This is a genomic window from Butyrivibrio sp. LC3010 (assembly GCF_000424385.1).
GTDB lineage: Bacteria > Bacillota > Clostridia > Lachnospirales > Lachnospiraceae > Butyrivibrio.
In genome coordinates, this window is record NZ_AUJU01000011.1 from 1 (window position 1) to 115343 (window position 115343).

A 115343-nucleotide genomic window follows, 5' to 3' on the forward strand; every position below is an offset into this window, starting at 1 on the left:
TTTTTTGTTCTACGCCTATCGGCTTCGAACGGGTTCGATCTCCGCTTCGCTCCGGTCGGCGCAAAGCCGAAGTCCCCTGGACTTCGTGCGCCTTTCACACGTTAATTAATTCCCCTCCAAGAATCCCTCAAATAAGTTAATCAGAGGCTGCTATATTTCTGAATTCATAAAGAAATTAAAAAGAAAATGTAAATAAATTAAATATCTATTAAATTAGAATTAATTTAACCATTTACCGATAATCCTAATAGTATAATCATTGTTATGAACTGTATTAATTGTTTGCCATAGATCTGGAGGAATTATCATGGATAATAACAAAATTGGATTTTGGGACAGTGTAAAAACAAAACTCATAATTGTAATGATGCTAGTTACAGTTGTTCCTCTTGTAGTTGCGATTATCGTAAGCTACATAACATCTACTAATAAAGCATTGGCTGATGCTCAGGAATCGCTTGAGTGGCAGGCTAAATATGTGAATGAGAATTTTGAAAAAACATTAGATGTCAATTTTAATATGGTCAGAAGCATAGCCAGTAACCCTACTATAGTTCAATATGTTATAGGGGGCGCCGGTATTCCTCTTGATGCAGTTCAGGCTACTCTTTATGAGTATGATATGGTTCTAAATGATGGACAGAATACAGCAATAACCAACGATACAGGTATGCAGATAGCCAGAGGAACAGGTGACTGTATAGATGTATCAGACCGTGAGTACTTTAAAGAAGCCATGGCAGGAAAAGATTTTGTTTCCAATATAACAGTTAGCAAAACTACAGGCAAAAGAATGATCACATTCTCGACTCCTATTAAGAATGGCAGCACAATTATTGGTATTGTTCATAGAAACTATGACCTTGATAACCTCCATGAGCTTCTTGTAAATAACGCAAAAACAGCATTTGTAGTTGATAGAAACGGACAGGTTGCTGCACATGCTGAGTATGAGATTGGTGATGGAAAACATGAAGAGGTTGATGTGTCATCTTCAGAGTTCTATACATCAGGGCTTGATCAGGGCTTTTATAAATCATCCACTAAATATGGTACTAATTACATGGCATATACAAAAGAAGCCCGTTCAGGATTTGTTGTTGTAACATCAGGTGATGCTGCAGTTATCATGAGCTCTGCAAGAAGGTCTGCGATTATTGTTATAATTGTTGGACTGATTCTTTTAGTAGTAGCTGTGATTATATCCTTTGTTATGGCAAAAAGCTTTACATTACCGATTAAAGCTGTTGAAGAATCATTGGATGCTCTTTCAGATGGTCGTTTTGTAAAGGTTCAAAAGTTTGATAAAAGAAAAGATGAGTTTGGTGCTATTTCAAACTCTACCAATTCTGTTATAGAAAAACTTGATGCAATTGTTAACAATATAAAAATGTCTGCATCTGACGTTGGAAAATCATCAACAGAACTTTCTGATATGGCTAATCAGATTTCTCAGACAGCAGAGGATGTATCTAATGCAGTTCAGGAGATCGCATCCGGTGCTACACAGCAGGCTGATGAGATTCAGTCAGCATCCGAGAATGTCGGAAGAATCGGAGATGCAGTAGCAGGTGTCCAGACTTCTACAGATGACCTTTCCGATATTGCTCAGAAGATGAAGGAGGCATCAGAGGTTTCCAGCAAGTCACTTCATTCTTTGCAGGAATCTTCTACTGAAATGACAGCCAAGATTGATGATATTTCCCAGACAATCAGAGCTACCAAAGATGCTGTTAATACTATCAGCGAGAAGGTTGAAGGAATAACCTCCATTGCAACACAGACGAATCTTTTGTCTCTTAATGCTTCCATAGAAGCTGCCAGAGCCGGCGAAGCAGGTAAGGGCTTTGCGGTTGTTGCTGAAGAAATCGGTAAGCTCGCCGAAGATTCAAAGCAGATGGCAGATGAAATCAGAAAAGAGATGGAACTTTTGCTTGATCAGTCTGATGCAGCGGTTACTGCAGCTGAGGATGTAAGACAGGGCAACAATGAACAGCAGATCGCTCTTGGTGAGACACTTGATGCCGTCAATGGAATGCTTGATGATATCGGAAGTACAGTTGGAGGTGTTCGCCTGATTTCTGAAGGCGCTGACACTTGTGATTCCTCCAAGAACGCCGTTGTTGATACCATGAGTGCTCTTTCAGCTATCTCAGAAGAAAATGCTGCTTCATCAGAGGAGACAGGAGCTTCCATGCAGGAGCTGTCTGCCACTGTTACAACACTTGCCGCTTCAGCTAATAACCTTAAGGATATTGCTGATCAGCTTAATGAAGCGATGCAGTTCTTTAAGTCATGATGAGTATCAGAACAATTTATAAAAATGATGATGAAATTAAAACATCATAATGTCATTGTGCTTGCATAAAGTGGGCATTAGAAAAAGTGTGTAAAAAGCGAAAAACCGAAGCCGGGGAACTTCAGTTTTTCGCTTTTTTAACCCTTATTAAAAGATCTACATAAAGGAACTTCCTTTAAATAAAACTCACTTTTCAGAACTACATAATAGGGATTCCTTTAATATATAGCGTTCTTGAGACAAGAACTACAAATTCATATAACATTCACACGGCAAACTCTACAAATAATTATATTTGTCTTTATATTTTCTCAAGACAAAGACTGTTAATATAAGGCTGATAGCTTCTGCCACAGCCCATGCCAGCCACAAGCCTTCTCCTTCCATAAGTGCCGAAAGTCCAAAAAGACAGGCAGTAAGAATCACAAAGGTTCTGAGCCCCGAAAGCATAGCTGAAATCATCCCATTTGAAAATGCAGTAAATATGCCTGATCCCAAAATATTTATACCTACGAACAGGCATCCGGGGAGTGTCAAAATATAGCCTGTATAAGCGATTTCATAAAATCCGGTTCCCGGTGTAAAAAATATACTGACTATCTGTCTTCCAAAAATAAAAAGAAGCCATGTGCACCCTGTTCCCAGTATCACAGACCATATCATCCCGAATTTAAATGCGTTTTTCCTGTTCTCGATATTACCACTTCCGTAATTGAATGAAAAAACAGGTTCTACTGCAGATGTCACCCCCATGAATACCATCATGATAAATACCTGAATATAAGTTACAACCGCAAGTGCACTCACTCCTGTCTCACCGTAATATCTGTATGCCAGATGATTACAAAATAATACTGTGACCGCCTGCGCTAGATTAGCAACCATATCAGATGAACCATTGTAACAAACTTCGATGATTTCCTGAAAATCAGGCTTTGCCAGCTCGAATGTATATGAGCTTTTCTTTGTTATACAATAAAACCAAATAGCATAAATGACCGTACTGGAATAACCTATCACCGTAGCTATCGCTGCCCCGCTTATGCCCATATTCAGATGTTTCATAAAAACATAGTCAAGAACGCAGTTGAGGGTTCCTCCCACAACTATAACCACTGCAGCAACAACGGATTTTCCCTCTCCTATTATCAGAATTCCAAATTCAGACTGCAGCAGCACTGTTACCACAAAACAGCTCATAGTAATGTAGTAAGGCTTTAGATAAATAATATTTCCATCCGTAGCTCCACATAGCCGCATTATGGAATCCGCAAACAAAAGCAACAATACTGTAATAGCCAGTCCAAGCAAAACGGAAAAAACAATAATTCGCGAAAATGTCTCGCCTGCCTGCTTCCTTTTCCCCTCTCCGACCTTTAAAACTATCATGGCATTGCCGCCGGTTCCTATCATAACTCCAACAGCTATTATCATGGTAATTATTGGAAAATAGAGATTAATTGATGCAATCGCAAGATCCCCTATAAATTTTTCTATAAAAAGACCATCTACAATTTGATAAACAGCTATAAATACAAAGACGAAAATACTCGGAGCTATAAATCTAAAAAATGACCAGAATGTAAATTTTTGAGCCAATTCCTTTTCCTGAGTAAGTGTCCTCTCCTGCTCAGATTCCGCATCCCAGGTCAATCCATTTTCCAACCTCGGTTCCATTTCATGCGCAGGTACCCTATCAGGTTTTGCATCCAAGGTCAGTCCATTCTCCAGCCCAAGCTTTTTTTCCCGATATATACTACTCAATTTTAAGCTCCTTTGCTGACTTTAATGCTCTCTTCTATATAAAACTTAATTACTTCAAAGAAGGATTTTTTATCGAAAAGCATTTTCTTAATCTCGCCTATTGTTACGTCAGCCTGGGAGTGATGCGTTGCCAGAACCTGGCCCATTTTCACATAAATATCCTTGAATTTCTCTATACTCTCAGCTTCATAGCGGCTGGCAGCGTAATCAATCATAAGTTGAAGTCCTTCCTCTCCATCGAGGATTTCCATATCAAGAATAGTCTGGGATGCAGCTTTATTCTGGCGAACATCAACAGTCTCAATATCAAAATCGCTGCTGCCTCCCATATCACGGATATTCTGCTGATATAAAAGATAAGCCACTTCATTATCAGCGACCCTGTTATTAATATCTACATAAGGGTAGCAGCTGTATTTTATTCCATCACGGACCTGCTGATGCACCTTTGTAAATATGTCACGAATTGAATCATCATCTTTGAGCCTTAGAGCAACAGGCAAATCTCTGAACAATAGTCCTACAGTGGTCATATTCTGAATATCTTCTCGTCCGTTATATATCCAGCTGATCTTAATGTCAGAAGCACGATTGTATACAGCGATGGAAAGCATGGCTACCGTAATGAAAAACTCATTACGACTGATTTTATATGTCCTCTCCATTGCATTCATCTCTGCTTCCATAAGTCCAAGTGGCACAAGCAATTCGCCCATTTTATTTTCCCGGCTCTCATGATCTATCTTCGGATAACTTACCCATTCTATATGATCATACTTATCTTCAAAGTACTTCTTACATTCCTGATAAAAATCTGTATGTACAACATCCTCCCTACGCTTAAGAAACAGATAGTAATAATCAGGCTCTACCGGCATTCCCATAAATACATTTTTTATGCCATTAAGAAAGACCTTAAGACTCGTTCCGTCAAACAATGAATGATGAACATCAAAGTAAACATATAAAGCCTTTTCTGTTTCAAACACACGGCATCTGTACATTCTTCCGGCCACAATTTTAAACGGGAACACCAATGTATCTCTTATATAATCAAATTCGAATTCCGACACTTTTTCCGGATAGATTTTCTGAAAAATCTCAGGTGTATACTTTTGATACAAATTGCCTTCACTATCAAAATGAAGAGTTGTGAGAAGAGCGGGATGTGCCTTAATCGCATTTTCCATTATTTCGCAAAGCTGTTCTGCAGTAAAAACATCCTTATCAAGCTTCATAAGCGAAAACAGATTATACATAGTTGAATTCGGTGTATAAAGCTGATAATCAATCATGTACAGCTGCTCAGCGGTAAGTGGATGCATACACCCCATAGCCATGCGGTTAAGTTCATCCGAATCACCATCACATTCAGCCAATGACTCAGAGTAAATCTGAGCTATGTTTTTTGGGGTTCTTCCTCTAAATACAATCCCTGCATTCAAGCTTTTCAGGCTCTTTTGACAAACAGTTATAAGCTCTATTGATGAAAGAGAATCTCCACCAAGTTCATAGAAGTCATCATTAACGCCTACTTTTGACAGCTTTAATACCTTTTCCATTCCTTCGCAGATTGTTTTTTCAACATCATTTGAAGGTGCCACATAATCACTTACAAAATTACTTATATCAGGCTGAGGCAACCCTGGTCTGTCAAACTTTCCGTTAGCCTTCATGGGAATTTTATCGATTTTCATAAAATATGAGGGGATCATATAATATGGTAATCTTTTCAGCAGATTTTTGCGGACAACAGCTGAGTCAACTTCCATATCATCGGTAAAATAAGCGCACAAAAAGCTCTTGCCATCCTTATCAAATCCGCGCACTGCGCACCAGTCTATCCCAAGCTCTTCCTTAATTGCCGCCTCAATTTCAGCAGGCTCAATACGGTTACCGTTTATTTTGATCATATCCCCAAGACGGCCAAGAATCAGCAGATTCCGATTTTCATCAATTCTTGCAAGATCTCCTGAATAATATAATCCATTTTTGAAATGTTTTTTTGTTTCTTCCGGAAGATTGATATATCCTCTTACATATGGGTTCTCATAACAGATTTCTCCCATCTCTCCCTGAGGTACATCAGTTCCATTTTCATCCTTCAGATATATTTTAGTATCAACCTGAGGCCATCCAATCGGGCAGGTTTCATAAGCTTTATCTATCTTGAAAAAGCCGACAGCAAATCCGCTTTCACTGGAGGCATATATATTGATGATATCAACGTTATCAAGGTAAATATCATTTGCAGGCTCACTTCCCACAAAGAGCATTCTAAGGAAAGGTCCGGTATTTTTACCAATCTTCCGGACATATGATGGTGTAAGAAATGTGATGGTTATTCTCTTTTTCAGGAAAAACATGGCAAGTGCGCCGGGATTTTTTATTGTTTCATAGGAAACAATATAATTTTTGCCGCAAAATACATTAAGAGCACACAAAATTACAATGACCGTCGCAACAAAGTTCATTGGTGCCAGTGTCGCAAGGCTGTCATTTTCATTAAAAGGAGTTCTGCCATCAACGCTTACTGAATCTATCGCCCTCTGCAAATTACCGAATTCATGAAGCACTCCCTTAGGCTTACCAGTAGTGCCTGAAGTATAAATTGCATAGGCAGCATCGTGTTCATCAGTTTTCTCATGGCCTTCGAGAGGCTCAAGCCTCATTATTTCTTCCCAGTTTGCAACAGAAATTTCATTCTTACATCCGCAGTCGTTGCGAATATATTCTATTCTCTCCGGTGCATAAGTATCCTCTACCAAAGCCCATGCGGCACCTGCCTTCCATATGCCTATCATTGCGATAACAGGTTTTACGCCGCGAGGAAGTCTGATAAGTACAAAATCTTCCTTCCCTATTCCCTGGCTTTTTAGCCAGGCATATATTTTGCCGCTCATTTCGTTGAGTTGACGATAGGTGATTCCCTTTACTGAAACTTCGTCAAATAGAATCTGCTTATCAGCAGCCTTTGCAGTATACTCCTGCAAAGTGTCAAGTATAGTTTTCAATGAACTTCTCCCCCGAAAAAATCATTTTTGCAGTATGATTTTTGCTTCCCGAATACTTATATAAATTCAGTAAACAATTTAACCATAGTTTAACTGCACAACAATATTATCAAATCTCGCCTCAATTAACAAGTTAGTGAAGAAGTCTGCTCTGCTTAAAAACACCCCCTCAGGATGTTTAAAAACCAACCTGAGGGGGGCAATTATCTTTATATTTTATGGTGTAAAGGCCAAACGTAAATTTGCACCTTACTGGCTAAGTATCCCTCCGCCTCCCGCGGCAAGGTTAGCCTCCTCTTCTGCCTTGGTACGCGCAACCATTGCCTCCATCTCAGGTCTTGCTATATCAAAGCATGCAAGCATTTTGGTGGAAAAGATTCCACTTTCACCATTTTTTATCATTTCATAGGCCTTACTTGGTGCAAAGGCCGATTTATACACACGATCACTGACAAGCGCATCATAAACATCCGCAAGAGATGTAAGCTGCGCTGCAATTGAGATTTCCTCTCCTTTAAGTCCGTCGGGATAACCTTTTCCATCATATTTTTCATGATGGTGTCTGCAAATATCATAGCTGACTTCCAGGTATTCCTTATCCTGCAGATCTGCAAGCATTTTTACTATCTCGCAGCCTCTTGTGGTATGGGACTTCATAATGTCGAATTCATCAGGTGTAAGTCTTCCGGGTTTTAGCAAAATAGCATCAGGAACAGTTATCTTTCCTATATCATGCATGGCGCTTGCATTAGTAATAACCTCTATTTTATGAGGTGTCAGCCCGAATTCCGGGTAATTCCTCATAGCCACATTAGCAAGTATCTGAACAAAGCCTTTGATCCTTTTTAAGTGATAACCGGATTCCAGATTACGGAACTCTACTATGGTACAGATTGTATCAATAATTCTACTGTTAGTTTCCCTTAACCTCTCTTCCTGCTTTTTAAGGACGAGGTATTGTTTTTTAAGAACCTTTGTCTGATCATTTACCTTCTGTTCCAGTTCCTGCTTATTCATGTTAAGCATTATTGCGCGCTTAACTCTGTGTTTTACTATAACCGTATCAAAAGGTTTGTGAATTACATCACTGGCGCCGTTGTCATAGCACTTTTTCTCAGTATCAGCTGAATTGTCGGCAGTTATCATAAGAACCGGTATTCTGTCAGGTATCTTATGCTTGAAGAGTTCTTCCAAAAGTCTGAAACCATCCATCTCAGGCATGACAATATCAAGAAGGATTGCGGCTATCTGGCTCTTTTGACGGGCAATTATTTCCAATGCTTTTCTGCCGTTCTCAGCCTCCAGGATTCCGTAATCTTCCTTGAAAATCTCACTAAGAATGCCTCTATTTATTTCAGTATCATCTACAATCAGAATACTCTTATCAGCCACAGTTTTAGCTCCTTGCTATCGGTTTTTCCCCATCAAGCATCACAAGATTGCCATCTTTTCCTACAAACGTAATACCTCTTGAAGTCTCCATTGTGTCATGCACTCTTAAAACTCTGTTCCCCAGCTTTACTGTTGTTCCATTAAATACGAGTCTGGATACAATTACTTTTGCATCCTTTACAGAATCAATTTCACTCTCGATGGACTTCTTTCGAATGTTTAGATTTTCAAGTTCAGCCTCTTTTAAAGCCGACTCTGCATTTACTTTAATCTTTAACTGCAGCGCCTGTTTATTTGTGTTGTCATTAAAAGTTCCAAGCTTTGCTCTTTGCTGCTCATATACCTTGATCTCAGAATATAAGCGGCTGACATTACGTAAAATATTCTGGTATTCGTAATCAAGTTCTTCTGTTACACCGGTCCTTATAACCGTCTCTTTCACGGTTTTGCTGCCAAGCACCGCCGTCTCTACACCTCTTAAGGAAGTAACAACACCGCCGCTTATAAGGCCTTTTTCTCCCAGCATAAGGACCTTGCCTTCTGCAGAAACATTGCAGTTAAGGCAGTCATTGGAAATAAGATCACCTTTACATTTTACATTGGTTGTATCCAGGTGAGCTGCTGCCACCAGACCTCCTGCAGAAATGGAAGCTCTGTCATTCACATTACCTACAATGCTCTTTCTTACTACAACTCTTCCTCCAGCATGTATATCGGCACAAGTTACGCTTCCGTCAACTAAAACATCGCCTTTAGCTGTGATATAAGCGTTATCTACATCACCTTTTACCCATATGGTGCCCTCGTAGCTGATTTTCTCTTTTACATTCACGAGAGAATCATATATCTTGGCTTTATCAATTCTGATATCACCATTTTGAATTCTTCCAAATCCTGTCAGCGAAGCCACATAGGTCTGCTTGTCACCAAGCAGCATAAATCCCTGTCCCTTCAGAATAGGTTTACCTTTTCCGGCTTTTGCTTTTAACACTTTTCCTGTGACATCAAAACCATCCTCACCGGGAGTTGCATGATGGTATATGGCAATTTTATCTCCTATCTTAACTTCATCAAATACCTTGACCATTGAAAAATCAGCGCTTTCGCCATTACTCATATCCGGAAGGATCTCCTCACTTAGTTTAATGAGAAAATCATAATATCCATCAGTACCGCTGACCGGTTGCTTACCCTGGGCAACGAGGGTTTTAACACCGTATTTTTTGTTTTCAATCATCGCTTCAATGGCTTTTCTGCTAACACCGCGTCTTACTTTTGCGGCAAATAAAAGCTTTATTATTTTTTCAAGAGTATAGGATGCTCCCTTCGCCCCAAGGGGTATTGTAAAATAGCACTTCATCCTGTCCTCTGAAATATCTATAAGCCTTCCCTCTTCAGTCTGAAGGAATTGCCAGGCCTTCACATCCTCGTCTGCCGGACGATCCATCTCTTCCTGAAGCTGGCCTGAGAACAGCTTACTTAAGTTGCTTGGAAGCGTTTTACCTTCCGCAAGCCACTCACGCATGATTCTCATTTCCTGTGCCGGATGAACCATACTCTTATAAAGATTTACATCAAGATTTTCTTCTATGCCAAGCCTTATTTCGCGCATCTGATCTGCACGATAAAGAGGCTTTGCATAGGGAGTAACATCTATCTGATGTTCAAGTCCCAGTCGAAGTTCTCTCATCTGTTTCCAGCTATATGCTTCATCAGCGTATACTGAAACGTCAAGGTTTTGCTCAAGTCCCTTACGGACTTCATGCATGCACTCTCCACGCATTCCAAAGAGGAAATAGCGTTCTACGTCCTCTATGCCTTCCTTTTTAGCTTTTCTTATCTGCTCAAGCTGTTCGGCATCAAAATTCCTCTTAACATATTCTGATATATCTATTTTTTCTTTATATGCGATATGTATCTGTTCAAGGGTTGCAGCATCTTTCATTCTTATGGTTCTTTCATCAAGCTCCAATCCGTCCTCAAGGCTTTCCCTGACAACACGCATCTTCATATAAGGCAGCTCAATATTGGCATATTGTGATATGTCTGTACCGTGCTCCAGTCCTATCCTGATCTCTGCCATCTGAAGCCAGTTATATCTTGGGTCCTGATAAAAAATTACCGGGACATCAGCTGCCAGACCAAGCCTTATCTGCTTCATCTGATCAGCAAAATACTCAGGTCTTGCATACTCCGAAACATCCATATTTGTCGCCAGGCCTTCTCTTATCTCAGCCAGCTGCATAATATCAAATCCCGCTTCGCGATAGGCGGACATATCGATACCACTCTGGAGTTCAAGTCTTATTTCCTCCATTTCATTCCATGGAATATCCGGTTTAGCATACAGGCTAACATCCACGCCAGTGGACAGCCCCTTTCTTATTTCAGCGAGCTGGTAGATGTTGTAATGCTTATCCTTATATTCATCAGAATTCCCGCCCTGCTTTTTTATCAAAAGAAGCTCATTTGCTATTAAATCCGGCTGATATAAACTTTTATCCTCATCGACAGTTACGACAGCCATTCCTGATGCCTCACATAGTATGATAGCAGTAACAAAATGCACTTTTTGTCTCCTGCATCATATGATTAAATGAACAAAATTTATTTTTAACTTTATTATTATAAAATACGTATAATCTCTCATAATCATTCTAACACCTAAAAAAAAAGCGCTCAACGAAATTGTGTGAATTTATGGATATTTTATAATATTTTTCTGATTATTTTTATTTTGAAATATTAAAAAAACCGATGTGCACAGATCAGGTAAATTCTGATCCGTGCACATCGGTTGTAAATCTTTATGCACTCCCACACTCAGCGCATCAAGTGCAACAAGCTATAGATTATTGAATTTCCTCAGAAATTCAATAATCGTACTGGACCAGGCCCTCGCAAAGCGAGGGGCGTGTCCTGCGGAACGCAGGATTCTTGAACGCTTTTACCTTTTTGCGTTCAAGAAGTCATGAAAATGTAACCATCGATTCATAGGAATTATTACTAATTATTTATTCTGGAACAATTTGCTTATGCTAACATCATAAGGAGCTCTCAAAATTCCATATTCAGTGACAATGCCTGTGATAAGTTCATTATCAGTCACGTCAAAAGCAGGATTGTAGACCTTTACGCCCTCAGGAGCCATTCTCTCCTTATACCACATCTCTGTAACTTCTTCCGGCTTTCTCTGCTCAATATTGATATCTGCTCCCGTCTTGGTACTTATATCTATAGTTGATGTGGGTGCGCAAACATAGAAAGGAATGTTATATCTTTTAGCCACCGTTGCAACAACGCTTGTTCCAATCTTATTTGCAGCATCTCCATTTGCAGCAACGCGGTCACAGCCAACAAAAATAGCATCAATGGCGCCGCTTTTCATCAGGGATGCGGACATATTGTCACAGAGAAGTGTCGTATCAATTCCGGCTGACTGAAGCTCAAATGCTGTGAGCCTTGCACCCTGAAGCAAAGGTCTTGTCTCATCGCAGTAAACTCTGATGTTGTAGCCCTTCTCATGTGCAAGATACATAGGCGCTGTAGCCGTACCATACTTGCAGGCGCATAACTGTCCCGCATTACAATGTGTAAGAAGCCCAAAGCCATCCTTAATAAGCGTAAGTCCGTTTTCACCGATTCTCCTGCAGACATCGATATCTTCCGCCTTTATACGTTCTGATTCATCACGCATAGCCTCGATAAGAGTATTTATGTCAAAGTCTGCACCGGATGCATTCTCTTTAATACCCATTTCATCTGCAGTTTTAGCAACGTGACTCTCCATGCGTTTTAATGCCCATGAAAGATTAACGGCCGTAGGTCTTGAGGAATTGAGATAGTCGCTCTTTTCTCTAAGTTCCTTCATAAATTCCTCATAGGACGCAGCCTTCGAATGCTTCATAAGAATATACAGACCAAATCCGGCAGCCACTCCGATAGCAGGTGCGCCACGAACCTGCAGCAGATAAATCGCATTCCAAATTTCTTCTCCGGTGCGCAGTCTTATAAGTTCAATGGTTCCCGGAAGCTTTGTCTGATCTATAATTTCAATCGCATCATCCTCATCAATTAATGATACTGTCTCGTAATCCAGTATGCTTTTCATGTAAAAATTTCCTCCTGATTATTGTTCTCTTTTAGCGAATCAGACTTCGTTTAAAATTTCGACTATTGCGTCCCAATCCAGATCCTTCATTTTCCTGTAGAGCCTCTCAAATCTGTCATTATGCTCTTCTCCACAGTCATACTCCCTAATATTAAGAAGCACCATCTCAAAAGAATCATAATCCATGTCCGGAGCAGATTCCTTAAGAGCTTCATAGGCTTCCTTTATGGTCGCTTCATCGCACTTTTCCCTGTTTCTGTCGCTTTCACCTTCAGACAGTTTATTCAGTTTTTCCGTATACTGCCTGTACAGGGTAAGAAGTTCACCGGTGTTTTCCTTTATTTCTTCAACATTACCGGTCTTACCCGCATCCTCCATTTTAGCAGAAAGCTCCGCTAATTTCGATGCCCCAATTATTCTTGCGGAGCTCTTAAGTGCATGTACCTTTATTATGAAAATCAAATTATTAAAAGTCTCTATTTAAATTATAAAAAAGAGCTAATGAAACCGTCATTTAATTCATTTTTTATGGTTATCTGCAATAGATTTGAAAGATTCTTACTAGGCTGGCTTACGTAGTCCGTACTAAGCCCATGAGGTGACTCATTAAGTTCTCTGCGCAAATATGTTCTAAGCTCATAAAAATTGACCATATACCTTAATGGCATATGGTCAATCTTATCGTTTACCTTATTGTCAGGTTATATTATTTTTCAGCAAGTGCTGCTTCAAGCTTCTTTGTAAGAGCAGGAACGATCTTGTTAAGATCGCCTACTACACCGTAATCTGCTACGTCAAAGATAGGAGCGTTCTCATCCTTATTGATAGCAATGATGAGATCTGATTCTTCCATACCTGCAACGTGCTGGATAGCACCGCTGATACCGATTGCAAAATAAACCTTAGGACGAACAGTCTTACCTGTCTGACCTACCTGGAGATCCTTCGGCTTCCAGCCTGAATCTACAACTGCACGAGAGCATGATACTGTTCCGTGAAGAACCTTTGCAAGATCCTCAAGGATTGCGAAGTTCTCAGGGCTTCCAACACCACGTCCGCCAGATACAAGGATCTTAGCTTCCTGGATATCTTCAACTTCTGAAACAGCCTTAACGATCTCAAGAATCTTTGTATAGCAAGCATTCTCTTCGAATCCGGGATTGTACTCAACAACCTCAGCCTTAGCGCCCTTAACAGGAGCAATCTTCTGCATAACGCCGGGACGAACTGTTGCCATCTGAGGACGGAAATCAGGGCAAGCGATAGTAGCGATTGTGTTACCACCGAATGCAGGACGAGTCATAAGAAGCTGCTGGTGCTTCTGCTCCTGTCCTTCTACAACGTTAAGCGGGAAATCACCTATATCAAGCTGTGTACAGTCAGCTGTAAGACCTGTGTGAACACGTGATGATACACGAGGGCCAAGGTCACGGCCGATTGCTGTAGCACCAACCAAAAGGATTTCAGGCTTGTACTCATTTATTACAGATGCAAGTGCATGTGTATAAGGCTCTGTACGATAATCCTTAAGTTCAGGATCATCAACTACGATTACTCTGTCAGCACCATACTCAGCAAGAGTATCAACAAGGTTGCCTACCTTATCACCAAGAAGTACTGCTGTTACTTTTTTCTCATCAAGATCCTTTGCAAGATCTTTTGCTTTGCCCAGAAGCTCCAATGCGATGCTTGAAAGCTCATTGTCTACCTGCTGAGCAAATATAAATACACCCTTATATTCTTCTAAAGACATGTTTTGTTCTCCTTTAACTATTATAATTCATATCTTGGAACGCGCAGAATCGAAAATGCTACGCATTTCCTCGTTGTGGCTGATCGCCACATATAAATTTTTATCTATTCAAAATTCTATATGCAAACATATGAATTGTGTCTATCTAAAAATTTCTGCGCGGCTCACAGGTTATCAAATGATGTGCTTCTCTTCAAGTTTACCGAACAGATAATCAACTGCTTCATCAGCTGAATCTGCAACGATCTTCTCGCCAGCACCCTTCTTAACCTTATCTGAAGCTTTTGCGATCTGGGTAGGTGATCCCTTAAGACCAAGGTTTGAATCCTCAACATCCTTAAGATCTGCTCTGCCCCATACTGTAACTTCCTTTTCGAATGCATCGAAAATTCCGCCGGGAGTCATATATCTGGGCTCGCCAAGCTCTGCAAGAGCTGTGATAAGGCAAGGCATCTTAGCCTCTACCATGTGATAACGATCCTCGAACTGACGCTTAACAACAACTGTGCCAGCCTTCTCATCAACCTTAATCTCTTCAGCGTAAGAGATTACAGGAAGTCCAAGGTGCTCAGAAATCTGAGGACCAACCTGAGCTGTATCACCATCGATAGCCTGACGGCCTGTGATAACGAGATCATATTCAAGGTTTCTAAGTGCACCTGCGATTGTTGAAGATGTTGCCCATGTGTCAGCACCACCAAGTACGCGGTCTGTAACAAGAACTGCCTTGTCAGCACCCATAGCCATAGCCTCACGAAGAACTGCCTCAGCCTTGGGAAGACCCATAGTTACAACTGTAACTTCTGCACCATATTCATCCTTAAGACGAAGAGCTGCCTCAAGACCTGCTTTGTCATCAGGGTTCATGATTGCAAGCATTGCTCCTCTGTCAAGTGTTCCATCGGGTTTAAATTTTACCCCGCCCTTTGTATCGGGCACCTGCTTTATGCAAACTACAACTTTCATTTGTATTCTCCTTCAATTATTTTTCATAAGGAAGTTACACCTCACTGCATTCGGTGTAACCCGTTCGAACCAGACTCAAAAATACTTCGTCAGGTTCTCACAGCCACTAAGTGATTATGATCAGCTAAGTAATGCGCCTGAAATAACCATTCTCTGAACTTCAGATGTACCCTCGTAGATCTCTGTGATCTTAGCGTCACGCATCATTCTCTCTACTTCGTACTCTCTGATATATCCATAACCACCGTGAAGCTGTACAGCCTTTGTGGTAACATCCATAGCAACTTCAGCAGCGAAAAGCTTAGCCTTAGCAGCTTCTACAGAGTAACGATCCTTGTTCTTCTTTGCATCTGCAGCAGCGTAAACAAGCATCTTAGCTGCCTCACACTGAGTAGCCATGTTAGCAAGCTGGAACTGTGTATTCTGGAACTGACCGATTGAACGACCGAACTGCTTTCTCTCCTTAACATACTCAACTGTTCTGTCAAGAGCACCCTCAGCAATACCAAGAGCCTGAGCAGCGATACCGATACGTCCACCATCAAGTGTGTGCATAGCGATCGGGAAGCCCTTTCCTCTAGCGCCAAGAAGGTTCTCAGCAGGAATGTGGCAATCCTGGAAAATGAGCTCGTATGTTGATGAACCACGAATACCCATCTTGTTTTCCTTAGTACCGAATGTAAATCCGGGTGTATCCTTTTCTACGATAAATGCAGAGAACTTCTTCTGTTTTCTGCCTCTCTTATCTTCAACAATATCTGTGTAAGCGATAATGATGTAGATATCAGCTTCCTTACCGTTTGTGATAAAGCACTTTGAACCGTTAAGGATCCACTCTTTACCATCCTCTGTAAGAACTGCCTTTGTCTGAACGCCCTGAGCGTCTGTACCAGCCATGGGCTCTGTAAGACCGAAAGCACCGAGCTTCTCACCCTTTGCAAGGGGAACAAGATACTTCTGCTTCTGCTCTTCTGTACCATAAGTCATGATAGGATCACAGCAAAGTGATGTGTGTGCTGATACGATAACTGCTGTTGTACCGCAAACCTTTGCAAGCTCCTCTACGCACATAGCATATGTAAGAGGATCGCATCCCTGTCCGCCGTATTCCTTCGGAATCGGAATACCCATGAAACCGTATTTCTGCATCTTCTTAACAGTCTCTGTAGGGAAAACCTCTGTCTCATCCACATCAATAGCGTGTGGCTTTACTTCTTTTTCTGCGAACTCTTTGAAAAGAGCTCTAGCCATTTCATGTTGCTGATCTAACTGAAAATCCATGAAAAAATCCTCCTAAAATTGTATGTAATCTCTCTCAATCTCATTGGTACACTGATTTCAGGCTATATTTCCGATATACCTGCTCCATTTTCTCATCGTGCACACTATGTACGCACTGAAAAAATGTCACTATTCTAATGAAAATCTATCTCTGAAATCAATGCACCATGAGATTTCAAGAGCTTACGTTATTTTTTTATATTTAATTATTTACGGTCTGTAGGAACCTTGCCGCCATCTGAATAGTCATAGAAGCCGATACCTGTCTTAACACCGAGCTTCTTACCACGAACCATCTTACGAAGAAGAGGGCAAGCACGATACTTGGAATCACCTGTCTCTTTGTAAAGAACATCCATGATAGCAAGTACGATATCAAGACCAATGTAATCACCAAGTTCAAGGGGTCCCATAGGATGATTGCAGCCAAGCTTCATAGCTGTATCAACACCCTGGATATCTGCTACGCCTTCAGAGTATACGAAGATACCTTCGTTGATCATAGGAACAAGGATACGGTTTACTACGAAACCAGCTGCCTCATTAACCTGAACGGGAGTCTTACCAAGATCCTCAGAGATCTTCTTGATCTTCTCAACGTCTTCTTCAGGTGTGTTTGCACCCTGGATAACCTCAACCAGCTTCATAACAGGAGCGGGATTGAAGAAGTGCATACCGATAACGGGCTTCGGAAGTCCTGCACCGATCTCTGTGATTGAAAGAGATGATGTGTTTGATGCAAAAATGCAATCAGGATTCTTAACGATGTTCTCTTCAAGTTCTTTGAAGAGGTTCTTCTTGATATCCATAACTTCAAGAGCTGCCTCTACAACGAGATCAGCATCTGTGCAGATGTCATTAAGACCTATCTGGATCTTGCCGATGATTGCATCAGCCTTAGCCTGATCGATCTTGCCCTTGGAAACCTGCTTGTCAATGCTCTTCTTAATCTTAGCAAAGCCGCCCTCAGCGAACTCTGTCTTAATGTCACAAAGATATACCTTATCTACTGTGTCTGCCTGTGCAAATGTCTGAGCGATGCCTGCACCCATTGTGCCTGCGCCAATAACTGCTACCTTCATTTAAATTCCTCCTATTCTTAATCCTCATCCTCCGGAAATATGGGCTTATACACCCATTCCGTGAAGATCAGGGACTAATGCAATTTTTTAGTTAGATGCTGTCTAAAGCGTAAATCTTATTTATTCTGGAAGTCTACAACCTTAACCTTCTTCGGGTCATCCTTTTTGCGAAGGAAGTTAGCCATACCTTCACGCTGGTCTTCTGTCTCGAAGCAATCACCAAAAATCTTCTCTTCAAGTTCGATTGCCTTGTCAATATCAAGCTGAAGACCTTCATTTATAGCCTTCTTGCATGCACGTACAGCGATAGGTGCATTTGCAGCGATAGTATTAGCCATCTTCTCAGCTGCAGGAAGAAGTTCTTCCTGTGTGTAAACTGCGTTTACAAGACCAATTCTGTAAGCCTCATCAGCCTTGATATTACGTGCTGTATATATAAGCTGCTTAGCCATGCCTGCACCAATAAGACGAGCAAGTCTCTGTGTGCCGCCGAATCCGGGAGTAATTCCAAGACCAACCTCAGGCTGACCAAACATAGCATTATCTGAACAGATACGGATATCACAGCTCATAGAGATCTCGCAGCCGCCGCCAAGAGCGAATCCGTTTACTGCAGCAATTGTAGGAATAGGGAATGTCTCAAGCTTTCTGAATACATCATTTCCCTTCTTACCAAAAGCCTCGCCTTCTGTTTTTGTAAGTGTGCTCATCTCTCCGATGTCAGCACCTGCAACAAATGACTTTTCTCCTGCACCGGTAAGAACAAGAGCTCTTACTGTGTTCACATCAATGCTGTCAAGAGCAGCGTTAAGGTCATCAAGTACCTGGCTGTTGAGTGCATTGAGTGCTTCAGGACGGTTGATTGTAAGAACAGCAATTTTGTCCTTAACTTCAACATTTACAAATCCCATTTTCTTTGCCTCCTTATTTTATTTCAATAATTAAGGTATATCAGTCCAAACTTAATCAGACCTAAATACCTTCTATTTCATACCGGGTTATTTTTATCAAGTAGAACAGATAAATAAGGAAACGGAATAATCCGTTTCCCTTTTATTTTGTTTTAGTCTCTCTCAACGATTGTAGCGCATCCCATACCGCCGCCAATGCAAAGAGTTGCAAGACCACGCTTCTTGTCAGATCTCTGCATCTCATGAAGAAGAGTAACAAGAATACGGCATCCTGATGCTCCAACAGGGTGACCAAGTGCGATAGCACCACCGTTTACATTAAGTTTTGAAAGATCAAAGTGAAGATCCTTTCCAACTGCTACTGACTGAGCTGCGAATGCTTCGTTAGCCTCGTAGATATCGATATCATCGATAGTAAGACCTGTACGATCAAGAACCTTCTTTGTAGCTGCAACAGGGCCAACACCCATGATTGAAGGATCAACACCGCCAAGAGCACCTGCTACCCATGTAGCCATAGGCTTAATGCCAAGTTCCTTAGCCTTTTCTTCGCTCATAACAACGATAGCTGCTGCACCATCATTGATACCTGAAGCGTTACCTGCTGTTGTAACACCATCCTTGTTAATAGGACGAAGCTTAGCAAGACCTTCAATAGTAGAACCCGGACGAGGACCTTCATCTGTGTCGAATACAACTGTATCCTTCTTAACCTTAACTTCTACAGGAACGATCTCATCCTTAAACTTGCCAGCCTTCTGAGCTGCCTCTGTCTTCTGCTGAGAATTAAGTGCGAACTCATCAAGCTCTTCACGAGTAAGATTCCACTGTGCTGCAACATTGTCAGCTGTCTGAATCATGTGGTAGTCATTGAATGCATCCCAAAGTGCATCGTTTACCATACAATCCTTTAATACGCCATTATTCATACGATAACCGAAACGAGCCTTATCAAGTGCGAAAGGAGCCATTGACATGTTCTCCATACCACCTGCTACAACGATATCAGCATTACCTGATAAAATCTTCTCAGCTGCCATGTTTACACAGTTAAGACCTGATCCACATACAACGTTGATGGTAACAGCCGGTACTTCTACAGGAAGGCCTGCTTTGATAGAAGCCTGACGGGCAACATTCTGTCCAAGGCCTGCCTGGATAACACAGCCCATAAGAACCTCGTCAACCTGCTCCGGTTTAACTCCTGCTCTGTTAAGAGCTTCCTTAATAACAATTGAACCAAGATCTGCTGCCGGTGTGTTTGAAAGAGCACCGCCCATCTTACCGATCGCAGTTCTGCAAGCACCTGCTAATACTACCTTCTGTGCCATAGATGATACCTCCGTTTCGGGACTTTTGTCCGATTTTATTATATTTTTTGTTGTTTGTTATTTTTTTGTCACAACGAGTATATTATAGCATGCGTATAAATTTCTATGCAAGAAAAAGCATAGCAATATACCCTTTTTTTATAAATTTTTTTTAAAGATGTAAGTTTTGCACATAAAAGCAAAAGTCAATACGCAAATTTTATTTTTATTTTATAAAATCTTAAAAAGTTATCCACAATTCCAAAAATCGAAATGCCCATTTTATGAGTTATACACGAAATTATCCACATTATCCACATTTATCCACAATAACAACCATTATTCCACATTCAAAATACAAACATATTTTTTGTATGACTTTCACAAAATTAAGAAAAAATAAAAGATTTCTAAACTGGCTTTTATTAAATTGCTTAATGTTATAGATAAATGATATAATTTAACTGAATATTTGGAGCAAAACTCAATTAATGACTTTCATTTCAGAGTGCTCTCCGAATAAGCCAGGATCTCCTGAACTCAATATAAAAGAGTGCTGAGGAATCCTGTGTTCTGCAGGCCATGCGCCTTGCTCTGCAAGGACCGGTCCAGTATGATTTCCGGTTTTCATAAAGGAATTCAGGAATCGAAAAATATTAACTGCAAAGGGGATGATTGCATGAAATTCACAATTATTGGCAAGAACATCGATGTAACACCCGGACTTAGATCGGCTGTGGAGGAAAAGATCGGAAAACTCGAAAAGTACTTCACCCCTGAAACTAATGTCAACGTAACATTAACCGCTGACAAGGACCGTCACAAGATTGAGGTGACAATACCTGTTAAAGGCAGAATAATCAGATCTGAACAGGTCAGCAGCGACATGTACGTTTCTATTGATCTTGTGGAAGAGATCATTGAACGTCAACTCAAAAAATACAAGAGTAAACTGGTCAACAAGCACCAGACTGAAATCAGCAACTTCAAAAAAGAATATATCGACAATGAAGATTATGATGATGAAGAGATCAAAATCGAAAGGGTTAAGAAATTCGATCTTAAGCCCATGTATGTCGAGGATGCTGCTATTCAGATGGAACTTCTTGGACATAACTTCTTTGTATTCATCAATGCAGAGACCGATCAGCCTAATGTTGTTTACAAGAGAAAAGGCAACACATACGGTCTTATCGAGCCCGAGTAAATCGATCATTTAGATTTATTACTCTTTTAAAATTTAATCGCTTTATTTTTAGTATTAAAAAAGCCAGATGATCAACTCATCTGGCTTTAATTTTATTAACTTATTTGTAATGAATTAGAATATTCTTCTAACTGAAAGCACCTGTCTGTAACCAGCATCAGAAATCTTGATACCTGTCTTAGCTGAGGATGCATGTACAATCTGTCCACCACCGATGTAGATTCCTACGTGACCGGAATAACATACGATGTCACCGGGCTGAGCATTTGCAAGTCCATCTACTGCTGCACCAACGCTTCTGTCAGCACCACTTGAATGAGGGAGGCTAACACCAAAGTTAGCATATACGCTCATTACAAAGCCTGAACAGTCTGTTCCGTTTGTAAGGCTTGATCCGCCATATACATAAGGATTACCAACGAACTGCTGTGCATATGATGCAACTGCAGATCCGATAGAACTTGCCTGTGTAGTATAGCTTGCTGCTGAATTGTAGCTCTTGGAAGAACTACTGTCTGAAGACTTCTTGGTTCCCTTCTTTGCCTGAGCAAGAGCTGCAAGACGAGCCTCTTCTTCCTTCTTAAGACGGGCTTCCTCTTCTGCCTTAGACTCAGCTTCTACGAACTCTGTAGAAAGTTCTACATAATCTCTGGATACATAACCGTCACCTTCTTCAATGCTGACCTTAACCCAGCCTTCAAGCTCTTCGGTTACGACAAGTTCATCCTCAATCGGTACAAGTCCAAGCACTTCATCATCTGTGCTGGGGCCACTTCTAACCTTAAGTGTTGTGGTAGTAACTGTAGCGATACGCTTGCCTACCTCCTTGGCAAGTTCAACTGCATCCTCACCTGTTACACAGTACTCACCTTTTACATATCCTTCAACAGATCCTGACTTGATCTTATACCATCCATCAGTCTCCTCGATGAAAGTTCCTACGGAATCATCATAAAGCTTACCGATGATCTCGCCCTCTTCCTCGTTCGGGTTATCACGAACATTGACATAATCGTTAACCTGGGCAATTACGAGAGATCTGAATCTCTCTTCCTCCTGCTGCTCTGCAGTAAGTTCTTCCTCGGAGTCTTCTGCAGGCTCTTCTGCAGTTCCATCCTCAGGCTCTCCTGTTCCGGGCTCCTCTGCAGGAATCATAGCTCCTGTAGCCTTCTGAATATCATTAAGAATGTTCTCCTGCAATGTTGAAGCAAGAGGTGTCGTCTCTGTAATAGTTACTGCAGAATCCTCTATCTCATTCTCAGCAACCTCAGTACCATTATCATCTGCAAGATTTGAAAGTGATACTGAATCCCCTGTCAGTGCATAACTGATGCCTGCTGAAGGTAAAACACTTGTCACCTTAGATGCAGATGCATTAACACTAATACCTGTTCCTCCAACTGTTACTGCAGCTGCAACCCCCATAGCCAACAGCTGTATCGTAGTTTTTTGCAAAACGGACCTCCAAATCATTTGTTACGAATTTGTTACATCTTTTAACAATATACTCTGAACCATACAATTTGTCAACTATTCTTAAACATTTTCGCATAAAATTGGAAGGCTTAAACAAGCCATTTTTGCAATTGAATGATATATTAAGTCATTTTAAAAATTGCAAAAGAGCCAGTAACCATGCGGCTTCCGGCTCTTTTCTACATCTAGTATTTATTTTATTTCAAAAACACATTATTTGGTTAATTTTATATTTCGTTTATAAAAACATATATGTATCAATTTCTTGAAACGATACCAGGTCAGTCAATATCCTTTATCAGTTTTTACCAACAAGAAAATCCTGAACTGAAGTAACAGCATTTGCTCCATCTGCTACAGCTGTTACAATCTGTCTGAGGCGCTTCTTTCTTGAATCACCTGCAACAAATACGCCGGGAGTTGAAGTCTTTCCGCTCTCATCAGCAATGATATATCCTGTCTCATCCATCTGTGCAAGATCTGTGAAGCTCTCTGTAAGGGGATGAATACCAATGGCAACAAAAAGTGCATCGGTTTCAACATCTTTTGTTTCACCGCTCTTAACATTCTTAACTGTTATGGCTTTAACTTTGCTATCGCCCTTAACTTCTTCTACTACGCTGTCCCAGATAACTTCAACATTTGGAAGTGATAATAATTCTTCCTGAAGGATTTTTGCAGCTCTGAGCTCATTTCTTCTATGAACGAGGTAAACCTTTTTGCAGCCTCTTGCAAGGAAAATAGCATCCTCGACAGCAACATCACCGCCACCGTTTACAACAGCAACCTTGTCCTTAAAGAATGCGCCGTCACAGGTTGCACAATAAGAAACACCGCGTCCTGTAAACTCCTCTTCGCCCTTGATACCAAGCTTGTTGTGAGAAGCTCCTGTAGCAAGAAGTACAGTCTTAGTTTCGTATTCGCCCTGATCTGTGACTACTTTGAATACAGGTGTCTCTTTTTCGTTTCCTTCTTTTTCTATTAATATAGAAGAAACGCATCCTTCTGCAAATTCAGCGCCAAGCTTATCAGCATGCTCGCGGAACTTCATACCCATATCGAATCCGTTAATACCGGGTAATCCAAGATAGTTATCTACTTCATATGTAATCAGAATCTGACCACCGCTAACGGGATCCTTCTCGACTACAAGTGTATCCAAACCTGCTCTTTTTGCATAAACTGCTGCTGAAAGCCCTGCAGGGCCTGAACCTATGATCACAAGATCTCTCATATTTTTACCTCCTGGTTTGGTCCTAAGGGTGTCGCTTTTGGTAAGATGACATGAGGAGTATCCCATTCATGGGTGAATTCCTGATGTCATTGATTCCTTAGGACGGTTCTCAATTTTCCATAATTTGTTTTACACTACTTTAGTTAATGTTAATTTGTTTATAATTAAATTGTATGCAATCTTTATTACACTCAAATAATACTCCCTATTTTCTGATTTGTAAATACCTTTTATAATAAGATTATAAATAGATGATTATTTGTTAATAACAGACGGAGTAAACTATGAATTCATATGCAGGTACAGTTCTGATAACAGGCGCATCAAGAGGAATCGGCAAAGCAATAAGCGAAGCTTTTGCAAGTAAAGGCTATGACCTTTATTTATGCTGCAGGAGCAGTTACGATTCTTTATCAGCCTTTTCAGAATATCTCAAAACAAAATACGGAGTGTCTTCTCATGCATTCGCATGTGATGTTTCCGATGAAAACAGCGTACTTTCTCTTTTTGACATCATACGAAGCCTCTCTAAAAAGATGCCTGATATCGTAATAAACAACGCAGGTATCGCCTGGTATGGTCTGATCACGGACATGTCATCGGATGAGTGGCATCGTCTCATGGGCACCAACCTTGATTCTGTATTTTATGTTTGTAAAAATGCCGTTCCTGACATGATAAGAAACGGTCACGGAAAAATCATAAATATTTCTTCTGTCTGGGGCAACGTTGGTGCTTCATGTGAAGTAGCCTATTCCGCTTCCAAGGGCGGTGTTAATTCCTTTACAAAAGCTTTGGCAAAGGAGCTTGCTCCCAGTAATATTCAGGTAAATGCCATATCCTGCGGCGTAATTGATACCGAAATGAACAGATCACATCTCTCAGATGAAGAATTAGATGATCTTGCATCTGAAATTCCTGCAGACAGAATAGGTTCTCCCGAGGAAGTAGCCAGCTTTGCTGTAAGCCTCGCAGAATCTCCTTCATATCTTACCGGGCAGATAATCACAATTGATGGTGGCTGGATTTAATTTATCCGCAAGTATTCTGCACATTTTTTTCACTAAATTCACCAGCAGCCACATAAGGTTAACTTCAATGGCTCGTTATAGCATTTGTGGGCATCAATAAATGATGCCCACATTTTTTATCAAAATCTCATTTCAAGCTTCGGAGCCAAAGCAAACAAACCTGCTCCTATAACAACCATAAACATAGAAATAATCTGTGATGTAGAGAATATTCCGATATTTCCTCTGTAATCAGCACGGAGGAACTCAATAGCAAATCTTCCAATTCCGTACAATACAAGATACATTGCCGCAGTTCTTCCCTTCACCTCTGTCTTATGTGAAAACCAGATCAAAATCGCTCCTATCAGGAAGTCTCCTACAGATGACATAGGCTGTGTCGGAATAAGCGGTACTCCGTTTGGTGCAAAATCCGAATGTAAAAAAACAATATGAAACGGACTTGTTGTTTCAGCACCGTAACAGCATCCTGCAAATAAGCACCCCAGACGACCAAATCCCTGAGCTATTGCAACAGCAGGCATTACAACATCAAAGTACTTAAGAAAATCCTCATGTTTTCTTTTAACATATATATAGCTTGTAAGTATACCTCCGATTATTCCTCCGTATACCACATACCCATTAGCAAAATCCCATAAAATAGATGGATCTTTCAATATATTCGGAAATTCTACTATATAAAACAGTATCCTGCATCCAAGCAGTCCTCCGATAATCGCACAATAGAAAATACCGTAGATAGTATCCTCAGATAAGCCCTTCTTCTTCCCTCTCTTTAGTACAATCATGAGCGCTGCAAGAAACCCGATAGCGATCATCAGGCCGTACATATGTAATGTAACCGGACCTATCTTTATATCATTATACATAATTCCTCGTTTCTAATTTACTTCTGCATTACTTTTTCTATGGCGGATATTACAGTATCCTCATCAAGAGGTTTTGTAACAAATTCTTCCGCCCCATTTTCTATAGCTTCTTTTACTTTCTCATTTTGTCCGGCAGCTGTGATCATAATAACCTTGGCCTTCGGATAAGTCTTGTGTATCAGCTTTAATCCCTGAATGCCGTCCATAACAGGCATAGTTATGTCCATAGTGACTATGTCAGGATTGTACTTACCGTAATCGTCAAATGCCTCCTGACCGTTAGTTGCTTCATCCACAATAGTATGACCATGTCTCTCCAGCATGTCCTTGAGTACTCTTCTGGATGTTCTTGAATCATCAACAATAAGAATGTTTGCCATAGCTCCATCTCCTTATTTCACAGTGGTATTACTGTTAACAGAAACAACAAGCCATGCCTCGGCATCGCAGCTGTAAATAGGCATCACACGAATATCTTCACCTGAAATCTCACCAAACTTCGTAATAAAATACGGCGGATCAAGCTCAATTTTCTTACCTTTCCTGCTTCTGTCGGTAGCATATAGACCATTTATACAGTTTATAAGTTCACACATCGCATCAAGCGCATCTTCTTCAGTCTCAATGAATTCTTCCTTCGTATAACTCTTGGCAAGTTTCTGAAGGTCACCATTTTTCCCTACAAGAGCTATCGTTGCCTTGACCTCACCATCAAAGCACTGATAAGCTATGCACTCTTCCTTGATATTATGAACCGTGTACACATTGTCTATTACCAGATGCGTATCAACCAGCCTGTAAACATTTTTTATACCATATTTGAAAAGAGCATTATATTCAGGATCATCAGTTCCCGTAAAAATCGGAACGATCAAATCTATGTCACCACTTTTCAGTGCCGCCATCTGATTATCATTAAGTCCCTTTTCAAGCTGATATTTCTTAAGAGTAGAGTCGACTTCTTCCAAAGTCATCATTTTCTTTTCTACTAACGCTGACGTGAAGGTCTGGAATTCATTCCCCTGGAGAGAAAGCAAGTATCCCACTTGAATTTCAGAAAGGTATCCGCGCTCGATTGCCAGATCCCCAAACCTTTTATCCATAGTCGCCTGTAGCGCATTTATCTCTTCTGCCTGTGCAACAGTCATCAGCATCTCTGTAACCGCTATAACACCAAGCTTTGCACGTTTTGATTCCTGGACCTGATAAACCATAGACAACTGCGCTTTTGTAAGCCTTCCACTGTCCAGAAGGTATTTACCCATGATTCGGTCAAACATAATTTCCTCCATGCAATTAGAAAGAAAAAATACTATAACGTTAATATATTAATAATATCACAAAATGATTTGGTACACTATTATTCTTCATCATTAGATTTTGCTGCTATTCCTTTTCCACTCATTGCTGACTGAACTGCAGCCTCAGTTTCGGAAAGCTTTTTCTTTGGCGCCTTTTCAGCGGTATTATTTACCTTTGATGCAGCCTGTGCTGCCATCTGAAGTGCAAGCATACGCTCTCTTGGTATCATAACTTTCTGACCGCTTGGATTGATAATGATACCGTTTTTATCACCAACGAACTTCAAAATATCGCCAAATCCAAATACTGCTCCCTTGAATTCAGTATTTCTAAAGGACTTACTGAATTCAATTCCATCTGTAAATACGGGCAGGAAATGTTTCTCATCAGAGCTCTTGATCTCAGGGAATCTGATCTTTGTATCAGCTGTAAATTTATATCTGCCATCCTCAAGAACCTCAATCGGTCCCTCATGCTGCATAGGCACAATATAATGAGCAGCCTGTGCTTCCTTTGCCATACGCATCTCTTTCGCAGTAAGTACGGCATCTCTCTTTTCATATTTAACCGGCCATCTCACTTCCCCAAGGAAATCAAGCATTGAGAATACAAGCGCAGGGTTCTTGGGAGATTTATCTCCTCCGTTCCCCCAGTCACCGGGTGCCAGCACAATCTCATTTCTCTTGAAATGTGCTCTGTAATAGCCATTATCAATAATGAAATTCTCAGCGCCGAGATAATAAAGATAATCAAAAAATGTTCTTCTCTCGCTTGCTGACTCAGCTTCGTTATCCGCTTTGCAGGGACGGACGATGAGCTTTCTGAACTGCTTTGAAAATGCATTAACGGCAGCTGTAGCATATTCTTCACTTGAATAGATATTAATATAACCATGATCGATAAAAGGATAACCTGTCATGGAATCAAAGAGCACGTAGAGAGTCTTGGCATCTCTTACTCTTCCGAGAATCTCGTTGTAAACCTTTCTGTGGTTGGTTTCATATCCCGGTATAGGTGAAACCTTCTGATAACCCTCCTGAACTGTAAGAAGGAATAAAAGCTCCTGCATTGAGAAGAACTTTATGGTCTCCTGATTAAGATCTTCTTCATAAACAAGCTTTCCTATCTCTTCTTTTCTCTCATCTGTCAGAGGATCCTCAAAATCTATATCCTCCTGTCCTTCTATACGAATCGGATTAAGCTTACCGGGAGAAGGCCACCCCAGATCCTTATGCTTCTCCATAAGCTCCTCAAGAGCTTTTTCCTTCTGCTTAGCCTCCTGCTCCAAAAGCAGTGCTTCTTCCTCTTCCTTATTCTTCTTATTACCCAAAAAATTAAAAAGTCCCATTAAAAAAATCTCCGTTCTCAAATTACTAAAGCTTCCTGCGGTTTTGTCTTATTTTACCCACAAGAAAAAAATACAATCTCAGGCCTTGATATCAGCCTCAAAAAATGTTCTGGAAAAATCAATCAGGTAGTCCACATCCAGAGTTCCTGCAGTTTCATAAGGAGAATGCATTGCAAGCTGAGCCATTCCTATATCCACTGTGCGGACTGCTACCTGTGTTCCCGAGATATTACCAAGTGTTGAACCACCTGCCACATCAGAGCGATTAGTGAAGGTCTGATACGGAACCTTGGCCTTTTCGCAGATCATCTTGCATATAGCGCCTGAAACAGCATCAGTCGTATATTTCTGATTTGCGTTATATTTTATCACGATTCCCTGATTCATTTGCGGTCTGTTTACAGGATCAGCTTTTTCAGTATAATTCGGATGAATTGCATGCGCATTATCAGCTGATATCATAAAGCTTCTTGCTATGGAAACAAGATAATCCTCCTGATTTCTGCCAAAAGCATCGTTTATCCTTGTAAGTGTATCTCTGAGGAATGTTGAAGCAGCGCCCTGTCTTGTGGTGCTTCCTACCTCCTCATTGTCAAAGACAACATGCATGATAACATTCTCTTCATTTTCCGCCTTAACAAATCCTTCAAATGAACCATAGCAGCATTCAAGGTCATCAAGTCTTCCTGATGAAACATATTCTTCATCAGCGCCCCATACTGAAGGCTCTACTCTGTTATACAAAAACAGGTCATGTGACACGATATCCTCTACAGAAACTCCGGCCTCTTCTGCAATGAGCTTAATAAATTTATCCTTACTCTTCTCATCGCCAAAAATCGGAAGCATATCCTTTTGTGCATTATATTTGTGTCCGTCATTGGCCTCGCGATCCATATGAATTGCAAGAGACGGAAGCATAACCAGATCTCTGTCAACATTTACAAGCTTTGATGTAACGCCTATGGAGCCGTTTTCATCAGACTTAACCATTACTCTTCCTGCTACGGAAAGCGGTCTGTCAAACCACGGTGCGCAAAGCATTCCGCCATATTTTTCCACATTCAGTGTCACATATGAAGCTGACTCGATCTCAGGATTTTCCTTTATTTTGAAGCTCGGAGAGTCGCTGTGACTGGCAATCATGTAAAATCCTTTGTAATCCTTTTTAGGAAGTTTAAATGAGATTATGGATGATTCTGCCCTTGTGACAAAATATTTTCCACCCTGTGAAAGCTCCCATTTATCATCTTCCCTGAGCTCCTTAAAACCTTCCTTTATAAGTCTCTCAGAAAGCTCTTCCACTGCGTGGTAGGCAGTGGGGCTCTTTTTGATAAATTCTGTTAATCCTTTTATTGATTCTTTCATTACTTCACCTTCTTTTATTTTTCATTTCCTGAAATTCTATCCTGTAGTCCTTTATAAAACTCGGACATTCTATCAGAATTAAGTTTTTTACCACCTCTGAAAACCGGTCTCTTGAATCGGAAATTTTTAATGTTCTTAAGTTGATACTTCTGTCTGAAATCAAGAGATTCAGCAGCTGATGTCAAATTCCCTTTTGCCTTAGCAGGCATTGCAGTCAAGGCCTCTCTCGCCCTTACAGGAGTAGCAGCTGCTGACTGGTACACGCCCTCCATCCTTTCATCAAATTCGGCAATTGCAGCTTCCACCATATCCAAAAGATGAACAAGGCTCGCCACGGTAAGCACCAGGTCCGCTGCAAGATAAGCCATTAACAAAAGAGCAATGACCTCTGCCAGCAATGGATGTATCATATCCATGACTTTCTCTGAAAAAGGAAGAACGAATCGTGTGACCATTATACCTGCGACACCAAAACCCACAGTTGCCGGAAGACATACACGACCGTTGATGTTGAGCGGTATATCGTTATATTCCCACCATACTGCATGGAATCTTTTTTCCAGAAAATATGATGTGCTGTACTCAAGAATTATACTTCCAATCGCACAGATAAGAAATATCTTCCAGATAGGAATCATTTTATAGGGTATTCCGCTAAACCATGGAAGATATCCAAATACCAGATGGCAAGCCACGGCACCCGTACCATATATCGGACAGATGGGGCCAAACAGGAAGCCTCTGTTTCTCCAGTGACCTTCCTTGACTGTACAATATATGCACTCGTATACCCATCCCAAAAAACTGTATACAACAAACTCTATAAAAAGCTTAGATACAAGCATATAATATTGCTCCTATAACTAACTATTATTTTTACCAAACCTGCATATATCGTTGAGACAGCATATACTGCACTGAGGTCTTCTTGCGACACAGACTGCTCTTCCATGCCATACAAACCTGTGGCAAAGACTGTTTCCCTCTTCAGGAGGTATTATCTTCCACAGTGCCTTTTCAACCTTTGCAGGGTCCTTCTCATCATCAACAAGGCCTATCAGATTGCAAAGTCTTATACAATGTGTATCCGTTACGATGGCAGGCTTTCCAAAAACATCTCCCATTATCAGATTCGCACTCTTCCTTCCTACTCCCGGAAGCTTTAACAATTCCTCCATGTTGTCAGGAACTTTATCATTATATTTTTCATGCAGAATCTTCATGCAGGCGCTGATATCTCTGGCCTTGGACTTACCAAGACCACAGGGTCTTACTATCTCCTCTATTTCAGATACTTCGGCATTGGCCAGAGCCTCCACTGTGGGAAATCTGTCATATAAAAGAGGTGTAGTCTTATCAACCCTTGCGTCAGTACACTGAGCAGCAAGTCTCACACTGACAAGGAGCTGCCAGGCTTCGCTATAATCAAGTGTGCAATCAGCATCAGGGTATTCTTTTTTTAATCTGTCAATTACGTTAAGTGCCAGTTCTTTTTTACTCATTTCACACCTGTAGGTTCTACTGCATTTACACGAATGAGTCCGAAAAGCAAAAGCCTCTCGGACTCATTGTCATTTCTCTGATTGTTCGAGTGCGCTGTTTATGAGTTTGAGTAGCTCAAGCGCACTTCTAAAGTGTACATTCTTTTTCCTTTCAGACCAAAGTACCTGTCCCTGCCAGGAGCTGTTCTGTCTGAATTTAACCTGAACTATAAAGGTAGCCCTTTCCCCTCTGTAGGTTTTAAGGCTTCTTATCGGTTCTCTTTTTCTGATTGAATTTGGATTATGATAATCTCTTGATTTATCCCTCTGTACAAAGCTTCTGTAAGAGGTGGTACGCTGAGGAAAATCCCAATTGTCATATAGTCTGTCCATCAGCATCATCATCTCATAGCCGCTTCCAAAGGGCAGTGCCTCTTCCTCGTAAGGAGTCCAGAGAACACCCTCGAAGTCTCTCTCTGTAGCCTCATCAACACAGATACAGATTAGATTTTTCCCATAAATACGTGATTCCGATTCAGTCATTTTTTAAGTCTCTTATCTCTTTTTATAGTCATTACTGCTGTAAGTAAAGCAGCTGCAAATATAAATAGATGTCCCTCCATATTAGTGTCATCATCTGTTGAAGCTCTTCTTGCTCCAAGTACATCTTTCCCTGTTTTGCCTACATTTTCAGGGCTCGCGATATCTACAGTCACAAGTCCTCTCTTAGCCCCGAGCACATTCGCATTCTGAGCTGTCGTGGCCCTTGCAAGTGTTGCACTTCCTGCTCCCTGAGCCTGCTGCGAAGAATCAGCAGTTCCAGCCTGAGTCTGTGAAGGAGCCGTGCTGCCTGAGCTCTGAGAAGTATCATCTGAGCTCTTGGTATCGCCTGAGCTTCCGGAGCTTTCCTTAGGAGTCTCATTTATGGCGGTATCTCCAGCCTTTGTAACCTCAAGCACACCGGGAACTGTCTCTATATCATAGTTTTCAGGGAGAGTCCCTTCATTTAATTCGTAGGTAAAATAATTATAGCTCTGTCCGATCTTCTTCTGTTTGCCGGTTACTTTGTAGCTTGCTCCTTCGCCCTCTGCAAAGCCATCTCCGGAAACAGTAACCTCATGAGCTTTAATCGTTTTATTATTATATTTCTTTTTAAGGCTGGCGGATGTAAGAATTACTTTTCTTTTCTCAATTGTAAATTCGCCCTGCTTAAATTCAAATCTAAACTCATTTGTTACATCATTCCCGTCGGCATCTCTGACAACAGGGGATCCTGTGATTACCACTGGATATGTGCCGGCATTTTTCCCGGAGGCATAAGCGGATATACCGGTTACTGAAAATTCAGCATCGCCTATGGTCACTGTTATAACCTGAGAAGGATCTCCGGTTCCGTTTATCTTGAATTCGGAATCGCTTCTTCCTTCAAGTACGTATCCTGACAGACTCTGTTCCTTGCCGGAATACTTAACCGCATTACTATTGCCTTCAACCGTAATGATGTACTTCTGAGCGTTGGTTCTCTCTACAACGGAAATATCTCCAAAGATATAGGTTATCCTGTAGTTATTAAAATCCGTACCGGGTCTGGGTGTTGCAACAAATTCATTTATTGATGCCCCAACTGCTGTCCTGCTTCCCGTAAAGGAATAATCAGCTCCCTGACCTTCTACCCAGCCACTTTCTTCCGCGAGAGGCATATCACCATTAGTAATAGGTTTGCCGTCATAAGCTTTTACCAGATTCATGGACTTAAGCGTAACAGGCCTCTTCTGTATAACATTCTCAGCAGTTATCTTAAGTGAAGCGGGCGCAGTCACCTGAACCAGTTCACTGTTGTAAACTGAACATCCTGTCATGGCAACATCAAAAGCCGTCTCCGAAACATTCACAGCTGATACCGATACCTTATTGTCAGGAATTCCTGTGATATAAAAAGTGTTACCGGACTCATCCGAAGCAACAACTGCACTTATATCGTTTTCTTCCAATTTAATTGTGGAAACAGGGAGCTTAACCTGTACGTCATGACTCTGCCCGTCATAAACAGGACTGTTCTCTGCAATACCGGATAATCTAAGCTCATTTGGTGCTGCCGGAGTCACCTGAGCTTCACCGCTATCATTCTGTCCGGCTCCAACCTGAGTATCCTCAGACTGCTGCCCTTCAGAATCATTAGAAGCTTCACCCGGAGTCGTTCCTTCATTCCCGTCCGGAGCTACTTGCGCCGGATTATCCGCAGCTGCTGCATCTGTCTCCTCCGGATTCACTGTAGGAGCTGCATCAGTTTCATCCATAACCGTAGCAGGTGCCTCTACCAAAGCGTTCCCATCAGAAACTGCATCCTCTGCACTTACACCCAGTGCATCCGCAGTGCTGAAAGTAATAGTCGCAGCCATTATACAAGCTACTACTGCATTCTTACGTATTCTTTTAAGATTTTTCCCCTTCAAAACCATGCCCTCATAAATAAAATAATAAAAAACAAATTAAAAACAAATTAATTTTATATGTTTTTATTCCCAAACGCAACATAAATGCCATGATTTTACTCTTTTTCAGTAGCTTCTTTTTCTAATCTCTCTCTTTCCTTTTCTCTGCTCTCATCTAACATGGCGGCAGTTACTGCAATACTGTCATCCCATGAGCTATAGCGTTCATCACCTCTTCTGTCTACTATGTCCTCGCCATATCTTTCGATAAGATTCCCGGCAAGAAAATCCGTGAATTTGCAGCTTCCTTCATAATTTAAGTGCGAATGATCGTTGAAATCCGTATCAAAGCTGAGTCCTATCAGATCATAAGCCTCATTGTAATTCATGAATTCAAGACCGTTATCATATGCTATATCCCGCACTCTGTTATAGGTGAGCATTTCCTTATTTTCTGCAGCATAGGGTGCGACAATAAAAAACAGTTTGACGTTATTATCATTAGCAAGCTCTATTATTTTCTGCAGATACTTCTCGGATTTTGGCGTAAGATCCGCCCCCAGAGTCACATTAAATTCAGGAACAGGCTGAGGTCTGACCGCAGAATAGGGTGTATAGCCTTTAAATGCGGCAAGATCTTCATTTCCCAAAAATGCATCAAAATCTTCCTTCGTCAATTTCTCATATCTGTTGTGATAAGTGAAAAAATCCGGAAAATAATCATCCCATCTCATCACCTCACAGCTTGTGACAAAAAGAGCAAGCTTATTCAAAGAAGGTTTTAACCCCTGAAGATTCTCATACAAAAAGTCATACTGATAATCTGCTTTAAAGCAGGCAGGCGCATAAAAATCAAGAACTGCAACCTTGGGATGCTGGGTCTTTAGTGCTTCCTTAAAATAGTAATAAGTCTGCCACAATGTCTGCTCCGCTGCGCTGAAATTGTATGTAGCAATGCCATAATTTTCCCAAAGCTGAGCAGTGTTTATATCGCAGTGTATATGACTTGATCCGATCATAAGCACATCTATGGAATCCCTGGGCTGCTCGTAAAAGCTTCTGGCCTGGTTGATGCCATGTATTGATTTTTCAGAAAGCAGTCTGTCAAGACCACTCATGATTGTCACAAAGGCCAGAATGAAGGCCAGGTAAGTACATATCTTCTTCATAGATACTCCTAAAAATTAGTTTGTCATTAAGCTCATAAGAACTTCGCTAAGTGCAATTGGTAGTTCTGCTCTCACTCCGTTCGCCAGAACAAGCATAATCACTAAGCTCAAAACTACTTCGCTAAGTGATTATGCTTTAAAACTCCATGTACATGAAGCCGATGACCTGCTCTGATGGTCCATAGACGCCGTAAACAAGAAGCAGCACCAATAACGCAAGAAAAACTGTAAGTCTTGCGGGTAATGCAATTCCCATCAAAAGCTCAGGAAAATCTTTCTTATTGATGCTTGATAAAACATCCATAACTATCATTACAAGCACCCCAATTATCATTATCCAAAGCTGATAGCTGCTCATTTCAAGAAAGCTCATTTCTTCAGAAACAGTCATGTTTACACCGCTTCCAATAAACATATTCTTTATATAAGTAAGCGCTCTGCTGACGCTGTCAATTCCAAAGAACAGCCAGGCAATTGAAACACTTATAAAAACAAGTATCCTTCTTACTATCTGCATCACCTTCGCATCGAAAGCATGAGCCTTTTCAAGGATGTTGTCTATCACTGACAAGAATCCATGCATAAGTCCCCACACCACAAAATTCAGTCCGTTTCCATGCCAAAGACCGCAGATAAAAAATACCACAATAGTGTTCAGATGCTTCCTGAATGCACCCTTTCTGTTTCCTCCAAGCGGAATATAAATGTAATCCCTAAGCCAGTTGCTAAGTGATATATGCCATCTGCGCCAGAAATCTGACATGCTCTTTGCCGTATAAGGTGCCTTGAAATTCTGAGTTAGTTTTATTCCAAAAAGAAGTGCTATTCCTATCGCTATTGATGAATATCCCGCAAAGTCAGTATATATCTGAAGCGTATACATAAGACTCCCTGCAATCAGCGCCTTTGAAGAATGAAAATCAGGGTTGTTTAATAATATCTCAGTATATTTTGCAAATCTGTTAGCAAGGATAAGCTTCATACAAAAGCCATAGAGAATATATGAAAAACTCCTGTTAAGATTCTCCTCATTAAAGAATTTTGCTGCATATACTGCCTTTTTTTGTGAAAAGAAGTTCTCTCCTCTTTCTATAGGTCCGCTAATGAACTTTGCAAAGAAAGACTGATATAAAAGAAAATCGATGATTGAAGGAAATTCTGATATTTTCCCTCTATTGATATCAACGAGAAAACTGATTGATTGAAAAATATAATATGAAAATCCTATTGGAATAAGTGTCCAGGACAAAAACGACGGAAGATGATCTCTCGTTCTAAGTACATCCCCCAATTTAAGTATGCAAAGAGATGATGCACAGCCAACCACACCTAAAATAGTGATCAAACTTGAAAGAACCTGCCTTCCATTTTGAAATCTATGAATAAGAAATCCTATAATATATGTGAATACAGAAACAGCAAGCATTATTACCAGCGCAATTCTGCTCATTATCACTATATATCCCCAACTGGCCATCATAAGAACAAACGGCCTGTACTTCGGAGCCGATATATAATACGCAAGTAAAGCAACAAGCAAAAACAGAAACGTCGTAAACTGAAATGTCATCTCCAACTCCCCTAAGCAATTTAGTGAGAAAATTATATCATATATTTGCTTGTTATATTTTGGAAAACTTATTTTGATGCGATGAAACTAATATTTATAGAAGCTTAAGATTGGGGAACAGCCTTACAAATGAATCATTATCTGACTTTATTTTTTTCATATTAGAAAATCAATTTTCTAATCGAACTTACTTCTAATTGCATGTATTACTATAGGTAAAAAAAAGCCAGTCTATCAGAAATCCCTTTTCTTTTGCAAGTTTTATATTCTTAAGAACAGTGTTACCGCAGAGTGTAGTCTCCTGGTTAAAGCTCACTCCCTCTTCAATATACTGCTTTAGCCTCTCAACCGCTTTCCTTCCAGCAGAAAATGCGTCTTTGGGATTACGCCAGTCACCACCGGATTCTTTGAGTATCTCATCTGCATTGACCCTATATTCTCCCTTTAAATCCGGATCCATTTGATATAAAGTTGATTTCCCCGCACCATTAACACCTGCTATAAGAGTGTACTTCTTCATATGTTTAGAAAAGATTCCTTTCGATTACTTCCTTTTGCTTTTTTTGAAGCAAAAAATCTCCAACCATCTCGTAAAAGTCTTTTTCCTCTTCAGTCTCACTCTCTAAAACAAGTTGCAAAGTATCTTTCGGATTTAATTTTGCTATTTCTATATATATATCACTATATTTCTTAATATCACACATAAATTTCTCCCTTATGCTTCTTCATAATATCCACTTCATTCTCTATGAAAAAAGTAAATCATGTGATGAACTAATGCCTGATTATATTATAGCATTTTTACATGAATCGTCTCAGCTAGCAAATTAACAGTTATAATTATTCCATTTCAATGTTACCATAAAAGAATTAACAAAAACTTCCTTATATACCCTTGTGGTATAGCAGTATCCCAGGCCATTTAAATAATTCTGAATTGATTCATATTCATGTTCAGGAAATGATATTGTATTCATCTTTTATTTCCATTCCTTGCGAAGAATTCTCATCATAATAAAGTCACTATACTCATTGTTGTAATAATATCCCTGTTCCTGAACTCCTTCCTGCTTGAATCCAATTTTATTGTAGAATGCCAGAGCGTTAGTATTAAGCCCTACAACTCCTATTGCAACACGGTTCATGTCATATTGATTAAAGGCCATATCCAACATGATTCTGATTGCCTCTGCCCCATAACCTTTATGTTGCATCTCTGGATCAGGTATTATAATTGAAAGATCAGTGCAGTGCCAAACTGGCCACATTCGCAGTAACCCCGTCTCACCTACGATATTGTCATCCAGATCTGTAATGGTATACCAAATGGAATCTTCACTCTTGTAATTGAATTCGATGTATTTTTTCTCTGCTTCTTCATCCGTAGGCTCAGTAAAACCGCACTTAAACATGACATCCGGCTGACTGAACCAATGAGCATAATACTTTGCATCAGTGGTTCTTTGCTCACGTAATATAACATTTGTTCCTCTTATTTCAGTATTTGGTTTCATAAAACTACAACATCTCTTTTCTCAATATTCTGCATATAAGCAGCGAATATATTATTCAATATCTTACAAAGAAGATACCACATGCCAAATAACCGGATTGCAAAATCCGCATGATTTATATAATTCAAATGAATTGCTCTTATTAGCTAACCTTCCTGATACAGTTACAAAATCAGCTCGCCCCTGAAGTCTACGTAACAATTCACAAACAACATATTTTCCCAATCCAAGCCTTCTATATTCCTGAGAAACCTGTATCCATTCCAGTATTCCCTCGCCTATACGAGAATCAAGCTCTGCTATTCCAGATGCCACTATATTTTTAGTTCTTAATTCCATAATCGCAATCCACAGGTCATCTTGATGGACTGTATGAGTTTTATACATCATCAATTCATCAACAGAAACATGTTCCTGCTCATAGCAGTTATTTATATGATCCGCAAAAAACTTTACATCAGCTTGAACAACTTCAAAGTCATCAGGTAAAAATGCATCTGGAATCATTTTCAAATTATGTATCATTTTAAAATACTGATCATCATTTCTGGCGGGCTGCTCTTTGTTATAATCATCATCCCTAAGTACTATTATGTGCTCTGGCATTACGATGTTTTCAGTCTTCCAATATGGCAGAGATGAAGCCTTGCATGGATCAGTAATATAGTCATTGGCATTCATATGTCGTCTCCTCAAAGTAATATGCTAATGATATCACAGTATCCATCAAAAGAAATCATCCACCATGAACATTATTTTTTCTCCGTTCCACTAATTTTCCACTGATATTACCCTGATTCTCCCCTGATGTTCTCTTTTAAAAAGAAAAACTGCATGATATTCTTATAATCGATGCAAACAACATAAATTATTTTTTTACTGGCAGCGCACATACCGCTGCCTTTTTTATTGCCCGGATTTAAGAAAGAAACGGGTAGCAACCGGGATGAAGAAAGCAGGATTATCACCTTGAATGACGATCCTGCTTTCTTTGTTCCGGAACAGTGCGTGAAGGTTTTACACCGAAGCGCATGAAAATGAGTGCACACATTTTCACAACGGGGTCCAGGGCAGTGTCCCTAGCACATTGCTGGCAGCGATGTGCGTGGTCAGGTCGAGGATGAAATCCCGCCCAGTAGGTATGTTGTCATCGGCATACCGTACTGGGTATTCTTTGCCGAGCAAAGGTTTTCACAACTCAGGAGCATCCTTCGCCCCAGAACATTTTTCAAAAATCAAAACTATCATCAAAATTATTAGGAGGTATAACAGCTTAATGAAATTTACAAGACATAATGGCAGATCAGGTTTACACGGGACTTACAATCCAAAACATAACGACCGTGAATTTGATCTCGACAAAACTGAAGACCTTAATAAAGACCTAACTGAAAATAATCTTTACTGGAACTGCATTGACAAAAAGATATTCCGACACGGAGAGCTCAGTGATAACGCAAATACCTTCACTGATGTTGAAAAGGGCTTCTATAATCTTGTCTATAAAGATTACGTCGATGGTCAGAATGAACGCAACATCAGAAGCGGTCACAGGGAGCGATGCAGAACCACGGATGATCTTAGAACAAATAATAAGACCTGCCCAGAAGAGACAATCTATCAGATTGGTGACATGAACATGCATGTTGATCCTCATGTTTTGGATAATTTCCGAACGTTTTACCGTAAAAAACCACTTGCAGACCACTTTTTCGAAGCATAAAAATACCCTTAAACCCAGATAAATACTGGATTTAAGGGCGAGCTGGCAACGGGAATCGGATAATAGCCAGTTACGAAAACCCGCATGGAAAGGAGGGCGCTAATCGTCTAGGAGACGATTGCTCAGCGCCGACCGAAGCGGAGCGTAGAATTTCGGTGCTCTCTTTTATAAAAAAGACCACTTTACAGACCACTTTTAATTCGCCTTCATTACTTAGCTTGAATAAAAATTCGCTTGGAATTAATATAATCCTCAACATTCCTTTTTGCCTTAAGCAGTTTTTCTACCAACCCTTCAGGTGGATCCTGCATAAGTGCATATGACAATTCAACATCTGTTTTCGCCTGCATATATTCTGATCTACTATAAAGACCATTTGATGCTTCAAGGAAAGTCTTGTCATCAACAATAATATCTTCTATCACTTGTCCTGAATTATCTTCATCCAAACTATATCCCATATCCAATTTATCTAGTATTTCCCATCTTTCCTTTTCTGATGACATAAAATCACCTCTTTCTATTTTTATGAATCAGTTTAAATCCAAATTCATCAGATAATTCTTTTGGATTACTAAGAAGTCTCATAACCTCCTGGTTTAATGCATCCTCAACCTGATAGCTTTTTATCCCTGAATTATTCTTAATAATTTCCGCCCTCATACGAACCATATGAGCGTATAGCCTGCGCCTTGACATCACATCCACATTATTATTTACAAGGATGAAGATATCTGAAGTGTTCCCAACGGCCAAAATGGCACTAATCGAATCATTTCCATAAAATAGTCTTACATCCTGAAATGAAAAAATCTGGTTATTAGGATGATTATGTACAATAATCACACTGTTGAACGAAGAATTTCTTATGATGTCGTTAAAATATCTAGCCGAAGGATTCAACAATTCATTAAGTTCTATATGATGGTATGTACCATTTATTGTAGCTTGTGTTCCATTATCAGTATTATAGGAAATGGCCACTTCACCATATCTATACTTATTTATCTCTTTTGAAGACTCAGATAAGACATAACCGCATAGTCCTTTTACTAATTCATTGCACTCATCTGAGTCAAAGCAATCAAAGTCCGGTAACGAATCAATGTCATCTGGAATAATGATTTCATTTATTTTTATTTCCATGTTCCAACTCTTTCATATTTCTATTTATAATAATTATACCATAATGTCTCCCTCATAATTCTCCAATAGACACAAATAAAATTAGAGCATGCAATAATCACACGCCCAATTTTATATAAAAGACCACTTTCGGCTTAATAAAAGGGTCAATGGTTGCTTTAGATACGGTTTAAATGTACCTATTATTTCCTAAGTGATGAATTGTCATTAATAAGAAAATCTCTTACCATATCTATTCCGCCCATACCAGAATCCACACCATCAAGATTAAGAACATCCTTCAGTTTATTATGGTTATTAAATTCAATCTTCCCTATGAGCCAGGATGAAAAATCAAATCTGTTAATTACTTCCTGTCGTATCTTATTCGCATTAAGTTCTGTCATATAATCATTTGATGTTTTGAACTCCTTCAATTTCTCTTCTTCAGATAGTTCATCATTAGCCAGCAAATCGGAAATCCTAAGAAATTCTTCATCCATCAACTTATCATATTCATTCTTACTCTCAGCAGCCGCTACATATCGAGAGGACATCTCATCGACAGCTTCCTTATTTTTATCAATTAAATCGAAAGCTCTGTCAATCAGTTGCTCGTCTGCAGTTTTACCGGTTTCATCAAATTCTAATGCATTATCATCCTGATTCTCATCAGATTCAGTTTTTTTGCTCTCCTCTTCTTCATCTTCATCATCGACATCAAGGGTCTCTTTTAGTATGTCAATAATTCGCTGCTTTTCATTTTCGTCTTGCTTAGCCTTTGCTATAAACTGAGCATTTTTATTGTGCTCATCCTCAAGTCCCTGCGCATCCAACTTTTTTTGCATATCGGCATACATATTAAGACGTGCCTCGAAGTTTTCCTTCAAACCTTTGAGAATAGCTTCAAATTCATCTTTCGTGATAATATGTGTTTTATTATACACGTATCGTTCAGATGTAATCTTCTGAAGATTATCATTGATAAACTCTTTATCAACATCTGTCAGCTCTTCACCGCTTTCGATTTTGTTCGACAATCTGTCGGCCTCTCCGATTTGCTTCCAGGTCTCTTCAATATTGATCTTTATTTCCTTACGCTTATCTTCACGAAGTTTTTTAGCAAGTTCTCTACCATCTTTTGAAATATCCACAGTAGCAGACTTTTCTACATCCATGATTGGCAAATCATTTTTCTTATGAGAACGTGACTTGGATTTAGAATCAGGAATTCCTACGATATGCTGCTTAATATTAGAATCCATTTTTATGGAAAGATTAGTTGCTTTAATGTTCATATCCCAATACCTCCGTGTAAGCGAGACATAATAATAGCCAACCTCCATGTTCGACTAAGATAGTGATAATGTTCCATTAAGGTTATCGACCAAAAATCTAATAACTTAACCCCTTCAAAATAAAATTATATTCGTTGTATACCTTTTGTAAATTTTCTTTTCATTTTCATAATGATATTATTATCATGAGCATACGGGATTGATTTATAACATCTGATATTACACTAGGTTTACACTGTTAGACTCCTTTTTTACACTAGGTTTACACTCCTGAATACTTTTCATCGTTTTTTCAGGGTGATATTATTATACTTGCTGAAGCAACCATGATTCGTTTTTGGTTGCTTTTTGTTTTATGATAAATGAAATTGAATTACACTATTAAGTCATATTCCAAAGAGGATGATGTTGCACACACCAAAGGCGGTGAAAAAGGTTCCCGTATCCTTCCGCTATCTGACAGAGCCATTGATGTCCTTAAAAGCCTCGGAATGCCGGATGACTTATCTGATCACATTGTTGTTACAAGTCATGGCAACCCACTCAATACAGGGCATTTTAATGACCATTTGAAAGCTATCACAGCAAAAGCCGGTGTCCCTTATCTGTCATCACACAAAATCAGATTTTGGAGTGTAACAGAACTTGCAAGAGCAACCGGAGGTGATCTTCAAACTGTCATGTACGCAGCAGGTCATGCAGACAAAAACACTACTCTACACTACATCAGAGCCGTTCAGCAAGATGCTAGACTTGACGAAATAAGGTCATGTTTTGGTTGATAAATAGGTTACGACCACTTTACGACCACTATTTTAGGGCAATAAAAAACCCTTAAACCCAGATAAATACTGGATTTAAGGGCGAGCTGGCAACGGGAATCGGATCGTTGACCAGTTTCAGAAGCCGCATAGAAAGGAGGTTTTCAGCACTCTCTTTTAAAAAAGACCACTTCAAAGACCACTCAACCGCCATCTGGAATGCCGGCCTGAGGACCCCTCTTATTGTCTTTACCGAGCTATATCCCCGGCCATCTTCCTTCTGTAATTTTATTAAAAACAACTTTGCATCAGATGTTTTTACCTGTGATATCTTTTTCCCACCAAAAGGCTCTTTAGCAAGTATGTTCTTTGCAAAGTTATAATTATTTCGCGTATTATGCTTAACCCCGGTTTTAGTAGCCAAGTATCTTTCCACCAGTTCCAGAACTGTCATGTTCTTACCCGTAGGGTCTATCTGTGAGTCTAGATCATAACCGATAAGCTTTTCCTTTTCTCTAAGTGAAATGTCCGGCTTTTTACCTTTTAACTGTGGATCTATAGGCTCAAGCCTCCAGCTATAAACGAAATGTGGCTTACCACCAATATGGTATTTGAACTGGTATTTACCATTTGCTCTTATTGACTCTCCGCACCTTAAAACTCTGTGCTTACTGTCTCTTCTTTGACTACCTTTTGCCATATGCCCTCCTCCGTAATTCTGGATGATTTTCTAAATATTTTTCAAATTCTGCCCGGATTATGAGGTTTCTGCCGTCATAGTACTTAACTGTAAAATCTGTATGCTCATCCATCAGCTTCCACATTTTTCTCCTGCTAAGTACATAAAATGTAATTACTTCCTCCGGTGTAATGATGCTTTTATTCCCTGGTGATGGCTTTATCATGCTGCTTTCCTCCTTTTGTCTATATATCACTCTAAGCGCCAGACATATCAACTACTATCAGCAGACAAAAGGGATTAAATACAAGAAGTTTCATCAATGTACTTCTCGAACTTTCTTCTGTGTATCATGGTCCTATCCCCGTTATGAAGTCCTAAACCTGGATTCTCATTTACGAGGAATCTTATTCTCTTTTCACCTATTCCAAAGTACGCGGCTGCCTCCTTTACCGTCAGTAAGTACTTTTCGCTAAGTGAAACTGCTAAAACTTTCTTATTTTCTATCATAATTAGCCTCCCTAAATAATCTCGTTTACAAAGCTTCTATATTCCTTAATTACAGAACCAGCAGAAATGAACGAGAAAAAATAATAACTTTCTAATAGTTATGTAATTGAGACATATGGATTTTCCGGTTTTTACAGATAAAATTATTATCTTAGTAAACAGAATTCATATCATCCTATCTTCCTAAGGGGATTTGATGGATACAATTCCGGGATAATGTCAAAAAAATAAGACCAGGCAACACCTGACCCAATCTTGCATGTTTCTCATTATTCTTACATCTATTATGATTATTACGCATTGATAAACCTTTGCTTCTTGAAATATAAAAAGCTGTAATACAATTATTTAGAACAATATTTTTCTATATTATGAAGAGACTTATATATATATCCATCATATATAAAAATGTCAAAAAACATCTATTTATGTATTTTATATAAAAAATTTAGAATGATTTAAAACCCCATATGTTGCATAAAGTTTATAATATTAACGAATTAAAACATCTTTACCAATAATGTTTTTTATATTTTTATGAAGGGGGAAACTCAAATTTTATGAAAAGCAATCGCGCTACCATTATTGGCCTACTATCTTTTTTATTTTTTCTATCATTTCACTCGGTGAGGGTTTTAGCTGCGGACACGACTTGGCAAGACGACTACGACTATATTTTAGATTCTAGTAGTGAAAATATTATCATTACTGGTTATAAGGGAACATCTGAATCTATAATAATCCCTGCAAAGGCAACAATTAATAATATAGATTATAATACATTAATGGGGAAAACCTCCACTCCATCTGCATCTATGCCTCATTTTTCACTTCCTAGTAATGTGAAAACAATAAGCTTTCAATCTGGAGTATTATTTCCAAAAGATAGTCAATCAATGTTTTGGCGTGCAGAAAACATTACAAGTATCGATATGTCTGGAGTAAATACATCTCAAGTAGAAAATATGTGTGAAATGTTCGGATTTTGCAAAAAATTAGAAAACATAAATATTTCATCAATTGATACAAGTAATGTCACTAATATGCGTGGCATGTTTAATAACTGTATTGCACTCAAATCTCTTAATCTGAGTAATTTTATGACCAGTAACGTTACCGATATGGGATTTATGTTTAATCAATGTAATACACTTTCATCTCTTGTTGTAAGTAGTTTTAATACACAAAATGTTAAAAATATGTGCAATATGTTTGAGGGTTGTGAAAATCTAACATCATTAGATGTAAGTGGTTTTAATACCAGTAATGTAGTTGGTTTTGTTCAAGCTGGATTTAGCGGAATGTTCTCAAATTGCAAAAAGCTACAAAACATTGATGTAAGCCATTTTGATACTTCCAAGGGAACAGATTTTGAGGTTATGTTTGCAAATTGCAGTAGTTTAACAAGCCTTAATGTTGGGAATTTTAACACAAGTAATGCTGATGATATGTATGGTATGTTCCAAGGATGTTCCAGCCTTAAAAACTTAAATTTATCCAATTTTGATACAAGAAAAGTAAAATCAATGGGATCTATGTTTTTAGGATGTAGTAGCTTAGAATCAATTGATTTAAGTTCATTTAATACTTCTGGAGTTTCAAATTATTACGATATGTGGTGCATGTTTGCGGAGTGCCCTAAGTTGAAGGAATTAAATATTCAATCCTTTGATATGCGTAAAGTAAAGGATAATAGTGAAATGTTTAGGGAATCCTTTTCTAACGGATCTAAATTACATTTACCAAATACATTTCCAACAAATACAAAATTCGATGCAACAAATGCTTTTTTTAAAGTATATAACATGACTATATATTATCCTAATACAATTGCTTCATGGCGCAATTTAAAATATAATGCATTGATTAGCAATACTGTAACCATCGTATGCTCAGATGGAACTATAAAAGGAGAACTTGCCTCAGGAAGTGCTGATGGAAATACCGAAGATTCTTCAAATAATAATGAACAAAATAATAATGGTTCCAACGGTTCTTCATATAATACGGATAATAGTGATTCCAACAATTCATCAGGCAATACTAACAATAATGATGATTCTAACAGTTCTTCAAGTAATACTGACAATAATAATAGTTCAGCCAGCCAAAAAACTGATGATTCAATTACAGAAGACGTAACCAAAAATGCAAATAAATCTGAGATTATTGATCCTAACCAAAAGTCAACGCGTATCTCAAAACTAAAAACTGGAAATAAATCACTCACTATTTCATGGAAAAAGCAATCCACAAAGGCAATCAAAGGTTATGAACTTCAATATAGTACTAATAATAGGTTTGAAACTAATGTCCATACAATAACTATAAATAAAGCCAAAACAACATCAAAAAAGATAAAAAAGCTAAAAACTAAAAGAAAATACTATGTAAGAATACGAACATTTAAAAAATCAGGTTCTAATAAAATATACTCAAATTGGAGTAAAACAAAAAGTATTAGAATTAAATGACCCTATATCACGACCAGAATTAAATAATATAATCATTTCATTACCAAAAAAATCACTTCCCGATTCAACATATTTACTGATTCTCTAACAGATATCATGAATTATGCTATAACCATTTTCAATTGATAAATAGCCCCCTTGCTCATTAAGCATTTAGACTAGTTTTTAATAAATGCTTTTGGCTAAAATATTGACGTTCCCATAAACTAAAGTTAATGGGAACGTCAATTTTCATAATTCTCGAATTATTAAGCACCGTCCTCGCATAGTAATTATCGACATAACATTTTCATACTCCATAACAAGTCCACTTATTCTATGAATAACATACTAATATATATATATTCTAATGAGCATCCATATCTGATAATAAACTACTTAATTCTGCTGTTACCAAGATAAGTTTATCTGCCACATATTTTACTGCCCCTGGATTTTCAGCTAATATTTCTCTACTTTGTAAACCTACTTCACCAATGATGTTCACAACTTCAGATAATAATGATAGTTCGAAGTATACGCCATTCAGCTTATCTAATAATTCTTTTTCAACTTGTACTGCTTCTATGATAATTCAACCTCCATAATTATTTCACGATCGCCAAACTAATATGTCATATTTCAAAAGCTTAAACAAGATTTCAAAGGCGCTAATATACTTCTCATTTATCGTATGGAATATTTTATTTGTATTCTATATACTGTACATATATTATCGTTATTTAGATTGTATAAAATATTATTTTCTTACGCATAATTGCTGCCTTTTTAGACTTGTATAACATAAATGCTTAAGAAATAAACGCAATTGTTTTAATTGCCAATTCAGAGTTTATCTACTTTACTTATCACCAAGCCACCCTATCATCAAATAAAGAGTTTCGAGCATTATAGTAAAGGGCATTTCAACATAATAATAATCTAAAAAAGGGGCACCATTCCATGATGCCCCTAGATAACATTTATTTCTTTATTTTCACTTTCTTAACAGAAGACCAACGACCCACGTTACCATCCTTGTCAATAGCTCGCACTCTTACATAGTTTTTTCCCTTAGATTTGCACTTAATATTGACATCGTTTTTACTAGTTTTCTTTGATATTAAGTTCCTATCATTGAAATCTTTAGTTTTAGAAATCTGAATTTCATACTTTTTTGCATTACTTTGTTTCATCCATTTGAGCCTTACTTTTTTTCCTGACTTTACCTTAGCTTTTAAACCTTTTACAGTGTTTACTGTGGATGAAATCCTTTCGTATCCAATCAGTTTAATGAGATCTTCTTTTGAAAGACCTTTTTTATGGCGAGCTCCCCTCACAAGTGCTGCTATGTGTTTTCTGCTTGTATTATCCATTTCTATTCCTTAATCTGAGAACGTTCTAAGGTGAATAATATAGGATTGTAAAGCCAAAATCCACACCACTTTTGAAGTTTTAGAAATTTAGAAACATTAGGTTTTATGTGGGTGTAATGTACTTTGGTTTATCAAAAATGATAGTTTTTCAGTCTTCAGCGAGCAAGATGGTCAATTCGCCATAATATACAGTATAAGTTCATACATGAAAAGAGAACGTTTATGAAAACAGTAGGAAAAATGATTGTAATGACCTTGCTGGGTGTCCTGTTGGGATGTTTGTTCGCCAAGATATGGAAGGAAGAAGGTGCTGCCTTCGCCGCGTCGAGGTCGAGGCAATATTCTTTAAATGATATAAAACAAAAAATGATTCCTTTTAATCCTTATGAAAAAGCGCAACAAAGAAATAAAGCACCATAATCTCATACATCAGAGATAAAGGTGCTTTATCTTATTTCAGATTACGACGATCAAGTATTTTATCCATGGTAGGTCTGCTAACACCAAGTTCTTCAGCCATCTTGGATTTACTGATTTTCCGGGACATGTATTCATTGTAGAGTTCTTTTAGCTTTTCTTCATCAATCTGCTTTTGCTGACCACCTTTATATTTCCCGGCAGCCTTAGCAATTGCAATACCTTCAGCCTGTCTTTTTCGTATGGTGATACGTTCCTGTTCAGCCTGCGATGCAAGAACTTCTACAAGAATATTATTTACCATGTCGAGGATCCATTCCTGACCTTCAACAGGCTTGAAATTAGTAGTGGGAATATCAAGTATTCTTACACGGATATTGTGTGATTTATAGTATTCAAGTTCTTCCTTTATATCCTTTTTGTTCCTTCCGAGACGGTCTAGTGACATTACAACAAGAGTATCCCCGTCACGGAGCATATGATTCTTCATGGCCTGATATTCTGGTCGGTCAAGATCTTTGCCTGATTTCTTTTCAGTTATGATGTCGTGTTCATCTGCACCGTCTTTTTTGAATGCCTCTATCTGACGGGATAGGTTCTGTGATGTTGTTGAAACACGGGCATAATAATAAGTTTTTGCTGCCATATATGCACCTCTTATACAAACATCTGCTGAAGCAATCCTTTTTTGAGTTCTTTATACATGTCGCACTTACGCTGATGAAGGGTGATAAGGTTGTCGAGGCTATCGAAATATTCAGAAATCTTTCTTTGTTCACTTACTGATGGAATATAAACCTTACTATCATGTACATCATTTCGATTAAGTGTCGGAACTCCACTACCTGTTCCAAACTTTGACAAATCAAGCCACTGATACAAATGATAGATAAACTTAGGTTCATTTCCCTTGAAATCAGTTACCCATAAAGATGTATTATGAGGCCAATAATCGCTCTCTATATAATGAACCTTCCCTATCGTTCCAGAACGACCTGTTACAACCCCAGGTCCTTTGACTTTATATTTATTATGATATCCACCTATACCATTCGACATTACAACCGGATAATCACCATTTTCCATCTGTGATGTCGGAAGGTCAAATCCTCTTTGTAGCGGAGCTATATCTAAAACCTTACGCTGTTCCCAATCGTCAGTAAAACCTGGGAATCTTATTTCAGGTACAGACATCCCCTCTTTCGGAAACATCTTTTGCAACATTCCCTTTTTATACTCTTTGATTTTGTCTAACTTACGCTGATGAAGGGTGATAAGGTTGTCAATCTGACTAAAAAATTCTCCAATCTTAGTCTGCTCTTCAATATAAGGAAGCATAAACTCAGTCTTTAGAAAATTATCATTATACAATCTCTTGATCGTAGAGCCTTCACATGACCATTCGACAACACTGTATAAAACCTTTAAAAAAGTATTATCAATATTGTCACCATGTTTTAACCAAACAATATTTGAATCCTGAAAATACTCGTCTTCTCCTGTATATTCAACGGTTCTTCCGATACTTCCAGATGCAGAAATCAAAATATCACCTTTGCTCGGATATTGGTATGCTTTCTTATATTCCTCAAATAACTCTCTCGAAATATATGCATCCGGAGTGCCTCCAAACGTTCCAATCTTGTAAAATGGAACATCACCTTCTTCAGAAGTTTGTTCTTTGAAAATTCTCTTACACATGGCAACCGAGCCAACATCTCCAAACTTACGCTGTTCCCAATCGTCAGTAAATCCAGGGAATCTTAACTTTGGTGCTTTTTTATTACTCATAAAATCCCCTCCTTAAAATGGAAACTCAAGTCCAAGCTCTTTAAACTGTTTTTCTAACTCAGAAGATGCAGCAGATATTTCACTGCTGATATCCTTGATTGATTGTGTGACAGCAGGAATGTCGATATTCTCTTCCTTTTCAGAAGTATCAACATAACGTGGAATATTGAGATTATAGTCGTTGGCAATTATCTCATCCATGGTTGCTTTATGTGCGAACTTGTCTTCGTCTTCACGTTTAGCATAAGCATCGACGATATGCTTAATGTGTTCATCAGAGAGCTCATTCTGATTTTTCCCTTTGATGAAGTCTTTACTTGCATCAATGAAGAAGATATTGTCGGAATTTCCATTACGCTTGCTTTTTAGCACAAGAATGCAGACCGGAATTTGTGTTCCATGGAAGAGTTTTTCCGGAAGACCTATAACTGCATCAAGTCTGTTAACAGTATTTACAAGCCATTTTCTTATTTCTTCCTCAGCGCCGCCTCTAAAAAGAACACCATGGGGCAGGAGTACAGCTACGCGACCATCATCATCATCCATGTGGTATACCATGTGCTGCACAAATGCAAAATCAGCATGGCTCTTCGGTGCAAGCTTGCTTACTCCTGAATAACGCGGATCATCAAGTAATTGAGAATTAGCATCCCATTTAAGTGAATAAGGTGGATTACATACCTGTACTGTCAGCTTAAGATCATCGCCATAAAGGTCATTTGTAAGAGTATCGCCTTTGTTTATATCAAAATTCTGATAATCAACACCATGCATGAGCATGTTCATGCGGGCCAGGTTATATGTGGTAGGATTGTTTTCCTGTCCGTAGAAATGTCCTACTTTACCTGTTGTAAGGTGCTTTCTGACATCAAGGAGCATGGAGCCAGAACCGCATGTACAGTCACCAACTGTCTTTGCTTCATCGAGTCCAAGGGATGCTAAAGTAGCACACAGGGTACTTGGTCCTACAGGAGTAAAGAATTCGCCACCTTTTTTACCTGCGCCACTTTGGAACAGACCTATGAGGATCATGTATGCAGTACCAAGGACATCAAATTCTTGATCATGCAGATCCATATCAATCTCACCAATCTTTGCGATTACTTTACCTATTTTATCTGTTCTTTCTGATACAGTATCACCAAGCCTTGTATCCTGGAGTCGCATATCATCAAACAGTCCTTTAAATGCTAGCTCTGAACGGTGACCAAGTGTAGAACCTGTAAGCTGGTTTACTGCACGTTCATAATCTTCAATTGAGAATTTATCCGCGTCTCCCGTAGGCTTTATTATCTTTCTATTAAGTTCACGGAAAAGGTTCTCAGGTTTAATGATGTAACCGAGATGCTCGATACTCCACTGCTCAACAACTGGTCTGAAATCATCATTTGTGAAAGCCTCTTCATACGACAGATTATCTTCCTTAAGAATTTCCTGCATGTACAGTTCTGTTCTTTCTGAAAGATAGCGGTAAAAGATAGTTCCAAGGATATAGTTACGGAACTCATTTGCATCCATTCCGCCTCTTAAATCATTTGCAATAGCCCAAAGCTGAGCTGATAAGTCTGCAGCCTGTTGCTGTACTTTTTCTGTATTGATGGCCATTATTCGCCCTCCGCTTTAAATTTCTTATATGTCTGTTCAATAAACTGCTTTATGTCAGATGTCATCTTTGTGAGCTTCAGAAGCCCAAAGTGATAATCTGTAAGTCTTTTTCTTATTCCTTCGTCAGTGATAGTACCGCTGAACATATACTCCGTAAGGATTTCATTTACTACTGAATAGTCAATCCCATTACTGAATGCAAATTCTTCAAGTTCTGCCTGCTGACATTCTTTTTCGAATTCTTCAAAGGCAGACTGGATATCTGCATCTTCCGGGAGGTCATAGAACCTGGTCTTAATGAATGCAACCATGATGTCCTTTTTTGCACGCAGGGATTCATTATCGGAGCGGTCAATCTCACGGAGTACAAGGTCAAGGTCACTTTCCTTTTCTGCATCCGTTTTCTTCTTTCGGGCAGATTTAAGAAGATTAAGGATATATACGACATTGATACGGTCTGTTCTTACAAGCTCGATGTCAAAATCTACATCGACAGGTACTTTAACTGGCGGATCAGGCTTGATTGTCTGATCCTTATAATAGAGATACCAGCTCTTATAGCCTTCATATTCATCTTCATCAAGCACGACAGCAAGGTCTGCCCAGTCAAACTTTGAAAATGTCTTAAGTGTAGCGAGTGTTCCGACCAGTGTTCTGAATGCAATGATGAACATTCTTATTTCATCTTCATTCTGAAGCTGTCCGGCGTCATCAACAGTAGGTGTTATCTTTCTTAAGATGGGTTCCTGGTCAAGCCACTTCTGAACATAGTATTCGTAGCTCTGGAGCAGATATTCATTCGGATCTCCGTCACCCGAGAACAGCCTAAGGGCATCATCCTGCCATTTCTTTATGTTTCTGTATGTGATGACCTGCCCGAACTGCTTTGTCTTTTTATCTACGCGGTTTGTCCTGCTGTATGCCTGAACAAGTGTATGCCAGATAAGGTTCTTATCGAGATACAACGTGTTCAGAGGCTTAGCGTCGAAGCCTGTAAGCATCATGTTTACAACAAGCAGGATATCTACCTGCGGCAGGTTTTTCTGTTTAAGACGCTTTGATATATCCTTACGGTAAGCATCATAGGTATCAAGATTGTAGGATGTTCCGAACAACTCCTCATAATCCTTCATGCAGCGAACAAGAAGTTCAGCTGAATGTTCGTCGCCTTTTTCATCCATATCCTCATTTGCTCCATAGCTGAATATAGCGGCAACCTTGATACGGTCAGTTTCATCACGGCTTTTGTTGAGATTTTTAAAGGCGTCATAATACTTCCCGAGAGTCTTTATTGAATCAACAGCGAAAATAGAAGTATAGATGTCCTGACCCTGTGGATGGACGTGCTGTTCATGGTGGTCGAAGATATGCTTTGCTATCATGGCTATTCGGTCATCATCGTGATACAGGTTCTCAATATCTATATTATGTCTTTTGCAGTATTCAGGATCATCGAGCATTTCAGCATCAATGCCTCTCATCTTTATATTATGTGCAAAGATAGTCCTTTGGTATTCAACCGAAAATCTTAAAACGTTACCATCAGCAATAGCATCCTTTATCATGTATTTATGGAGACATGCATCACGCTTGGTGCCATCCGGTTTTGTTCCTGCGCTGAAAAGATCAGCAGTCGTCATCTTATTTGAGCCTTTATTAGCTTCAAAGATAGGAGTTCCTGTAAAGCCGATGTAATTGGCGCGTTCAAAGTGTCTGTCTATATCGGCATGCATCTTGCCAAACTGTGAACGGTGACATTCATCAATGATGAAGATGACTTTCTTATCACGGTAACTATCCATGAGCTTCTCATATCTCTTGGCATTAACTGCATGAGCCATCTTCTGAATGGTTGTGACGATAAGCTTCCTGTCAGTTTCTTTAAGCTGTTTCACAAGAACAGATGTGGAATCGGTACTGTCAACGCAGTCTTTTTCAAAGCTATTGTATTCATCGATAGCCTGTTCATCGAGGTCTTTTCTGTCTATAAGGAAGATTACCTTATCAATCAAAGGCTCATCTCTTAGGAGTTGGGCTAGTTTGAATGAAGTAAGTGTCTTTCCCGAACCGGTGCAAGCAAAGACATAACCATCCTGGTTAGCTTCAAGAATACGCTTTTTTGCAGCCTTGACAGCAAATATCTGATACGGACGCATTACCATCAGTACTGGCTCTGTAGTCTTAATAACCATATACTTATCGATCATTTCCGTTATGGCTGCTTTACGGAAAAACTCTGCCGTAAAGTCTTCAAGCTTATTTATTCTTACATTATTGGAATCCGTCCAGAAGAAAACAAGTGACTTCAGGATAGGGTTATACATACCGTCATCCATCTCATTTTCATTACAGAAATATTTAGTCTGTACGGAATTGGATACTACAAATATCTGGAGATAACGGAATATTCCCTTGAATGAGAATTTGCGATATCTGTTTATCTGGTTTATGGCTTCATTTATCTCAACTCCAGGTCTCTTAAGCTCAATCTGCACAACAGGAAGACCGTTTATGAAAACAGTAACATCATAACGGTTCTTATAAGAAACATCGTTCTTATGAGCGGGATCCATTGTTATCTGATGAGATACCTGATAGATATTCCTGTCAGTATCGAAACTGAAGAAATCAAGATATACAGTTTTGCCATTATCAAGCTGAAGGACATATTTATCCCTCAGTATCTTGGCAGATTCATACACACTTTTATTTTCAATGTGATTAAGCACTCTGCTGAATTCTGACTTTGACAACTCGGATGTGCCTTTTTCAGCAGCGATTTTTGAGGCATTAAATTCCTCTAGTTTTGTCTTGAAGTTCTTTAAGACATCATCATAGTTTTTTAGCTCAACATATTCATATCCAATAGATTCAAGCCTATCTATGAATTTTGCTTCAACTTCGTATTCTGTTTGTACTTTTGCCATTTTGTCTCCTGGAGCGTAAAAGTGAATTTTGTTTGTGATTTTACAAAAAGTAAATGTGTTTTCCAACCCTAATTTTACAATATGTTTGGAATTAAAACAATGATATTTTTGTAAAAATAGGGTGTACCCAGTATTGACAAAAGAGAAGAACAGATGTATGAGCTGCTTATGGTATTTTGTCTAAAATATTAGGTTTTATGCGAGTTATTGTACCTGAGAGGATCAAAAATTTAAGCTTTTTACAGCTATGGATAATCAGGCAGGACGGATTTTCCATAATTTGTAGAGCAGGATATAAATTGCATACGAAAGGAGCAAAAAAATATGAATATAGTAACGATATGGAAACTATTGATAACACTTCATCTGGGCGTACTGTTAGGGTGTTTCTTCGCGGTGCTTGCCGGTTATGCTGGTGCTGCTTTCGGAAGCATTCTGGCCGGAGTAATCTTTTTTATCTGGGACATTACCGATATAGATCAAGAAGATAACCATTTTTAGTCCTTGCGCAACGGTTCCAGAAGATAACGGACGTTACTTAATAGTTTAAGAGATAAAGCACCCTGAGCTCTCCACGGAGAAGAAGGGTGCTTTAATTCATTATATGAGCACAAAAAAGCCGCAATACAATTTTTTGTGAATTAATTAGGGTAAACTCATCTGAAAACAGATTTACATGAGAAACGGCATATGATAGGCTGCTACGAGGCAGGGACCGCACTTATGCCCCCTGCCTTGTGAGCCTAATATCATATGCCGAAGAGGCTCATGTCAATCTGATTTTTCCATTTCCTCCACCTCTATCTGGCTGTCCGTAAAAAGATACGATTTAGCCAGATAGAATTCAGTTTCTCCGCCCTCCTGCTTTTCTCCCGATTTCCTGCACTTTCTCCGCTTCCATAACCTAGTCGCTATTCCATGCTCTCCTTTACGGATTCTGTATTTCACACCTTTTCGCCTGCCGATCACTTCCCATCCCTTTAGGGTATGCAAAGGGATATCCTCCCCATTATCAATCATTTCAATAATCTGCATTTCCGTGAATATATTATTATCTAGCGCAACCTGTGCAATTATCTGCTGATTTGTCATATTATCTATCCTTTCTGCCCGTAAGGCCGATAGCACAGCCTGTATCTGTTAAGCTACTCTCTCATTCACTTCAACTCTGGCAAGACCATTTTCTGCTGAATATCTGTAAATGGAATCACTGAGCTTGTCTTCTTCAGATACAGTTGTTGCATTGACTTCCCTGACCATATTTTTCAGATCTTTAACCTGAATACAGTTCTTATCAGGGATTATCAGAACCTCATGTACAGATGAAGGTAAAATAAAAAAGCCCTCTCCGAGCTTTTCAATGATCTCATTCATCATGTTCTTATCCAGAAGTGCTGCTGCTCCATATACGTTTCTTTTGTTTGAAAGTACATAGAAGGTATCATCTACAGGAAACATCTCAGCTCTCATTTCACTGAATTCATCAAGCGGCATCATGGCTCTCAGCACTTCTCCTATACTGCTCAGCTTAGCAGGAAGTATTCTTGGAAGATTCTCGATTGCATCTGTGTGCAATTTTTCTTCATCCATTCCCCAGGCTCCCATCATCTGTTCTGATATCGGAATACTCATTCCTTCATTCATATCCAGCGCATATATCACAGCAAGATCCTCGATGATCCTATGCGGTCTTTCTGAAAGAAGTTCCTCGTTCATATCTGCATTCACGAGTCTCGGAACAACCTTGCCTCTGCATGCCTCATAATCTGTAATATAAGAAACATCGATATTGCTGATTTCATGCTCGACTCTGAGTGCAGCTATATCTCTCATCACATCTTCAAATGCTTTTCCGTTCTCATGATCCCTGAAAAATCCTTCAAGATAAATGTTCGGAGCAATATTCGAATCCTCCTTTTTGACCACTATACCTGTCAGTCTCTGGTCATTATTCTTCACAACTTCCTTGAGTTCTACAACTGCACCTTCATACTCTGCAGGTAAATATGACACGATATTCTTTACAACTTCATTCTTGAAATCCATAAAATCTGAAATAACCATTCTATTCATTATCTTTTTATCCTTTCTTTTATGATGCGAAGCATCCAATAAACAATATGTTCCTTAAACTGTCACCCCGTCGGGGCTTCTGATGCATGGCATATGGCTATTCTCCTTTCAATGTGCTCTGCGACTGCTTTTGCAGAGTGTCTAAGATGGATGGGACGGAAACCGCAAGGGCGCAACTGCGCTCCGTATTACCCTTGCGGTTTTGGTCCCGGACATCTAACGTCGCATAAAGCTGTCGTGCACATGAAAGGAGTGCCTGTATGCAATACAGAAGTCCCGATGGGTATGAAGCAGAACATATCCCACCACATCACTACTTCTCTCTCCTTTTCCCAAACCTTCTCAATCAACATAAGGAGGGAGTTTGAGGGCGGGGCGCTTGGGGTGTCGGGGCGCCCTCAATAAGGCGGAGGGCAAAAAAAGAGGACTCTCGAAGGAATCCTCCTGCTGTGGAGCTATGTTCAGCGCTCTATGAAGCTTTCGCTCAGAGAGATGATGGATCCGACCAGCTTCTCAAGCTTATCACCCATGCTCTTGCATGATTGGCATTTCTTCCGTCCCTGACATACTTTTATCAGATATTTGAGCGCGCTTCCGTGGTTATCATGGCGGCTGAAGACAAATTTCACCTTTTCTTCGTCAAGTTCCTCGTAGAGATCCTCTGATGTGAAGATTGTCTCAAGGTTTGTTGCTTCGATAACGATATCCTCTTTTCCGATTTCAACTGAGTTAATTTCTACTATCATTTCTGATTCTCCTTTCGAATTGGGCTGTTAGCCATTTTTGCTGGCATCGACGATGGGAAGCGCAGCTTAGGAAGTGACGGATACAAGGACGGCAACGCCGCAACGTTTATCCTTGTATCCATAGCTCACGACCGCCCCATGATGCCCTGTGCAAAAAGGCAGACCATTCGACAGGAGAATCACGATAGCAGAAATAACGCAGGCATCGGAAAAAGGATTCGTGAAGCAACATACCTGAAATCTTCCAGAGAAGATTTGCGTGGAACTGACAGAAGAAAAGAGTACGTTCTGAATTGCCTTGATACGGAAGCCGCCATATATCGGTATGTTCCGGAAGAAGATATCCATTCATGCATGGGTGTGAAGCAGCTGGGCGGAGATATCATCTGCAAAAGCAAGTAGACCCTGAACATGCAACTGCAGTGAGATTCCAGGAAGTCCTCTTCTGCCAAAGCCTCTTCAAGGCAACGCCTTTGCGTTGCTTCCTTTACTAGGGGTTCCCCGGGGAACCGATGGAGAAGGGATCGGATTGACTGCTTGCTTGCCCGATTTAAGGAAGATGTTTAAAAACATCTTCCAGGGCAAAGTGGTCTGGGAGGCGGGCAGACCAACGCCGAATGGCGGTGCTGGGAATGGTACAAGAAGGAAATCACAAATCATCAGTATCCCAAACAACCATGACTGGTCTTGCTTCACCATCTACCGATTTCTTCTTTTGATAGTAAATCATATGCAACGGTTCAAGATTTTTGATCAGATTATGAGAAACATGCATTTGATCCACAGCCTTTAATGATCCTGTCATATCATAATCGATTGACAAAGCTCTATGCGTATTTTCCGTCCCTATCGTAGTTCCAATAATACCGTTTATCATATCCACGTCCTCCGGATCGCTTACACGAAGGCATGCAAGCTGCCCCATATTGTTATTAAGCTGATGCTTCAGCGTATCTGTGTCGGAATATAAATCGGAAGGTCCCTGAGTTGAGATTATAAACTGATAACCCATGGATGCAGATGTATTAAAAAATACTTTTGTAAGATCAGCATTTATGTAATATGATGCTTCATCGAATATCACAGTCTTTCTTTTATCAGAATCCGAAAAGGCAACCATACAATGCTGTAGTTCAGCCATAATGCACGCACCGCCAAGCATTTTCACTGAATCTGCTGCAGATGAACCATTGAGATCAAAATAAATAACTGCATCTGTTTTAAAGGCATCTGTAATTGTGATTTTCTTTTTATTTGGTGTGGGTAAAAAGACTGAACTGCAGGCATCTACAACATCATCAAGATTTGCACTGTCATTTACCGCCACATCAGCATACCTATGAATTCTACTATCCGTAAGTTTTCTATATTCTTCTTCTGTTATTATTTCTTTATCGAGTAACTGATTAGCATATCCTTTATAAGCATCCCAGTCATATAATTTAAGGATATTGCTTATTGAAACAGTTTCTTTGCCTTTCCTAATCAGTTTAAAAATAGACATTACCCACTGCACGAAGTTTTTACGATAATACTCGGAGTCAAAATCAAGCATTCCTGACAGCGCATTCCTCATCTCATCTTTTTTCAAGTGCTTAAAAGGATTGTACTGACACCTATCTTTTACTGATTCATCCATAGAAACAACATATAACTTTCTTCCAGTCGCTTTACACAGTTTACGCAGATATGCTAGCTGGCTATGTTTGTCTCCTGAAGCTGGCTTTGCACTAACTACCACCAACAATTCCTTATTCCTTTTTGTAAGGATGAACTTCATGATATGATTTATTGCAACTCCTTTTCCAGTCCGGGTTGCTCCAAATAGCAGCATATGAGATCTGTCCGTATAGTCGAAAGATCCTATTGGGAGAAGTTCATTCCTCATATCTCGCTCATTTTCAATTATCCAATCATCTACACCTTCAGATATTCTGTTTCCAAGAAATAAAAATGCCAAGCTATAAAAATCAGCAATGAGTATTCTAGCAGGATCAACATGCAAAAGATTCCTTATGTAACTCAGATATGGCCTTATAAAATCCACAACCGAAAAATCCGAAAAGGCTATCCATAGAAAAGATATAATCAGTATTCCTACGTGCCCTAGAATAATATGTATCCTTTTGGTGTCTTTCGATTCAAGATATTTGCTCACAAGAATAAATACAAGTGTATAGATTGTACTCAGAATTGAGATAATCCCCATCCCGATCATCATTCTTTTTTGAAAGTCTTTAATCCTCAATGGATCAATTTTAATCATCTAATCTTACCTCCATGATCTTTCTTGTTCTTGGTAAAGGAATTCCTCGCACCGGCTCCATTCTTGGTGAGTTCAACATTCTATTGAATAAAGAGATTTCTTGTTTCATTTCTTCGATAGTCATCACTCTACAGTACCGTGTTACGTTATATTTTTCAGCCAATTGTAAGAGTCTTTTATTTAGTCCTTTTTTATGATCTGGTATAATCCATGTCTGTCTGCCATAGTTTTTAATATTGCTTTTAAAATTCTCCTCCAGCCTTGATTTCCCGCCATATGATGATGTAGCCTTACTAGAAATCTCCACTTCAAGACATTGATGCGACGTATAAACAATATCCGGTCTATGCCCGGTGTTCTTAAATTCTGACAGTGAATTGATCTCATGATCAAATAACATTTCCATGATGCTTCTGTCACTTCTTGCATAGATCCAGCACGCAGCTTCTGTTACCAGTTCTTCATGCTCTGACTTTATTCCACGCATCTCGTATGGTTTTCTTGTCCGTTCTAGTTCGCTTAAACCTTTCATTGTTAATGCGTAAGCTTTATGTGCTCCTATCCATCCTGAATAGATATATCCTTCTTCAATCAGTTTATTTAAGCGTTTCCGCATGACAGAGGAGTCTCTAAATCCTGCCAATAATGTTAATTGCTCGACATTCGCAAGATTTACTTTGTCCAGTATCCCCAAGATAAAAAAATCTTTGTATTTAAGCATGTATTTCTCTCCTATACCATTTGTGAACCGACCCACGCCCCTGCCATGACAATTCGCCCGGCAGATTTCATTAACATAGTTATGACCATGAATACCTTCAGGTCATACTTTGTATACATATTCTCGTTGCCGGGCTGAGGTCTCGGGTGATTATGAAGCCGAGACCTCAGCCAGACAGCAGAATATGTATATCTATGACATGATTTTGCCCAGTCATATGCCCAGCGGGCGGCAATAATAACGGCAGGGGCGTGGGCAAAATTGAAACAATAAAAAAATTGGAAAAAATATGTTCTGACAAGAACAGATGTGATATACTATCGTGTGCGAGACGGCAGTATACATCTGATGTATATTGTCATTGATGGAGAGATTATTGCCGTAATCTCTCCATCAATTTTTAATCCTTTTTTCTATTAGCCTCTTCATCTGCCTCAATTACATATTTTCTGATATGATCTCTTTCAGTTTGACTTGAATATCCATCACCTAGTTCATGATTTTTTCTATCATAGTGAAGTTTCATATCATCACCAAGCTTTATCCCCTTTCTATCCTTCATCATAATTTTTGCAATCTCTCTTTTTTGATTTTCTGTAAAAACATCCCAGTTTTTGATTTCCACTATTCCACTTTTAGGGATACCAAAGCCCTCGAATCCTATACTATCCGTATACATACATAAATCCATGAAGTAATTTAGATTTTCTCTCTCCATCTTTTCATCATCTGTTAGTTCTTCTATACCATTCGCAATGTCCAATGATCTTTCAATCTCATCCTTTAATACTCCAGGGTCTATTTTTGCCGTAACATCGCTTAAATCCATTAACTGTATCTGGATATGCATCAGTATATTTTTCATCCACTTTTGCATTTCATGATATGTTATAGTCCTGCTGATTCCCTTATATGTGACAACATAGTATACAAATGCATCTTCTTTACATAGATCGATAAGTTCAGCCAACTGTTGTTCATAAATAATATCCGTTACATTATCATCGCATTCGGACAATATCGTGAATGGAGTTAAACCTTCTTTACTTGGATTATATTGATATATTACATCTTTAATCTTAGCTCTCAATTTTATCTCAGCGCCAAGAGAAATCAGCAAACTCCTTAATCTCATAAACTGAGTTTTCTGTGCAGCCAAATCCGGAACATCATCGGTATATCTAAAATCATTACGTATATCCGTTTCACCATTAATATATTTTTCAGATACTCCGAATATTGATGCCAACACTTTTACTTTTGCATCCGGTATTTTATCACCATTTTCATAATGACTTAGCGTTATTCTATTAACGCCTAACAGTTGCATCAGTTGTTTCCTTTCTATTCCAGAATGAATTATTAGTTCCTTTAATCTTTTTCCTCTTTCTGAATTATCTGCCATACTGTCCTCCTGACATTTTGTCTCTTATTATTATATTTCCTTATTATCATTATACATCAACGCTAGCTATTAGTAAAGTCAATTGTAACGATTTATACTTATTTTGTATTTTTAGCATAATATTTTAATTGACTTCCAGAATTAAGAAATGTAAGATACAAATATATACATTTAGTTATAAATATGTATAGGAGGTGGCACATATGATAAAAAAAATAATCCCCCACAAACCCGCCAAGTGGTTCCCCTGTCTGGGAGCATGGGAGGCTCAGTTGGCCTTACTCACTGATGAGCAAGTTGGCATTCTTCTTAAATCAGCTCTTAATTACCTGAACACAGGAGAATGCCCTTCATTCGATGATCAACTTCTTGCCTTCGCTTTTTCGAGCTTCGCTGATGAAATCCAAAAAAGCCAAGCTGCGTTCGATAAAAAGAGGCTTGGCGGCCAAAAAGGGGGCATAAATTCTGGAATTGCTAGAAGTACCATGTGACCCAACCGCTCCATAAAGGACAGACAATGCAGTATCCTAATATAAGCTCAGGATACCTTAGGATACTGCACCATATGGAACACATACACCACAAAGATTACAAAGATAAACGGAAATGAAAAGAATATGAAGGAGGATATATATGAAGTTCACTAAAGAACAACTCGCAGAGGCACGCAAGACCAACCTGTACGATTATATGTTGGCCAACCATGGCGATATGGTCATCAAGGTCGGGAATAGCCTCAGATTTGCCTCAAACCATTCCGTGAGCATAAAATACGGATATTCAGGATTTTACGATTTCGCGAATGGAAATAGTGGTAATAGCATCGATTTTCTTGTAAAATACCTAGACTACTCGATATCCGATGCAGTATTTGCACTCATTAATAGCTCTAACCAAGTCTCATCATCCAGTACAACAGCAATTCAACAATCAATAAAAGCAGGTTTCCCAAGGCAGGGCAGTAATGCTGCACGAAAAGTAATTGATTACCTAAAGAATCGTGGACTAGATGAACCTCTTATTTTAAACCTTTTAAAAGCTGGTCTTCTCTATCAAGACGATCATAGCAATGCAGTGTTCATCAACAGAGAACGTACGTATGCGGAAATACGCGGCACCCAAGGCACCTCATTTAAAAGTCAAAGAAAGCCAGCTGGCTCAGACAAATTCTGGTATTTTAATCCCCCAAACAGTAGTGTTTTTCCGCAAGAATGCTACATATGTGAATCGTGCATAGATGCGATGTCTCTTTTTACACTACTTCAGAAAAACGCATTCTACATAAGTATAGGCGGCGTTGGTAACAAGCAAGCTATCGACACAATAAAGCAACTACCAATTAAGCCTATATTAGCAGTGGATAATGACATTGCTGGTGATAACTGTAGACAGCAAAATGCTGATATGGCTCACATTGTCCCCAAATTTAAAGACTGGAATGAAGACTTAATTGCTCTGCGGGGGAATGATTGAAGGGGTGTAGAATATTTCTTTCATTACCGTTTCGTATATAGCGTTGTCAATGAATTTGTCTAAACAGATACCATCGTGAAAGGAGGCATTTATCATCATGAAATCAAAAAACAAAAAAAATGCTTCCTTTCATGAAAAAAACAAAGCTCCCTGTTATGATGATATACTATCTGCAGAGAGTGCTGAAATAGACAATATGAAAAATCAGTATGAAGCAAAGAAACGTGTTTTTAAAGTAAAGGAGGCATTAACACCCTACAAACGAGAAGGAAGCAAATTTATCACTTATGACAAAACAAATAGCACCTATAAAATAAGAATCCCGAAAGATTTACGAACAGACAGTCGGAGCAAAATAACCGCGAAGTCTGAACAGGAAGCGTATGATAAGTTTTATACCTATCTTTACGGTGAGAACCCAGCCACTATCAGTAGTCTATATGAAAAAGTTATTGATTTAAAACAATCCGATCCCGATATTTCATCACAGACTATTGATCGCTACAACCAGCTTTGGAACAAATATTATGCAGGCTCAGAAATTTCAGATCGGTCAATAAAAGAGCTCAAAGCATCCGAGCTAAAGACATTTTTTAAGGATATTTGCAGTGGAAGATCCATAAGCAGAAAAAATTTTAATAATATCAAAACCATCATGAATATGATCTATGATTTTGCTGTTGAAAACGATCTAACAAGAGATAATCTTAGCAGATCTTTAAACTGTAAGGATTTGAAATTCAAAGCTGTTGATAATAGCAATGACAGATACACCAATGAGGAAAGATTAGCAATTCTTGATGTTCTCGCATCCATTCTAAATAAATCAGCCTATTTATTTGCTATTGAGCTTATGTTCTGCCTTTGTATAAGAATCGGTGAATTAAAGGCACTTCGGTGGAGTGATGTTAATTTTCGTGATAAAACAATCAATATTTCTCGTGAAATTGTTCTAAGGAAAGGACCAGATGGCAAAAATCATCCCGTTGAATTACCCCATACTAAAGGCGGTGAACATGGAGCCAGAATACTTCCTTTATCAGAAAGAGCTCTTTCTATCCTTTATTGCCTCAGAAATCAACCTATTGTGTATGAGCATATCGCTTGTACCCAACAAGGCAATCCACTCAATACAGGGCATTTCAATGATCATCTGAAGGATGTAACAGCAAAAGCAGGTGTGCCATACCGTTCATCACACAAGATCCGTTTTTGGAGCGTATCAGAACTAGCTAGAGCTACAGGTGGAGATTTGCAAACTGTAATGTATGCAGCAGGTCATGTAGATAAAAATACTACCCTTCACTACATCAGAGCCGTTAAGAAAGATACACAGTTTGACGCCATTCGGTCTTGTTTTGGTTAAATAACAATAAAGACCACTCAAAGACCACTCATTTTAGGCATAAAAAATCCCTTAAACCCAGATGAATACTGGATTTAAGGGCGAGCTGGCAACGGGAATCGGACCCGTGACCTCCGCACTACCAATGCGACGCACTACCGACTGTGCTATGCCAGCAATCCGTGACTCAAATCAGTCACAAATGATATTTTAACAATCACAAAGTCTATTGTCAACACATTATTGTATAGTCTTAAAGATATTTATGATATTTTCATTAAGTTTAATGAAAGGCTATGGTTTTATATACATCCAAAATATATGATATAGATAGGATACTTTGTTTGCAGATGTTTAGAATCGAAAGTTTTTTGGAGGAACGAAGCAATTCTTATCATCAGTGCGGAGGAAAATTCGCTTTCGACTATAACATCATTTAATATATCAAAATCCAATGTCTTGATGTAATAAAGGTAACTTTTAAACTTTCACAAGTATATTACGACTATGTTAAAGCGATTATATTTATTCGTATTCACAATTATATTATTTTCATTTCTTTCCTCCGGGTGTATGAAGGAAACGTCAAGCGTCAATTCATCCAAATCGAAAGAAGACAAACCGGAAATTGTGGACACTCATTCAGATGACGGTCGCACAGTTGTTGGTATTTCTATGCCCGATGTCCTACTAGAGCGTTGGAATCATGACGGTGTTTTTCTCCAGGACCAGTTCACCAAAAGAGGTTGTGAGGTAATAATTAAATATGCAAACAATCTTATTGATACTCAGGTAAGTGACCTCAGAAGTATGATATCCGAAGGTGCTGATATACTTGTCATCACTCCGGTTGACGGCACTGCTCTTTCGACTGTTCTTGACGAAGCAAAGTCAGCCAACGTCAGAGTAATCGCCTATGACAGACTTATCATGGACTCTGATGCCGTAGATTATTATGTTTCATTCGATAATTACATGGTGGGAGTGCTTCAGGCAAATTATATTATCAAAGCCCTTCGACTTGATACTACAAGAAGAGCAAAAAATATAGAATTTGTTTCAGGTGATCCTGTTGATAATAATGCCAGGTATTTCTACCGCGGAGCAATAGATACTTTAAAGCCCTATCTTGATTCAGGCAAATTAACAGTTTTATCTGCCCAGCGCGACTTCTATGAAACATCAACAGCCCAGTGGTCAACAGATATTGCCAAGCAGCGTCTTCAGATCATTCTTAATTCATATTATCCCGATGGGATTGTTTTAGATGCAGTTCTTTGCGCAAATGATTCAACCGCCCTTGGCGCAGCAAGAGCCATTGAGGCAGATTATCATGAGTCAAACCGTGTTGTTCTCACCGGACAGGACGGCGATATTGCCAATATTTACAATATTATAAATGGCACACAGAGCATGACAGTTTATAAGGCATTAAGAAATGAATCCGTTGTAGCTGTAACTCTCGGTATGTCATTGTTATCAGGAAAAAAGCCGACAGAAAATCTTATAAAGGAATCCGAATGGGATTTTGATTGCACGTACAATACCTCAGATTATAACAATGGCACAAAGGTTATTCCTTCATACCTTTTGCAGCCGATTTCCATAACAGCAGACAATCTGGAGCAGGAACTATTCGATACAGGATACTATAGTCGCAATCATGCAGGACTTATATATGCAGCCGAATAATAAACATTTTCATAATACAGCTGCAGTTTAAGGCTTTGTCTATTATGGCTGATTTAGGCATTTTCTCCATAAATCATTTCATCGATGCAGATTTATGACACTCGCTATTACACCTAATATTGGCATTTTCTCCAAATATCATTTCATCGATGCAGATTTAAGTCACTGTCTACTATACCAAGTAGTGATTTTTTTCATATATTAAACCATCAGGTCTTATTCATGCTGCTATATAGAGTGTATCCGTTTCTTCCATTCTCTTTAGTTACGTACAGCGCGCTGTCTGCACATTCCATGAGCTTGTTCGGATCAGTAGTATCAAGGGGATATATAGCGCAGCCTATACTGACTGTCAGAGTAATTTCCCCTTCTGATGTTTTAAAAGGTGCCTTGGTGCTTTTCAAAATATCAGTACATATCTTTTTGGCCGTTTCCTTTGAAGGTGATGTAAATATTCCGCAGAACTCATCCCCTCCGAGCCTTGCAAACACTACTCTTTTGTCGGACAGTTTCTTTAGTCTCTCTGCAACTCCAACAATTATCTCATCGCCCACTTTATGACCATAGGTATCATTGATATCCTTAAAATAATCCACATCCAGCATGATCAGTCCAAATTCCTGATTAGCCAGAATTGCCTGATTTATATCCTCCATCATGCTCTTTCTGTTGGGCATTTGGGTAAGGAAATCGGTTCGTATCGTCTTTCTGCTTTGGGAATTAACCCTGTTAAGAAGCAATATGATTATTATCATCAGCACTATTATTACTATCACAAGGTTACTGAGCAGAGTATTTTCACGGTAAAATTTTGCAAAATTATCATGTTCATTAATCACTACAGACTCCTTGGGAAGCTCCTTATAACCTATTCCAAATCTGTCCATTCTACTCTGTTCAAAAAACGGCGTAGTAACTCTTGATGAAACAAGCGGAATACTGTTAGCAGAAGCTCCGCTAAGAATTCTTTTGGCAACATCTCCAGCTATTCTTCCTGCTTCATAGTATGAGTATGAGATACCACCGAAAACCCCATGCTCAATATTGGCAGATGTCAGCCTGAATATCGGCACATTGGGCGCATAATTGGATATAAAATCAGAGGCATGCTGCAAAGAGTATGCCCTTTTTTGACCATCTATTGAAAAATCGAGAAAAAGAATAATATCATCCTTTCCCAGATTCCCAAGAACTTCCTTTATACCGTTTGCCGTATAATAGGATGTATTTATGACTCTGCTGCTGATTTCCGGGTGATTATCCCTGAACTTCATGAATTCCACATAATCGCCCTGTCCGGCAACAGATGAATCCACGATAACATTTATACGATTTCTTGTAGGGAAAAGTTTCTTCATAAGAGCATAATTTCCCTCAAAATCCAGGCTCTCGGAAATGCCTGTTGCATTTCTCATAGCTGCAGCAGTAACCGCTTCAGTCATATTGTTAACCCCAAGGAAAACCAGCGGGGTATCAGGAAACAGTTCACTTCTGTTATTGATGGCATACCTGAGAGCAGGATCATCTGCCACCACAATAAGATCATAGTTTCTGATTGAAAAAATTTTATACCTTATGAATTTGTCAAAATTCTGTATATCAAGCCCACCGTAGTACTTATCAGCATCCATAAACTCGTAGCTGATATCCACGTTGACTCCCTCCATACCTTTTTCAAAACCTTCAAGCTGCTGCGGAACAGCATCATTGGAAAAACCATAAGATGATATGAAAAGAATGCGAAATTGCCGTTCTAAGTCATCCTCTGCGCTGACTGTTAGCGCAGAAGCGACAAAAAGTAAAAAGACAATGTATGAAATTAGAAAACACTGCCTAAAGTATCTCATATATTAATCTTATACCAAATTGGCACTAAACAATATAAAAGTTACATTAATTCTGTTAAAAGATAACGATAAACTGATGAATTTTTCTTTTTCCAGTTCTCACAGACCTCCATGGCTGCTTCTTCTGACCAAAGCGGGAACGAAATATCGACAAGTGTTTTTCCTGCCTCAGTTGCTTTGAGGTAAACCGTGTACTCATTTTCACCGGTCCTGTCATAATAAGCTCCGATGGCAGTCTCATCCCTCATTCTCATGCCATTTACCTTGAAGAATTCATCTATTTCATCTTTTATTGAAGGATTTATCCTGTTTCCAAAAAATTCCAGAGTCTCATTACCTGCATCTGTAAGTCTTAAATAAGTTCTGTTACCTTCGCTTTTCTCCGAGATCAGATCAGATTCCGCCAGCTCACTGAATACTTCCTGTAGCGTCAGGAAATTTGTGTATTCTTTTTCCAGTATGTAATCATAAATCTGTGCCTTGCTAAGACGCCCCTCTGACTTGCTAAGCATATAAAGCACTATCATCTTGTATAAAGTCAGATATTGTGAACTCATATTTATCCTCTCTAAAATTTCATAAACCGGTTTAGCTGTTTTTATATTTCCTAGTGCTGCTGTCATTAAAAATTCTTACCCACAATTTCTCTGGCAAAAGAAATGTACTGTTCCCTCTGCGGTGTGTCCATGTATTTGTAGACATCATAGGAAAACTTATGTCCTCCTCCGGATGTGCACAGTCCCATAGCCAGTCCGTCATGGGCTATTTCCTCAGCAGCATCGGTCTGTCTTGAAAACATGATCGCATCAAGATTAGGATTTGCCTCAACCTTGCTATATGCATAAGCCAGGGCAGCTGCCTGAAGTGTATCCCCTTTGGTGGAGGTATATCCCACTTCGCTAAGTATTATAGACCTAACTTTGCCATTGTAAAGCATCGAATCACCGTTCATATAATCCGTAAGTACATTAATATTTTTCATGGTGATAAACGATGTATCCGCGGAATCCGAAACCAGCTTGTGTCCGTTCCAAAATGCCACATCATAAAGAGGTACGGTGTATGGATGGTGTGCCAGGCCCCAGTTGATATCTCCATAATTTTTCAGTGAAGCTGCAAATGTATCAAGCATATCTCTGCCATCATAATCAGGATTTCCCTTGAGGTTCCTGTCCCATTGCTGGTCGATTGGAATATACACCTTGGCCCCTGCGTTTGTGCTTTTTATGGCATTGTAAAAAACTCTGAAGGCCCTGGCGTAAGCTGCCGTATAGGCTCCTACGTCTGTCTGCGCCATGTAATTCCACTCTTTTCTGGCATTAACTTCGTTTCCAATTATCCACATGGACACGCTGCCATGACCGGAACCGGAATACCTTCCCGCAAGGAAGGATGCAATGGCGGCAATGGCGTTTACACCGCTCTCATCAGTTGCATTAAACATATAATATGGTGCCGTTGAGCCTCCTCTTCCGGCAGGATGTGTCACTTCAGGAAAAACTGAAGGAGATACATCATTTAAAACTATTGCTGCAATATCTATGCCTTTTGCATTAAGATTTGTAAAAAGATAATCATATTCATTCAGAATTCTCTGATTAAAATGATATGTCACTCCGTTATAGCTGTAGGAAACTGAGCCTTCCGCTGTGGGTGAAAGCATTCTGTTAAGAGGAATATTGTAGGTCGCATAATTGACACCAAGATCCCCTACCTCATTAAGCCTTGAAGGGTCGATTAAAAGTCCCTTCTTGGAACTCTGCTGCATTCCACCGTAATTGTGAGCGGCAACAGCCTCCGGATTGGTAATATAACTTGCATGAGAGACCGTTTTATACTGATCGTCCTTTTTAATTGCGACAATAAACTTTTTGAAAAGTCTAGAGGATGCCTCTCCCTTATTAAGTGCGGCTTTCAATGTGATTTCTTTATCCTTGTAAGTCTTGGATATAGGCTCTGCCTCAGCATCAAAATCATCCTCATAGGTTGCAGCATCAAACAGATAATAGTACTTATCATCCGAAGTAGGAATCGCTTCTGCAACGCCCACAACCTCAACTTTTCCACTCTCGCCGATCGTGCAGCTATCCAGCTTCACATATTCTGAAAGGCTTTCATCAGGTACATCCACAGTTTCCGGTCTTTCATCCAAAGCTTTTTTTACTCTCTCTCCGGAAGCTGTTATAGCCTTTAAGGCTTCTTCACTAAGGTAGCTTTTCTCCTTAGGGCTCTCCTGAACCTGGATTTCTTTTGGTTCTTTAACTTCAACCTGCTCTGTTCCTTTTTCCGGAAAAATATAGGCAAATACTCCGGATACACAAGCCACTGAAACCACCAGTGCGAGCACAGCCACAATACTTAAAACAATGCTTATCCTCCTCATTTTTTTTGGAGATATATTCCTTACATTTCTCAGAAATACTTTTATCTTATCAGAAAAGGGATTTCTCAATCTTGCTCCTTCTGCTTTTTAGCCTGTTCCTTTAAAAACTTCATGTGTTCCTTGATTTTGACTTCATACCCATTACCTGAAGGACTGTAGAACTCTTTCCCGTTGAGCTCATAGGGAAGATACTGTTGTTCCACATAATTATTGGGATAGTCATGGGCATACTTATACCCTATGCCATGCCCGAGTTTTGATGCAGATTTGTAATGAGCATCCTGAAGATGCGACGGAATAGGAAGATTTCCTGTATTTTTAACTGTATCCATAGCACTAAAAATTGCCTCCACAGCTGCGTTGCTCTTAGGCGCAGTCGCTATATAACTTGCTGCCTGAGATAAATTAATCTGACACTCCGGCATACCAATTCTCTCTGTTGCAAGAAAAGCGGCAACTGCTACCTGAAGCGCCTGAGGATCAGCATTTCCCACATCCTCAGAAGCGCAGATAACCATTCTTCTTGCTATAAATTTGGGGTCCTCCCCCGCGTTTAACATCCTTGCAAGGTAGTAAACTGCAGCATCCGGGTCAGAGCCACGCATACTTTTTATAAATGCAGATATTGTGTCATAGTGATTATCGCCATCTTTGTCATATCTGGCCACTCTCTTCTGTATGCACTCCTCTGCCACTTCTCTGGTTATGTGGATTTTTCCATCCTCACTTCTATTAGTGGTCATAACGCCAAGCTCAATGGCATTTAAGGCGTGCCTTGCGTCGCCGTCTGCAATTTCAGCAAGGAACTCCTCTGCCTCAGGCTCCAAAACTGCATCATAGGATCCCATACCGTTAACTGTATCGTTTATGGCCCTTCTCATCAAAGCCTTAATGTCCTCAGATGAAAGAGGCTGAAGCTCAAATATAACAGATCTGGAAATAAGCGCTCCGTTTACCTCGAAATAAGGATTCTCAGTGGTCGCTCCGATGAGAATCACCGTTCCATCCTCTACAAAAGGAAGCAGATAATCCTGCTGCCCCTTATTAAAACGATGTATCTCATCTATAAAAAGGATAGTTTTGCGACCGTAGCCCCCAAGGTTCTGCTTAGCCTTTGCAACTACTTCCTCCATATCCTTTTTCCCTGCCACAGTGGCATTTAACTGCATAAACTCGGCTTTCGTAGTATTGGCAATAACCTTAGCCAATGTGGTCTTACCTGTTCCGGGCGGTCCATATAAAATTATCGAACTGATCTTGTCAGCTTTAATGGCACGATAAAGAAGCTTGTCCTTACCAATAATATGCTGCTGTCCAACGACCTCATCAAGGGTCTTGGGGCGCATTCTTGCGGCAAGCGGTGACTCTTTATTCATGCTTTTTTCTCTTGCATATTCAAATAAATCCATAGTGCATTTATTCTACTATATTTGTTATAATTATTCCAATCGTCAATTTTATTTTTTTGGGAGGTATTTTATGTTATACGGAGCACTCGAAGCGGGCGGAACCAAAATGGTTTGCGCTATCGGTAATGAAAACGGAGAAATCCTTGAGCAGGTTAAGTTCCCCACAGAAACACCGGAAACTACCATGCCTCAGATATTTGACTATTTTAAGGGGAAAGACATCAAAGCACTTGGTATAGCATGCTTTGGTCCTATCGATCTCAGAACCGATTCTCCTACCTACGGCAGCATCACTTCCACACCCAAGAAGGGATGGTCAGGTTACAACATTGTGAAGGCTGCGAAGGAGGCACTTGGTATCCCTGTTGGTTTTGATACTGATGTGAATGGTTCACTTTTAGGGGAAGTTACATGGGGATGCGCAAAGGGTCTTTCTGATGCCATCTATCTCACAATTGGTACAGGTATCGGCGGCGGTATCATGACAAATGGCAAGCTTCTTCACGGCATGCTTCATCCCGAGGCAGGACACCTTCGTCTTCCTCGTTTAAAAAATGATCCCGGAAAGAGCGTATGCCCTTATCACGACAATTGTTTCGAAGGCCTTGCTTCCGGTCCTTCAATCAAAGCACGTTGGGGAAAAACTGCCGACCTGCTTACAGATAATAATGAAGTTTGGGAGATTGAAGCTGAGTATATAGCAACCGCACTTATGGACTATGCTGTAATTCTAAGTCCCAAGAAGATCATTCTCGGCGGCGGTGTTATGCATCAGGAACAGCTTTTCCCTATGATAAGAGCAAAGTTCAAGGAACTTGTAAACGGATACATTGTGACAGATGAGATGAATCATCTCGATGACTACATTGTTCCTGCCAGCCTCAATGATGATCAGGGCATCATGGGTGCTGTAAAACTGGCTATGGATGCATGTGAATAATTACTGTAACATTACTTGCTGTAACTTTACTTGATGCAACTTTACTTGCTGTAACTTTACTCATTAAGGTTTTTTTACTTTTGAAAGAGTTGCAAGTTAAGTGTCTAAGTTTTTTACTTTTATTAAAATCTGGAAATTTTTACATCTGTACATAAATAAAACTTCTCACTCGGTATATAGGACAATCCCTATATGATCCGAGTGGGAAGCTTTTCTATTATTAGTCATTTATACAAATATAAATATTGTATCGCTTGTAATTCTTACCAAACCGGTGCATCACATATTCCTGCTTGATATTCTACCGCATTTGCTGTTTTTTCATTTTGCGGTAGAAGTTTCAGGCATGTTTACTTGTACACTGGTTCATTTATTGTAAAACTATCTTTAGTCTGCCTTTACAGGGGCTGTTCTGATAATGAACTGTACTGAGCTGGGTTCATCTTCGTTTGCTCCTGAGAATGAGGTATAGCTCTGAGAAGCTTCATCAATAGCTTTAAGTCTGTCTGTCACTGAGAGAAGATCTTCATCTACAGTGCTTGTAAGCTTCTGGATACCGTCTTCATCGAACTCAACCATACCGTCTGCAAGTTTTCTTGCGCCGTCTTTAAGTTCTACTGCACCATCCTTAAGCTCTGCTACGCCGTCTTTGAGTTTTCCAGCACCATCATCAAGCTGACCTGCGCCATCATCAAGTTTTACAGCGCCATCCTTAAGCTCTGCTACACCATCATCAAGCTTAACAGTTCCATCATAGAGTGTGCCGACTCCATCATTGAGCTTTCCTGCTCCATCATTGAGCTTTCCTGCTCCATCATCGAGCTGACCTATGCCATCCTTGAGTTCCTTCACACCATCATCAAGTTTTCCGGCGCCGTCATTAAGCTTTCCTGCTCCATCGTCGAGCTTTCCTGCTCCGTCTTTGAGTGAGCCAACACCGGTATCAAGCTTTCCTGCTCCGTCATCAAGCTGAGCTGCACCTGTCTTTAACTGTGTAGCGCCATCCTTTAACTGCTTAGCGCCTGCTGCCAGCTGTGTTCCGCCATCTTTTAATGCTTTGCTATTATCATTAAGCTGCTTTGCACCATCAGCGAGCTGAGCTGCTCCAAGCTTCAGCTGTCCAAGACCTGTTGACAGGCTCTTTCCACCTTCATCAAGCTTTATCAGTCCGTTGTTATAAAGCTGGTTTGCACCTTGGGCAACCTGTGCTGCACCCTGATCGAGCTGAAGGATTGGCCCGGGATTTGTTTCTGAACCGTATAACTCATTTAATGTACTCTGTGTCTGTACAAGTGACTGATAAGTTGCATTTATTGTAGCAATAGCTGTTGTTCCTGACTGAGTGGGCTTCTGAACATTATTAACTATTTCTCCCAGAGCTGCCTGATACTTCTGAATTGCTTCATATCTCTTTGCTTCCCTTTGCTGGGGATCAGTGGTCTGGGCTGCTTGAGCTGCTGCCGTATCACCTTCACTCATGTATCCCTGGACTGCTCTTCCCCATGCCTTAGTATACTGCTCAAATGCAGCCTTCTGTCCATCTCCTGTTGTCGCATAGAGCGCCTGCTGAGCAGTTGCCTTTATTGCCTTCCATTCGTCTACTGATTTTCCTGTAATTGCTGCAATAACTGCCATCTCCTCATCATCAGAGTATTGCTCAACATCTCCAACCTCAGCATTTAAGGTTACAGCTTCAGCATTCTCTTCACTTGTCTGAGTTGCTACGACGCCATCATTTCCGGCTTCACCAGTCTCTTCTGCTACATTCTCCTGTGAATCCTGAACAGATTCTACAGGCTGACTGTTTTCACTGCTCTGAGCTGCATCATTATTGTCTGATGTATCCTGAGCGGTTGCAGCTTCAGTATTTCCTGCAGTTTGCACATTTGAAGCAGTTTCAGTATTGTCTACAGGAGCTGTGCTCTCACTATTTGCTGCAGAAGCTTCAGATGCAGCATTACTGTTTTCGCCTGATGCTGCAGGCTCTGCATTGTTCCCGGAAGGTGCTGCATTTTCATTAGCATCCTGATCAGATTCGTTTGCCGGTACAGAACCATCGTTATTATTCTGTGCTGATTCATCTGCAGGTGCTGCACCATCGTTATTACCCTGTGCTGATTCATCTGCAGGTGCTGCACCATCGTTATTACCCTGTGCTGAATCGTTTGCAGGTACTGTGCCATCGTTATTATTCTGCGCAGATCCATCTGTACTCTGTCCATTTACATCCCGGAGTGCTTTTGAATATTCATCAGCCTTCTTCTCAGCTGCATCAGCCTTTGCCTCGGCTTCATCTACTTTCTTTTCTGCTTCCTCTGCTCTCTTCTCTGCCTCATCTGCTCTCTTTACCTCAGCAGCGATGCTGTCAGCATATAAATCAAGAATCTTACCCGTTATCTCATCAACAAGAGCAGATGCATCAGCTGAACTTGTGTTAGAAGCATTAAGTGCTTCTACGTTAAGAGCTGCATTACTCTGAAGAGCAAATCCGAACTGATTGGCAAAAGCTGCAACCGCCGCATCAACGCTACTCTTCTTTATTCCAAGTTCCTCTGAAAGCTGTGAAAGTCCCTGGCTTACCTGCGCGGAGCCTTCCATAAGTGCCTTACCGCCGTCTTTTGCCTGGGTTATGCCACTTGATAAAGTCCCTGCACCATTCACCAGTTGTCCTGCTCCGGTATTTAAACTGTTTGCACCACCATAAAGCTGTTCTACGCCATTGGTATAAGTTCCTATGCCTGTGCTGAGAGTTGTAGCTCCGTCTGAAAGGGTAGCTGTTCCATCTGCCAGATCACTTGCACCTGTCTTAAGTTTTCCTGTACCATCCTTGAGCTCTCCGGTTCCTGTTTTAAGGTCTCCGGCTCCTTTCTTGAGGTCTCCTGTACCGCGCTTTAAGTCTGAAGTTCCCTTTGCAAGTTCCTTGGTTCCATTCTTAAGATCGCCTGCACCTGTCTTAAGTTTTCCTGTACCATCCTTAAGATCACCGGTTCCCTTTGCAAGTTCAGAAGTACCATCCTTTAACTGGGAAGCTCCATCCTTAAGCTGAGAAGTGCCATCCTTAAGCTCTCCTGTTCCTTTGACAAGATCTCCTGTGCCATCCTTAAGCTCTTTTGTTCCGTCCTTAAGATCTACTGTTCCATCATAGAGCTCGTTTGTTCCATCCACAAGTTTATCTGTTCCGTCTGCCAGCTCACCTGAACCGTCACGAAGCTTTGTTGATGCATCTGAAAGCTCGTCCATATCATCATTTAAGTCATCGATCTTATCTGAGTTGTAAATTTTATCAAGGCCAAGGTCAGCCACTACATTTGCACTTGCCATTGACACTGTCATCGGAAGCTCGAAATCCTGAACATCTGCGGTGATTTCAACATAATCAGGAATATCCACTTCATCTTCGTCAATATCGTTTTCCTTAAGCTTCTCATCATCTATCTTAAGAGAATCCTTAAGTCCGGGCATTGCGACGCCAACAACAACATAGTTGTTTGCATCTGATATTACTTTACCGTTTGATACCTTTACGTTAGCGAATTTTTCATTATCCAGCATGGTTCCGGAAATCATTGTGAACGGCACATCAATGTTTTCCTTTTCACCGTCTATCTCAACTTCCTTTGTAAGACTGTTTGTGTAATCAAAACGGATCTTAACGCTTCCGCTTTTTCCTGCAATATCTTCAGCCTTCATCTGCTTTCCATCGAGTTCATAGGTGACCTTCACACCAATAGGCACATCCTCTGTAGGAGTTCCCTGATAATAAATATCTGCACCCTCGGCATCCCAGGTTACTGTTCCATCGCCATTGTCTTTAAAAGATTCAGTTCCTTTTACATTGACAATATCTTTAAGATTTGTTTTATCTGTAAGCTGTTTATCTCCTGTAGCGTTTTTCAGCCAGTTGCTTACAACAACCTCATCAACCTTGCCGTCCGCATCAGTCATTACATAAACAGTTTCTTCTTTTCCGCTCTCAGCATTTTCCTTTTTTCCGGTAAAAGCTGTCTTGGTCATGGTATCGACAAGCTCTTCCTCCTCAGGAGTTTCCTCAGAAACATCCTGAACCTGAGCAGTTTCTTCTGAGTTGTCTTTATTTTTTCCAAGTCCGCAGCCTGTCATTGTAGAAAAGGCAAGTGCGAATGCAGTAAATACTGATGTAGCTTTAAGTAAATTCTTCTTATACATAACTAATCCTCTTTTCCTAAAAAACTTTTCCTAATCAGGCATGTTTAATTTCCGGAGTCTTACTTATTTTTCTCTCCTTATCCATTTTGATACAGTTAAGCATTCCCCATGTTGTCCTGATGATCAGTCCGTCGAAAATCATGTACATGGAAGGAAGTACAAAAATAACAACTACCATGCTGATAAGTGCACCTCTTGCCATCAGAAAGCAAAGAGATCCGATCATATCAACGCTGGAAACCAGTCCTACGCCGAAGGTTGCAGCAAAGAAGCTAAGTGCACTTACTATTATTGATTTCATGCTTGTCGAAAGTGCTATTCGTGTTGCCTGCTTTTTGCTCTGTCCGTCTTTTCTCTCCTTGCAATAACGTGTTGTCATAAGGATTGCATAGTCAACAGTTGCACCGAGCTGAATTGTTCCGATTACGACCGAAGATATAAATGGTATTACGGTTCCGGTAAATCCCGGGATTCCCATATTTATGAAAATCGCAAACTCAATTACTGCCACAAGTATAAACGGCAGGGAGATTGACTTCATTACCAGTGCTATTATAAGGAAAACACATCCGATTGAAACAACGCTTACGGTCTTAAAGTCCTTATCTGTTATCGTGATAAGATCCTTTGTACAGGGTGCTTCACCAACTACCATTGCTGAAGGGCTGTATTTTTTTACTATTGAATTAACTCTGTCTATCTGTGTATTTACTTCATCAGAAGCTGTCTTATATTCACTTGTGAGCATAAGCATCTGGTACTGATCGCTTGAAAGCTCATCTCTAAGCTCAGAAGGAATCATATCCCTTGGAAGACTGGGGCCTACCAAAGCATCAAGGCCAAGTACCGCATCAACTCCGTCTACGCTCTTTAGTTCCTTTACCATTCCCTGCATCGTTGCCGAATCAAGATTAGCATCAGCAAGAATCATGTAGGTTGTGTTTGTCTCAAAATTCTTTTCAAGTTCTATCATGGCCTGTCTGCTGGGAAGCTTATCCGGCAATGTCTCAGACAGATCATAATAAACAACTGCATGTTTATATCCCCAAAGAGCCGGAGGTAGCAGACACAGGAAAATGACTCCGAACACTATAGCGTGTCTGGAAATCCATCTCGGGATCTTTGTAAACTCCTGTACAACAGGCTTATGCTTTGTTTTTACAATAATCTTATCTGCTATAAGAATCATGGAAGGAAGAACTGTTACACAGGCTATAACGCCGAAAATAACGCCCTTTGCCATGACAATTCCAAGATCAAGACCGATTGTGAAGCTCATAAAACAAAGAGCTACGAAACCGGCTATTGTGGTGATTGAAGATCCGATGACTGACTGGAAAGTAGCACATATGGCATTTGCCATTGCTTCCTTCTTATCGTCAGTGCCTTTTTCAATTTCTTCCTGATAACTGTGCCACAGGAATATTGAATAATCCAAAGTTACACCCAGCTGAAGAACTGCGCTGAGAGATTTCGTAAGGAAAGATATCTCACCAAGGAAAATATTCGTTCCCATATTAAACATTATAGCAATTCCTATGCTCGCCAGAAAGAAGAAAGGTATTAAATATGAATCCATTGTAAGTGACAGAACAATTACTGCCAAAAGGACTGCCATACCAACATATATCGGTGTCTCCTTCTCAGTCAGGTTCTTGGTATCAAGAACGATGGCTGCCATACCTGAAAGGAAGCATTTCTCATTTGCTATCTTCCTTATATTAGTGATTGCATCCATGGTTCCGTCACCGGATGTGGTGTCATCAAAAATGATGAACATCATCTGCGCATCACCGGTTCCAAGAGCCTCCGTAAGTTTATCAGGAAGCATCTCCTTCGGAATCGTGTAATCCATGAAGGAGTCATACCACAGAACCTTCTTAACATGTTCCACTTTTTCTATATCTGATTTCAGGGCGGCTATATCCTTGTCAGCCATCCCCTCTACTACGAAAAGCGAATACGCTCCGGTTCCGAACTGATCCATGAGGATGTCCTGCCCTTTCATGGTCTCAATTTCGCCGGGCAGATATGAAAGAATATCATAATTGACTCTCGTAGCTGCCATTCCCGCAAGGCACGGAATCATCAGTGCGATGCTGGCAATCAGTATTATGAATCTTGATTTTACTATTGCCTTTGACAAAAACTTCATAACATTTCCCTCGCAAAAAATATTTTTTATGACCGCTGGTCATTTTTTATATTTTATGTTATACTCCAAAAATGACCGATGGTCAATATTTAATTTTGAGAAAAGGTTATAGATATAAAATAGCAATACGGATGCTCGCATCCAGGATTGCTGTTTTATATCTATAACTTTGGCGAATAGCCAAAGCGAGGGAATGCTTTGCATTTCCGAGCCTTTTCTCAAAATTATGGTATATCTGTCATCATCGGATGCTTACATCCAGGATTGTATTTAAGGATATTTGTTTTTTATAGGTGAATTACTTCTCTTTATGGTAGGATGTAGATATGGGAAAATGGGACGAAAATAAAAAATTGAAATTTGATTCTTTACTAAACACCTCCTTTGAGTTATTTACTTCTAAAGGAATTAATCAGACTTCTATTTCTGATATTGTAAAAAAAGCAGGCGTTGCAAAGGGAACCTTCTATCTGTATTTCAAAGATAAATATGATATAAGGAATCGTTTGATTGCCCGAAAATCCAATCAGCTTTTTGGAATAGCCTACGAGCAGCTGCTAAACGAAAACCTGACAACTGTTGAAGATAAGATAATCTTTATGATGAAACATATACTTCTTGAGTTATCAAACAACCACATGCTTCTTTCTCTTATTTATAAGGATCTTAGCTGGGCTCTGTTTAAGGAAGCCATGACCAATAATACTCCTGATGATTCTGAGCGGGATTTCCTTGGGATTATCACAGAGATGTTCAAGGAATCAGAAGTTAAATACAGGAATCCCGAACTCATGATGTTTATTATCGTCGAGATGGTCAGTTCCGCAGGCTATAGCTCCATAATCTACAAACAGCCTCAGCCTCTCGAAGATCTTTTACCCGAACTTGAATATGCCGTGCGCGGCATCATGCGTGAGTATGAATTAAAATAACATTAAATGAACCCCCGCGTTGGCAAGACGTGGGGGTTTTCAGGTAGGAGATTTCTTATTACTATTTATATGTCATATGTTAGCATGTGCTAACAATGCTATCTTAATATATCTTTTAAAATAATGCAAGCACTTTTTATGAATTAAATATTTTAATGATAAGGCAAAAGGCTGTGCCCGTATAAAAATCATTACGGTACACAGCCTTTATAAAGCTCATTTAATTAGTTAAATGAATATCCTATTGTATTTCCGATTGTTCCGTCACCAAGAACACCAAACTCAATACTCTGTCCATTAGATATATATGCGTTCCAGTCAACAGGTGTTATAACGTAATAATCACCATCTTCTGTCACATTTATATTCCAGCTTGAACCGATTGTAATATCACTCTTACTAAGCTTAAGTGTCCAGGCATTAACATCAGCGCCTGTGTTATTGGATACCTTGAAGCTAACCTGATAGCCACTTCCCCAGCTGTTAATGCTGTAATCAAGAGCAAGTCCATCTGTTGAAGGTATCTGCGGCTGAGGATCTTCCGGAGCCGGTTCAGGTTCAGGATCAGCAGGTTCGGGATTTACCGGCTCGGGAGCAGGATTCTCAGGCTCAGGATTCTGATTTTCTGAATTGCCCTGACCTGCGTTATTTCCCTGATTCTCATCATCGCCAGTCTTCTCAAACTGCCACTGCTGATTAGGATTGCCATAATATGTCCACTGACATACATTTGTTCCATCAGTAGTCTTGTGCTCATATACATCCAGATTCTTTGTTCCGTTTGAAGCCTTGGTAGCTATTGTGTAAATGCCATCATTATCTGTTTTCCTAACTATAAACTTCTGAGCATCTCCACCATAGCCCTGATAGATTCCGATGTTTGCGCCATCTTCGTCTTCACCGTTTGCCACATCAAGCATCACATTTCCGAGCTTACTTGTAAGTGTGATATAACCGTCATCAGTGTTGGTTACATACCACTTCTGCCCGTCAACTCCGGTTCCTGTACTTATAAGTACATTCACCCAACCATCAGCGGTATTGCCTTCAACAGTAAGATACTTTTGTGAAAGTGTATTCTTAAGATAATACCAGCCATTTTCAATGTATGCTCCATCATGTGTATCTGCAGGATTTTGAGGTTCATCATTCTGAGGATCTTCAGCTGCAGGATCATCATTCTGAGGATCACCTGAAGGCTGAGGTGTCGGCAAAGGAGCCGGTGTATATACTGTTGTAGGTGTTCCGAATGTCTCGGTATATGCCTGAATTACTTTATCAAAAGCAGGCTTCTTGGTAGTAGGTGTACTGAAAAGAAGCGGCTTTGCATTGTCAATCCAGGTAACCTGATCAGAAAGTCCCCACCAGGTAATGCTTGTAATCTTTCCGCCATTCTTCTTGAGTGCATTTATGTTCTTATACAGATTGTAAGCATAGTTTGCAAGATCCTGATCGTTCTTGTTGGTGATATCCATCTCAGTGATCTGTACTTCGAATCCTGCATTTAAGAAGGACTTAAGAGCCTGTGTGTAATAATCAACAGAAGGATAGTTAGTTCCAAGGTGTGACTGCATTCCAACACCGGAGCACATTTTTCTGTCAGAGTTAATGTAGTTCACAAGCTTGATAATGTTGTTAACTTCCATGTAAGTGTTGTAATCATTATAGAAAAGACTTACGGAATCAGTTAACTTAAAGTAATCAAGTGTCTGATATGCATAAGTGAAAGCTTTTTTTACATAAGAAGCATTGGTTCTGTTGTTGCCGTAAACTGCTTCCCAGCCAGAGTTATTGGCATGCATAACTTCATTTGCAATATCCCATGCATATACTACGCTGCCGTACTCACTAAGATATACGTGGTTCATTACTGTCTTTACATACATCTCAAGACGGGCATCCATTGTATCACTGTTTACAAATCCGCCATTTCCTGCATAGCCGTTTCTGAAGAACCATGAAGGAGTCTGTGAATGCCATACAAGTGTATGGGCTCTCATTCTAAGGCCGTTGTTGTAGCAGATTTTCATAACTTCATCAACTGTATTGAAGTTGATCTGAGGAACATACTGTTCTTTGTAATTATCCGGAATATAGTATCCTCTGTTCTTAGCATCGCTTACTGAGATGAGTCTTGCTGAGCCTCCAAGAAGTGCATCGGGCTTCATCTCATTTTCAAGTGTGATACTGTTGTAATTCTTCTTGATAAGATCAAGAGTATTGGCATCTCTAAGCTGATACAAATTAATGCAGGTGCCTGAGTAACCATATTGCTGGCCATAGGTGTTAAGGAGTGTCAGGTCTGAAGGATTGAGTGCCTGTCCGCCACCCTGATTGCCCTGCTGGTTACCACCCTGAGACTGGCCCTGGCCTTGTCCGCCTGCTGTCTCTCCCTGTGCAGCAGCTTTCCAGTAATCGAATTCAAAACTTCCATTTAATACAAAGCAAAGGTTCTTAACACCCGTGACATTTTTCATTGAACCTGTAAACTCAGTATTTTTATTATTTGTATTTGCGAGCTTGATTGTTCCAAGGAGATTGCCCTTAGGATTGCCTTCTCTTACTTCAATCGTGCCTGCGTCCCTGCTGTTGACACTGACTGTTATGGAACCAAGTCCTTTTGAGAAGTTCACTCCCTTAACCTTGGTATAATCACCTCTGTCCACATGGTCAACCCATGCCACACCGTCGCCATTACCTGATACACCTATTCCGCTCTGAGTAAATAATGTCTCAGCCTGCACAACAGAATAAGGATCAACATAAGAGGTCTGAGTGGGACCTGCCATCGTAGGTGTAAGTGGATTGATCCTACCATTTGATACGCTAAGCTTATCGATCTGGGTTGTTCTATAGCCAAGACTCTTACCTATAAGCTTTGACTCAACGGATCTTGTATGATAAGCCATGTAGTAATTGCCGCCAAACTCAAATATAGCGTGATGGTTATTACCTGTAGAGCCATTAAAGAACACTCCGGGATTTTTCATAACTTCGCCCTGATAGGAAAAAGGTCCCATGGGGCTGTTACTTGTCATATACTCAATAGCTGCATTGTTAAAGCCATTCTTGCAGTTCCAGTTTGAGCAGTATGAATAGTAATATTTATTCCCAATCTTGTTGATTCCTGAATCTTCAAATAGGTAGGGTGCATCAATTGTGGCAGCAGAGCCTGACACACTGGTCATATCTGCGCCAAGCTTAATTACTCTTGCTGTCTTTGGATGCTCGAACTGATTGTTCGGTATTCCACCACCAAAATACAGATATCCTGTGCCGTCAGCATCCACAAGTACAGCAGGGTCGAACATCCATGTAACTCCGCTACAACCGGGTGTTGCTCCGGTAATCAATGCTTTTCCTATAGGGTCCTTCCAGGGACCTGTAGGACTGTCAGCTGTAAGTACACCGATTCCGCTTCCATTATTTGCAAAGTATAAGAAGAACTTGTCCTTACCATTTATCTTCTTAGTTGCAATACATGGTGCCCAGGAATTCTTTGCCCATTTTGCAGCTCCGCTTCCTCCGGCAATTTTGAAAGTACCATGATCTGTCCAGTTAACCAGATCTTTGGAAGAATAACAGTTTAAGGTGTCAATCTTCCCATAGGTGTTCTCGTTATTGCCTGCCAGTTCCTGAGAATCGTTGGTAGCGTAGATGTACACTGTGTCATCATAGACCAACACCCCGGGATCTGCGCCGTAGTTCTGTGAAACTACAGGATTGTTCTCATTGTCCCCCTTAACATAAGAACCATTCACCACGTCGGCAGCCAGCGAACTTGTGCCGTTTCCTATGATCAGCCCTGCAGCCATCATAAGAGACATTAACATTGTTAAATTTTTCTTCATTCCTTCCCCTTTCTTTTTTCCTCCACATGCCGTTGCAGGTAGCATGTTTACTAGTGTTAAACCATTCTAGCAACAAAAAGGAGTTAAGCACTTATCAAATATTGCATCAATTTAACTAATTATTGCGGGCTTTATTTATTATTTTTATGCAGTTTTGTTATTTCTATTATTTCTCTTGGGATCAGTATGTGCAGATTTGCATTTATTATTGAAGATACATGTATATTTATGGGTATTTTTACCATAATATAAGCATGAAGCCCGGTGGTATCTGACGCTTTTTCTGTTTTTGCTTTTTGCGGTAGTGTTTTGCTGGCACTGGACTCTATGATATATATTAGAATGTCAAAACTTAGTAGTCAATGATACATTCCCATGCAAAAAAGAAGTTGTGAAAAATAAAATCATTCTTCACAACCCCTTTTCATGCATAATAACCCAATTTCATTTAAACAATGTAATTGAGAAAAACACTAATGATTTAAATTCCCAAAAAACGCATCCCCGGAACCGTCAGTCCCTCCGTTTCTGCCGCCATAGCCATCATCAAAATCCTCCCCGTCTTCGCCGAAGTCATCATCTTCATCATCTTCGTCTTCGTCAAAGTCGTCATCATCATCAAAGTCTTCGTCCGAATCATCATCATAATCCTCATCGTCGAAGCCTTCATCTTCGAACTCATCATCTTCGTCATCTTCGTCTTCGTCATCATCTGAATCGTCTTCTTCAAAATCATACTCGTCATCGTAGTCATCCAGATCATCATATTCATATTCCTGATTATAGTATCCTTCAGCCTCCAGACGATCCCTGACATCTTTATCAAAGTCGAGTTCAAAATCATTAGGATCTATGCCGGCATCTTCAAGCATTGCACGCCTCTCATCCTCATCTGCTCTCAAGAAGTCATCAAAATCAAGCCCTGCATTGCAGACAGTTTCAACAAGTTCAGCGTCCACATACACGGTAAAATCTGCACCATCACCATCAAAATCATCATCAACATAAGGAAGATCTTCCGGAAAAATGGAATACATTTTGCCGTTTTCATCAAAATCAAAGGGACCAAAGCCTCTTCCAAGATTAACGTTCATAATACCTCGCTAAGTGTTTTACCTTTCTACGATAGCAGCGGCACCCATTCCGCCACCTACACAGAGTGTTGCAAGTCCTTTCTTGGCATCTCGTCTCTGCATCTCATATAGAAGGGTAACAAGAATACGACATCCTGAGCATCCAACAGGGTGTCCAAGTGCAATTGCTCCACCGTTTACATTGAGCTTGCTAAGGTCGAATCCAAGGTCCTTGCCAACTGCTACAGACTGAGCTGCAAAAGCTTCATTTGCCTCAATAAGATCGAAGTCTGAAATCTGGTATCCAACCTTAGCCATTGTCTTCTTGGTAGCTGCAACGGGACCGATACCCATGATTCTGGGCTCAACACCTGCAAGCTCACCGGCAATCCAGGTAGCCATAGGCTTAATGCCAAGTTCCTTAGCCTTCTCTTCACTCATGACTACGATAGCTGCAGCACCGTCATTGATTCCTGAAGAGTTTGCGGCTGTTACCATACCGTCCTTCTTAAATGCAGGACGAAGTTTTGAAATACTCTCCTTTGTTACGCCTGCTCTGGGGCCTTCATCCTTGTTAAAAATAACTGTTCCTTTTTTAGTAGTAATTTCAACAGGAACTATCTCCTCGTCAAACACGCCATTTGCCTGTGCTCTCTCGCACTTCTGCTGGCTGTTTGCAGCAAACTCATCAAGCTCATCCCTTGTGAGTCCCCACTGCTCACAGATATTCTCAGCTGTAATTCCCATATGGAATCCGCCAAAAGCATCTGTAAGAGCATCTTTTATCATAGTATCGATAAGTTCGCCGTTGTTCATTCTATAACCAAATCTTGCATTCTGAAGAGCATAGGGCGCACGGGACATATTCTCAGTACCGCCTGCAACTATGATATCAGCATCTCCCATTGAAATAAGCTTTGCTGCAAGGTTTACGCAATGAAGACCTGATCCGCAAAGAACATTGATAGTGGTAGCCGGAACCTCAACCGGTATTCCGGCGTTAACTGCTGCCTGACGTGCTACATTCTGACCGGTACCTGCCTGAATTACGCACCCCATATATACTTCGTCAACCTGCTCGGGTTTTACACCGGAGCGCTTTAATGCTTCCTTAATAACTATTGTTCCAAGATCCGGAGCTGAGATGTCCTTAAGAGCACCTCCCATAACACCAATTGCTGTTCTGCAAGCTCCTGCTAAAACTACTTTACGTGCCATGCTTTTTTATTCCTCCTTAAAATTGTAAATTTAATTTAAGAATATTTTACCAAAGAGAAAGCTCACCCTCAATAAGCTTTATCCTTATGGACATTATATGTCAAAAAGGCCGCCGCACTAATTAGTGCGACAGCCTCCAATAGAAGATTCATAATAATTTTAGTTGAGCTTCCAGATATCTCTGTTGTACTCTTCAATAGTTCTGTCAGATGAGAAGAAGCCGGCCTTAGCAATGTTAGTAAGCATCATCTTCTTCCACTTATCACGATTCTCGTAATCAGCGAAAATAAGATCCTTCTCTCTGATGTAGTCCTCAAGGTCAATAAGAGTCATGAACCAGTCCTTATTAAGAAGCTCGTCCTGGAGACGCTTAAGATTTTCCTTGTGTCCTACTGCAAGGCACTGCTTGGAAGTGATGAAATCTACAGCTTCCTTGATAACCTTGCTCTTTTTGTAATAATCTTTTGAAACATAATCAGCCTTCTTGTAATGAGTAATAACCTCATCAGCGCTGATACCGAAAATGTAAATGTTGTCATCACCAACAAGGTCGTGAATCTCAACGTTTGCACCGTCGTCTGTACCAAGTGTAATTGCACCGTTTAGCATGAACTTCATGTTACTTGTACCTGAAGCTTCCTTGGATGCAAGTGAAATCTGCTCTGAAACATCACATGCAGGGATAAGCTTCTCAGCATAACTAACATTGTAGTTCTCTACCATGATAACCTTCATGTAAGGTGATACATCGGGATCATTATTAACGATCTCCTGCAGGCAGAGAAGTAAGTGTATGATATCCTGTGCAATAACATATGCAGGTGCTGCCTTTGCTCCGAAGATAAATGTAATCGGACGAACAGGCTTTTTACCACCCTTGATCTCCAGGTACTTATGGATGATGTAAAGAGCGTTCATCTGCTGACGCTTATACTCGTGAAGTCTCTTAACCTGAATGTCAAAGATAGACTCTGTATCTACTTCTACACCCTCGTGCTTCTTAAGGTAATCTGCAAGCTCTACCTTCTTCTGATGCTTAATATCAGCGATCTTATCAAGCACTGCCTGATCATTCTCATGCTTTAAGAGATCCTCAAGTCTGTTGGCATCCTTCTTGAAGCCATCACCAATAGTTTCTGAAAGGAATTCAGTGAGTGGATGGTTACATGACATAAGCCATCTTCTGAAAGTTACGCCGTTTGTCTTGTTGTTGAACTTTTCAGGATAAAGCTTGTAAAAATCATTAAGCTCTGAGTTCTTCAAAATATCTGTATGGATAGCTGCAACGCCGTTTACTGAGAAGCCATAGTGAATATCAATAAACGCCATATGAACTTTCTTATCCTTATCGATTATCTGAACTGCAGGATCCTTAACCTTAGCACGGATTCTCTTGTCAAGCTCCTTGATATACGGAACAAGCTGAGGTACAACCTTTTCAAGGTACTTAAGTGGCCATGTCTCAAGCGCCTCTGCAAGGATTGTGTGGTTTGTGTAAGCGCAGGTCTTTGATACAACATCGATGGCATCATCCATAGAGAATGCCTTCTCTTCTACAAGAATTCTGATAAGCTCAGGAATGATCATTGTAGGATGGGTATCATTGATCTGGATAACAACATGCTTATTGAGCTCTCTTAAGTCATACTGACGTTCCTTCTGCTCTCTCAGAATAAGTTGAGCTGCATTGCTTACAAGGAAATACTCCTGGTAAATTCTAAGAAGATTACCTGCCTCATCTGAATCATCAGGATAGAGGAAAAGTGTAAGGTTCTTCTCAATCGCTTTCTTATCAAATGTAATTCCCTTTTTAACAAGGCTCTCATCAACTGTCTCAACATCGAAAAGTCTAAGCTTGTTAACTCCTGTGTCATAACCTACAACATTCATGTTGTAAAGTCTTGAAACAACCTTCTTCTTACCGAAGTTTACTTCGAAAGTAGTGTCCGTCTTCTCAAGCCATGACTCCTTCTCAATCCATGCATCCTTCTCAGCTGTCTGAAGGTTATCCTTAAATACCTGTCTGAAAAGACCGAAGTGGTAATTAAGACCGATACCCTCGCCTGCAAGTCCTAAGGTTGCGATAGAATCAAGGAAGCATGCTGCAAGTCTGCCAAGGCCACCGTTACCAAGTGAAGGCTCCGGCTCGCACTCCTCGATCTCTGCAAGATTCTTGCCATTCTTATTAAGAATCTCATTTACTTTGTCATAAACCCTGAGGTTTATAAGGTTGTTCGACAGAAGCTTTCCAATAAGGAACTCCATCGATATATAGTATATTTTCTTCTCTCCCCCATCAATTTGAGCTGAATTCATCAGACGACTGGAATAATCAAGAAGAACAACATAGGTCTCCTGATTACTAAGGTCCTTAAGGTCTTTTCCAAACTTTTCTTTGGAAATGTCACTAAGAGCTTCCTCCATATTTGTTACCAGAACATCCTGCTCTAAATTAGTGTGCTGACTCATTAATTCCTTCCTTTCAAATTATTGACTATACCGTTTTTTTGCATTTCGCAGAAAACGTTTTCTCATGAACTGAAAATATCATATCACATGAAAACGTTTTCCGCAAGAGGAAATTTTATAGCTAAATATTATTAGATTCCTGTTTTTCCTCAGAAAAACGGGAATCGTATTGGACCAGGTCCTCGCAAAGCGAGGGGCGTGTCCTGCCGAAGGCAGGATTTTTGCGGGCGATTTCCGCTTTTGCCCACAAAAAGTCACTAATTCTTGCTTCTTTTTATATGAACAAAAAACGACATCAGGCAATTCCTAATGTCGTTTACAATTCATATTTGCACTGTATGTTTAGCAGATGATATCTTCATATTTCATTCTGACAAGTTTGTGGGGAAGGCGTACATTTCTGCCTGTAGATCCGCTTAAGAGTCTGTTCAGTTCACATACTGCCTCAGCAGAAACATTGGCAAAATCCTGCTTTACTGTGTTCATCTGTTTTCCTACATATCCCATCAGGATAATGCCATCGAAGCCACAGACAGGACGGAAAATATCCATATCCATGAGGGCTTTCATGGCTCCAATTGCCATCAGATCTGAACCGCAGACTACTATATCTTTATTTTTTGCATAGCGAAGTGCTATATTTCTGGCTTTTAATTCGGAAAAATCTCCGTTCCTTATAAAAAGCTTCAGCTTTTTCTTTTTGGATAAATCTTCCATGGCACGGATTTTTTCCTCGGTAACAAAGCTGTTTCTCATTCCGGCAATGTACAGGATCTTATTTCCGGTGTTTTCACTAATAGTCTTCCAGGCTACGTCATACTGTGCCTGGTAGTGGTCAATACCGATAGCTGATGTATTTTCATTTACATAGGGATTATCTACGACGACAATTTTGAAGGTCTGTGATTCTATGAGTTTTTGCAGGACTTTGTCATCATTGTCCATACCAAAGATAACAATTCCGCTTATGCTCTGGGAAGTAAAATATCTTGTCATTTCTTCAAGATTCATTTTTTCTATAACAGAGTAGAATACCGTGATGCAATCAAGCTGTTTCTCCCTTGCCATTCCAAGTGCACCTGAAATATACTGCATGTCTATCTCGTCGATCGCCTGGGTCTTCATGTTAAGCTTAAGAAGAAGCGCAATCCTTCCGGAGCGTTTTGATGAAAGTGCTGCTGCAACCTGATTAGGCACAAAATTGAGGCGTTCCACCGCCTCTGTCACTTTCTTTTTAGTTGACTCACTTACATATGGGTAATTATTTAAGACCTTGGATACTGTTGAAATGGCAACCCCTGCTTCCTTTGCCACATCCCTGATTGATACCATCGATATGCCTCACAATTAATTTGAATTTAGATTTTATCATGAAAGCCCATGAACTACGACTTTCACAAAATTAGTTTATCAGATAAATCAGTAAATTAAAAGAGACCTGATTCACTAATAACCTTAATTGACAGTTTTCATAGTTATAAAAAACACTGCATATCGGTAATAGTTTTCGGGTCTCTTTAATATTTTTATGGAACTTCCTGCATTTAAACAGGAAAAAATTCCTATTCTGTTTTAAATAGTATCAAATGTAGCAATCTTAGCAGATGCAACCTGATTCATGTAATATTTGTAGAGTGATTTGTAGGTGTCACTGTTATAGTGAAGTCCGTCACCTGTTGAAAATCCATTATTCTGAAGGTATGAATAACCATCAAGCCATCCGATTCTGTCATCAAGACCTGCCTTAAGTTCCTTATTAAAGCTCTCAATGTCATCATTAGTGATTGTAGGATAATCGCTTACAGGTGTTACAGCTGCGTAATAAACAGTTGCGCCGGAATCTATCCAGGAATCAACCTTGTCATTAACAAGATCGATGTATTTCTCTACATTATATAAATCATTAACACCATAGTTGATAATGATTACGCTTCCCTCGCCGACATTCTTATCTATCTGGGGAATAGCTTCGTTAGAAAAGAAATTGTAGCCCTCTCCAACCTTGGCAATCCATTCATTTTCATCCTTATCAACTGCCTGGCTCATCTGAACCGTGCGGGAATCTCCTGCAAAAATGTATTCAGTACCGGGTTCTGCTTCCTGAAGATAGTCGCAGTTCACATAACCGACCTCATCTCCTATCATGACCTGATACCATCCATTATCAGTTTTTCCGAGGCATTTGACTTTAGTATCTCTCTGTATCTGCCCCACCTTATCAAAATCTTTACCTGCTCCGCTTCTTATATTAACCTTCTCTGTGGTATACAGATTCTTTTCATCCTCAAAGACTGTGATCTTATATTCTGTTACGCTGGAATTCTCTTCAGTAAGATTGATAGCCTTTTTACTGTCAGAGTTATATGTGTTATTTATCACTTTTGTGGTATTAACAATTTCTCTGGCTCCTGCCATCTGCTTATCAGCTGTAACTTCCACCTTTTCTGCTTTTACGAGGGATGTCATATGTCTATCCATCTGAAAAGCTGCATATTCAGCTATGAGCACTGCTATCAAAAGAAGTGATACGGCGAGAATGATCCTCTTTACCGGAGCTATACTCTTAATTTTTGTGTTCCTGCTACCTGTCATTTTCATATTCAGAATACTCCTTGATTAAAAACGGAGAAACAAGTTTATAAGGTTACAGATTATCTTGAACATCATTTATCATGCAAATATTACTTATCATTAAGAATGCTTTCTATATGATAAATAAGGGAGCTTCTTGCTCCCCATAGTTCGAGATATTACTCCTTTTTTACAATCTCGTCAAGTTTTTGTAACATTTATTTTTTATTCTTCCTTATAATCTTGTGGAATATCAGGTAGAGTACCCATAGAATTCCCCAAATTATCCAGCCTATAGCTCCTCCCAGAGTATTTGTTACAATATCATCAACCTCTGCAAATCCCAGCTTTAAAAAAAATTGCGTATTTTCAATAAAGCATGATAAAAATGCACAGGTAATCACACAGATCAGAGGATTTCTGAAAATCCTGAAAGCTCCCGGAAGCAGCATTCCCATTGGAATAAACATGATTATGTTTTCAATAAAAAGTGCTTTCCTTAATGTAGTAGTCCCCCATGAGGACCACAGATGGAGATTTACTCCGTCAAACTGTCCCGGCTCTCTGCTCATGAAAACTATAAACAATAAAGCTGTAAGATATATCAGAAGGGCAAAAACTGCCGTGGCATGTCCAAGGCTCAGACTCCTCTTTTTATTTATTATTTTATGTATAATTGCATATAACAAATAGATTGCCCCATAAACAAGGGCAATTGCTAATCCTACATGCGTATATTTTGTCATTCGCTGTATATCGGAAAGAATTCTTCTTATGAGTGCTTCATTCTCCCCAATTATTTCCAAAAGTATCATTTTTTATTAACAACTTCCCTGGCATATATCACACACTGTACAATATTTGAACGCTGTTCCCTGGTAAGGATATAGCTTACGCCAAAGTTTTTCTTTGCTCCTTTGTAAAAATCGGTAATAGAGTCAGCCCCGGCCGCAATAGCATTGCCTCTGCGGTCAAGTGCAATTACCGTCACCGGTACATAATCCACGTTTTCATCTGACGAGTTGGTCACATCAGCAGAAAGTGTAAAATATCCGCTTGCATTGCTTCCATACATAATATTGGCAATATCAAAATCCTTACGTGGATCTCCGATGCATTTTTTCACATCAAGATCGGGCATTATAAAGTATTCATTAACTCTGTAAAGCGAAAGGCCGGGATACTCTGCCTTTTTTGTTGAAGTGCCTTCTGTTGCACTGTCTGATGCTCCTTCATCTGTGCCGTCAGCAGAATCCTCAGACTCTCCCTCTTCAGAAGAATTATCTGCATCTTCCTCTGTCTGGGAACTGCCTTCTGCACCACTTTCAGACTCTGTTTTTTCATCTGAAGAAGCTGCATCTGCTTTTTCACTGTCATCTGCATCAGTCTTCTCACTGTCCTTATCATCGGACTTTTCGGCTGCGGCATCATCAGTGCTGTCTGTTTTGGATGTATTCTCTTTATCATCTGAAGAGCTGTCTTTGTCAGCAGCGTCAGTTTTCTTATCATCCTCACCGCTTTTTCCTGCATCTGAATTACTGTTCTTTTCATCGGCTGATTTATCAGAACTGCTGTCAGAAGTAGATGCTTCCTTTACATCTTCCACGGGTACATTATCCTTGACATTAGCTTTACCCTTGGGAGATGATGTGCTCTCATCATCTGCAGGTAAAAGCTCTGTTCCACCGCTCTTATCACTATCATTAATAGAAGATGTTCCGGCACCCTCTGCAGCAGACATCCTTACCTCTGCGTCCTTGGTAATGGTGAGCGCTGAAGTGGTAAGTCCCTCCTCCATGAGCGCCTTTTCCAGCTCATCTATATCTATGGCATTTACATCCTCGCCATTTGATGAAGACTCTGCGCTGCTGGCTTCTCCGGGATTTGGAGTGTCACCTGTAAGCTCATCCGCTTCAATAGTTACGCTGTCTTCCCTTGTTTTAATATGTCCATAGGGCACATAGAAAAATCCTTTTTCACCGGGCGCAATAACATCCGGTACAGCTCTTACAAAATCATATGAATCCACAACTTCAAGATTTCTGTCCTCTATATTAAATACGGAATCTCTTCCCAGATAAAGATTGCTCTGACCAACATTTTCAATTGTCACAACCGCATGAAAACCTGAGTAAAGCCCGTCATCCTCGTATACAAAATTGGTGCCTGTTATACGATAGTCTATATTCTCGGCAGCATCCTCTCTTATTAAAACAGTACTTCCATCGCCACCGTCCCAATTTTCATTCTCATTATATCTGAATATCCAATTGCCTTCACTATCAAAGTACTTGGAGCTGTCCATGGCCTCTTCCTGGGTAGGCGCTTCATTTACCTGCTCCACCGGCTTGTCAACCGGATTATTCTTTCGATACATATAATAAGCACCGAAAATAAAGCCTCCTAAAAGCGTTACTATCAGTGCAAAAGTTGTTAGTGCGTACTTCATAATGCTCCCCTCATTTATCGACCTATGGATACCGCTTACGGTGAATTCCTCAGATCAAACATTTTTATCATAATTGTTTTGCCCCTACCATTTATGATTTCAATATTATCGTAACAAACATCCACAACGTGTTCAATAATGGTTTTGCTTTTTCGAAATTTCACAGAATAAACACAAACCTGTCACTGTTTCTTACGAATTAAGCTCTATTATAAAGATGTAAATTGAAAGAAGATTATCTCATCCCCCTCATAAGAAAATTTGTCGTGACTAAAGCTGCCGGGTATCGTGGCAATACCCGGCAGTTTTATTTATGCAAATACACTTTCGAGGTCCTTTTGATCCCGGTGGAGCTTACTTACGCAGAGCACTCAGTGATTTTGCTCTCCATCAAGGTAATTCCTTATTACAGTCTGCGCCTGCGGGCTTTGATATTGTATTTTCACCTCCGTGTTTGCTCCATTTATTCCCTCAGTCTTCATACTGCCGGTTTTTATTTCATCGCCTTCGTTATTGCTGCTGCGATTACTGTTGTTCTGATTGTGTGAGCCCTTATGATTTGGTGTTGTATTAGCAGCGCTTTGATTCTGATTTTGTTCATCATTATTTGGTATATTATGTGCTCTCCACTGCTCTACGCTCACATCTTCAGGAATTATCTTTACGTACCCTTCCGTGGTATATAAAACTTTTCCCTCTGAATGATCCTCCAGGAAGTCCATATGCATGGCCTTCTTTTTGTTATCATTTTTCTTTTTGGCAGACTTGTTCGAACTCTTCTGCTCTGTTTTTAATTTGTCTTCAACCTCAGCCTGTGTAAGGCTTCTAAAATCCAGACCGCTCTGCTGGAAAACTGTATTTGCAAGGGTCTTGTCCTTATAGAACTCCTCTAAAACAAATCCCTTAATGTCATTTTTCGTAATGTCCTCAGTTACTATTTTGCAGTCATTTTCTGTTTTTCCGTTCAGATAAAAATCTGCCGACTGTCCTGCCAGCAGGATTACGGTCTTACTTTCGCCCGACCTAAGACTTGTTATCTTGCAATGAAGACTTCCCTCAAGAAGACAGACCCGTGTATGCCTTGCATCCAATACCTCAACCTGGGCGCAGGTTCCCCTGATCGACATAGTCATATTAGATGTTCGAATATTAAAAATCTCATTTTCCTCAAGTGGATTAGTTACATTAAAAAACAGATTTCCGGAATTCAGGAGTACCTCATATTTACCGCTGCGCTTTCTGACCTCTGCCCTGGTGAGGGAATCAAGCTTTACATGCTTGGCACTGTCAAGATTCACATAGGCACTGCTATCTGAAGCCGTTGAGATGGTTGTCCCGTTTGCAAGTCTCATTTTGGAAGTAGCCTGTTTCTTTTTTCCGTTATAGTCGATGACATTTACCGTGCCTGTACCACCCACAAGCCTCATTGCATTTTCGGTTTCATTTTTGGTCTCGGCTACAACCTCGTCTCCTGAAAAGATGATAATAATGAAGAGCGCAACTAAAAGCGCAAGTATCCTTCTACCTGCGCGAGCTGCCTTATATATCGTATAATCGTATACTCCCCTCATAGCGCCACCTTTCCCAAACGCCTTTTCTCTATAATAAATGATACGATATTCTGATAATAAATGGTATTAAATAAATGTTATTTTTTTATAAAGCCGTTTATTCAAAAAAGCTCCAATAGTTGCTCCTTTAATGCAAAAGCATTATCAGTTCTGTATCTTCGTATTAGCATACTTAATCCAATCCGCAGTGGGGAATTATATTAGCCTAGAAGTTCCAGCAACTGTTCTTTTGTCATATTTGTAATGGATTCGCTGTCACCGCTAAGGATTGCATCAGCCAGATCCTTTTTGGCGTTCTGCATTTCAATGATTTTCTCCTCAATAGTATCCTTGGCAATGAGCTTGAAAACAGATACATTTTTCGTCTGCCCTATTCTGTGTGCTCTGTCGGTGGCCTGATTCTGAGCAGCCAGATTCCACCATGGATCATAGTGTATTACAACATCAGCCCCTGTGAGGTTAAGCCCTGTTCCTCCGGCTTTTAGAGAAATCAAAAATAAAGGGATATCATTTTCATTGAAATTGCGGACAAGCTTTATTCTCTCTTCTTTGGAGGTCTGCCCTGTTATCTTGTAATATTCTATGTGCTCTGCTTTTAAATCCTTTTCAAGAAGTTCAAGCATCGATGTAAACTGTGAGAACAGAAGTATCTTGTGCCCGCCGTCGATAGCGCTCTGAACAAGTTCTATGCATGAGAGCCTCTTGGCGGATTCTCCTTTGTAGCCTGCGGTGATAAGCTCAGGGTCGCAGCATATCTGCCTTATCCTTGTGAGCTCTGCCAGAACTTTCAGTCTGTCTTTTCCCGACCTGTAATCCTCACTCTCAAGCACTTTTTTCATATGTGTAACCTGCGCGTCATAAAGCTTTCTCTGCTCACTGTCAAATTTTGAATAACGGATTTCTTCTATCTTATCAGGCAGATCCTTAAGCACATCTCCCTTTAATCTCCTTAAAATAAAAGGTCCTACCATATTCCTAAGCTGTTTGGTTACTGCCTCATCCTTAAATTTTGTTATGGAGGTCTCAAAGTCAGTCTTAAACCTGTCATAGGTGTAGAGAAATCCCGGCATCAGATAATCAAAAATGCTCCAAAGCTCGCTAAGTCTGTTCTCTATAGGCGTTCCTGTAAGAGCAAAGCGATGTCTGCCCTTTATGATTTTAACCGACTTGGAGGCTGCTGCCTGGGCATTTTTTATATACTGAGCTTCATCTATTATCTCATAGTCAAAGGTATGCTTTTCATAATGAGCAATGTCTCTTTTCAAGAGGTCATATGAAGTAACCAGGACCTCCGGAAGAACTTTTTTCGAAAGGAGTTTTTTCCTCTCTGCCTGAGTTCCTGTCACTGTCTGGACTTCAATCGACGGCGCAAACCTTTTAAATTCTTCCTCCCAGTTATACACAAGGGATGCGGGACACACTATGAGAGCCGAAAGCTTCGTCTCTGTCCTTCTTTCTAAATGCTCTTTCCTGTAAAGAAGCATGGCTATAACCTGCAGCGTTTTTCCAAGCCCCATGTCATCAGCCAGAATTCCGCCAAAGCCCAGTTCCGATATCATGGTAAGCCACTTAAATCCATACTTCTGATAGCCCCTTAAAACTCTTTCAAGGCTCTTGGGAACATCGATGTCGGCATCTTTTATGGTGTTAAAATTCCTTACAATGTTTTTGAAATTCTTATCACGGTCTGCAGCTATATCATCATGTTCTTCTAAGAGCTTGTTTATGTAAACTGCTCTATACAACGGAAGATGGAGTTTTCCCTTAGTGAATTCCTTCACCGATACCCCCATGGCCTCCATGGTCATCATCAGCTCCTCCAGGGTATCATCTCTGTCGAGCCTGATGAATTCTCCATTCCTTAATCTGAAAAACTTCTTGTTTTTCCTGTAGCTTTCAAGGAGGTCAAGAAGTTCCTCCTCTGACATTTCCTCAGTAGTTACTTCAAGATTGAGAATGCCGCTATCTACGGAAACACCAAGTCGCACTGAAGGAGTCTTTCTTATCTTGAGCTTTTCAAAATCCTTACTGGCTTTTATTTCGCCATATGCCATAAGGTCTTTTAAGCCTTCACTAAGGAGATCAAAAACATTATCACCGCTTTTTTCACAGAGGAAGGTCTCCCCGTCATCACTGGTAGTCGGAAGGTAGTGCATCAGGGTCTGCACTCCGCTCTGCTCGAAAGTAGTGTCGCGGGATACCGGAAGCGGATAGTCTGAATCCCTTAGTTCATGAAGGAAAATCTCCTCCTCACCATAAGTCGCTGAAACTCTGCCAATAATGTAATCCTCATCGGCATCCATATAAAAACTCAGCTTGCACTCAGGCGGCAGGACGCTCTCCAGTTTTAAATCCTCAGGTTCGATAACTTCTATGTCAGAGGATTCCATCATCTGCGGAAGCAGTCTGTAATAAAACTCTGAGATATTCTTTTCTCCTATGGTGAACTCAGAAAGACCATTATTCGCATTCTCTATTAAAAGCTCCATCATTGGAGATATCTTTTCAAGCCTTGTAAGTGTGCCGGTTTCATTGTCTATGGAATAGTTGTAGTTTTTACCCCTTATAATCAGAGGAACATAAGCTTCTACATAGAGCCCGTTGAACTGCTCTTCAGTTGAAGAAATATACACCTTTGCCTTTACGTTTCCGGATCCTATTTTGATTCTCCTGATCTCACCACCGCCTTCTATCCTGAGCCCGGAGATTTCCAGCATCTCACCATAGGCTATATCATAGAAGGTATCAAGATGCTCAGCTGACAAGTCTATCTCATCAGTAATAACGGAATAATCATCAGAAAAATAGTTTCGTCCCATCCCGTACTTGTTTTGTATATAGTCAGTCTCTTCTTTAACAGCTTCAATTATTGAATAATATTTCTTGGATTTTTCATCAAAATCATTATCCATAAATGAAAGGATATAGCTTTTTCCAAACTTCATGCTCTTATGCTGTTTATGAGCTTCGATAAGTCTTGGAATGCTTTTAAGGACATACAGCTTTTCAATTCCTATCTTGAAGGAAACGGAGAGTTCAGGGTATTTATTATTGTAATTGATACGTATTCTTGGCTGCAGACGAACTATAGGCGCTGCTGTTATTGTGTCCTCAATCTTCTGAATGCTTGTCAGCTTTTTATATCCCTTTAAAATCTTATTTCCAATATAATCCGTATCGTCTCCGGGATTATACTTGGCTATATATTTATCCGCCAAAAGAAGAAGCGCTGTCCTGTGCTCACAGATTTCATCATACATGGAATAGTAAAAGCCATAAGAGCTTTTGGCTCTATGATCATATGTACAAAAGGAGTTCACTATTACAGACTGGGTAAACTCAACTTTTACAAAAATAGTTCTGTTATTCTCATCCCGGGATTTCCCCTCAAATGAAATAGCAAGTTCACCGCCATCAACATCATACCTGGAAGTGTATCTGAGATTTGTCTTTGTTATCGATATCCTATCCTCTTCAACAATCCGGTATGCTTTCTCAATTGTGTGTGGGTCAATCCCACTGTTTTGCATAACCTTCCTTACATTAAAATAAGTCTTGCCCTCACCGGACTCTAATTCATCTTCAGGAACAGAAAGTTCGGAATTCTCTGCTCCCCACTGATACATCACCGCTGCTTCATGTTTACAGAGTCTGCCACTTACACCAATAGGGCAACTGCATGTAAACATCAGATGCCCTATCTTTAGTCCGGCAACGCGAACATTGTATATATGTGTTCCAAGTACCCTTGCCATACAGCCATCTGCCGTCTGAACAAAGCCTTTAACTTTTCCTTTTCTGTAATATTCGATTCCTTTTCTGAGCGTTAACGAGTCAAAATATCTTGTCCAATCCATAGTCTTTCCAATCGTAGTTTATCTTTGTAAATCATTTCGGTTCTTATTCATTGACTTCTTGTGGGCATAAGCGGAATTAGACTGCGAGGCGCTATGACTTTTTGCGGAAAAAAGTGGAAGTCATAGAGTTCAACAATTACCGGTATACACATATTTAAGATTTTCTCCTGCTACATCAGCCAAATGATATACCTGGGATACATCTGTAGGTTCCCTGTCTGTAAGCCTGAACCTTGGAAAAAATCTTGAAATATGTAAAGGTATTTCGTGACCAATATTTTTGCCATCCGCACTCTTTAGCGATGCAATCCATGAGGACAGATTCCGCATTTCCTCATCACTGTCATTTTCCCCCGGAATTATCAGCGTAGTGATTTCCACATGACAATGCTTTACAGCTTCTTCTATAAATTCCATCACCATCTGCCTGCTGCCCTTTATAAAATCACTGTAAAAGGAATCGCTAAAGCTCTTAAGATCGATATTCATGGCATCTATATAGGGAATTATCTCATCAAGCACCTGCCTGTCGGCCATCCCGTTTGACACAAGAACATTTACCATTCCCTTTTCATGAATGAGCCTTGCTGCATCCCTCACATACTCATATCCTACAAGAGGTTCATTATAAGTAAAAGCAACACCTATATTTCCTTTTGATTTATATTCAAAGGCAAGCTCTGACAGATTTTCCGGAGACAGATATTCCGCACTCTCACTAAAACTGTATGCCTGCTCTGACCATGAGATTTCATAATTCTGGCAAAACGGGCATCTTAAGTTACAGCCAAAGCTTCCAACTGAAATAATCTTGCTTCCTGGCATAAATCTTGCCAGTGGCTTTTTTTCAATAGGGTCAAGAGCTATACTTGTTATCTTCCCATAATTAACAGGGACAACTTCTCCGTTAACTGCAGTCCTCACCTTACAAAATCCAAGTGAACCTTCTTCAATTTCACATTGTCTGTAACAAACCCTGCATTTTGCCATAGTCTGTTTCACCTCTTGAGATAGCTGTACTAGTATAGTTCCGAAAGAATATGGTTCCAAATAGCTGTAGTAGGCTTAGGATTGTAATGTATCCCATCCTGAGAGATTTCAATATTATTACTTACATAGGAGTACAGATCGATGACCTTAATTCCATGGGAGCCGGCCCATTCTGTGATCTTCTGATTAAAAGAAATAATATACTGATTAGGATAATTTGTCACATCCCAATCCCCACTTAAATATTCGTCAGCAGTTGGGCCTACAGTGCAGATAACTAGTTTCTTTCCTTTACTTAATATCTCCTCATAAATAATCTTATATGAATCTACATCCTTATTATCATTGCAGCCAAGCCATGAAACTATAGTGTCGAATTCATCCGCTCCATACTGGTTCATTACATCATACATGTAGGTACACACACAGCCATCTCTGGCAAAAACTCTGATGTCACCTGCTTTGTAGTCAAAGATTTCCGTGGCATCCTTATCAAACATGTCCACGGTTCTGGAATCACCTATAAAAAATATCCTGCCGTAATCTGATTGTTGCTGAGGCGAAGCTTGCTCCTGCTGTACTTCTTGTTCCTGCTGTGTTTCTTGATTCTTCTGTGTTTCTTGTTCCTGCTGTGTTTCAGGCTGGAGTTTGGTTTGTTCCTGAACGGGTAATTCATCTTGCTTAGACTGCTCTTCAGACTGAGCTGATGCGTCTGTCTCCTTATTTAAATCAATCTCTTGATTTATATCTGTCCCTTGTTGAAGTTCCTGCCTCGAAGATGTACCGTCTTCCTGCTGAGTTTTTGTACCATGTTGTAAAGAATCATCAGCTTCTTTTCTATCTGTTTTATCAGACTCTTCATCCTGCGGTTCTGTACTATTCTCAGACTTTTGCTTCAAGTCTACTACTTTATCGTTGCCATTTTCTTCATGAGGTTCTGTATTTTGATTTTGCCCGGTTGTTTCCTCTTGATCTATATCTTTTTTAGAATCATTTTCGTCATTAGATGTTGTTATCTCAGATGATTTTTGTGCTGATTCCTTGCTTACTGCCTCATTTTGAACATTCTCTACGATAATTGAATTGGTGGAACTATCTGATTTTCCTCCACACCCGGATAGCATCAGACACGCCAGCATGATAAATAAAATATTTTTTCCTTTTTTCATAATTTCCCTTATTCTATAGTAAACGGCATTGGCTTTTTCCAATGTCTTTTATAAATATCTTTTACTAATAACTTTTACAATATCTTTTACTAATGTCCTTATACTAATGTCCTTTACTAATGTCCTTTGCTATGCTGTGTTTTGTCACTAAAATCAGCATATTTCAGGTTACTTATTTGACCCTTTCATCTACAATTACAATTTCATCTGCCAACACTCTGCACAGATAAAAAATAATTTCCACACCGGCTAGTACTGCATCATTAAATGCTTTTGCAAATTCAGGGTCTGTAACATCATTCGGCAGCACCTCATCAATGCCCTCACCCTGAATTACGAAGGCCACTCTTGCATGATAACCTTCTTTAAGCGCACCCGTTAATTCTCTCAAATGCTTTGCTCCGCGCTCAGTCGAAGCATCAGGAAAATACCCTTTTCCACCGATAAAAAGTGTGCATCCTTTAACCTCCATCAGGTATTTCTCATTCCCCTTTTCCATGTAAAAATCGATTCTGGAATTGCCATATTTATACTCAGGCTTCACCAGATTATAGCTATTTTGAGATAAAAGATACTCCTTAACCACCGCATTTGGTGCCTGTGAATCAATGTTGATAATTCGGCCATCCTTCTCCACAGCAATCAGATCGTATTTCGTTTTTCTATCGGGATTATCTGATTTTTCCAAATAAACATTGCATCCGGGAATAAGCAGCTCTTTGCATCTTCCGGTATTTTTTACATGAACGGTTTCTTCTTTACCACCAATGCTTACTTTTGCTATGAAACGATTTGGTCTTGATATAAAAATTGCTGAAGTTACGTTGTTATATTTCATATAATGCTATTCCCCTTGTTGAAATGAAATGCACAGATACTTCTATTACTAATAACTTTATAATCATCTTATACCAATTTAATTTGAACCGTCTTATACAATTACTATAATCAAAAAGGTTTCACGAGCCACTTCGGTGATAATACAGTTGATACAAGCACCAACATATCTGCAATGCTACAATCACCTTTAGGATCTGCCTTTAACCTCTGCCAGCATATTAAAGACTAAACAAGCAATTACTTCGTCATTTTCTCTGCTCTGGCAGAACGAAGTCTCCATTTTCATTAACACCAAGCATCAAGTCAGCTAAAAGACTCTTATTAAGGCTGAGCCGGACATTAGCCATATCACTGTAGTCCACAAAATGCTCAGCCTTATCTTTTGTATTCCCACTCTTAATTTTCCTGTCAATGAGTCTTGATCTAAGCATATTTTCATCTGCACTTATAAAAATAGTATAGTCAGCTAAATCTTTAAGTTCACGCCATCCATCTTCATTAAGCAGAAGATAATTTCCTTCAATCAAAACTATGTCTTTGTTAATAGTAATAGCATTATCTACCGGATTATGCAGATGCCTGTCATAACACGGCCAACCCACGGTAGATTCCTGCAATATTTTCTCTAAATTCTGCTTTAACAAGTCAAGATCAAAAGTAACAGGTGCACCTTTGATCTCAACCATTTTTACCAATTTTCCATCTCTCTCCACAGAATGTGAAAGCAGATACTCCTGCCTTCTGTGAAAGCCATCCATTCCTATCGCCTGAATATCTGTCAGCTTTTCATCATCCTCCGACAGCTTCTGAAGAAAAGAAGCAAGAGTACTCTTCCCCACACCGGGCGGTGCCGCAAGAAACACAAGAATCCTTCTATTCTTCTCCCTCTGCAGATCAGAAAGCCTCTCTAACAAAGGATGAAAAATATTATCTATTGCATTTTCCGAATAATGGGCATTCACATCAATGCCATTGATATTTACAAAATATTCCATGATAAAACACTTTCTGCCAAAAAGAATTATTTTTCAGCTAAGCTATTTTCCCCAGTTGTAAATTGGTCTTCCCAGTATTTTTTCAACAATTTTCTCTGCTACTAAGCACAAGTCCATCCACAAATCGGTATTTTCATTAATCTGGATCTTATCGCACCTATTGTTCTGCCATGAATCCGCGATATCTCATCAATCCCCAGACCGTTTGCCCATTCATCAAGGAGCTTTCCATCTTCATCATGGCTCCACTCAGAGTAGTCTCTTGCGTTAAGCTTTTTCATATGATAATTATCATCATAAAAATCACATACCAATTTGGTCGCGCGAAGAAGCTTTTCATACATCTTCATACTTATATCAGCTTCATTAGCTTCGCGAATCTTTTCAAGATTAACAAGATATTTGACATCTCTGTTTTCACACATAGGCTCCCGCAAAATGATGTTATCCAAATGCAACTCATCCCACAGAGAGGAATTAAATGGTAAAAAGTCCTCTCTTCGCTTTAGCCCCCATTCCGATACAAAAGCCGGCTTGTCCTCTCTGCACACCTGTGATGGCAATTTGTAAAAATCCCCAACAAGAATTATCTGTTTTTTGCTATGATCCGAAATAACTTCAGTTTTTTTATGCTTACTTATATTCTGAAGTGTCCGAAACACATACTCAAAAACATCAATCCTACACATGCTGATTTCATCAACAATAATGATGTCAGCATCCACTATTTTTCTATCCGGAGCAGCATTGTAACTGCCCACCTTCAATATTCCTGTGGGAATTGAAAACGCTTTACACAAAGCCTCTCCGCCAATACTTTCAGCCGCCATATCAGTAGCGGCACAAACAATAATGTTCTTATTCTTATTTTCTTTAACAAATCTATTTATGAGAAAAGACTTCCCGGTACCTGTAATTCCGGAAAGAAAGACATTGCTGCCAGCGCACATCACCTTCCATGCGTTCTGCTGCTCAACAGATAAAGTGAAGCCATTTTTGTTACTACTATCACGCTGCTCGTAAGACATATGTGCTAGCCTCCTTGTAACAAACTTATAGGATTGGGATTATCGCTTTATATAAAATCGCACATAGTATGTGCATATTCTTGGAAAAATATCTTTCCATTGAATCAGCACACTTTGCATTTATTGTTCATAGATATTCATCATTCCGGAAATAAGAAATGACGTATCATTATGCATCCCAAGATATAAAACTTCCTTGATCGTGTTGATTTCAATCTCATTCTCATCTGTATATTCAGAGCCATTTACAGCATTATACAGACTTTACGTCCACTTCCTATTCTCTTCACTTCCAAAAATGAAATTGAATAATCTGTCCTTATACTCTCCGTTAACAGTTACATTTTTTGAATCACTTGACATTCATTTTCCTCCTGTAAAATCTGTGTATCAGCAGACCATACAGGACTAAGAAAAAAAAGTAAAAATCTTACTTTGATTATAACCACAGTACAAAATCATTACAAATTAAATCAGTGGAAATCATTGGGGAATCCCCGAAAAAAGATGCCTATACGGTCGACCGACCGTAAATAATACTACAAATCAAGATGCATTCTGTCAACAAGGAACAGGAAAATTTAAGGAAACCTTAATGATACTTTGTACGCTATTACATACCAATATATTTGTGTAGGATTCCGTGTATTAAAGAATAATAACCCTCTCACCCTTAGTATTCTTTCTTGTCCAGGTCTTCACAGCCTGTTCCTTTAAGAATTTAACAAATCCCTCGATTTTATCAGTATGGTCAAACACTTCTAATGCCATATAGTAGGTCTCTTTATCTTCATCAAAAATAATAATTGGAGGAAGATTATTCACCATCAATATATAATTCAAAAGAGTTCTTCCGACCCTTCCATTACCATCAGCAAAAGCATGAATTCGCTCAAAACTACAATGAAACCAAGCTGCTGCCTTTAGAATTTTCTCTGAGTTATCTAGTCCAGCCTCGCTTAGCTCTTTACATATAAACTGCACTTCTTCAGGTACATCCTCCGGAAGAACCCCGACAGACATACCCACGCCATAATAATTCTTCTTATATGTTCCGGGACGCTCACCCTTCTGCCAACGACTCTCATCATAGCATCCGTGGCAAAGCTTCTCCTGAATCTCAAGAATCAACTCCTCTGTCAGAGCGTCTCTATCAATTATCTTATTCTTTAAAAACTCGTAGCAAACTCTCTGATTCTCAGTTTCAAAAAGAGCGCGCAAATCTCCTGTATAACTAATTACCTTGCCATTTTCAAATATCTCTCTGGTCTGATGGATTGTTATCTGAGATCCTTCGATTTTGTTGGAATTATATGCAAAGAGAATCCTGAAATCACCAAGAGCAACATCCAAATCTGCGATAGACTTTATATTTTTTTCCTGCCATGCGGCTACTATATTGTCATATGTAATGGACATTTGATTTCCCTTTCCCAAGGATATTTCTTATCTCGTATCCATGTGTAAAAATCCAAGTATAAATGCTTGAATATTACTAATTCTATGTTATCATGTGTATATAAAAGGCACTACCAATTTGGTTAGTCCTTACATCAGTTACGTATCAAAAATGACCGCAACTTGTTCAGGGTGTACGGTCATTTTTGATGTTTATCGTTATGTAATGATATGCAGATGTTGATAACAGTCACAATGATGCTGATAATTGTAACTACAACACTTGCAATATCCAATGCTAGTATTAACACCTTATCTCTTACGAGCCTTTCATCAAATTTTCCATAATGATCACCTCCAGAATCTGGAAGTTCTCGGACAAATCCGGCAAAAGGACTAACCGCTACCTCAATCAGTAGTGCCAACGAGTAGTATATCATTTGATACTACTGATGGGTTCGAACAGAAGATTAAGATTTTCTTAGTTTTATTCTGTTTTATGAAATATATTAAATATTATGCGTACTATTGTAATGTGTACCTCATTTATGAAAAAGTCCCTTCATTAGTTGACCTTCATTAATTATCAATAACCATTATCTCGTTTATTGACAGATTCTTTATTCTCGCTAGAAGTTTTTACATACAGCATACTCAATTTTTATTTAGCGCTCCTGTTTCTTCTATAGCTTAATCCATGAATTTGGAATCATTTCATCATTCCCATATGGTCTACTAGGAACTATATGAATTGATTCTGAATCAGTATTTAACCAAGATGCCCACCAACTATAGGTACTATTTGCTGTTATGAAATGTTTACAATTCTTCATTATTTCAAACTCTTTTAGGTCTGAATTTGAATCTCTTATGGTTATATATTTTATATTATATCTTTCGTCAATTACATTTCTCATCCAATCGATATCATCAGAAAAGCAATAGAAAACCGGATCATTAAGACGATCATTTATATACATGAATGCTTTATTATAATAAGAGGCATCCAGCAAATAATGAAAACCTGTATAATCATTTCTAGCAGTTAGAAAATCTCCTCTACGCACGTGGACAGCAACACTTTCATTCTTGCGAACTTCATTTATATATTTTTCAACAGAATGCGTAATCTCATCTCCAAATTGAAATTGCTTAATTAATTCGGATCTATATTTTTCAAAATACTTTGGCGATTGAAAATAGCCATCTAAATAATATAAAGAAGCTCCCTCTATATAGAAGCTATCCATAATTATGAATCTGCTCTCTAAAATATATAATTTATTTTCACCAATATATGGATTTTCAACTCCAAGTACTCTTAGTCCCTTATTAAGAAATTTGTTTTTTAATAAACTACACCATATATTTGATACTCCATCCATAAACAAAACATCATTTGGAATATTCATAAAATGTAGCTTAAATTGTCTTTTTTTATTATTTCCAAAGTAACTATAATCCAATACTAAATCTTGATTTTCTCTTTGAGATAACGCATATCCAACAGAATACTGAAACAGTTGATTACCTAGCCCACCCATAATTCTAACGAAAACCATTTTGTAGCTCCTTCATAACTGGATTTATATCATATCCCAAGTGAGAATAGTGTCCTCATCTAAATCCTTTCGTATTTTCCTGCCAATAACAATATCCTCATATTCAGGTGATATACCCGTACCTGGACGTTTAGGAATAACATCCCCTTTATTTATAACATCTCCCATTTTCATTTTTTTTGTAAGTACCAATGATCTCCTAGCCTCTCTTCTAGGAATTTGCTCACAATCAAGAACTGTTTTTTCTCCGTTTCCAAGAACCTTATTAATCCATTTAAAATTTGTAATAGCTTTTCTAAAATCATCAGGATTGCCTGAGTGATAATGATCATTACCAACCAAACTCTTATCTAAAGTAAAATGCTTCTCAATAACCTCAGCCCCCATTAAATATGCTGTGGCTAGTGTCATCATAGTATCATCCGGAGCAACATGATCACTAAAGCCCACCTTGACATCAGGAAAAACCTTCTTCAACGTTTCTATAACCTTTAAATTAGCGTTCTCAGGGTGTGTCGGATAGGATAATACACAATGGAGAATAGTTATGTCTTGACAGCCAGATGATTTCAATGCTCTTATTGCATTATCTACTTCAGCCAAATATGAAGCACCTACTGATAAAATTACTGGCTTTTTTTTTGAACCTATGAATCTTATAAAAGGAATATTTGTAATATCTGAAGAACTAATTTTATAAAAATCAACCATATTTTCTAAAAAATCCGCAGAAGCATAGTCAAACGGAGTCACAGTATAATCCAGTCCCTTTGAATGTGTATAATCACATAATTCTTTATATTCCGATGCTCCAAACATATCATATTTCAAGAAAAGCTCATACTGAGATTTTGTTCTTTCCTTTGTAGTATCCCAATAGGCTGGTGAATTTTTAGACGCAAGAAAACTAGCCTTATATGCCTGAAATTTAGCACAATCAATTCCCACTCTAGATGCTTCATCAATATACATCCTTGCTGCTTCCAATGGAGATATTTTCAATACTTTCGCTGTATCATAAAAATTTACTCCCATTTCAGCAATTAAATATGGTTTAGTTTTCCTCATAGTCATAACCTCCATTTCATAGTGTATTTATTAAACTTATTACCCTTTTTCTCCCTCCCCTTAAATCATGGCTTAGGAGCTCATCTTGAAATTTCTGTCTACTGTCCTTTCTCATTTTCAAATACATCTGCAAATTCGATTCGATAATCTCATCAGGAGGGTTTAGCCCAATATATGAAAATCCATTCTCATTACTTACAAAACTATGTTTCTCTTCACGCTTATTCTGTGCCATCGCTATTGAAGGAATACCTAACAACGCTAGTTCATATCCTGTCCTTCCGCGCGAAGTCATTCCTATATCACAGCTAGACATTAATTCGGGCATATTACCAACATCATAAAATACTTCAATATTTTCATAACAGTTATATTTCATTAATTCTTTAACATTTTGTTTAGCACGTCCCAATACCACAATAAACTTATAACTTTTATATTCTGGTTTACATATCATTTTTAATATACGGTCTGTATAATTTTGTGGATCAGATCCACCAAAAGACACAAAGACTCTCTTAACTGTTTCACTAATATTTATTGGATTATAAAACATAAATGTTTTGCCACTTATATAATACTTTTCTCCCGCTTTTACTTGCGGAAATTCCTCATCATGAAACAAAGCATTAAAGACTAAGTCCGCTTTTATAATTCCTTCACCATCATCTTCAAAATTTACTATTTTGGCTTTAGGCATAACAGTCTTAAGCCCAATCATATAATCAATAGAAGTTGACAAAATATCATTTATAAATATAGTATATTGTTGTTCTTTACATCGTTGATATAATTCCGAAATACCATCAACCGGTATTAAGTTATGCATGGTTTTTCCAAAAACCTTTGAGTCTGTCTGATTTATATCGTAGAAAATATCAGGCTTAACATAAAATTCATCTGCCAATTCTAAAGCACGATAAATATGTCCCATTCCACGCATATTATTTCCATTTACATATATGCCAACCTTTTTCTTTAATAATATAGCTTCTACTGAGCGCAAATCCTCATAAGTGTCTATATCTTGTGCTTCATCCTTAGGAATCTCATAGACATCAATCTTATCTCCTATTCTTGTTTTAGAAGTAACGATAGAAGCTTTTGAAATTAAAAAAGCACCAGTTTCTACATAGCAAGGCGGAAGATACTGCCTATTTAGCCTTTTTTCATAATTAGGAATCTTTTTACCACCCTCTTCTCGCCATGAAAGATGTGGAGCATTAATCACAGATATAACTGTTTCTATTCCATTTTCAATTGTATATTTTATTGCTGAATCAAGCGTCTCTGTACGCAAAGTTGGCGATGTAGGCTGCATAGTCACAATATAGTCCCATTTTTCACCTTTCGGTATAGCATCCGCAATTACTGCATCCAATGTAACATCATCACCACATAATGCTTCATCACGCCAATGTACATCAACCCCCATTTGGCTTGCTATAATTCCAACCTCAGGAGAATCCGTCGTAACAACAATGTCTGTAATCCAGGCGGAATCAATAGCATTTTTTATCGAATAATATATCATCGGATGATCACATAATATTCTAATATTCTTATTAGGAATCCCCCTCGATCCAGCTCTAGCAGGAATGATTGCAACAATTTTTCTTATCATGCTTGACTCCTTACAAAGCAAATTTTTCTTAGTCTAATATCACGTTTAGGTAAAGCTATTATGATTATCCATAATATCGCCCAACGCAAATTCAACAATGAATGCATAAACATAGCATTTAATAAAAATGGATATATATATTCCAAGTTTTCATAAATATCATATTTATGTAATACTTTAGAAAGCAGTAAGAAATATAGTGTAGTTTGAATTACCCCCATGCATAAACACATATTTATAACGCTACTATGTGCCTGAACAAGTCTATCTCCCATAAAGCGAGTAAAAAAACCTATCTTCGTATTTATTCCCATATATTCTTTTAATCTTAAACCAAATCCACCAAATATTATTTTAGGAAAATTATGATTGAAAATTTTTGCCCCATATAAAATAGATGTAGCACGTACATAATTAGAATTATCATTAAAAGATAGGTGATAACCACTATATCCATTCTTAGCAACTACATTCACCCAATATATACTCAGTAATACTGACAAGATACTGAGTAATACAATTGCATTAAATATATTTACTTTACTTACCCGTCGCATTAATGGTTGTGCTTTTATTTTTAAAATAATTGTCAAAAAAAACAACAAGACAAGTAGCGAATACGACCTACTATCGGAAAAAAACAATCCAAACACTAACCCGACTATAACTCCTAAAAGATGCCTCTTTTTGTAGCAATACATAAAAAACAGGAATATAAGTATTCCTGAAATATTCTGCTCATATAAAATCATGACAGGTTTTTCTTTTACATAGCTTACAAATAAACTAGCAATTATCACCACCAGCCCTATAATGTACAACCAATCAACACTAGTTATATATTGATACTTGCAGATAGCCAAAAAAAGCATACAGTATATTACAACTATAGTTTCTATAGTATATATTTGGCTATACCCAGGAAATAGTTTTTTTCCAATAAAAAGAGTCCCAACAGATAAAATTATGTATAATAATATTTCTTTAATAAAAGAAATAATATTCTCTTGCGTACGTTCAAAAACCACCGCTAAAAGCAAACAAATTATGAGAGGAATATATAATCTTCCACCCACAATATCGTTGAGCGGAGAAAAATTTAACACAAGAACTATAAATAAAAGATCCGTTACTAACTGCCTAGCCCGAATAATCATTCTATGCCAATCCTTTCGGTTCCATTCATCAATATTGTTTAGAACAAATCATTTAGCAAATTTAGAAAATCATTTTCACCTTAAAGAGTTCCATTAATAATCAAAATATCGTTTTCCTACTATATACCTTATATATTACAGAGCAACCAATAACGCATGCTAACCCCCATCTTAATATTATTAGTCCCTTTGCAAAATGGAAAACCAAGCAAAGAATTATAACAATGAAAAAGCCTATGAAATTGTATTTTATAGTCATCGGGTATTTATTTTTCTCCCATGAAAACACAACCACAAAATGTAGTATTGCAAGCAAAAAATAACTAATCAAAGTTGCGAATGCAGCACCAACCATTCCATACTTACTTATCCATAAATAGTTAAGAAACACATTGATCAGAGCAGCAATTACGGTCCCGCATGCTATAATTCTTGGTTTTTCATAAAACATCTCATAATTTACAGCAAACTGATAGGAAAAAATAATATATATTGCAATTACTATTACTGGTATTAAATCATCTCCAGCTTGATATGATTCATCCGCAAAAAACCTAACAACCTCTCTAGACAATAGTAAAAACCCCCCAACTAACGAGGTAAATATTTCTACATAATTTCTTATCATCTCTTCTAATTTGTCATAATTGCAATTACTTAAGCAATCAAAATAAAATGGGCACCATGCATTATTCAGTGCCGATAGTATTATTGTCAAAAAACCTGTAAAGGAATAAACAAAGCTATAGATTCCAATTTGAGAAGAATCTATATTCATCATCTGCATCATTACCCGATCAGATTGGCCTAATATTTGCTGAGAAACAAGATGGAATATCAAAGGAATTCCAATCGAAAGTGAATAATTCCAATACTTTTTGCAATATATTTTTTTTCCACGCCAAACGAATGCTAAAAATATGCATATCGCACCTATTATTTGAGGGATTGCCCCCCCGATTACTCTGGCATAATATCTATATTCAAGGTTCAGCCAATTGTATTTCAAAAGTACTAATGCTAATAATGTTGTTGCTATCAATATACAAACAGATACTAACATGTTCAATTTGGCTTTTTTTTCGTACGTCCATGCCAAATTTGCAAAATTGAGAATAAATTGCGCCGTTGCTTCACACAAAAGCAAAAAATATATAGAAATAGGGAATTTAATAAATCGCGCAATAGCCGGATAACATACCATCAAAAAAATAGTAACAAAAAAGCAACTAATTACTCCGAGCATTATTACACTTGATCTAAATTGGTAATACTCATTTGAAAATTTATAATAACCTTTACTTAATCCCGCAGAAACATTTAATCCGATAAAACAAATAATAATAGCCATCCAAGATGAATACACAGAAAATTTTCCATACTCTACAGTTCCAAGTATTCTTGTAAACAATGGCATAGTGAAAAAAACCACACTGCTTCTAATAACTATTCCTACTACGTTATATATGACTTGCGAGTTTACACTTACCTTTACATTTTCATCACTCATAATTCAACCGGCACTGTCTTTACTCTTTTACCAATAATTTTCTCAAGACATGTTTCAAACTCATAACAATCATTTGGGATTAAAATTTTACTTTTATCCGTATAATAATCAATAAATACTTGGGCTAATTCGACAATCCTCTCATAATCATCAGGCATAAGTATTTCCGAATACAATTTATATAAAAAAATAATATATGGTTCCTTATTATATAAAATTTTTGGAATTAACTGAGAAGTTGAAAATCTACTTATTAATACCATATCCTCAGAAATCGTATCCTCACATACTAACTCCCACATTGAATTACTGAAATCCACCTCAAGTTCTTTTTTTTCAACAAAACTATCTCTTGGATGAGGACGAACTATTGTCATATCTTTATATTTTTCCAAAATGTCAATTATTATATTATCTATCATCTTCATTTCATGATTGTTATATTGGTTTATCTGTGATAAAAGCACAAACTTACGATCTGTATATATCTTCTGACTAGTGTAATCAAAAATCCTTGTTACCATATTCCAAAATATAGTATCCGAATTGCTCAATTTCGGTAGCTCTTGTACATTGGTAGTCAAAAGAGTTTTACAAATGTCAATATTATTAATATACAAACACTCCGGGTACCATGAATCAATTTTTCTTCCTAATAATGAATAGAAAAATCTATGGTTTTTATCTAGTAATCTTGTAATCATGTCACCACTATAGCTTCCAGTTCCATCATCAAGATATATTAGTCTACTTTGAGGATATATCCATCGAACCAATAATGCAAAATGAGTGGGTACACAAAAATATAGTTCATCTACTTCTTTATCCCCAAACAAAAACTCACCTCTTACATATTTTTTTCCATAATATCTGGGGAAAAGCAATTCAAAGATTCTTCTATATTTATGTCTAAATCCTTTTCTTATCTTATATTCAAATAAGTGTATTTCATCAAACAAACATTCTTCTTTCAATCTTAACGCCATCTCATAAGCACCAGTAAACTGTGTTCCTAAAAACAAAGTATTTCTTTCCTGCATTCTAAAGTGAAATACGTAATTTATACAATTTAATATCTGAAATGGCGTATCACAAATATATATACAATTCACATATATCTCCCTTATAATTCAAATGCAGACTTTTGTGGCAGCAAAGCATCAAATGCACAGATAATCTCTCTCCTTGCATACTCAAACTGTTCCGCACTCATATCATTATCATTTATACTTATTAGCTTTCCCTTCTGACAACGCACATATTCTGCCACTTCATTCACTTGCAAAGCAGAATATGAGTGCCCTATACTTGTCCGTTGTGGAACAAAATTGTTATTAGCTATTTGAAAATCCTTAAATATCCATTGATTTATATCTTGTATACATCTAAATCTATGCATACATGTTTCATCTAGAGCTTCATATTCCTTTTGCCACAAATCTACTAATGTACTCTTTAAAAAATTCGATGGTAAATGTGTAATATAAAGTCCTGGAAAGCGAGGGCAAATTGCGGCCAACAAAAAATTTCTTAAATTATCCTTTCCATATTTTAAGTTAAACCAATTAGACGGTCGCTCACAGATCGTATGTTTTATGTCAAAATATTTATTTACATATCCAATATTTCTTATATGAGACATAATAAACACCTCAAGATTATAGCAATGAATCGTCAGAATTCCTGCATCCCTAGGCTTTCCATCAACAAAAAAGTCCTGCGGTTTTGTCTCATCACATAAAAACATATCATCGTTAAAGTACACAAATTGTTCTTCAAGATTATTAATATTATGTATGTTTAATTCAATAGCATTACTATTAAATGTCGGTAAATATTTTGTTGGTATGAATTCTTTATGATTGACAACCTTTAATTTAGGATGATTCACATTAAGCCAAGAAGGAACGTGTCCATATGTCAAAAAGTAAACATTATTAACCCATGGTGCAAACTTTTCTACACCTCTAAACCAATATTGTAAATATCCCCAATCACGATACCTACACTCTCGATCATCTATTTCAACATTTTTTGAGTATTTTTTTCTTTCCTCTCTCCACTTTTCATCATTCCCATCTACCCAAGTAATAACAAAGTCTATTTTTTCAGACATTACACGCTCCTAGATTAACCATCACATTTTATATAATAAAATACAAATCATCTCCGAATTCGCCATGTACTCAAAATTATATACTTCTAATTACCTAATACAAAACACCATCCTATAGGCACATATATTGATAAATCGTTGTTTGAAAACAAATTATTTATGCAACAATTTTTTAAAAACAATCGCTCGCATTCCACTAGGCATCAAAGCAACAAAAAATTGAATTGATGATATATATATATAATTAAACCAACTTGTATATCCTGTTTTGTGAACCATCTTCTGACCATAACAATATTTTTTCAAATAATCCCATCCCCCACGACGTTTAATCATTTCCTTCCCTATTCTTACATGAACAAGTGCCTCATCAATATTTAAACACTTAGATCCGTTCATTATCATCCTTGCCCATAAGTAAGTATCTTCCATAAGTGGACACTTTTGATAATTACCAGCAGAAAGCACAGCCTTTTTTTTATACATTACGGTCATATGATTGAATGCATCCCTTAGCTTTTGATATTCAATAATATCTTCATGCTTAATTGGTACAATCCTCTTCGATACAATAATATCAGGATCATCATCAAATTCGTCTATTTGGCTACCACAAATATCCAGTTCAGGGTCTATATCAAATTCCTTTAATTGCTTTTCAAAACGATCTTGTCTCGCTATATCATCTGTATCCATTCGTGCA

The 115343-nt window shown here is 39.0% G+C and carries 91 protein-coding genes, 1 tRNA gene and 1 pseudogene (1 of these 93 running past the window's edge); 15 read left to right on the forward strand and 78 right to left on the reverse strand.

The genetic code is table 11. From position 1 onward, the window contains the following. Nucleotides 1-307 precede the first annotated feature (307 nt). Entirely contained in the window at nt 308-2299 is a 1992-nt protein-coding gene (locus G622_RS0109495) for a methyl-accepting chemotaxis protein (protein ID WP_044957442.1), read from the forward strand. Nucleotides 2300-2578: 279 nt separating this feature from the next. On the opposite strand, the gene G622_RS0109500 is transcribed toward G622_RS0109495, so the two are convergent. From G622_RS0109500 to G622_RS0109555, 12 genes are all read right to left on the reverse strand, one after another. Then, the gene (locus tag G622_RS0109500) at nt 2579-4063 is read right to left on the reverse strand and encodes an MATE family efflux transporter (protein ID WP_026510522.1); all 1485 of its coding nucleotides are present in this window, start codon (nt 4061-4063) and stop codon (nt 2579-2581) included. A 2-nt stretch (nt 4064-4065) separates the two neighbouring features. Next, nucleotides 4066-7077: an AMP-binding protein gene (locus tag G622_RS0109505; protein WP_026510523.1), complete on the reverse strand. Its 3012-nt coding sequence runs from the start codon at nt 7075-7077 to the stop codon at nt 4066-4068. A 249-nt stretch (nt 7078-7326) separates the two neighbouring features. Further along, nucleotides 7327-8469 carry an HD domain-containing phosphohydrolase gene (locus tag G622_RS22400; RefSeq protein ID WP_044915663.1) on the reverse strand — a complete coding sequence of 381 codons (1143 nt, stop codon included), beginning with the start codon at nt 8467-8469 and terminating at the stop codon, nt 7327-7329. Between the two features lie 4 nt (nt 8470-8473). Next, the gene (locus tag G622_RS0109515; RefSeq protein WP_026510524.1) at nt 8474-11038 is read right to left on the reverse strand and encodes a DUF342 domain-containing protein; all 2565 of its coding nucleotides are present in this window, start codon (nt 11036-11038) and stop codon (nt 8474-8476) included. A gap of 441 nt (nt 11039-11479) precedes the next feature. After that, entirely contained in the window at nt 11480-12580 is a 1101-nt protein-coding gene (gene mtnA, locus G622_RS0109520) for an S-methyl-5-thioribose-1-phosphate isomerase (protein ID WP_026510525.1), read from the reverse strand. Between the two features lie 39 nt (nt 12581-12619). Next, complete coding sequence (locus tag G622_RS0109525) at nt 12620-13042, reverse strand: Hpt domain-containing protein (RefSeq protein ID WP_026510526.1); 423 nt, start codon at nt 13040-13042, stop codon at nt 12620-12622. 244 nt (nt 13043-13286) lie between these two features. Further along, the gene (locus tag G622_RS0109530) at nt 13287-14333 is read right to left on the reverse strand and encodes an electron transfer flavoprotein subunit alpha/FixB family protein (protein ID WP_026510527.1); all 1047 of its coding nucleotides are present in this window, start codon (nt 14331-14333) and stop codon (nt 13287-13289) included. A 174-nt stretch (nt 14334-14507) separates the two neighbouring features. Further along, nucleotides 14508-15299 (reverse strand): electron transfer flavoprotein subunit beta/FixA family protein, encoded by a 792-nt coding sequence (locus tag G622_RS0109535; RefSeq protein WP_026510528.1) that lies wholly within the window; start codon nt 15297-15299, stop codon nt 14508-14510. A gap of 120 nt (nt 15300-15419) precedes the next feature. Continuing rightward, nucleotides 15420-16580: an acyl-CoA dehydrogenase gene (locus G622_RS0109540; protein ID WP_026510529.1), complete on the reverse strand. Its 1161-nt coding sequence runs from the start codon at nt 16578-16580 to the stop codon at nt 15420-15422. Between the two features lie 206 nt (nt 16581-16786). Then, entirely contained in the window at nt 16787-17662 is an 876-nt protein-coding gene (locus tag G622_RS0109545) for a 3-hydroxyacyl-CoA dehydrogenase family protein (protein WP_026510530.1), read from the reverse strand. A 116-nt stretch (nt 17663-17778) separates the two neighbouring features. Then, entirely contained in the window at nt 17779-18573 is a 795-nt protein-coding gene (locus G622_RS0109550) for an enoyl-CoA hydratase-related protein (RefSeq protein ID WP_026510531.1), read from the reverse strand. Nucleotides 18574-18725: 152 nt separating this feature from the next. Beyond that, nucleotides 18726-19904, reverse strand: coding sequence for an acetyl-CoA C-acetyltransferase (locus G622_RS0109555; protein WP_026510532.1), 1179 nt, complete (start codon nt 19902-19904; stop codon nt 18726-18728). 658 nt (nt 19905-20562) lie between these two features. Between G622_RS0109555 and hpf the strand changes: the two genes are divergently transcribed. Beyond that, nucleotides 20563-21090 carry a ribosome hibernation-promoting factor, HPF/YfiA family gene (gene hpf, locus G622_RS0109565; protein WP_026510533.1) on the forward strand — a complete coding sequence of 176 codons (528 nt, stop codon included), beginning with the start codon at nt 20563-20565 and terminating at the stop codon, nt 21088-21090. Nucleotides 21091-21204: 114 nt separating this feature from the next. On the opposite strand, the gene G622_RS0109570 is transcribed toward hpf, so the two are convergent. Both G622_RS0109570 and trxB read right to left on the reverse strand, forming a co-directional pair. Continuing rightward, entirely contained in the window at nt 21205-22545 is a 1341-nt protein-coding gene (locus G622_RS0109570) for a C40 family peptidase (RefSeq protein WP_026510534.1), read from the reverse strand. Between the two features lie 319 nt (nt 22546-22864). Further along, a complete protein-coding gene (gene trxB, locus G622_RS0109575; protein WP_026510535.1) occupies nt 22865-23800 on the reverse strand; it encodes a thioredoxin-disulfide reductase in 936 nt (311 codons plus the stop codon). A gap of 284 nt (nt 23801-24084) precedes the next feature. On the opposite strand from trxB, the gene ymfI reads away from it, so the two are divergent. Further along, nucleotides 24085-24831 carry an elongation factor P 5-aminopentanone reductase gene (ymfI, locus tag G622_RS0109580; protein ID WP_026510536.1) on the forward strand — a complete coding sequence of 249 codons (747 nt, stop codon included), beginning with the start codon at nt 24085-24087 and terminating at the stop codon, nt 24829-24831. A 119-nt stretch (nt 24832-24950) separates the two neighbouring features. Here the strand turns inward: ymfI and lgt are convergent, their stop codons facing one another. From lgt to G622_RS0109660, 15 genes are all read right to left on the reverse strand, one after another. Further along, nucleotides 24951-25703, reverse strand: a complete 753-nt coding sequence (lgt, locus tag G622_RS0109585; protein ID WP_026510537.1) for a prolipoprotein diacylglyceryl transferase — start codon at nt 25701-25703, stop codon at nt 24951-24953. 17 nt (nt 25704-25720) lie between these two features. After that, nucleotides 25721-26083: a response regulator gene (locus G622_RS0109590; protein ID WP_026510538.1), complete on the reverse strand. Its 363-nt coding sequence runs from the start codon at nt 26081-26083 to the stop codon at nt 25721-25723. Between the two features lie 12 nt (nt 26084-26095). After that, the gene (locus tag G622_RS0109595; protein WP_026510539.1) at nt 26096-26983 is read right to left on the reverse strand and encodes a chemotaxis protein CheX; all 888 of its coding nucleotides are present in this window, start codon (nt 26981-26983) and stop codon (nt 26096-26098) included. Nucleotides 26984-27063: 80 nt separating this feature from the next. Continuing rightward, nucleotides 27064-28353: an SseB family protein gene (locus tag G622_RS0109600; protein ID WP_026510540.1), complete on the reverse strand. Its 1290-nt coding sequence runs from the start codon at nt 28351-28353 to the stop codon at nt 27064-27066. Nucleotides 28354-28431: 78 nt separating this feature from the next. After that, nucleotides 28432-29721: a M18 family aminopeptidase gene (locus tag G622_RS0109605; RefSeq protein ID WP_026510541.1), complete on the reverse strand. Its 1290-nt coding sequence runs from the start codon at nt 29719-29721 to the stop codon at nt 28432-28434. A 14-nt stretch (nt 29722-29735) separates the two neighbouring features. Continuing rightward, the gene (locus tag G622_RS22405; RefSeq protein WP_049945773.1) at nt 29736-30566 is read right to left on the reverse strand and encodes a putative ABC transporter permease; all 831 of its coding nucleotides are present in this window, start codon (nt 30564-30566) and stop codon (nt 29736-29738) included. Between the two features lie 18 nt (nt 30567-30584). After that, a complete protein-coding gene (locus G622_RS0109615; RefSeq protein ID WP_026510542.1) occupies nt 30585-31223 on the reverse strand; it encodes an endonuclease III domain-containing protein in 639 nt (212 codons plus the stop codon). A gap of 69 nt (nt 31224-31292) precedes the next feature. Beyond that, nucleotides 31293-31745: a hypothetical protein gene (locus tag G622_RS0109620; protein ID WP_026510543.1), complete on the reverse strand. Its 453-nt coding sequence runs from the start codon at nt 31743-31745 to the stop codon at nt 31293-31295. Next, nucleotides 31742-33655: a hypothetical protein gene (locus G622_RS0109625; protein WP_044957445.1), complete on the reverse strand. Its 1914-nt coding sequence runs from the start codon at nt 33653-33655 to the stop codon at nt 31742-31744. Before G622_RS0109625 ends, G622_RS0109620 begins: the two co-directional genes overlap by 4 nt. A gap of 95 nt (nt 33656-33750) precedes the next feature. Next, nucleotides 33751-34803 (reverse strand): hypothetical protein, encoded by a 1053-nt coding sequence (locus G622_RS0109630; RefSeq protein WP_026510545.1) that lies wholly within the window; start codon nt 34801-34803, stop codon nt 33751-33753. Nucleotides 34804-34939: 136 nt separating this feature from the next. Then, nucleotides 34940-36373, reverse strand: a complete 1434-nt coding sequence (locus G622_RS0109635) for an MBOAT family O-acyltransferase (protein ID WP_026510546.1) — start codon at nt 36371-36373, stop codon at nt 34940-34942. Nucleotides 36374-36566: 193 nt separating this feature from the next. Further along, a complete protein-coding gene (locus G622_RS22410; protein ID WP_049945774.1) occupies nt 36567-36893 on the reverse strand; it encodes a hypothetical protein in 327 nt (108 codons plus the stop codon). Nucleotides 36894-36897: 4 nt separating this feature from the next. After that, nucleotides 36898-37077, reverse strand: a complete 180-nt coding sequence (locus G622_RS0109645) for a hypothetical protein (RefSeq protein WP_026510547.1) — start codon at nt 37075-37077, stop codon at nt 36898-36900. A 276-nt stretch (nt 37078-37353) separates the two neighbouring features. Then, nucleotides 37354-37887 (reverse strand): GNAT family N-acetyltransferase, encoded by a 534-nt coding sequence (locus G622_RS0109655; protein ID WP_026510548.1) that lies wholly within the window; start codon nt 37885-37887, stop codon nt 37354-37356. A gap of 63 nt (nt 37888-37950) precedes the next feature. Further along, nucleotides 37951-38568, reverse strand: a complete 618-nt coding sequence (locus tag G622_RS0109660; protein ID WP_026510549.1) for a GNAT family N-acetyltransferase — start codon at nt 38566-38568, stop codon at nt 37951-37953. 595 nt (nt 38569-39163) lie between these two features. On the opposite strand from G622_RS0109660, the gene G622_RS0109665 reads away from it, so the two are divergent. Then, nucleotides 39164-39610: a hypothetical protein gene (locus G622_RS0109665; protein ID WP_026510550.1), complete on the forward strand. Its 447-nt coding sequence runs from the start codon at nt 39164-39166 to the stop codon at nt 39608-39610. Between the two features lie 209 nt (nt 39611-39819). On the opposite strand, the gene G622_RS0109670 is transcribed toward G622_RS0109665, so the two are convergent. The 3 genes from G622_RS0109670 to G622_RS0109680 form a co-directional block, all read right to left on the reverse strand. After that, on the reverse strand, nt 39820-40116 hold the full coding sequence (locus tag G622_RS0109670; protein ID WP_026510551.1) for a hypothetical protein: 297 nt from the start codon (nt 40114-40116) through the stop codon (nt 39820-39822). Between the two features lie 4 nt (nt 40117-40120). After that, nucleotides 40121-40756, reverse strand: coding sequence for a hypothetical protein (locus G622_RS0109675; protein WP_026510552.1), 636 nt, complete (start codon nt 40754-40756; stop codon nt 40121-40123). 182 nt (nt 40757-40938) lie between these two features. Beyond that, on the reverse strand, nt 40939-42033 hold the full coding sequence (locus tag G622_RS0109680) for a hypothetical protein (RefSeq protein WP_026510553.1): 1095 nt from the start codon (nt 42031-42033) through the stop codon (nt 40939-40941). Between the two features lie 368 nt (nt 42034-42401). Here G622_RS0109680 and G622_RS0109685 point away from each other — a divergent pair, with 368 nt between their 5' ends. Beyond that, nucleotides 42402-42815 carry a site-specific integrase gene (locus tag G622_RS0109685; RefSeq protein ID WP_026510554.1) on the forward strand — a complete coding sequence of 138 codons (414 nt, stop codon included), beginning with the start codon at nt 42402-42404 and terminating at the stop codon, nt 42813-42815. 181 nt (nt 42816-42996) lie between these two features. Here the strand turns inward: G622_RS0109685 and G622_RS22415 are convergent. From G622_RS22415 to G622_RS0109700, 3 genes and pseudogenes are all read right to left on the reverse strand, one after another. Continuing rightward, nucleotides 42997-43494 (reverse strand): annotated as a pseudogene (locus G622_RS22415) (integrase DNA-binding domain-containing protein); the annotation flags it as partial. Continuing rightward, a complete protein-coding gene (locus G622_RS0109695; RefSeq protein WP_026510555.1) occupies nt 43481-43699 on the reverse strand; it encodes a hypothetical protein in 219 nt (72 codons plus the stop codon). The gene G622_RS0109695 and the pseudogene G622_RS22415, both read right to left, overlap by 14 nt. 74 nt (nt 43700-43773) lie before the next feature. Next, a complete protein-coding gene (locus G622_RS0109700) occupies nt 43774-43983 on the reverse strand; it encodes an excisionase (protein ID WP_026510556.1) in 210 nt (69 codons plus the stop codon). Between the two features lie 560 nt (nt 43984-44543). Between G622_RS0109700 and G622_RS24570 the strand changes: the two genes are divergently transcribed. Continuing rightward, nucleotides 44544-46457 (forward strand): BspA family leucine-rich repeat surface protein, encoded by a 1914-nt coding sequence (locus G622_RS24570; protein ID WP_049945775.1) that lies wholly within the window; start codon nt 44544-44546, stop codon nt 46455-46457. 962 nt (nt 46458-47419) lie between these two features. Here the strand turns inward: G622_RS24570 and G622_RS0109710 are convergent. Beyond that, nucleotides 47420-47812 carry a hypothetical protein gene (locus tag G622_RS0109710; RefSeq protein WP_026510557.1) on the reverse strand — a complete coding sequence of 131 codons (393 nt, stop codon included), beginning with the start codon at nt 47810-47812 and terminating at the stop codon, nt 47420-47422. Between the two features lie 222 nt (nt 47813-48034). Between G622_RS0109710 and G622_RS0109715 the strand changes: the two genes are divergently transcribed. Beyond that, nucleotides 48035-48232 (forward strand): hypothetical protein, encoded by a 198-nt coding sequence (locus tag G622_RS0109715; protein WP_026510558.1) that lies wholly within the window; start codon nt 48035-48037, stop codon nt 48230-48232. 31 nt (nt 48233-48263) lie between these two features. Here the strand turns inward: G622_RS0109715 and G622_RS0109720 are convergent, their stop codons facing one another. From G622_RS0109720 to G622_RS0109735, 4 genes are read right to left on the reverse strand one after another with little or no spacing between them, the layout of a single operon-like run. Further along, nucleotides 48264-48875, reverse strand: a complete 612-nt coding sequence (locus G622_RS0109720; protein WP_026510559.1) for a recombinase family protein — start codon at nt 48873-48875, stop codon at nt 48264-48266. Between the two features lie 11 nt (nt 48876-48886). Further along, nucleotides 48887-50020, reverse strand: coding sequence for a restriction endonuclease subunit S (locus G622_RS0109725; RefSeq protein WP_026510560.1), 1134 nt, complete (start codon nt 50018-50020; stop codon nt 48887-48889). Between the two features lie 12 nt (nt 50021-50032). Next, nucleotides 50033-51625 carry a type I restriction-modification system subunit M gene (locus G622_RS0109730; RefSeq protein ID WP_044957448.1) on the reverse strand — a complete coding sequence of 531 codons (1593 nt, stop codon included), beginning with the start codon at nt 51623-51625 and terminating at the stop codon, nt 50033-50035. Beyond that, the gene (locus G622_RS0109735) at nt 51625-54552 is read right to left on the reverse strand and encodes a type I restriction endonuclease subunit R (RefSeq protein WP_026510562.1); all 2928 of its coding nucleotides are present in this window, start codon (nt 54550-54552) and stop codon (nt 51625-51627) included. The genes G622_RS0109730 and G622_RS0109735 overlap by 1 nt, the downstream gene beginning before the upstream one ends. A 324-nt stretch (nt 54553-54876) precedes the next feature. On the opposite strand from G622_RS0109735, the gene G622_RS25705 reads away from it, so the two are divergent. After that, entirely contained in the window at nt 54877-55053 is a 177-nt protein-coding gene (locus tag G622_RS25705) for a hypothetical protein (protein WP_155831449.1), read from the forward strand. Nucleotides 55054-55323: 270 nt separating this feature from the next. Here G622_RS25705 and G622_RS0109745 read toward each other — a convergent pair whose 3' ends face one another. From G622_RS0109745 to G622_RS0109755, 3 genes are all read right to left on the reverse strand, one after another. After that, complete coding sequence (locus tag G622_RS0109745; protein WP_026510563.1) at nt 55324-55644, reverse strand: hypothetical protein; 321 nt, start codon at nt 55642-55644, stop codon at nt 55324-55326. Between the two features lie 48 nt (nt 55645-55692). Further along, nucleotides 55693-56625 carry a DUF5688 family protein gene (locus G622_RS0109750; RefSeq protein ID WP_155831450.1) on the reverse strand — a complete coding sequence of 311 codons (933 nt, stop codon included), beginning with the start codon at nt 56623-56625 and terminating at the stop codon, nt 55693-55695. A 461-nt stretch (nt 56626-57086) separates the two neighbouring features. Beyond that, nucleotides 57087-57371, reverse strand: a complete 285-nt coding sequence (locus tag G622_RS0109755) for a hypothetical protein (RefSeq protein ID WP_026510565.1) — start codon at nt 57369-57371, stop codon at nt 57087-57089. 138 nt (nt 57372-57509) lie between these two features. Here G622_RS0109755 and G622_RS0109760 point away from each other — a divergent pair, with 138 nt between their 5' ends. Then, nucleotides 57510-57773, forward strand: a complete 264-nt coding sequence (locus G622_RS0109760; RefSeq protein WP_044957449.1) for a hypothetical protein — start codon at nt 57510-57512, stop codon at nt 57771-57773. A gap of 247 nt (nt 57774-58020) precedes the next feature. Here G622_RS0109760 and G622_RS0109765 read toward each other — a convergent pair whose 3' ends face one another. From G622_RS0109765 to G622_RS24575, 3 genes are all read right to left on the reverse strand, one after another. After that, complete coding sequence (locus tag G622_RS0109765; RefSeq protein WP_026510567.1) at nt 58021-59637, reverse strand: hypothetical protein; 1617 nt, start codon at nt 59635-59637, stop codon at nt 58021-58023. Continuing rightward, entirely contained in the window at nt 59630-60358 is a 729-nt protein-coding gene (locus G622_RS0109770; RefSeq protein WP_026510568.1) for a hypothetical protein, read from the reverse strand. Before G622_RS0109770 ends, G622_RS0109765 begins: the two co-directional genes overlap by 8 nt. Before the next feature lie 400 nt (nt 60359-60758). Further along, nucleotides 60759-61763 carry a helix-turn-helix domain-containing protein gene (locus G622_RS24575; RefSeq protein WP_049945776.1) on the reverse strand — a complete coding sequence of 335 codons (1005 nt, stop codon included), beginning with the start codon at nt 61761-61763 and terminating at the stop codon, nt 60759-60761. A 203-nt stretch (nt 61764-61966) separates the two neighbouring features. On the opposite strand from G622_RS24575, the gene G622_RS0109780 reads away from it, so the two are divergent. From G622_RS0109780 to G622_RS0109790, 3 genes are all read left to right on the forward strand, one after another. Then, complete coding sequence (locus G622_RS0109780; RefSeq protein WP_026510569.1) at nt 61967-62254, forward strand: DUF6291 domain-containing protein; 288 nt, start codon at nt 61967-61969, stop codon at nt 62252-62254. A 142-nt stretch (nt 62255-62396) separates the two neighbouring features. After that, nucleotides 62397-63236 carry a toprim domain-containing protein gene (locus G622_RS0109785; RefSeq protein ID WP_026510570.1) on the forward strand — a complete coding sequence of 280 codons (840 nt, stop codon included), beginning with the start codon at nt 62397-62399 and terminating at the stop codon, nt 63234-63236. Nucleotides 63237-63333: 97 nt separating this feature from the next. Continuing rightward, on the forward strand, nt 63334-64602 hold the full coding sequence (locus G622_RS0109790) for a tyrosine-type recombinase/integrase (RefSeq protein WP_026510571.1): 1269 nt from the start codon (nt 63334-63336) through the stop codon (nt 64600-64602). An 83-nt stretch (nt 64603-64685) separates the two neighbouring features. On the opposite strand, the gene G622_RS0109795 is transcribed toward G622_RS0109790, so the two are convergent. Then, nucleotides 64686-64758, reverse strand: a tRNA-Thr gene (locus tag G622_RS0109795). Nucleotides 64759-65154: 396 nt separating this feature from the next. On the opposite strand from G622_RS0109795, the gene G622_RS0109800 reads away from it, so the two are divergent. Continuing rightward, nucleotides 65155-66273, forward strand: a complete 1119-nt coding sequence (locus G622_RS0109800) for a substrate-binding domain-containing protein (RefSeq protein WP_242832989.1) — start codon at nt 65155-65157, stop codon at nt 66271-66273. Between the two features lie 209 nt (nt 66274-66482). Here G622_RS0109800 and G622_RS0109805 read toward each other — a convergent pair whose 3' ends face one another. The 4 genes from G622_RS0109805 to G622_RS0109820 all read right to left on the reverse strand — a co-directional run bounded on the left by G622_RS0109805 (nt 66483) and on the right by G622_RS0109820 (nt 71912). Then, nucleotides 66483-68120 (reverse strand): ABC transporter substrate binding protein, encoded by a 1638-nt coding sequence (locus G622_RS0109805; RefSeq protein WP_026510573.1) that lies wholly within the window; start codon nt 68118-68120, stop codon nt 66483-66485. Nucleotides 68121-68161: 41 nt separating this feature from the next. After that, nucleotides 68162-68677 carry a DUF4364 family protein gene (locus G622_RS0109810; RefSeq protein WP_026510574.1) on the reverse strand — a complete coding sequence of 172 codons (516 nt, stop codon included), beginning with the start codon at nt 68675-68677 and terminating at the stop codon, nt 68162-68164. Between the two features lie 65 nt (nt 68678-68742). Next, the gene (locus tag G622_RS22430; protein ID WP_049945777.1) at nt 68743-70572 is read right to left on the reverse strand and encodes a DUF5722 domain-containing protein; all 1830 of its coding nucleotides are present in this window, start codon (nt 70570-70572) and stop codon (nt 68743-68745) included. Continuing rightward, a complete protein-coding gene (locus G622_RS0109820; RefSeq protein ID WP_026510575.1) occupies nt 70569-71912 on the reverse strand; it encodes a replication-associated recombination protein A in 1344 nt (447 codons plus the stop codon). Before G622_RS0109820 ends, G622_RS22430 begins: the two co-directional genes overlap by 4 nt. Before the next feature lie 70 nt (nt 71913-71982). On the opposite strand from G622_RS0109820, the gene G622_RS0109825 reads away from it, so the two are divergent. Then, nucleotides 71983-72852 (forward strand): ROK family protein, encoded by an 870-nt coding sequence (locus G622_RS0109825; protein WP_026510576.1) that lies wholly within the window; start codon nt 71983-71985, stop codon nt 72850-72852. Between the two features lie 387 nt (nt 72853-73239). On the opposite strand, the gene G622_RS0109830 is transcribed toward G622_RS0109825, so the two are convergent. Further along, on the reverse strand, nt 73240-77037 hold the full coding sequence (locus G622_RS0109830) for a hypothetical protein (RefSeq protein WP_026510577.1): 3798 nt from the start codon (nt 77035-77037) through the stop codon (nt 73240-73242). 34 nt (nt 77038-77071) lie between these two features. Beyond that, a complete protein-coding gene (locus G622_RS0109835) occupies nt 77072-79192 on the reverse strand; it encodes an efflux RND transporter permease subunit (RefSeq protein ID WP_026510578.1) in 2121 nt (706 codons plus the stop codon). 326 nt (nt 79193-79518) lie between these two features. Here G622_RS0109835 and G622_RS0109840 point away from each other — a divergent pair, with 326 nt between their 5' ends. Beyond that, entirely contained in the window at nt 79519-80124 is a 606-nt protein-coding gene (locus G622_RS0109840; RefSeq protein WP_026510579.1) for a TetR/AcrR family transcriptional regulator, read from the forward strand. Between the two features lie 224 nt (nt 80125-80348). Here G622_RS0109840 and G622_RS26510 read toward each other — a convergent pair whose 3' ends face one another. From G622_RS26510 to G622_RS0109975, 25 genes are all read right to left on the reverse strand, one after another. Continuing rightward, nucleotides 80349-83975, reverse strand: coding sequence for an endo-1,4-beta-xylanase (locus G622_RS26510; RefSeq protein ID WP_049945778.1), 3627 nt, complete (start codon nt 83973-83975; stop codon nt 80349-80351). Between the two features lie 473 nt (nt 83976-84448). Then, nucleotides 84449-85069, reverse strand: a complete 621-nt coding sequence (locus G622_RS25710) for a hypothetical protein (protein WP_049945779.1) — start codon at nt 85067-85069, stop codon at nt 84449-84451. Nucleotides 85070-85087: 18 nt separating this feature from the next. Continuing rightward, entirely contained in the window at nt 85088-86266 is a 1179-nt protein-coding gene (locus G622_RS0109860) for an acetyl-CoA C-acetyltransferase (protein ID WP_026510580.1), read from the reverse strand. 159 nt (nt 86267-86425) lie between these two features. Continuing rightward, a complete protein-coding gene (locus G622_RS0109865; RefSeq protein WP_196814198.1) occupies nt 86426-88735 on the reverse strand; it encodes a glycogen/starch/alpha-glucan phosphorylase in 2310 nt (769 codons plus the stop codon). A gap of 342 nt (nt 88736-89077) precedes the next feature. After that, nucleotides 89078-90067, reverse strand: a complete 990-nt coding sequence (locus G622_RS0109870; protein WP_026510582.1) for a LacI family DNA-binding transcriptional regulator — start codon at nt 90065-90067, stop codon at nt 89078-89080. A 240-nt stretch (nt 90068-90307) separates the two neighbouring features. Then, nucleotides 90308-91333, reverse strand: coding sequence for an SH3 domain-containing protein (locus G622_RS24590; RefSeq protein WP_049945780.1), 1026 nt, complete (start codon nt 91331-91333; stop codon nt 90308-90310). A gap of 191 nt (nt 91334-91524) precedes the next feature. Beyond that, entirely contained in the window at nt 91525-92121 is a 597-nt protein-coding gene (locus G622_RS24595) for a VanZ family protein (protein ID WP_049945781.1), read from the reverse strand. Next, nucleotides 92118-93755: an FxLYD domain-containing protein gene (locus tag G622_RS0109885; RefSeq protein WP_026510583.1), complete on the reverse strand. Its 1638-nt coding sequence runs from the start codon at nt 93753-93755 to the stop codon at nt 92118-92120. The genes G622_RS24595 and G622_RS0109885 overlap by 4 nt, the downstream gene beginning before the upstream one ends. 371 nt (nt 93756-94126) lie before the next feature. Further along, nucleotides 94127-95326 (reverse strand): FecR domain-containing protein, encoded by a 1200-nt coding sequence (locus tag G622_RS0109890; protein ID WP_026510584.1) that lies wholly within the window; start codon nt 95324-95326, stop codon nt 94127-94129. A 200-nt stretch (nt 95327-95526) separates the two neighbouring features. After that, on the reverse strand, nt 95527-99183 hold the full coding sequence (locus tag G622_RS22460) for a DEAD/DEAH box helicase (RefSeq protein ID WP_049945782.1): 3657 nt from the start codon (nt 99181-99183) through the stop codon (nt 95527-95529). Nucleotides 99184-99312: 129 nt separating this feature from the next. Beyond that, entirely contained in the window at nt 99313-100185 is an 873-nt protein-coding gene (amrS, locus tag G622_RS0109900) for an AmmeMemoRadiSam system radical SAM enzyme (RefSeq protein ID WP_081675260.1), read from the reverse strand. Between the two features lie 17 nt (nt 100186-100202). Then, complete coding sequence (locus G622_RS0109905) at nt 100203-101342, reverse strand: SGNH/GDSL hydrolase family protein (protein ID WP_026510586.1); 1140 nt, start codon at nt 101340-101342, stop codon at nt 100203-100205. Between the two features lie 172 nt (nt 101343-101514). Next, the gene (gene sfsA / locus G622_RS0109910; RefSeq protein WP_026510587.1) at nt 101515-102180 is read right to left on the reverse strand and encodes a DNA/RNA nuclease SfsA; all 666 of its coding nucleotides are present in this window, start codon (nt 102178-102180) and stop codon (nt 101515-101517) included. Nucleotides 102181-102427: 247 nt separating this feature from the next. Then, entirely contained in the window at nt 102428-103177 is a 750-nt protein-coding gene (locus tag G622_RS0109915) for a nucleoside/nucleotide kinase family protein (protein WP_026510588.1), read from the reverse strand. A 101-nt stretch (nt 103178-103278) separates the two neighbouring features. Beyond that, nucleotides 103279-104205, reverse strand: coding sequence for an AAA family ATPase (locus G622_RS0109920; protein WP_026510589.1), 927 nt, complete (start codon nt 104203-104205; stop codon nt 103279-103281). Nucleotides 104206-104853: 648 nt separating this feature from the next. Beyond that, nucleotides 104854-105624, reverse strand: a complete 771-nt coding sequence (locus G622_RS0109930; RefSeq protein ID WP_026510590.1) for a Fic family protein — start codon at nt 105622-105624, stop codon at nt 104854-104856. A 179-nt stretch (nt 105625-105803) separates the two neighbouring features. Further along, nucleotides 105804-106028, reverse strand: a complete 225-nt coding sequence (locus G622_RS0109935) for a hypothetical protein (protein ID WP_155831451.1) — start codon at nt 106026-106028, stop codon at nt 105804-105806. 258 nt (nt 106029-106286) lie between these two features. Then, entirely contained in the window at nt 106287-107165 is an 879-nt protein-coding gene (locus G622_RS0109940; RefSeq protein ID WP_026510592.1) for an alpha-1,2-fucosyltransferase, read from the reverse strand. A 24-nt stretch (nt 107166-107189) separates the two neighbouring features. Next, the gene (locus G622_RS0109945; protein ID WP_155831452.1) at nt 107190-108233 is read right to left on the reverse strand and encodes an N-acetylneuraminate synthase family protein; all 1044 of its coding nucleotides are present in this window, start codon (nt 108231-108233) and stop codon (nt 107190-107192) included. 16 nt (nt 108234-108249) lie between these two features. After that, nucleotides 108250-109857 carry a cytidylyltransferase domain-containing protein gene (locus tag G622_RS0109950; RefSeq protein WP_044957452.1) on the reverse strand — a complete coding sequence of 536 codons (1608 nt, stop codon included), beginning with the start codon at nt 109855-109857 and terminating at the stop codon, nt 108250-108252. After that, entirely contained in the window at nt 109854-111014 is a 1161-nt protein-coding gene (locus G622_RS0109955) for a hypothetical protein (protein ID WP_026510595.1), read from the reverse strand. Before G622_RS0109955 ends, G622_RS0109950 begins: the two co-directional genes overlap by 4 nt. A gap of 100 nt (nt 111015-111114) precedes the next feature. Continuing rightward, complete coding sequence (locus G622_RS0109960) at nt 111115-112524, reverse strand: lipopolysaccharide biosynthesis protein (RefSeq protein WP_026510596.1); 1410 nt, start codon at nt 112522-112524, stop codon at nt 111115-111117. Further along, nucleotides 112521-113546, reverse strand: coding sequence for a hypothetical protein (locus G622_RS0109965; RefSeq protein WP_026510597.1), 1026 nt, complete (start codon nt 113544-113546; stop codon nt 112521-112523). The genes G622_RS0109960 and G622_RS0109965 overlap by 4 nt, the downstream gene beginning before the upstream one ends. A gap of 101 nt (nt 113547-113647) precedes the next feature. Further along, complete coding sequence (locus G622_RS0109970) at nt 113648-114640, reverse strand: stealth family protein (RefSeq protein ID WP_026510598.1); 993 nt, start codon at nt 114638-114640, stop codon at nt 113648-113650. A 153-nt stretch (nt 114641-114793) separates the two neighbouring features. Continuing rightward, nucleotides 114794-115343, reverse strand: partial view of a glycosyltransferase gene (locus G622_RS0109975; protein ID WP_026510599.1) — the 3' portion only. 269 nt of this gene lie beyond the right edge of the window; only the last 550 of its 819 coding nucleotides appear in the window; the start codon falls outside the window, past its right edge — the gene reads right to left on this strand; it ends in the stop codon at nt 114794-114796.

Excerpts from the sequence above, each read along its gene's own strand:
- G622_RS0109605 (WP_026510541.1), bottom strand. The coding sequence starts at position 29,721 with ATGAAAGAATCAATAAAAGGATTAACAGAATTTATCAAAAAGAGCCCC.
- G622_RS0109645 (WP_026510547.1), bottom strand. The coding sequence starts at position 37,077 with ATGTGTGATATTAAGAAATATAGTGATATATATATAGAAATAGCAAAA.
- trxB (WP_026510535.1), bottom strand. The coding sequence starts at position 23,800 with ATGAGAGATCTTGTGATCATAGGTTCAGGCCCTGCAGGGCTTTCAGCA.
- G622_RS0109665 (WP_026510550.1), top strand. The coding sequence starts at position 39,164 with ATGAAATTTACAAGACATAATGGCAGATCAGGTTTACACGGGACTTAC.
- G622_RS0109540 (WP_026510529.1), bottom strand. The coding sequence starts at position 16,580 with ATGGATTTTCAGTTAGATCAGCAACATGAAATGGCTAGAGCTCTTTTC.
- G622_RS0109860 (WP_026510580.1), bottom strand. The coding sequence starts at position 86,266 with ATGGCACGTAAAGTAGTTTTAGCAGGAGCTTGCAGAACAGCAATTGGT.
- G622_RS0109530 (WP_026510527.1), bottom strand. The coding sequence starts at position 14,333 with ATGTCTTTAGAAGAATATAAGGGTGTATTTATATTTGCTCAGCAGGTA.
- G622_RS0109730 (WP_044957448.1), bottom strand. The coding sequence starts at position 51,625 with ATGGCCATCAATACAGAAAAAGTACAGCAACAGGCTGCAGACTTATCA.
- G622_RS0109885 (WP_026510583.1), bottom strand. The coding sequence starts at position 93,755 with ATGAAGTACGCACTAACAACTTTTGCACTGATAGTAACGCTTTTAGGA.
- G622_RS0109755 (WP_026510565.1), bottom strand. The coding sequence starts at position 57,371 with ATGATAGTAGAAATTAACTCAGTTGAAATCGGAAAAGAGGATATCGTT.
- G622_RS0109770 (WP_026510568.1), bottom strand. The coding sequence starts at position 60,358 with ATGCTTAAATACAAAGATTTTTTTATCTTGGGGATACTGGACAAAGTA.
- G622_RS0109660 (WP_026510549.1), bottom strand. The coding sequence starts at position 38,568 with ATGAATGCCAATGACTATATTACTGATCCATGCAAGGCTTCATCTCTG.
- G622_RS0109825 (WP_026510576.1), top strand. The coding sequence starts at position 71,983 with ATGTTATACGGAGCACTCGAAGCGGGCGGAACCAAAATGGTTTGCGCT.
- G622_RS22460 (WP_049945782.1), bottom strand. The coding sequence starts at position 99,183 with ATGGATTGGACAAGATATTTTGACTCGTTAACGCTCAGAAAAGGAATC.
- G622_RS0109800 (WP_242832989.1), top strand. The coding sequence starts at position 65,155 with ATGAAGGAAACGTCAAGCGTCAATTCATCCAAATCGAAAGAAGACAAA.
- G622_RS0109950 (WP_044957452.1), bottom strand. The coding sequence starts at position 109,857 with ATGATAAGAAAAATTGTTGCAATCATTCCTGCTAGAGCTGGATCGAGG.
- G622_RS0109600 (WP_026510540.1), bottom strand. The coding sequence starts at position 28,353 with ATGGGACTTTTTAATTTTTTGGGTAATAAGAAGAATAAGGAAGAGGAA.
- G622_RS22410 (WP_049945774.1), bottom strand. The coding sequence starts at position 36,893 with ATGAAGAAGTACACTCTTATAGCAGGTGTTAATGGTGCGGGGAAATCA.
- G622_RS0109710 (WP_026510557.1), bottom strand. The coding sequence starts at position 47,812 with ATGGATAATACAAGCAGAAAACACATAGCAGCACTTGTGAGGGGAGCT.
- G622_RS22405 (WP_049945773.1), bottom strand. The coding sequence starts at position 30,566 with ATGCTTGTATCTAAGCTTTTTATAGAGTTTGTTGTATACAGTTTTTTG.
- G622_RS0109930 (WP_026510590.1), bottom strand. The coding sequence starts at position 105,624 with ATGTCCATTACATATGACAATATAGTAGCCGCATGGCAGGAAAAAAAT.
- G622_RS0109700 (WP_026510556.1), bottom strand. The coding sequence starts at position 43,983 with ATGATAGAAAATAAGAAAGTTTTAGCAGTTTCACTTAGCGAAAAGTAC.
- G622_RS25710 (WP_049945779.1), bottom strand. The coding sequence starts at position 85,069 with ATGAACGTTAATCTTGGAAGAGGCTTTGGTCCCTTTGATTTTGATGAA.
- G622_RS0109630 (WP_026510545.1), bottom strand. The coding sequence starts at position 34,803 with ATGAAGAAGATATGTACTTACCTGGCCTTCATTCTGGCCTTTGTGACA.
- hpf (WP_026510533.1), top strand. The coding sequence starts at position 20,563 with ATGAAATTCACAATTATTGGCAAGAACATCGATGTAACACCCGGACTT.
- G622_RS0109725 (WP_026510560.1), bottom strand. The coding sequence starts at position 50,020 with ATGAGTAATAAAAAAGCACCAAAGTTAAGATTCCCTGGATTTACTGAC.
- G622_RS0109535 (WP_026510528.1), bottom strand. The coding sequence starts at position 15,299 with ATGAAAGTTGTAGTTTGCATAAAGCAGGTGCCCGATACAAAGGGCGGG.
- G622_RS25705 (WP_155831449.1), top strand. The coding sequence starts at position 54,877 with ATGAATATAGTAACGATATGGAAACTATTGATAACACTTCATCTGGGC.
- mtnA (WP_026510525.1), bottom strand. The coding sequence starts at position 12,580 with ATGAAAAGCATACTGGATTACGAGACAGTATCATTAATTGATGAGGAT.
- G622_RS0109720 (WP_026510559.1), bottom strand. The coding sequence starts at position 48,875 with ATGGCAGCAAAAACTTATTATTATGCCCGTGTTTCAACAACATCACAG.
- G622_RS0109750 (WP_155831450.1), bottom strand. The coding sequence starts at position 56,625 with ATGAATAGAATGGTTATTTCAGATTTTATGGATTTCAAGAATGAAGTT.
- G622_RS0109670 (WP_026510551.1), bottom strand. The coding sequence starts at position 40,116 with ATGTCATCAGAAAAGGAAAGATGGGAAATACTAGATAAATTGGATATG.
- sfsA (WP_026510587.1), bottom strand. The coding sequence starts at position 102,180 with ATGAAATATAACAACGTAACTTCAGCAATTTTTATATCAAGACCAAAT.
- G622_RS24590 (WP_049945780.1), bottom strand. The coding sequence starts at position 91,333 with ATGAAAATGACAGGTAGCAGGAACACAAAAATTAAGAGTATAGCTCCG.
- G622_RS0109835 (WP_026510578.1), bottom strand. The coding sequence starts at position 79,192 with ATGAAGTTTTTGTCAAAGGCAATAGTAAAATCAAGATTCATAATACTG.
- G622_RS0109785 (WP_026510570.1), top strand. The coding sequence starts at position 62,397 with ATGAAGTTCACTAAAGAACAACTCGCAGAGGCACGCAAGACCAACCTG.
- G622_RS0109865 (WP_196814198.1), bottom strand. The coding sequence starts at position 88,735 with ATGAGTCAGCACACTAATTTAGAGCAGGATGTTCTGGTAACAAATATG.
- G622_RS0109675 (WP_026510552.1), bottom strand. The coding sequence starts at position 40,756 with ATGGAAATAAAAATAAATGAAATCATTATTCCAGATGACATTGATTCG.
- G622_RS0109805 (WP_026510573.1), bottom strand. The coding sequence starts at position 68,120 with ATGAGATACTTTAGGCAGTGTTTTCTAATTTCATACATTGTCTTTTTA.
- G622_RS0109550 (WP_026510531.1), bottom strand. The coding sequence starts at position 18,573 with ATGGGATTTGTAAATGTTGAAGTTAAGGACAAAATTGCTGTTCTTACA.
- G622_RS24575 (WP_049945776.1), bottom strand. The coding sequence starts at position 61,763 with ATGGCAGATAATTCAGAAAGAGGAAAAAGATTAAAGGAACTAATAATT.
- G622_RS0109715 (WP_026510558.1), top strand. The coding sequence starts at position 48,035 with ATGAAAACAGTAGGAAAAATGATTGTAATGACCTTGCTGGGTGTCCTG.
- G622_RS0109745 (WP_026510563.1), bottom strand. The coding sequence starts at position 55,644 with ATGACAAATCAGCAGATAATTGCACAGGTTGCGCTAGATAATAATATA.
- G622_RS0109620 (WP_026510543.1), bottom strand. The coding sequence starts at position 31,745 with ATGACTGAATCGGAATCACGTATTTATGGGAAAAATCTAATCTGTATC.
- G622_RS0109955 (WP_026510595.1), bottom strand. The coding sequence starts at position 111,014 with ATGATTATTCGGGCTAGGCAGTTAGTAACGGATCTTTTATTTATAGTT.
- G622_RS0109695 (WP_026510555.1), bottom strand. The coding sequence starts at position 43,699 with ATGATAAAGCCATCACCAGGGAATAAAAGCATCATTACACCGGAGGAA.
- G622_RS0109830 (WP_026510577.1), bottom strand. The coding sequence starts at position 77,037 with ATGTATAAGAAGAATTTACTTAAAGCTACATCAGTATTTACTGCATTC.
- G622_RS0109915 (WP_026510588.1), bottom strand. The coding sequence starts at position 103,177 with ATGGAATATTTTGTAAATATCAATGGCATTGATGTGAATGCCCATTAT.
- lgt (WP_026510537.1), bottom strand. The coding sequence starts at position 25,703 with ATGTATAATGATATAAAGATAGGTCCGGTTACATTACATATGTACGGC.
- G622_RS0109615 (WP_026510542.1), bottom strand. The coding sequence starts at position 31,223 with ATGAGTAAAAAAGAACTGGCACTTAACGTAATTGACAGATTAAAAAAA.
- G622_RS0109780 (WP_026510569.1), top strand. The coding sequence starts at position 61,967 with ATGATAAAAAAAATAATCCCCCACAAACCCGCCAAGTGGTTCCCCTGT.
- G622_RS0109555 (WP_026510532.1), bottom strand. The coding sequence starts at position 19,904 with ATGGCACAGAAGGTAGTATTAGCAGGTGCTTGCAGAACTGCGATCGGT.
- G622_RS0109810 (WP_026510574.1), bottom strand. The coding sequence starts at position 68,677 with ATGAGTTCACAATATCTGACTTTATACAAGATGATAGTGCTTTATATG.
- G622_RS0109635 (WP_026510546.1), bottom strand. The coding sequence starts at position 36,373 with ATGACATTTCAGTTTACGACGTTTCTGTTTTTGCTTGTTGCTTTACTT.
- G622_RS0109960 (WP_026510596.1), bottom strand. The coding sequence starts at position 112,524 with ATGAGTGATGAAAATGTAAAGGTAAGTGTAAACTCGCAAGTCATATAT.
- G622_RS0109790 (WP_026510571.1), top strand. The coding sequence starts at position 63,334 with ATGAAATCAAAAAACAAAAAAAATGCTTCCTTTCATGAAAAAAACAAA.
- G622_RS0109545 (WP_026510530.1), bottom strand. The coding sequence starts at position 17,662 with ATGAAGGTAGCAGTTATTGGCGCAGGCACAATGGGTGCAGGCATCGCT.
- G622_RS0109970 (WP_026510598.1), bottom strand. The coding sequence starts at position 114,640 with ATGTCTGAAAAAATAGACTTTGTTATTACTTGGGTAGATGGGAATGAT.
- G622_RS0109870 (WP_026510582.1), bottom strand. The coding sequence starts at position 90,067 with ATGGTATCAATCAGGGATGTGGCAAAGGAAGCAGGGGTTGCCATTTCA.
- G622_RS0109840 (WP_026510579.1), top strand. The coding sequence starts at position 79,519 with ATGGGAAAATGGGACGAAAATAAAAAATTGAAATTTGATTCTTTACTA.
- G622_RS24595 (WP_049945781.1), bottom strand. The coding sequence starts at position 92,121 with ATGATACTTTTGGAAATAATTGGGGAGAATGAAGCACTCATAAGAAGA.
- G622_RS0109655 (WP_026510548.1), bottom strand. The coding sequence starts at position 37,887 with ATGAAACCAAATACTGAAATAAGAGGAACAAATGTTATATTACGTGAG.
- G622_RS0109905 (WP_026510586.1), bottom strand. The coding sequence starts at position 101,342 with ATGAAAAAAGGAAAAAATATTTTATTTATCATGCTGGCGTGTCTGATG.
- G622_RS26510 (WP_049945778.1), bottom strand. The coding sequence starts at position 83,975 with ATGAAGAAAAATTTAACAATGTTAATGTCTCTTATGATGGCTGCAGGG.
- G622_RS0109945 (WP_155831452.1), bottom strand. The coding sequence starts at position 108,233 with ATGAGGAAAACTAAACCATATTTAATTGCTGAAATGGGAGTAAATTTT.
- G622_RS0109760 (WP_044957449.1), top strand. The coding sequence starts at position 57,510 with ATGATGCCCTGTGCAAAAAGGCAGACCATTCGACAGGAGAATCACGAT.
- G622_RS0109940 (WP_026510592.1), bottom strand. The coding sequence starts at position 107,165 with ATGGTTTTCGTTAGAATTATGGGTGGGCTAGGTAATCAACTGTTTCAG.
- G622_RS0109680 (WP_026510553.1), bottom strand. The coding sequence starts at position 42,033 with ATGAACATTAAAGCAACTAATCTTTCCATAAAAATGGATTCTAATATT.
- G622_RS0109765 (WP_026510567.1), bottom strand. The coding sequence starts at position 59,637 with ATGATTAAAATTGATCCATTGAGGATTAAAGACTTTCAAAAAAGAATG.
- G622_RS0109820 (WP_026510575.1), bottom strand. The coding sequence starts at position 71,912 with ATGGATTTATTTGAATATGCAAGAGAAAAAAGCATGAATAAAGAGTCA.
- ymfI (WP_026510536.1), top strand. The coding sequence starts at position 24,085 with ATGAATTCATATGCAGGTACAGTTCTGATAACAGGCGCATCAAGAGGA.
- G622_RS0109920 (WP_026510589.1), bottom strand. The coding sequence starts at position 104,205 with ATGTCTTACGAGCAGCGTGATAGTAGTAACAAAAATGGCTTCACTTTA.
- G622_RS24570 (WP_049945775.1), top strand. The coding sequence starts at position 44,544 with ATGAAAAGCAATCGCGCTACCATTATTGGCCTACTATCTTTTTTATTT.
- G622_RS0109735 (WP_026510562.1), bottom strand. The coding sequence starts at position 54,552 with ATGGCAAAAGTACAAACAGAATACGAAGTTGAAGCAAAATTCATAGAT.
- G622_RS0109890 (WP_026510584.1), bottom strand. The coding sequence starts at position 95,326 with ATGAGGGGAGTATACGATTATACGATATATAAGGCAGCTCGCGCAGGT.
- G622_RS0109595 (WP_026510539.1), bottom strand. The coding sequence starts at position 26,983 with ATGTTTGACCGAATCATGGGTAAATACCTTCTGGACAGTGGAAGGCTT.
- G622_RS0109590 (WP_026510538.1), bottom strand. The coding sequence starts at position 26,083 with ATGGCAAACATTCTTATTGTTGATGATTCAAGAACATCCAGAAGAGTA.
- G622_RS0109495 (WP_044957442.1), top strand. The coding sequence starts at position 308 with ATGGATAATAACAAAATTGGATTTTGGGACAGTGTAAAAACAAAACTC.